The 115,343-nt window shown below is 63.4% G+C and carries 95 protein-coding genes (2 of these 95 only partly in view); 35 read left to right on the forward strand and 60 right to left on the reverse strand.

What is annotated here, in order from left to right:
* The 5 genes from C8K18_RS08415 to C8K18_RS08435 form a co-directional block, all read right to left on the reverse strand.
* Positions 1-1,074, reverse strand: partial view of a sulfate adenylyltransferase subunit 1 gene (locus C8K18_RS08415; protein WP_053857662.1) — the 5' portion only. It extends 243 nt beyond the left edge of the window; only the first 1,074 of its 1,317 coding nucleotides appear in the window; the start codon lies at positions 1,072-1,074; its stop codon lies off the left edge, out of view.
* 27 nt (positions 1,075-1,101) lie between these two features.
* Positions 1,102-2,064 carry a sulfate adenylyltransferase subunit CysD gene (gene cysD, locus C8K18_RS08420; protein WP_006048560.1) on the reverse strand — a complete coding sequence of 321 codons (963 nt, stop codon included), beginning with the start codon at positions 2,062-2,064 and terminating at the stop codon, positions 1,102-1,104.
* 127 nt (positions 2,065-2,191) lie between these two features.
* The gene (locus C8K18_RS08425) at positions 2,192-2,944 is read right to left on the reverse strand and encodes a phosphoadenylyl-sulfate reductase (protein WP_029971109.1); all 753 of its coding nucleotides are present in this window, start codon (positions 2,942-2,944) and stop codon (positions 2,192-2,194) included.
* Positions 2,941-3,498, reverse strand: a complete 558-nt coding sequence (locus C8K18_RS08430) for a DUF934 domain-containing protein (RefSeq protein WP_006048562.1) — start codon at positions 3,496-3,498, stop codon at positions 2,941-2,943. Before C8K18_RS08430 ends, C8K18_RS08425 begins: the two co-directional genes overlap by 4 nt.
* A 22-nt stretch (positions 3,499-3,520) precedes the next feature.
* On the reverse strand, positions 3,521-5,200 hold the full coding sequence (locus C8K18_RS08435; protein ID WP_029971107.1) for a nitrite/sulfite reductase: 1,680 nt from the start codon (positions 5,198-5,200) through the stop codon (positions 3,521-3,523).
* A 235-nt stretch (positions 5,201-5,435) separates the two neighbouring features.
* Between C8K18_RS08435 and C8K18_RS08440 the strand changes: the two genes are divergently transcribed.
* From C8K18_RS08440 to C8K18_RS08450, 3 genes are all read left to right on the forward strand, one after another.
* The gene (locus C8K18_RS08440) at positions 5,436-6,377 is read left to right on the forward strand and encodes a CysB family HTH-type transcriptional regulator (RefSeq protein ID WP_029971106.1); all 942 of its coding nucleotides are present in this window, start codon (positions 5,436-5,438) and stop codon (positions 6,375-6,377) included.
* Positions 6,378-6,420: 43 nt separating this feature from the next.
* Positions 6,421-7,581: an ABC transporter substrate-binding protein gene (locus C8K18_RS08445; protein WP_006048565.1), complete on the forward strand. Its 1,161-nt coding sequence runs from the start codon at positions 6,421-6,423 to the stop codon at positions 7,579-7,581.
* A gap of 108 nt (positions 7,582-7,689) precedes the next feature.
* Positions 7,690-7,950 carry a hypothetical protein gene (locus C8K18_RS08450; protein ID WP_006048566.1) on the forward strand — a complete coding sequence of 87 codons (261 nt, stop codon included), beginning with the start codon at positions 7,690-7,692 and terminating at the stop codon, positions 7,948-7,950.
* Positions 7,951-7,955: 5 nt separating this feature from the next.
* On the opposite strand, the gene C8K18_RS08455 is transcribed toward C8K18_RS08450, so the two are convergent.
* The 6 genes from C8K18_RS08455 to C8K18_RS08480 all read right to left on the reverse strand — a co-directional run bounded on the left by C8K18_RS08455 (position 7,956) and on the right by C8K18_RS08480 (position 14,895).
* A complete protein-coding gene (locus tag C8K18_RS08455) occupies positions 7,956-9,113 on the reverse strand; it encodes a Gfo/Idh/MocA family protein (protein WP_107707214.1) in 1,158 nt (385 codons plus the stop codon).
* A gap of 73 nt (positions 9,114-9,186) precedes the next feature.
* Positions 9,187-10,236, reverse strand: coding sequence for a sugar phosphate isomerase/epimerase (locus C8K18_RS08460; protein ID WP_053857659.1), 1,050 nt, complete (start codon positions 10,234-10,236; stop codon positions 9,187-9,189).
* Between the two features lie 74 nt (positions 10,237-10,310).
* On the reverse strand, positions 10,311-11,273 hold the full coding sequence (locus tag C8K18_RS08465) for a substrate-binding domain-containing protein (RefSeq protein WP_006048569.1): 963 nt from the start codon (positions 11,271-11,273) through the stop codon (positions 10,311-10,313).
* Between the two features lie 75 nt (positions 11,274-11,348).
* Positions 11,349-12,362, reverse strand: a complete 1,014-nt coding sequence (locus C8K18_RS08470; protein WP_006048570.1) for an ABC transporter permease — start codon at positions 12,360-12,362, stop codon at positions 11,349-11,351.
* Positions 12,343-13,830 (reverse strand): sugar ABC transporter ATP-binding protein, encoded by a 1,488-nt coding sequence (locus C8K18_RS08475; RefSeq protein WP_107707215.1) that lies wholly within the window; start codon positions 13,828-13,830, stop codon positions 12,343-12,345. Before C8K18_RS08475 ends, C8K18_RS08470 begins: the two co-directional genes overlap by 20 nt.
* 3 nt (positions 13,831-13,833) lie before the next feature.
* Positions 13,834-14,895: a LacI family DNA-binding transcriptional regulator gene (locus C8K18_RS08480; protein ID WP_044020760.1), complete on the reverse strand. Its 1,062-nt coding sequence runs from the start codon at positions 14,893-14,895 to the stop codon at positions 13,834-13,836.
* A 321-nt stretch (positions 14,896-15,216) separates the two neighbouring features.
* Between C8K18_RS08480 and C8K18_RS08485 the strand changes: the two genes are divergently transcribed.
* On the forward strand, positions 15,217-15,870 hold the full coding sequence (locus C8K18_RS08485; protein ID WP_006048573.1) for a protein-L-isoaspartate O-methyltransferase: 654 nt from the start codon (positions 15,217-15,219) through the stop codon (positions 15,868-15,870).
* A gap of 61 nt (positions 15,871-15,931) precedes the next feature.
* The gene (locus C8K18_RS08490) at positions 15,932-16,255 is read left to right on the forward strand and encodes a rhodanese-like domain-containing protein (RefSeq protein ID WP_006048574.1); all 324 of its coding nucleotides are present in this window, start codon (positions 15,932-15,934) and stop codon (positions 16,253-16,255) included.
* An 82-nt stretch (positions 16,256-16,337) separates the two neighbouring features.
* Here C8K18_RS08490 and C8K18_RS08495 read toward each other — a convergent pair whose 3' ends face one another.
* Positions 16,338-17,174 (reverse strand): alpha/beta fold hydrolase, encoded by an 837-nt coding sequence (locus C8K18_RS08495; RefSeq protein ID WP_006048575.1) that lies wholly within the window; start codon positions 17,172-17,174, stop codon positions 16,338-16,340.
* 242 nt (positions 17,175-17,416) lie between these two features.
* On the opposite strand from C8K18_RS08495, the gene C8K18_RS08500 reads away from it, so the two are divergent.
* The 3 genes from C8K18_RS08500 (at position 17,417) to C8K18_RS08510 (ending at position 19,872) form a co-directional block, all read left to right on the forward strand.
* Positions 17,417-17,932 (forward strand): DUF2844 domain-containing protein, encoded by a 516-nt coding sequence (locus C8K18_RS08500; protein ID WP_107707216.1) that lies wholly within the window; start codon positions 17,417-17,419, stop codon positions 17,930-17,932.
* Positions 17,933-17,960: 28 nt separating this feature from the next.
* Positions 17,961-19,268, forward strand: a complete 1,308-nt coding sequence (locus C8K18_RS08505) for a DUF3443 domain-containing protein (RefSeq protein ID WP_029971100.1) — start codon at positions 17,961-17,963, stop codon at positions 19,266-19,268.
* A 148-nt stretch (positions 19,269-19,416) separates the two neighbouring features.
* On the forward strand, positions 19,417-19,872 hold the full coding sequence (locus tag C8K18_RS08510) for a DUF2844 domain-containing protein (protein WP_107707217.1): 456 nt from the start codon (positions 19,417-19,419) through the stop codon (positions 19,870-19,872).
* Between the two features lie 284 nt (positions 19,873-20,156).
* Here the strand turns inward: C8K18_RS08510 and C8K18_RS33645 are convergent, their stop codons facing one another.
* The gene (locus C8K18_RS33645; protein WP_258196097.1) at positions 20,157-20,423 is read right to left on the reverse strand and encodes a hypothetical protein; all 267 of its coding nucleotides are present in this window, start codon (positions 20,421-20,423) and stop codon (positions 20,157-20,159) included.
* Positions 20,424-20,518: 95 nt separating this feature from the next.
* On the opposite strand from C8K18_RS33645, the gene C8K18_RS33650 reads away from it, so the two are divergent.
* Entirely contained in the window at positions 20,519-21,613 is a 1,095-nt protein-coding gene (locus C8K18_RS33650; protein WP_375135807.1) for a DUF3443 domain-containing protein, read from the forward strand.
* A gap of 80 nt (positions 21,614-21,693) precedes the next feature.
* Here the strand turns inward: C8K18_RS33650 and C8K18_RS08520 are convergent, their stop codons facing one another.
* Positions 21,694-22,041: a hypothetical protein gene (locus C8K18_RS08520; protein WP_132384549.1), complete on the reverse strand. Its 348-nt coding sequence runs from the start codon at positions 22,039-22,041 to the stop codon at positions 21,694-21,696.
* A 245-nt stretch (positions 22,042-22,286) separates the two neighbouring features.
* Between C8K18_RS08520 and urtA the strand changes: the two genes are divergently transcribed.
* The 13 genes from urtA to ureG all read left to right on the forward strand — a co-directional run bounded on the left by urtA (position 22,287) and on the right by ureG (position 35,020).
* Positions 22,287-23,591, forward strand: a complete 1,305-nt coding sequence (gene urtA, locus C8K18_RS08525) for an urea ABC transporter substrate-binding protein (RefSeq protein WP_107707220.1) — start codon at positions 22,287-22,289, stop codon at positions 23,589-23,591.
* A 402-nt stretch (positions 23,592-23,993) separates the two neighbouring features.
* Positions 23,994-25,640 carry an urea ABC transporter permease subunit UrtB gene (urtB, locus tag C8K18_RS08530; protein ID WP_006048582.1) on the forward strand — a complete coding sequence of 549 codons (1,647 nt, stop codon included), beginning with the start codon at positions 23,994-23,996 and terminating at the stop codon, positions 25,638-25,640.
* Position 25,641: 1 nt separating this feature from the next.
* The gene (gene urtC, locus C8K18_RS08535; protein WP_107707221.1) at positions 25,642-26,838 is read left to right on the forward strand and encodes an urea ABC transporter permease subunit UrtC; all 1,197 of its coding nucleotides are present in this window, start codon (positions 25,642-25,644) and stop codon (positions 26,836-26,838) included.
* Positions 26,835-27,698 (forward strand): urea ABC transporter ATP-binding protein UrtD, encoded by an 864-nt coding sequence (gene urtD / locus C8K18_RS08540; RefSeq protein ID WP_006048584.1) that lies wholly within the window; start codon positions 26,835-26,837, stop codon positions 27,696-27,698. The genes urtC and urtD overlap by 4 nt, the downstream gene beginning before the upstream one ends.
* Before the next feature lie 56 nt (positions 27,699-27,754).
* Complete coding sequence (urtE, locus tag C8K18_RS08545) at positions 27,755-28,447, forward strand: urea ABC transporter ATP-binding subunit UrtE (RefSeq protein ID WP_006048585.1); 693 nt, start codon at positions 27,755-27,757, stop codon at positions 28,445-28,447.
* A 134-nt stretch (positions 28,448-28,581) separates the two neighbouring features.
* Positions 28,582-29,475, forward strand: a complete 894-nt coding sequence (locus tag C8K18_RS08550; RefSeq protein ID WP_107707222.1) for an urease accessory protein UreD — start codon at positions 28,582-28,584, stop codon at positions 29,473-29,475.
* 224 nt (positions 29,476-29,699) lie between these two features.
* Positions 29,700-30,500 carry a transporter substrate-binding domain-containing protein gene (locus C8K18_RS08555; RefSeq protein WP_029971092.1) on the forward strand — a complete coding sequence of 267 codons (801 nt, stop codon included), beginning with the start codon at positions 29,700-29,702 and terminating at the stop codon, positions 30,498-30,500.
* Positions 30,501-30,633: 133 nt separating this feature from the next.
* Positions 30,634-30,936 (forward strand): urease subunit gamma, encoded by a 303-nt coding sequence (gene ureA, locus C8K18_RS08560; protein ID WP_006048588.1) that lies wholly within the window; start codon positions 30,634-30,636, stop codon positions 30,934-30,936.
* A gap of 25 nt (positions 30,937-30,961) precedes the next feature.
* Positions 30,962-31,267, forward strand: coding sequence for an urease subunit beta (locus C8K18_RS08565; RefSeq protein WP_006048589.1), 306 nt, complete (start codon positions 30,962-30,964; stop codon positions 31,265-31,267).
* A 52-nt stretch (positions 31,268-31,319) separates the two neighbouring features.
* Positions 31,320-33,026, forward strand: coding sequence for an urease subunit alpha (gene ureC, locus C8K18_RS08570; protein ID WP_006048590.1), 1,707 nt, complete (start codon positions 31,320-31,322; stop codon positions 33,024-33,026).
* A gap of 2 nt (positions 33,027-33,028) precedes the next feature.
* Positions 33,029-33,688: an urease accessory protein UreE gene (gene ureE / locus C8K18_RS08575; protein WP_107707223.1), complete on the forward strand. Its 660-nt coding sequence runs from the start codon at positions 33,029-33,031 to the stop codon at positions 33,686-33,688.
* On the forward strand, positions 33,675-34,355 hold the full coding sequence (locus C8K18_RS08580) for an urease accessory protein UreF (protein ID WP_107707224.1): 681 nt from the start codon (positions 33,675-33,677) through the stop codon (positions 34,353-34,355). The genes ureE and C8K18_RS08580 overlap by 14 nt, the downstream gene beginning before the upstream one ends.
* An 11-nt stretch (positions 34,356-34,366) precedes the next feature.
* Entirely contained in the window at positions 34,367-35,020 is a 654-nt protein-coding gene (ureG, locus tag C8K18_RS08585) for an urease accessory protein UreG (RefSeq protein WP_006048593.1), read from the forward strand.
* 110 nt (positions 35,021-35,130) lie between these two features.
* Here ureG and waaA read toward each other — a convergent pair whose 3' ends face one another.
* The 4 genes from waaA to C8K18_RS08605 form a co-directional block, all read right to left on the reverse strand.
* Positions 35,131-36,444, reverse strand: a complete 1,314-nt coding sequence (waaA, locus tag C8K18_RS08590; RefSeq protein WP_107707225.1) for a lipid IV(A) 3-deoxy-D-manno-octulosonic acid transferase — start codon at positions 36,442-36,444, stop codon at positions 35,131-35,133.
* A 64-nt stretch (positions 36,445-36,508) separates the two neighbouring features.
* Positions 36,509-37,393: a Kdo hydroxylase family protein gene (locus C8K18_RS08595; protein WP_006048595.1), complete on the reverse strand. Its 885-nt coding sequence runs from the start codon at positions 37,391-37,393 to the stop codon at positions 36,509-36,511.
* 49 nt (positions 37,394-37,442) lie between these two features.
* Complete coding sequence (gene waaC, locus C8K18_RS08600; protein WP_029971088.1) at positions 37,443-38,444, reverse strand: lipopolysaccharide heptosyltransferase I; 1,002 nt, start codon at positions 38,442-38,444, stop codon at positions 37,443-37,445.
* A gap of 273 nt (positions 38,445-38,717) precedes the next feature.
* Complete coding sequence (locus C8K18_RS08605; RefSeq protein ID WP_006048597.1) at positions 38,718-40,112, reverse strand: phosphomannomutase/phosphoglucomutase; 1,395 nt, start codon at positions 40,110-40,112, stop codon at positions 38,718-38,720.
* A 244-nt stretch (positions 40,113-40,356) separates the two neighbouring features.
* Between C8K18_RS08605 and C8K18_RS08610 the strand changes: the two genes are divergently transcribed.
* The 4 genes from C8K18_RS08610 to galE all read left to right on the forward strand — a co-directional run bounded on the left by C8K18_RS08610 (position 40,357) and on the right by galE (position 44,726).
* Complete coding sequence (locus tag C8K18_RS08610) at positions 40,357-41,619, forward strand: oligosaccharide flippase family protein (protein WP_107707361.1); 1,263 nt, start codon at positions 40,357-40,359, stop codon at positions 41,617-41,619.
* Positions 41,616-42,449 (forward strand): glycosyltransferase, encoded by an 834-nt coding sequence (locus tag C8K18_RS08615; protein WP_107707226.1) that lies wholly within the window; start codon positions 41,616-41,618, stop codon positions 42,447-42,449. Before C8K18_RS08610 ends, C8K18_RS08615 begins: the two co-directional genes overlap by 4 nt.
* 93 nt (positions 42,450-42,542) lie before the next feature.
* Positions 42,543-43,691: a glycosyltransferase family 4 protein gene (locus C8K18_RS08620; RefSeq protein ID WP_107707227.1), complete on the forward strand. Its 1,149-nt coding sequence runs from the start codon at positions 42,543-42,545 to the stop codon at positions 43,689-43,691.
* 12 nt (positions 43,692-43,703) lie between these two features.
* On the forward strand, positions 43,704-44,726 hold the full coding sequence (galE, locus tag C8K18_RS08625; protein WP_029971085.1) for a UDP-glucose 4-epimerase GalE: 1,023 nt from the start codon (positions 43,704-43,706) through the stop codon (positions 44,724-44,726).
* Between the two features lie 85 nt (positions 44,727-44,811).
* On the opposite strand, the gene C8K18_RS08630 is transcribed toward galE, so the two are convergent.
* From C8K18_RS08630 to bcsB, 9 genes are read right to left on the reverse strand one after another with little or no spacing between them, the layout of a single operon-like run.
* Complete coding sequence (locus tag C8K18_RS08630) at positions 44,812-45,021, reverse strand: hypothetical protein (protein WP_374710223.1); 210 nt, start codon at positions 45,019-45,021, stop codon at positions 44,812-44,814.
* Positions 45,018-46,580: a cellulose biosynthesis protein BcsG gene (bcsG, locus tag C8K18_RS08635; RefSeq protein WP_006048605.1), complete on the reverse strand. Its 1,563-nt coding sequence runs from the start codon at positions 46,578-46,580 to the stop codon at positions 45,018-45,020. Before bcsG ends, C8K18_RS08630 begins: the two co-directional genes overlap by 4 nt.
* Before the next feature lie 55 nt (positions 46,581-46,635).
* Positions 46,636-49,203 carry a UDP-forming cellulose synthase catalytic subunit gene (gene bcsA / locus C8K18_RS08640; protein ID WP_258196086.1) on the reverse strand — a complete coding sequence of 856 codons (2,568 nt, stop codon included), beginning with the start codon at positions 49,201-49,203 and terminating at the stop codon, positions 46,636-46,638.
* A 1-nt stretch (position 49,204) separates the two neighbouring features.
* Complete coding sequence (gene bcsQ, locus C8K18_RS08645) at positions 49,205-49,984, reverse strand: cellulose biosynthesis protein BcsQ (RefSeq protein WP_107707228.1); 780 nt, start codon at positions 49,982-49,984, stop codon at positions 49,205-49,207.
* Positions 49,981-50,220 (reverse strand): hypothetical protein, encoded by a 240-nt coding sequence (locus tag C8K18_RS08650; RefSeq protein ID WP_035570544.1) that lies wholly within the window; start codon positions 50,218-50,220, stop codon positions 49,981-49,983. Before C8K18_RS08650 ends, bcsQ begins: the two co-directional genes overlap by 4 nt.
* Entirely contained in the window at positions 50,217-52,205 is a 1,989-nt protein-coding gene (gene bcsE, locus C8K18_RS08655) for a cellulose biosynthesis protein BcsE (RefSeq protein WP_107707229.1), read from the reverse strand. Before bcsE ends, C8K18_RS08650 begins: the two co-directional genes overlap by 4 nt.
* A gap of 11 nt (positions 52,206-52,216) precedes the next feature.
* A complete protein-coding gene (locus C8K18_RS08660; RefSeq protein ID WP_107707230.1) occupies positions 52,217-56,419 on the reverse strand; it encodes a cellulose synthase subunit BcsC-related outer membrane protein in 4,203 nt (1,400 codons plus the stop codon).
* Entirely contained in the window at positions 56,398-57,828 is a 1,431-nt protein-coding gene (gene bcsZ / locus C8K18_RS08665; RefSeq protein ID WP_107707231.1) for a cellulose synthase complex periplasmic endoglucanase BcsZ, read from the reverse strand. The genes C8K18_RS08660 and bcsZ overlap by 22 nt, the downstream gene beginning before the upstream one ends.
* Positions 57,828-60,239, reverse strand: coding sequence for a cellulose biosynthesis cyclic di-GMP-binding regulatory protein BcsB (bcsB, locus tag C8K18_RS08670; protein ID WP_107707232.1), 2,412 nt, complete (start codon positions 60,237-60,239; stop codon positions 57,828-57,830). Before bcsB ends, bcsZ begins: the two co-directional genes overlap by 1 nt.
* A 276-nt stretch (positions 60,240-60,515) precedes the next feature.
* Here bcsB and C8K18_RS08675 point away from each other — a divergent pair, with 276 nt between their 5' ends.
* Complete coding sequence (locus C8K18_RS08675; RefSeq protein ID WP_374709762.1) at positions 60,516-60,950, forward strand: diacylglycerol kinase; 435 nt, start codon at positions 60,516-60,518, stop codon at positions 60,948-60,950.
* Positions 60,951-61,025: 75 nt separating this feature from the next.
* On the opposite strand, the gene C8K18_RS08680 is transcribed toward C8K18_RS08675, so the two are convergent.
* Positions 61,026-62,675, reverse strand: a complete 1,650-nt coding sequence (locus tag C8K18_RS08680; RefSeq protein ID WP_006048614.1) for a methyl-accepting chemotaxis protein — start codon at positions 62,673-62,675, stop codon at positions 61,026-61,028.
* Between the two features lie 252 nt (positions 62,676-62,927).
* Between C8K18_RS08680 and C8K18_RS08685 the strand changes: the two genes are divergently transcribed.
* Entirely contained in the window at positions 62,928-64,028 is a 1,101-nt protein-coding gene (locus C8K18_RS08685; RefSeq protein ID WP_107707233.1) for a glycosyltransferase, read from the forward strand.
* Between the two features lie 64 nt (positions 64,029-64,092).
* Here the strand turns inward: C8K18_RS08685 and C8K18_RS08690 are convergent, their stop codons facing one another.
* The 10 genes from C8K18_RS08690 to C8K18_RS08735 form a co-directional block, all read right to left on the reverse strand.
* Positions 64,093-65,976 (reverse strand): nucleoside-diphosphate sugar epimerase/dehydratase, encoded by a 1,884-nt coding sequence (locus C8K18_RS08690; RefSeq protein WP_053858966.1) that lies wholly within the window; start codon positions 65,974-65,976, stop codon positions 64,093-64,095.
* A 12-nt stretch (positions 65,977-65,988) separates the two neighbouring features.
* A complete protein-coding gene (locus tag C8K18_RS08695; RefSeq protein WP_107707234.1) occupies positions 65,989-67,011 on the reverse strand; it encodes a glycosyltransferase family 4 protein in 1,023 nt (340 codons plus the stop codon).
* Positions 67,005-67,976 (reverse strand): SDR family oxidoreductase, encoded by a 972-nt coding sequence (locus tag C8K18_RS08700; protein WP_107707235.1) that lies wholly within the window; start codon positions 67,974-67,976, stop codon positions 67,005-67,007. Before C8K18_RS08700 ends, C8K18_RS08695 begins: the two co-directional genes overlap by 7 nt.
* Positions 67,973-68,818 carry a glycosyltransferase family 2 protein gene (locus C8K18_RS08705; RefSeq protein ID WP_107707236.1) on the reverse strand — a complete coding sequence of 282 codons (846 nt, stop codon included), beginning with the start codon at positions 68,816-68,818 and terminating at the stop codon, positions 67,973-67,975. Before C8K18_RS08705 ends, C8K18_RS08700 begins: the two co-directional genes overlap by 4 nt.
* Positions 68,819-69,041: 223 nt before the next feature.
* Positions 69,042-70,466: an FAD/NAD(P)-binding protein gene (locus C8K18_RS08710; protein ID WP_258196094.1), complete on the reverse strand. Its 1,425-nt coding sequence runs from the start codon at positions 70,464-70,466 to the stop codon at positions 69,042-69,044.
* A gap of 31 nt (positions 70,467-70,497) precedes the next feature.
* Positions 70,498-71,505, reverse strand: coding sequence for an NAD-dependent epimerase/dehydratase family protein (locus C8K18_RS08715; RefSeq protein ID WP_053857632.1), 1,008 nt, complete (start codon positions 71,503-71,505; stop codon positions 70,498-70,500).
* Positions 71,506-71,517: 12 nt separating this feature from the next.
* Positions 71,518-76,746 carry a glycoside hydrolase family 99-like domain-containing protein gene (locus C8K18_RS08720; protein WP_107707238.1) on the reverse strand — a complete coding sequence of 1,743 codons (5,229 nt, stop codon included), beginning with the start codon at positions 76,744-76,746 and terminating at the stop codon, positions 71,518-71,520.
* A gap of 38 nt (positions 76,747-76,784) precedes the next feature.
* The gene (locus C8K18_RS08725) at positions 76,785-77,462 is read right to left on the reverse strand and encodes a hypothetical protein (RefSeq protein ID WP_107707239.1); all 678 of its coding nucleotides are present in this window, start codon (positions 77,460-77,462) and stop codon (positions 76,785-76,787) included.
* 5 nt (positions 77,463-77,467) lie between these two features.
* Positions 77,468-78,862, reverse strand: a complete 1,395-nt coding sequence (locus C8K18_RS08730; protein WP_107707240.1) for an ABC transporter ATP-binding protein — start codon at positions 78,860-78,862, stop codon at positions 77,468-77,470.
* Entirely contained in the window at positions 78,852-79,670 is an 819-nt protein-coding gene (locus C8K18_RS08735; protein WP_053857629.1) for an ABC transporter permease, read from the reverse strand. Before C8K18_RS08735 ends, C8K18_RS08730 begins: the two co-directional genes overlap by 11 nt.
* Positions 79,671-80,721: 1,051 nt before the next feature.
* On the opposite strand from C8K18_RS08735, the gene cysD (C8K18_RS33500) reads away from it, so the two are divergent.
* Both cysD (C8K18_RS33500) and cysN read left to right on the forward strand, forming a co-directional pair.
* Complete coding sequence (gene cysD / locus C8K18_RS33500; protein WP_207909682.1) at positions 80,722-81,618, forward strand: sulfate adenylyltransferase subunit CysD; 897 nt, start codon at positions 80,722-80,724, stop codon at positions 81,616-81,618.
* 26 nt (positions 81,619-81,644) lie between these two features.
* Positions 81,645-83,528, forward strand: coding sequence for a sulfate adenylyltransferase subunit CysN (cysN, locus tag C8K18_RS08745; protein WP_258196087.1), 1,884 nt, complete (start codon positions 81,645-81,647; stop codon positions 83,526-83,528).
* 76 nt (positions 83,529-83,604) lie between these two features.
* Here cysN and C8K18_RS08750 read toward each other — a convergent pair whose 3' ends face one another.
* The 6 genes from C8K18_RS08750 to C8K18_RS08775 form a co-directional block, all read right to left on the reverse strand.
* Positions 83,605-85,101 (reverse strand): mannose-1-phosphate guanylyltransferase/mannose-6-phosphate isomerase, encoded by a 1,497-nt coding sequence (locus C8K18_RS08750; protein ID WP_107707243.1) that lies wholly within the window; start codon positions 85,099-85,101, stop codon positions 83,605-83,607.
* 56 nt (positions 85,102-85,157) lie between these two features.
* The gene (locus tag C8K18_RS08755) at positions 85,158-86,090 is read right to left on the reverse strand and encodes a glycosyltransferase family 2 protein (RefSeq protein WP_258196088.1); all 933 of its coding nucleotides are present in this window, start codon (positions 86,088-86,090) and stop codon (positions 85,158-85,160) included.
* A gap of 81 nt (positions 86,091-86,171) precedes the next feature.
* Positions 86,172-86,750, reverse strand: coding sequence for a DapH/DapD/GlmU-related protein (locus C8K18_RS08760; protein ID WP_053857624.1), 579 nt, complete (start codon positions 86,748-86,750; stop codon positions 86,172-86,174).
* A 17-nt stretch (positions 86,751-86,767) separates the two neighbouring features.
* Positions 86,768-87,997 carry a glycosyltransferase family 4 protein gene (locus C8K18_RS08765; protein ID WP_107707245.1) on the reverse strand — a complete coding sequence of 410 codons (1,230 nt, stop codon included), beginning with the start codon at positions 87,995-87,997 and terminating at the stop codon, positions 86,768-86,770.
* 34 nt (positions 87,998-88,031) lie between these two features.
* A complete protein-coding gene (locus tag C8K18_RS08770; RefSeq protein ID WP_107707246.1) occupies positions 88,032-91,379 on the reverse strand; it encodes a methyltransferase domain-containing protein in 3,348 nt (1,115 codons plus the stop codon).
* A 113-nt stretch (positions 91,380-91,492) separates the two neighbouring features.
* Positions 91,493-92,866 (reverse strand): ABC transporter ATP-binding protein, encoded by a 1,374-nt coding sequence (locus C8K18_RS08775; protein WP_053857621.1) that lies wholly within the window; start codon positions 92,864-92,866, stop codon positions 91,493-91,495.
* Between the two features lie 496 nt (positions 92,867-93,362).
* Here C8K18_RS08775 and C8K18_RS08780 point away from each other — a divergent pair, with 496 nt between their 5' ends.
* The 3 genes from C8K18_RS08780 to C8K18_RS08790 all read left to right on the forward strand — a co-directional run bounded on the left by C8K18_RS08780 (position 93,363) and on the right by C8K18_RS08790 (position 97,867).
* Positions 93,363-94,196, forward strand: coding sequence for an ABC transporter permease (locus C8K18_RS08780; protein ID WP_053857620.1), 834 nt, complete (start codon positions 93,363-93,365; stop codon positions 94,194-94,196).
* Positions 94,186-95,637 (forward strand): ABC transporter ATP-binding protein, encoded by a 1,452-nt coding sequence (locus C8K18_RS08785; protein ID WP_107707247.1) that lies wholly within the window; start codon positions 94,186-94,188, stop codon positions 95,635-95,637. Before C8K18_RS08780 ends, C8K18_RS08785 begins: the two co-directional genes overlap by 11 nt.
* 322 nt (positions 95,638-95,959) lie before the next feature.
* Positions 95,960-97,867: a glycosyltransferase family 2 protein gene (locus tag C8K18_RS08790; protein WP_258196095.1), complete on the forward strand. Its 1,908-nt coding sequence runs from the start codon at positions 95,960-95,962 to the stop codon at positions 97,865-97,867.
* A gap of 52 nt (positions 97,868-97,919) precedes the next feature.
* Here the strand turns inward: C8K18_RS08790 and C8K18_RS08795 are convergent, their stop codons facing one another.
* The 6 genes from C8K18_RS08795 to C8K18_RS08820 form a co-directional block, all read right to left on the reverse strand.
* Complete coding sequence (locus C8K18_RS08795; RefSeq protein ID WP_107707249.1) at positions 97,920-98,840, reverse strand: glycosyltransferase family 2 protein; 921 nt, start codon at positions 98,838-98,840, stop codon at positions 97,920-97,922.
* A complete protein-coding gene (rfbD, locus tag C8K18_RS08800) occupies positions 98,822-99,715 on the reverse strand; it encodes a dTDP-4-dehydrorhamnose reductase (protein ID WP_107707250.1) in 894 nt (297 codons plus the stop codon). Before rfbD ends, C8K18_RS08795 begins: the two co-directional genes overlap by 19 nt.
* A gap of 6 nt (positions 99,716-99,721) precedes the next feature.
* Positions 99,722-100,273: a dTDP-4-dehydrorhamnose 3,5-epimerase gene (gene rfbC / locus C8K18_RS08805; RefSeq protein ID WP_053857616.1), complete on the reverse strand. Its 552-nt coding sequence runs from the start codon at positions 100,271-100,273 to the stop codon at positions 99,722-99,724.
* A complete protein-coding gene (gene rfbA / locus C8K18_RS08810) occupies positions 100,258-101,151 on the reverse strand; it encodes a glucose-1-phosphate thymidylyltransferase RfbA (protein ID WP_006048652.1) in 894 nt (297 codons plus the stop codon). The genes rfbC and rfbA overlap by 16 nt, the downstream gene beginning before the upstream one ends.
* Positions 101,152-101,161: 10 nt before the next feature.
* Positions 101,162-102,223, reverse strand: a complete 1,062-nt coding sequence (gene rfbB, locus C8K18_RS08815; protein ID WP_006048653.1) for a dTDP-glucose 4,6-dehydratase — start codon at positions 102,221-102,223, stop codon at positions 101,162-101,164.
* A 429-nt stretch (positions 102,224-102,652) separates the two neighbouring features.
* Positions 102,653-103,564 carry a GDP-mannose 4,6-dehydratase gene (locus tag C8K18_RS08820; protein WP_006048654.1) on the reverse strand — a complete coding sequence of 304 codons (912 nt, stop codon included), beginning with the start codon at positions 103,562-103,564 and terminating at the stop codon, positions 102,653-102,655.
* Between the two features lie 281 nt (positions 103,565-103,845).
* Between C8K18_RS08820 and C8K18_RS08825 the strand changes: the two genes are divergently transcribed.
* Positions 103,846-104,730 carry a symmetrical bis(5'-nucleosyl)-tetraphosphatase gene (locus C8K18_RS08825; RefSeq protein ID WP_107707363.1) on the forward strand — a complete coding sequence of 295 codons (885 nt, stop codon included), beginning with the start codon at positions 103,846-103,848 and terminating at the stop codon, positions 104,728-104,730.
* Between the two features lie 30 nt (positions 104,731-104,760).
* Here the strand turns inward: C8K18_RS08825 and C8K18_RS08830 are convergent, their stop codons facing one another.
* From C8K18_RS08830 to C8K18_RS08865, 8 genes are all read right to left on the reverse strand, one after another.
* On the reverse strand, positions 104,761-105,600 hold the full coding sequence (locus tag C8K18_RS08830; protein ID WP_107707251.1) for a 1-acyl-sn-glycerol-3-phosphate acyltransferase: 840 nt from the start codon (positions 105,598-105,600) through the stop codon (positions 104,761-104,763).
* A gap of 119 nt (positions 105,601-105,719) precedes the next feature.
* A complete protein-coding gene (locus C8K18_RS08835; RefSeq protein ID WP_107707252.1) occupies positions 105,720-107,000 on the reverse strand; it encodes a dihydroorotase in 1,281 nt (426 codons plus the stop codon).
* Between the two features lie 97 nt (positions 107,001-107,097).
* Positions 107,098-108,123, reverse strand: coding sequence for an aspartate carbamoyltransferase catalytic subunit (locus C8K18_RS08840; RefSeq protein ID WP_006048658.1), 1,026 nt, complete (start codon positions 108,121-108,123; stop codon positions 107,098-107,100).
* Between the two features lie 122 nt (positions 108,124-108,245).
* Positions 108,246-108,785 (reverse strand): bifunctional pyr operon transcriptional regulator/uracil phosphoribosyltransferase PyrR, encoded by a 540-nt coding sequence (pyrR, locus tag C8K18_RS08845; RefSeq protein WP_107707253.1) that lies wholly within the window; start codon positions 108,783-108,785, stop codon positions 108,246-108,248.
* Positions 108,772-109,212, reverse strand: coding sequence for a Holliday junction resolvase RuvX (gene ruvX / locus C8K18_RS08850; RefSeq protein ID WP_006048660.1), 441 nt, complete (start codon positions 109,210-109,212; stop codon positions 108,772-108,774). The genes pyrR and ruvX overlap by 14 nt, the downstream gene beginning before the upstream one ends.
* Before the next feature lie 10 nt (positions 109,213-109,222).
* Entirely contained in the window at positions 109,223-109,801 is a 579-nt protein-coding gene (locus C8K18_RS08855; RefSeq protein ID WP_029971036.1) for a YqgE/AlgH family protein, read from the reverse strand.
* 347 nt (positions 109,802-110,148) lie between these two features.
* Positions 110,149-111,558 carry a hypothetical protein gene (locus tag C8K18_RS08860; RefSeq protein WP_107707254.1) on the reverse strand — a complete coding sequence of 470 codons (1,410 nt, stop codon included), beginning with the start codon at positions 111,556-111,558 and terminating at the stop codon, positions 110,149-110,151.
* 282 nt (positions 111,559-111,840) lie between these two features.
* On the reverse strand, positions 111,841-112,011 hold the full coding sequence (locus C8K18_RS08865; protein ID WP_006047743.1) for a rubredoxin: 171 nt from the start codon (positions 112,009-112,011) through the stop codon (positions 111,841-111,843).
* Between the two features lie 326 nt (positions 112,012-112,337).
* On the opposite strand from C8K18_RS08865, the gene C8K18_RS08870 reads away from it, so the two are divergent.
* Complete coding sequence (locus C8K18_RS08870; RefSeq protein WP_006047744.1) at positions 112,338-113,198, forward strand: hydroxymethylpyrimidine/phosphomethylpyrimidine kinase; 861 nt, start codon at positions 112,338-112,340, stop codon at positions 113,196-113,198.
* A gap of 316 nt (positions 113,199-113,514) precedes the next feature.
* Here C8K18_RS08870 and groL read toward each other — a convergent pair whose 3' ends face one another.
* Together groL and groES are read right to left on the reverse strand one after the other, a co-directional pair.
* Positions 113,515-115,155 carry a chaperonin GroEL gene (gene groL / locus C8K18_RS08875; RefSeq protein WP_053857609.1) on the reverse strand — a complete coding sequence of 547 codons (1,641 nt, stop codon included), beginning with the start codon at positions 115,153-115,155 and terminating at the stop codon, positions 113,515-113,517.
* A gap of 52 nt (positions 115,156-115,207) precedes the next feature.
* Positions 115,208-115,343 carry the 3' end of a co-chaperone GroES gene (gene groES / locus C8K18_RS08880; RefSeq protein WP_006047749.1) on the reverse strand. Its footprint extends 155 nt past the window's final position, so the window shows 136 of its 291 coding nt (coding positions 156-291); the start codon falls outside the window, past its right edge — the gene reads right to left on this strand; its stop codon occupies positions 115,208-115,210.

The raw sequence follows: 115,343 nt of genomic DNA on the forward strand, positions 1-115,343 counted from the left end.
GGTCTGCTTCAGCAGATACTTGCGCTGTGTCGACAGCGGCGTGTCGTCAAACCAGCACAGGTCGGCCTCGAGCTTCTTCGCGGGTTCAGGCGCGGCCTCGCGCAGCACGAAGGTATCGCCGCGCGACACGTCGACGTCTTCCGCGAGACGGATCGTCACCGTCTGACCGGCAAACGCGCGGTCTACCGCAGCCGTGCCGCCCACCACCGGCGCGATGATCTCAGCAACCGTCGCTTCGCGATTAGCCGGCAGCACGACGATCGTGTCGCCGACCTTCACCTCGCCCGCTTCGACGCGGCCCATATAGCCGCGGAAGTCGTCGGCCTGGCTGCCGTCCTGGCGCGCGACCCATTGCACCGGGAAACGCAGCGCCTGGCCCGTCGGCACTTGCACCGGCAGCGCTTCGAGCAGATCGAGCAGCGGCTCGCCCGCGTACCACGGCATGCGTTCGCTGGCCGTCACGATGTTGTCGCCCTTGAGCGCCGACACCGGCACGAAGCGCACATCGCTCAAACCGAGCTGACGCGCGAGTTCGACATACGCGTCGCGAATCTCGTTGAAGCGCGTCTCGCTGTAATCGACCAGATCCATCTTGTTGATCGCGACGATCGCATGCTGCAAGCCGAGCAGCTTCACGATCGCGCTGTGACGCTTGGTCTGCGGCAACAGTTGCGCAACGCCGTCGACGAAGGTCACGCGCGTTGCGTCGACGAGAATGATCGCCGCGTGCGCGGTCGATGCGCCCGTCACCATGTTGCGCGTGTACTGCTCGTGGCCCGGCGTATCGGCGATGATGAACTTGCGCTTCGCGGTCGCGAAGTAGCGATACGCGACGTCGATCGTGATGCCCTGCTCGCGTTCGGCTTCGAGACCGTCGGTGAGGAGCGCGAGGTCGATTTCGTCGCCGACGGTGCGCTTGTTCTTCGCGCGCGACAACGCGGAAAGCTGGTCGCTCAACACAGCCTTGCTGTCGTACAGCAGGCGGCCGATCAACGTGCTCTTGCCGTCGTCGACGCTGCCCGCGGTGATGAAGCGAAGCACGCCGAGGTCTTCTGGTTGGTGAATGCTGCTCATGATGTTCCTTTACGTATGTCGGCGTGCTTAGAAATAACCTTGCTTCTTGCGCTGTTCCATCGCGGCCTCGGAGACCTGATCGTCCATCCGGGTCGCGCCGCGCTCCGTGATTTCGGTCACGGCCGTTTCGGCGATGATCTTTTCCAGATCGTCCGCATCGCTTTCAACGGGACACGTGCAGCTAATGTCGCCGACCGTGCGGAAACGCACCACCGCCGTTTCGCTGACTTCGCCTTCGCGCATCGGCGTGAGCGGCGTGACGGGCACGAGCAGGCCGTTGCGGCGCACGATCTCGCGTTGGTGCGCGTAATAGATCGACGGCAATTCGAGCTTCTCGCGCGCAATGTATTGCCACACGTCGAGTTCGGTCCAGTTCGAAATCGGGAACACGCGCAGATGTTCGCCGTTATGCAGACGCGCGTTGTACAGGCTCCACAGTTCGGGGCGCTGCGCCTTCGGGTCCCATTGGCCGAACTCGTCGCGGAACGAGAAGATGCGCTCTTTCGCGCGGGCCTTTTCTTCGTCGCGACGCGCGCCGCCGATCAGCGCGGTATAGCCATGCTGTTCGATGGTTTCAAGCAACGTCACCGCTTGCGCCGCATTGCGCGAATCCGTTTCGCGACGCAGACGCACCGTGCCGCGCTTGATCGAATCTTCAACGTGGCCAACCACCAGTTCCGCGCCGATCTCTTTCGCGCGACGGTCGCGGAAGTCGATCACTTCGTCGTAGTTGTGGCCCGTGTCGATATGCACGAGCGGAAACGGCAGCACGGTCTTGCGATTCGCGCCGATGCCGAACGCCTTCAGTGCGAGCGCGAGCACGACGACCGAATCCTTGCCGCCCGAAAACAGCAGCGCCGGCTTGCTGCATTCGGCGACCAGTTCGCGCAGGATATGAATCGACTCGGCTTCGAGCCAATCGAGGTGATCCATCCGGTTCGCCGTGTTGGCAAGCGGAGCGTTGACAGTGGAATCGAGCGTGGTGCTCATGTTTGGGTCCTTCGTTGATTCGCTTGTCGAGCGGTTGCTCGCGAAGCGCACAGATTCAATTCGGTATGTGCGGCGTGAAGAAGCAAAGACAAGTCTTCAACTCCACGCCGCATCAATAAGCGATGCTTCAGGCCGGGGCGTTCTCGCTGCGATCCACCGCAATCGGCGTGATCGTCGTGATGTGCAGTCCGCATTCCTTCGTGTCGCGCGACTCCCACCACCAGCGGCCCGCGCGGCTGTCCTCGCCGGGACGCACGGCGCGCGTGCACGGCTCGCAGCCAATGCTCGGATAACCGCGCGCATGCAGCGGATTCACCGGCACGTCGAACGCCTTGAGGTAATCCCATACTTCGGCTTCGGTCCAGTCCGTGAGCGGATTGAACTTCGCGATGTTGCGCGCGGCGTCGTGCTCTTCCTCGTGCAGTTCGGCACGCGTCACCGACTGTTCGCGGCGCTGGCCCGTCACCCATGCGCTGACATCCGACAGCGCGCGATTGAGCGGCTCGACCTTGCGGATCTCGCAGCAGCGCTTGCGCAGATCGACGCTTTCATAGAACGCGTTCAGACCATGTGACGTGACGTATTCTTCGACGGCGGCAGCCTGCGGATGAAACTGCTCGATGTCGTAGCCATAACGCTCTTTCACGCGATCGATCATGCCGAGCGTCTCGGCGTGCAAGCGGCCAGTATTCAGCGAGAAGATGCCGATCTTCACGCCGCGCGACAGGATCGCGTGCGTGAGCAGCATGTCTTCGGCGGCGAGGCTGCTCGCGAACTTCACGTTCGCGTGACGCGCGGCGATCGAATCGAGCAGCGCATTGAGGCGCTCGACCTTGGCAGCGAGTTCGGGCGCGAGCGACTGCGATAAAGCGGCGCTCATGCCGAAACCTTTTGCGAAGCAGCCGACGACGAAGCCGAAGCAGCGCGGCGGCGGAACAGCGGCGCCGGTTCATCGAATGCGCCCTGATACTGCACGGTGAAATCGTCGAATGCCTTGATGGCGTCGCTAATGTCTTTATCCGCGCGCACGGCGAATGCGTCGAAGCCGCAACGCAACATCAAACGCACCTGGTCGCGCAGCACGTCGCCGATGGCGCGCAATTCGCCCTTGTAGCCATAGCGCTCGCGCAGCAGGCGGCCGATGCTGTAGCCGCGGCCGTCACGAAACACCGGGAAGTCCACGGCGATTACCGCGAGCTTGTCGAAATCGCCGGCGATGTCCGCCGGTTCGCTGTCCGGCGCAAGCCACACGCCGAGTTCAGCGGCGCCACGCGAGGCGCTCAATGCGTCGCGCTCCGCTTGCCAGAATGCCAGCGGCACGATGATCTTGCCGGCCGGCAGTTCGTTCACCGCGGGCAGCGAGCCGTCTTCGGCGGGACGCACGAGCGTCCAGTCATCGTTGACGATCGCGCGATTCTTGATGATAGAAGCCATCTGTTCTGTATCCTTTGCGCGCTTACGCGTGAGCCGGTTGACGCGATGCGTACACGCGTTCCTTAAACGGAGCGATGCCGATGCGGCTGTACGTGTCGATGAAACGCTCGCCTTCCTCGCGATGCTCGACGAACGTGTCGATCACCTTCGAGATCACGTCCGGCATTTCTTCCGCCGAGAACGACGGGCCGATCACGCGGCCGAGATGCGCGCCCGTTGCGCCGGTGCCCTGCTCGCCGCCGAGCGTCACCTGATACCACTCCGAGCCGTCCTTATCGACCCCCAGAATGCCGATGTTGCCCACATGGTGATGACCGCAAGCGTTGATGCAACCCGAGATATTCAGCGACACGTCGCCCAGGTCGTACACGAAGTCCAGATCGTTGAAACGCTCCTGAATCGCGAGTGCAATCGGGATCGACTTGGCATTCGCGAGCGAGCAGAAATCGCCGCCCGGGCACGCGATGATGTCGGTCAGCAAGCCGATGTTCGGCGTCGCAAAACCTTGCGCCTTGGCCTTTTCCCACAGCGCGAACAGGTCGCGCTTCTTGACGTTCGCGAGAATCAGATTCTGTTCGTGCGACACGCGAACTTCGCCCAGCGAATACTCGTCGGCCCAATCCGCGACGGCTTCCATTTGCGCGTCGGTTGCGTCGCCCGGCGCGACGATGCCGTTTTTCAGCGACAGCGTCACGGCCGCGTAACCCGCGACCTTATGCGGACGCACATTGCGCTCGACCCAACGCGCGAAGCCACGGTTTTCGAGCAGATGCTTTTCGAACGAAGCGTCGGTGTCGGCGAGCTTCTCGTACACCGGCGGCTGGAAGTATTGCGACACGCGATCGAGTTCGGCTTGCGTCAGCGTCGAAGGACCGTCCTTCAGATGCTGCCATTCCTCTTCGACCTGCGCGGCGAACTTCTCCGGCGACAGCGCCTTCACCAGAATCTTGATACGCGCCTTGTACATGTTGTCGCGGCGGCCGTAGCGGTTGTACACGCGCAGCACGGCTTCGCTGTACGTCAGCAGATGTTGCCAGGGCAGATCGCGACGAATGACCGCGCCGACGATCGGCGTGCGGCCCAAACCGCCGCCCGCCAGAATGTCGACCACGAGTTCGCCCTGCGCGTTGCGCTTCACATACACGCCCATGTCGTGAATCTGCACGGCGGCGCGATCTTCCTGCGAACCCGAAACGGCGATCTTGAACTTGCGCGGCAGCCACAGGAACTCGGGGTGGAACGTCGACCATTGACGCAGAATTTCCGCCCACGGCCGCGGGTCGACGAATTCGTCGGGCGCCACGCCCGCGAACTGATCGGCGGTAATGTTGCGGATGCAATTGCCCGACGTCTGGATCGCGTGCATCTGCACCGACGCGAGCTTGCGCAGAATCTCCGGCGTTTCCTCGAGCTTGATCCAGTTGTACTGGATGTTCGAGCGCGTCGAGAAATGGCCATAGCCGCGGTCGTGCTCGCGCGCGATCACGGCCAGCATGCGAAGCTGGTCGCTGCGCAGATTGCCGTAGGGAATCGCGATGCGGTGCATGTACGCGTGGCGCTGGTAGTACAGGCCGTTCTGCAGACGCAGCGGACGGAACTCCTCTTCGCTCAATTCGCCCGACAAGCGGCGGCGAACCTGATCGGCGTACTGCGCGACCCGTTCATCGACGATGGTCTGGTCGTACTGATCGTATTGGTACATTCGGGGACCCCAATTTTTTGGCTTGCACACACGACGGTCCGGCGACCGGCGCTCCGGTTCCACCGCGCTTCTGAACATCCGTGTTTGTCAGCTCGATCGAGTCAGGGTTTAGACCTATCTCTCATTTGCTTATAACAAATACAGATATCCATATTGAAAAAGATGGACAGATCGTAATAAACTCGCCTTATATTTCAAACGACTAAAAAATTCTTTTGATATGCGGAGAGGTTATATGAACCTGCATCAGTTCCGCTTCGTCCGCGAGGCTGTGCGGCAGAACTTCAATCTGACCGAAGCGGCCAAGGCGCTGTTTACAAGCCAGCCGGGGGTTTCCAAGGCGATCATCGAGCTCGAGGACGAGCTGGGCGTGGAAATCTTCACGCGCCACGGCAAGCGCGTGCGTTCGCTGACCGAACCGGGGCGCATCATCCTGCAATCGGTCGAGCGTATTTTGCAGGAAGTCGAGAGCCTGAAACGCGTCGGCAAGGACTACGCGGCGCAGGATCAGGGCAACCTGGTGATCGCGGCCACGCACACGCAGGCGCGCTATTCGCTGCCCGCCGCCATCGCGGAGTTCAAGAAACGCTTCCCGAAGGTTCACCTTTCGATTCTGCAAGGCAGCCCGACGCAAGTGGCCGAGATGGTGCTGCATGACCAGGCGGACCTCTGCATCGCCACCGAGGCGATCTCCAACTATAAAGAACTCGTCTCGCTGCCGTGCTTCCAGTGGCATCACGTCGCCGTGATGCAGCCGGATCACCCGCTGCTCGACCGCAAGCTGTTGTCGCTGGACGATCTGACGCAGTATCCGCTGATCACCTACGACAACGCGTTCGCCGGCCGCACCAAGATCAACGAGGCGTTCCGGCTGCGCGCGCTGCATCCGGACATCGTGCTCGAGGCGATCGACGCCGACGTGATCAAAACCTATGTCGAACTCGGCCTCGGCGTCGGCATCATGGCGGACATCGCGTTTAACGCCGAGCGCGACCGTCATCTGCGCGCGATGCCGGTCGGCCACCTGTTCGGCAGCAACGTGACGCGGGTCGCGCTCAAGCACGGCGCGTATCTGCGCAGCTATGTGTATACGCTGGTCGAGCTTCTGTCGCCGGGCCTGAACCGCAGGCTGATCGAACAGGCGCTCAAGGGCGAACACGAAACCTACGAACTTTGATTTGACCAACGCGCTTTGCTTTGTCCGCTACGGAGACCCATCGATGACGTCGCATAAAAACAGACTTCGCGGCCTCGCCGCTCTCGGCGCGCTCTTGCTCGCCACCGCCGCGCATGCCGACATCAAGGTCGGCATCGACCTGTCGAGCACCGGCCCGGCCGCCGTGATCGGCATCACCAGCAAGAACGCGATGCTGATGTGGCCGGCCACCATCGCCGGCCAGAAAGCCGACTATATTTTTCTCGACGACGCGTCCGATCCCGGCGCCGCCGTGCGCAATATCCGCAAGCTGATCAACGAAGACCACGTCGACGTGATCGTCGGCCCGAACATCACGCCGGCCGCGATGGCCGCGCTCGATCCGGTCGCCGAGAGCCAGACGCCGATGATCACGCTGATCGGCTCCGCCAGCGTGGTCGAGCCGCAGGAAGGCAAGAAGGTGTGGGCCTACAAGATGGCGCAGACCGACAGCGCGATGGCCGACGTGATGACGCGCTACATGTCGAACCATAACGTGAAGACGGTGGGCTTCATCGGTTTCGCGGACGGCTACGGCGAAAGCTGGCTCAACGAGTTCAGCAAGTTTGCCGCGCTGCGCCACATTCAACTGGTCGCGACCGAGCGCTATAACCGCACCGACGCGAGCGTCACCGGGCAGATTCTCAAGCTGATGGCCGCGAAGCCCGACGCGATTCTGATCGCCGGCGCGGGCACGCCGACGGTGCTGCCGCAGCGCACGCTGATCGAGCGCGGTTATAAAGGGCCGATCTATCAGACGCACGGCATCGCGACGCCGGAGTTCATCAAGCTGGGCGGCAAGGACGTCGAAGGCACGCTGTTTCCGACGCAGCCGGTCGTCGTCGCGCGCACGTTGCCGGCGGATCATCCCGCGAAAAAAGCGGCGCTCGCGTTCGCGAACGACTATGAAGCGAAGTACGGCGCCGGCAGCGTCACGCAATTCGCGGGCGATGCAGCGGGCGTCTATCCGCGTCTACAGGATGCGGTCACGCGCGCGCTGAAGACGGCGCAACCGGGAACGCAGGCTTTCCGCGTGGCGCTGCGCAACGAACTCGAGCACGCCCATGAACTGGTGGTGCCGAACGGCGTCGTGAGTACGAGCGCGAAGGATCACGTGGGACTGGATCAGCGCGCGAGCGTGATGGGCATCATTAAGAACGGCAAGTTCGTGTACTTGAGCCAGTAAGCGTCTAACAAGCGACGGTTACGCGAGGAGCGGCGCTTCACGCGTAACTTAACCGCCGCGCTGAAATTGTTAAAGTAGTAGTCTTCAACCGACCGGCATTACCACACCATGCGCACCACGCGAGCCATCCACGCCGTCGAGCGCCTGAAAACGCGCAGCGGCAATCCGCAGTTCGCCGCGATCAGCCTCTCGGGCGGCCTCTTTTATCTCGTCGACAAATCAGGCGGCTCCGACAAGAAAGTCTCCGACCCGCTCACGCTGGACGACTTCGTCAAGTTCGTCGACGCATACGGCCCGCCCAAGCCTCGCAAGGCAAGCAAGCTCGATATCGCATTCGAAGCGCAGATCAAGAAGAGCAAAGGCGGTTAGAACGGTTACGGCGCAATCTCGCGCCACTGACCATCGGCCGCGCTGCTCGCCAGCACGGCGTCGATAAAACGCAGACCCGCCACGCCGTCATCCACGGTTGTCAGCAACAGACTTTCCGGCGGCAGCGCGCGGCCCTCGTTCAGCGCCTCGATCTGCAACGCCGCGTCCTTGTACAACTGCGCGAACGCTTCCAGATAACCTTCGGGATGACCCGCCGGCACCCGCGTCGCATGGGCCGCGCTCGCGCCGCTCACGCGTGCGCGCGTCAAACGCTGCGCTGCTGCGCCGAGCGGCGTGAACCACAATTCGTTGGGCTGCTCCTGATCGAATGCGAGGCTCGCTTTCGTTCCGTAGACACGCAGACGCAATGCGTTCTCCGCGCCGCTCGCGACCTGGCTCGCCCACAGCATGCCGCGCGCGCCGTTCGCGTAGCGCAGCATGGCCTGCACATGATCGTCGATGCGCCGTCCAGGCACGAACGTATGCAACTCCGCGGAAAGCGCGACGGGCGTCATGCCCGTGACGAACGCGGCAAGCTGATAAGCATGCGTGCCGATATCGCCGAGACAACCTGCCGGCCCCGCCAACGCCGGGTCCGTGCGCCAGCCGGCCTGCTTGTTCAGGCCGCCGTTTTCAATCGGTTCGGCGAGCCAGTCTTGCGCGTATTCGACCTGCACGACGCGAATCTGGCCGAGTTCGCCCGCTTCGATCATCTCGCGTGCGTGGCGCACCAATGGATAGCCGGAGTAGGTGTGCGTCAGCGCAAAGAGCCGGTTCTTCTCGCGCGCGAGTTTCGCCAGCGCTTCGCCTTCGGCGAGCGAAATGGCGAGCGGCTTGTCACACACCACATGGATGCCGGCTTCGAGAAACGCGGTCGCGACCGGCGCATGCAGATGATTCGGCGTGACGATAGCGACGGCGTCGATGCCGTCATCGCGTGCCGCTTCCACGCGCGCCATCTCGCGCCAGTCGTCGTAGCTGCGCCCGACGCCCGCTTCCGCCGCGCTCTGACGCGCGCGCTCGGGATCGGACGACAACGCGCCCGCCACCAGTTCGAAGCGATCGTCGAGCCGCGCCGCGATCCGATGCACCGCGCCGATGAACGCGCCCTGCCCGCCGCCGACCATCCCTAGCCTGAGTCTTCTGAGTCTCTTGTATGGCATCGCGCTTCTTCCTTTCGCCTGTCGTTGCTGTCGTTGCTGTCGTTGCACTGCGCTTGACTACGCTTACCTACGCTCAAATGCCGAGCACGCGTTTTAATTGCGCCGCGTCGACGCCGCTGCCCGCGAAGTCGTCGAATGCATGTTCGGCCACGCGGATAATGTGCTCGCGAATGAACTGCGCGCCTTCGCGCGCGCCGTCGTGAGGATGCTTGAGCGCGCATTCCCATTCGAGCACTGCCCAGCCGGGGAAATCGTATTGCGCCATCTTCGAGAAGATCGCGCGAAAGTCGATCTGCCCGTCGCCGAGCGAACGAAAACGCCCCGCGCGCTCGACCCAGCCGCTATAGCCGCCATACACGCCCTGCTTGCCGTTCGGCCGGAATTCCGCGTCCTTCACATGAAACGCCTTGATGCGCTCGTGATAGATGTCGATGAACGCGAGATAGTCGAGCTGCTGCAAAACGAAATGGCTCGGATCGTAGAGAATGTTCGCGCGCGGATGCTGCCTCACTGCATCGAGAAAACGCTCGAAGGTCACGCCGTCGTGCAGGTCTTCGCCCGGATGCAGCTCGTAGCAGACGTTCACGCCGGCGGCGTCGAATGCATCGAGAATCGGCGTCCAGCGGCGCGCGAGTTCGTCGAATGCGGCTTCGACCAGACCGGCTGGACGCTGCGGCCACGGGTACAGATACGGCCACGCGAGCGCGCCCGAAAACGACACATGCGCATCGAGCCCGAGACGCTGCGACGCCTTCGCGGCGAGCTTCAATTGCTCGATGGCCCATTCGGTGCGCGCTGACGGATTGCCGCGCACGTGAGCCGCCGCAAAGCCGTCGAATAACGTGTCGTACGCGGGATGCACGGCCACGAGTTGTCCTTGCAGATGCGTCGACAACTCGGTGATCGTCACGCCCGCGTTGTCCACGGTCTCGCGCAACTCGTCGCAATACGACTGACTCGACGCGGCCTGTTCGAGATCGATCAGGCGCGCATCGCACGGCACCTGAATGCCCTTGAAGCCGAGACTCGCGGCCCAACTGGCCAGGTGCGCGAGATTGTCGAACGGCGCCTCGTCGCCCATGAATTGAGCGAGAAAAATCGCCGGACCTTTGATGGTTTTCATCGTTGGGTTCCTTTAACCTTGGGTTCCTTTGATCTTGGGTTGATCTACCCATTAACGAGGGCCGCGCTTCACGATCAGAACGGCGAATCGGGGAAGTAGAACTGCTGCGCGTTTTCCTTCGTGATGAGCACCGAAGGAATGATCGTCGTGGCCGGCAGCTTCTCGCCTTTAAGACGTGCCTCGGCGGTGAGCTTGATCGCGTCGTAGATGAACTTCGGCGAGTACGACACGTCGGCCTTGATGAGCGGCGCGCCATCCATCACGTTCTTCACCATGCCCTTCGAGCCCGCGCCGCCGAATACGATCTTGACGTCGCTGCGCTTCGCCTGGTCGATGGCCTTCAGCACGCCGACCGCCATGTCGTCGTCGGCGGCCCAGACGGCGTCGATGTGCTTGAAGCGCGTGAGGTAATCCTGCATCACCTTGAACGCGTCGTCGCGATTCCAGTTCGCGTATTTCGCGTCGAGAATCTTGATGTTCGGATAGCCCTTCAATACGCCGGTGAAAGCGGTCCAGCGTTCGTTGTCGAGCGTGGTCGGAATGCCGCGCAGCGCGACGATGTCGCCCTTGCCGTCCAGCGCTTTCGCCAGAAATTCAGCGGGGATTCTGCCGAACGCGGTGTTGTCGCCGGCCACGTACGCATCTTGCGCGCTGGTGTCGGTCAGGCCGCGGTCCACCACCGTCACATACACGCCCTTCTTCTTCACCTGCGCGACCGGTTGCGTGAGCGACGCCGATTCGAACGGGAAAATCACGAGCGCATTGATCTTGTTGACGGTCACGAGATCCTGCAACTGGTTGGCCTGCTCGGGCGAGCCGGCCGCGGTCTTGACGATCACTTTCAGATTCGGATGTTCTTTCTCAAGATCGGCCTTCGCCTTGTTGGCCCACCAGACGATGCCGCCCGTGAAGCCGTGATCGGCGGTTGGAATCGCGACGCCCAGCGTGACCTTGTCGTCGGCGCGCGCGATGCCCGCCGTGCTCACTATGCCCAACGCCAGCATGCCGGCGCCGATCGCTCGAATGACCTGCTTCATGGTGTGTCTCCTATCTGATGTTGTGAGGCGATCGTGCGCCCCTTCCGTTGTTTCACCGTGAATCACCGTGAATCGCTACCGCCTTCCGCGTTGAACGAACGCGACGAAGATAATCACCACGCCCTGCACCGCCGCGTTCAGATACACGCTGATGATGCTGGTGAGATTCAGAATGTTGGCGATCACCGACAGCAGGATCGCGCCGACCACGGTGCCGACCACGCGTCCTTCGCCGCCCTTGAGCGCCGTTCCGCCGACGACCACCGACGCAATCGCCTCCAGTTCCCACAGCAGGCCGGTGGTCGGCGTCGCCGAGCCGAGGCGCGGCACGTACAGCACCGTGGCCACGCCGACGCAGATGCCGAGCAGCACATACGTGACGATCTTCACCGTGTCGACGCGTATCGCCGCATAACGCGCGACCTGTTCGTTCGAGCCGATCGCCTGCACGTGCCGGCCAAATGCGGTGCGGTTGAGAATCAGCGCGCCGCCTGCGGCCGTCACGAGAAACACCCAGATCGGCACCGGCACGCCGAAGAGGCTCGCGTAATACACCGGCCCATAAAGATCGGATAACGAATTGTCGAGCGTCAGCGCGCCGCCGTCGGCGAGCCAGGTCAGCACCGCGCGAAAGATGCCGAGCGTGCCCAGCGTGACGATGAACGGCTCGATGCGTCCTTTAGTGATCAGCAAACCGTGCGCGCAGCCGAACAGTCCGCCGAGTACGAGCGCGAATGCGATGCCCAACGTGACGATGACGAGCGGCGGGAACGTATGGCCGCCGACGCCCGCCGCGAGCCCGTTCATCAGCCAGATCATGCTGCCCGCGATCAGCGCGGCCATTGAGCCGACCGACAGATCGATGCCGCCCGAGATGATCACGAACGTCATGCCGACCGCGATGATGCCGATGAACGACGTGCGCGTGAGCACGTTCATCATGTTGTCGAGCGTGGCGAAATCGCGGTTCAGCAGCGTGCCGGCGATGCACAGCGCGATCAGGCCGGCGAACGGCCCAAGCGCATACAGACGATGCGCGAAGCGCAACGCGCGGCCGGATTGCACGGCTTCAGTGGGTGCCGGTCGCATGAGCGATCAACTCCTCTTCGGTCAGATGGTCGAGCGTGAGCGTGGCTTGCAGACGTCCCGCGCGCATCACGGCGACGCGATGGCACAATCCGATCAGCTCGATCAGTTCGGATGAAATGACGATCACCGCGCGGCCTTGCGCGGCGAGACGATGAATCAGGAAATAGATGTCGCGTTTCGCGCCGACGTCGACGCCGCGCGTCGGTTCGTCGAGCACGATCACGTCGGGCTCCGGCTGCAGGAACTTGGCGAGCGCGAGCTTCTGCTGATTGCCGCCCGAGAGCATGCGCGCGCGGCTCGACAGATCGCCCGTGCGTATGCCGAATTCGCTCACCGCATGCTTCAACGCGTCGCGGCCCGCCTTCATGTCGAGCAGCGGATGCGCGTAGCGTTCGAGCGTCATCAGCGTGACGTTGTCCTGCAGGCTCAGGTTCACATGCAGGCCCTTGCCCTTGCGGTCCTCGCTGAGATACGTGAGGCCGTGACGCATCGCATCGCGCGGGCTTTTCAGATCGACGGCATGCCCGGCGATTTCGATGCGCCCAGCCGTGCGCTTGCGCAAACCGATGATCGCTTCGAAGGCTTCGGTGCGGCCCGCGCCGACGAGTCCGGCGAAGCCGAGCACTTCACCGGCGCGCACGTCGAAGCTCAGATTGTCGACCCACTCCGGCACCGCGAGCCCTTCGACTTTGAGCGCGACCGGCGCGCTCGCGGACACGGTGATCTTGTCGGGGAACATGTCGGACACGTCGCGGCCGACCATCAGGTTCGCCATCTGCTGCCGCGCAAGCGCCGCCGTTTCGTTGCGCGCGACGAAGCGGCCGTCGCGCATCACGATCACTTCGTCGGTGATGCGCTCGACTTCATCGAGCTTGTGCGAGATGTAGACGATGGTCGCGCCGTCGGCCTTCAGCTTCGCCATCAGCGTGAAAAGCCGCTCGGTTTCGGACGGCGTGAGCGTAGCGGTCGGCTCGTCCATGATGAGCAGACGCGCGCGGCGCGACAGCGCCTTCGCGATCTCCACCATCTGCTTTTCCGCGACGATCAGTTCGCGCACCTTCGTATCCGGCGCCTTGTCGAGACCCACCTGCGCGAGATAACGCGCGGCTTCGGCGCGCATCGCGGCGTCGTCGACGAACCAGCCGCGCCGCTTCTCGTGGCCGAGGTACATGTTCTGCGCAATCGTCAGATGCTCGGCGAGGTTGAACTCCTGGTGAATCAGCACGATGCCTTGCGCTTCGGCGTCGCGCGATCCGGCAAAGTGTTGCGCATGGCCGTCGACCAGCAACGTGCCCGACGTCGCGGTTTCGTAGCCGGCGAGAATCTTCATCAGCGTCGACTTGCCCGCGCCGTTCTCGCCGAGCAAACCGTAGATGCGCCCAGGCGCGAGATCGAAGCTCACGCCGTGCAGCACGCACACGGGGCCGAAGTCTTTGCGGATGTCGTCGAAGCGGATCGCGAGACTCATGGCTCAGGTGCTCCCGCGAATCACGAGCCGATGCGGCAGCAGCACGCCCGGCACGTTCGCCAACGGATTCGCGAGCCGCTGCAACAGCAGACGCGCGGCGGTCTCGCCGAGTTCGCGCATCGGCTGGGCGATGGTGGTGAGCGGCGGATCGACTTGCGCGGCGATCGAGATGTCGTCGAAGCCGACCACGGCGACATCCTGCGGCACGCGTTTGCCGATGCTGCGCAAGCCGTGCAGGACGCCGGTCGCGAGCGTGTCGGAGACGGCAAAGATCGCGCTCGGCGGCTCCGTTTGTCCTTGTCCCCGCCCTTGCCTCGGCAGCATTAGCGAAACCGCCGCCGACGCGCCCGCCTCGTAGTCGAGACTGTTCAGATTCATGCGCCAGCCGTCGAGCGGCTCGATCCCCGCCTCGGTCAGCGCATCGAGATAACCTTGCTGACGCTGCCGCGCGTACAGGTAGTCGACGTCCGAATTGATGAGGCCGATGCGCCGGTGGCCGCGCGCGAGCAGATGCCGCACGGCGTCGCCCGCGGCCCGATAGTTGTCGATGCCCACATACGGCACGCCCATCGCCGGATCGAACTCGCAGCACGCGACCCACGGCAGCGCGCTCGACGCTTCGCCGAGCGCCTGCTGGATCGTCGCGGGATCGAGGCAGATCGCGCCGTCCGCGCGGCGGCGGCGCAGCAGATCGAAGTAGCTGCGCTCGCGGCCGGGGTCGGCGCCGGTATCGCACAGAAGCATGAAGTAGCCGTGCTGGCGCGCGATGCTGTCGATGCCGCGCACGATCTCCGCGTAAAACGGATTGCCGAAGTCGGGGACCATCGTCAGCAGCAGGCGGCTTTCCGCGGTTCGCAGATTGCGCGCGAGTTCGTTGACGCGGTAGCCGCTTGCGTCGATGGCGGCCAGCACCTTGTCGCGGGTCGCGGGCCGCACGTTCTCGTGCGCGTTCAGCACGCGCGATACGGTGGCGACGGAAACGCCCGCCTGCCGCGCGACGCCGGCGATCGACAAACCTTCGGGCGCGGGCGTGACTGCGGCTGCGCGTGTGGCAGCGCTTTCCACAGGCTTCGCTTTCGACGTCGGTCTCGGCACGGACGCGGCTCCAGAATGTAATCGATTACATTTTTGAGCGATGACAGCCCGAAGTGCAAGCCCAGATTGCTAGGGATTAACACGGGGGCAACGGCGGGCAGCAGCGGGGCAACGCGGACAAAAGCAGCCGCGCCGCGCTGCGCGCCCTGGCCCGGAACCCCGGCGCCATTTGGTACAATCCCGCAGTTACCCTGCCGTGCCTGCCTGCCGGCTTCAATGCCGAGGCTCATGCCCAGGCGCCCGCGCAGCGGATAAATCGCAAAACTCGCAAACCAGAACCGCCAATCCACCATGAACATCGAGCAAGCGCGTTTCAACATGATCGAACAGCAGATCCGCCCCTGGGAAGTGCTCGACCAGGACGTGCTGAATCTGCTGTCGATCGTCAAGCGTGAAAACTTCGTCCCCGCCGCGTACCACGAACTGGCCTTCGTCGACTTCGAAGTGCCGCTGCCGGCCGGCCAGCACATGCTGGCGCCGCGCGTCGAAGCGCGCACGCTGCAGGAACTGGCGGTGAAGAAGCACGAAAGCGTGCTGGAAATCGGCGCCGGCTCGGGTTATATGGCGGCACTGCTCGCGCATCGCGCGCAACACGTGCTGACGGTGGACATCGAACCTGAACTCGCCGAACTCGCGAGAACCAACCTGATCGCCAACGGCGTGCTCAACGCGGAAGTCGCGACCGGCGACGCCGCGCGCGGCTGGTCCGCCGCCGCGCCGTACGACGTGATCTGCGTGTCGGGCGGACTGCCCGTGCTGCCGCAGGAAATCCTCGAACAACTGAAGGTGGGCGGCCGTCTGGCGGCATTCGTCGGCACGGCGCCGGTCATGAAGGCGCAGATCATCACGCGCATCGACGAAAAGCAGTACCGCATTGCCGACGTGTTCGAGACGTATGTCGAGCCGCTCGTCAACGCCGTGCAGCCGCCGCGCTTCAAGTTCTGATTCGCCTGTTTTTCACGGACGGCCGGCGCGCGCCGCCGTCCTTTGAACGGAAGTCCCGCTGATGCAAAACCTGACCGCTCCCGCACTCGCCGAATGGCTCGCCGACACGTCGCGCCCCGCCCCCGTGCTGCTCGACGTGCGTGAACCGTGGGAAATCCAGACGGCGGCGATGCCGGGCATCGTGTCGATTCCGATGCGCGAGATTCCCGCGCGCAGCGAGGAACTCGACGACGACGCGCAAATCGTCTGCATCTGCCATCACGGCGCGCGCAGCGCCCAGGTCGCCATGTTCCTCGAATCGCGCGGCCACGCCAACGTCTTCAATCTGCAAGGCGGGATCGACGCCTGGTCGCGTCAGGTCGATCCGTCGGTTCCGACGTACTGATCGCGTACTGATCGTGTAGAGGCGGTTCGTTTCCGCCAGCTCGAGCGTGAGCCCGCGAAACGCGGACTCACGTCAATCGCTACTACGCCTGCACGAACGCCAGAAGATCCGCGTTCAACACATCCGCATTCACGGTCAACATGCCGTGCGGGAAGCCCGGATACGTTTTCAGCGTGCCGTTCTTCAGCAGCTTGATCGACTTCAGCGCCGCGTCCGCATACGGCACGATCTGATCGTCCTCACCGTGCAGCACGAGCGTGGGCACCGAGATCGCGCGCAGGTCCCCGCTCTGGTCCGTTTCCGAGAAAGCCTTGATGCCTTCATAGTGGGCCTTCGCGCTGCCCATCATCCCCTGACGCCACCAGTTCTGAATCACGCCTTGATGGACTGTCGCGCCCGCACGGTTGAAGCCGTAGAACGGACCCGCCGGAACATCGACAAAGAATTGCGCGCGATTGGCGGCCAGCGCCGCGCGAAAGCCGTCGAAAACCTCGAGCGGCAAGCCTTCGGGATTCGCCTCGGTCTTGAGCATCAGCGGCGGCACGGCGCTCACCAGCACCGCCTTCGCCACGCGGCCGGAAGGCTCGCCATGCTTCGCCACGTAACGCGCCACCTCGCCGCCGCCCGTCGAATGGCCGATGTGCACCGCGTTGCGCAAGTCGAGCGCTTCGACCACGGCGAAGGCGTCGGCGGCGTAGTGGTCCATGTCGTGTCCTTCCGACACTTGCGACGAGCGGCCGTGGCCGCGCCGGTCATGGGCGATCACGCGATAGCCCTTCTGGACGAAGAACAGCATCTGCGTATCCCAGTCGTCGGAAGACAATGGCCAGCCATGATGGAAGACGATCGGCTGCGCGTCTTTCGGGCCCCAGTCCTTGTAGAAAATCTCGACGTTGTCCTTCGTTGTCACATACGGCATGGTCGTTTCTCCGGTTGAGATTTTTGGCGATAGCCGGCTACATGATCCGGCTGCCGTGTTACGAAAGCCACCACGGTGGCGGCGACTGCACAAGCAACTGCAAACGCATCGAATGGAGAATACGGACGCGCTCCGCGTTATGGAAGAGATTTGCACCGCTTCGCCGCATTGATTGCGAAATTTCACAGGTTTTTCGGAATGCCACACAGGCACCATGCTCTGTTCATTCTGGGAGCCGTGTGATGAGACTAATAAAGATCGCGATGCTGGCCGCAACGTTGTTGCCGCTGTCGTCGTTTGCGGCGCTTGGCGGCGCCCCCGTCGCGAACGCCTCCGCGCCGCTCGTGCTGCGCGCCGCGGCGACGCAGTCGGTTTCGGATTCCGCTTCGGCGTCCGCTTCCGCGTCCCCTGCCGCGGGCAGCCAGCCGGCCAGCGCCGTCACCGCCACGGCGCCCTACACGATGCGCCAGTCCGTCGACGCGAACGGCGTCACGATCCGCGAATACCTGCTGCCGGCCAACGTCGTGTTCGCCGTCACCTGGCAAGGGCCGATCCGCCCGAACATGCGCGCGCTGCTCGGCAGCTACTTCACGAACTACGTTGCCGCCGGCCAGACCGGCGTGCGCGGCTCCGGCCCGCTGATAGAAGGCAACGACGATTTCCGCATCGAGTCCGCAGGCCGCCTGGGGAACTTCTCCGGCATGGCCTGGCTGCCGCGTCTGTTGCCCGCGGGCGTGCGTCCCGGCGACCTCGAATAACCGCCGCTCGGCACGAAGAGAACAAGACATGAATACATTAAAGAAGACGCTTTCGCTCGCGGCCGCCATTGGCGTGTTCGCGCTTTCGGCATGTGGAGGCGGCGGCAGCAGTGGCGGCAGCAACAATCAGGGCAGCAATTCGGTTGGCTGGAATGCGACGCCGGACTGGACGCCGCACGGCTCAGGCACGGACTCGGGGAATTCATCGCCGCCCGCAACCGGCGACAACACGGCGACGATCACCGTCGACAAGTCGATGGGCAGCATCAACATGCCGAAGGTGTCCATCAAGATCTGCGTGCCGGGCACGCAGAGCACGCCGCAATGCGTGACCGTGGACAACATGCTGGTCGACACCGGCTCCACGGGCGTGCGCATCGCCGCGCGCGCGATTCCCACGCTGGCCCCGTTGCTGCTCACGCAGGTCGGCGCTGCGGACGACACGAGCGGCTCGGCGCCTATTGTCGAATGCATGCCGTTCGCGTCGGGCTACACGTGGGGCTCGGTCAAGCGCGCCGACATCACGATCGGCAGCAAGACGGCGAGCAATCTTCCCATTCAGGTGTATTCGGACAACGCCTATCCGGTGCCGGACGACTGCTCGAACTCCGGTGCCGACATTGGCGGCGCCGACTTCTCGAACATGAACGGCATTGTCGGTGTGGACAGTTTCACAAGCGATTCGGCGGACGCACTGACCACCGCGGTTCCCGGCCTTTACTACTATTGCCCGTCGCAGAACTCGTGCGTCAGCACGCGCATGCTGGCCGGCAAGCAGGTCAGGAATCCGATCGCATCATTCGCCACCGACAACAACGGCGCGATCATCCGTCTGCCCGCCGTGCCGGCCGGCGGCAAGACTAGCGTGACGGGGCAACTGGTGTTCGGCATCGGTACACAGCAGAACAATCAGGTGCCGTCCACCGCGACGATTCTTGCCGTCGACAAATACGGCAGTTTCACCACGCAGTACAAAGGCCGGGCCTTCACCCACAGCCTGATAGACAGCGGCACGAACGCCTATGCCTTTCCGGATGACACCATTCCGACCGCGCTCGGCGACTGGTACACGCCCGCTGCGCCGCTCAGCCTGAGCGCAACAATGGAGTCGACCAACGGCTCCGGCAAGCCGCTCGATGTGCCGTTCTCGATCGCCAATCCGGGCGGCCGAAGCTCAGCGGGTTACTACGCGCTGAGCGACGCGGGCAGCAACTTCTCGCAGCACAAGAACAGCATGTTCTTGTGGGGACTGCCGTTTTTCTATGGACGCGACGTTTATACGGCCATGGGTAACGCGAAGGTAGGCACTCAGACCGGACCGTTCATCGCGTTCTAACCATTTGGCGCGGCACTGAAGGCGCGGCGTTACCGCTGTTACCGCCGCGCCTTCTTGCGCCATTTCCCAGGACACATTCAGCTTTGTCGGCATATTCCGGTACGGCTGCGCTGGCAACATGCTCCGACCTGTTTTCTGGAGCATTGCGATGAATCTTGTGAAGGCCGCGCTCGCCGCTGCGGTGATGTTGCCGCTGGCTTCCTATGCGGCGTTGGGCGGCGCGCCGACGATCAGTGCAGCGTCGCAGTCACGGCTGCGGTCCGCCGCCGTTGCCGCGCCCACCGCTTTGGCTTCCGCCTCGTACACCGTGCGTGAAGCGCACGATGCGGACGGCGTCACGATTCGCGAATACGTGCTGCCCAATAACGTCGTGTTTGCCGTCGCGTGGCAGGGGCCGGTGCGCCCCGACATGAATGCGCTGCTAGGCAATTATTTTCATCGCGCGGCGTCGGCGGGTGCGGGTAAGCCTCGCGGCACCGGTCCGTTAATCGACCGTAGCGACGACTTCCAGATCGAGTCGGTCGGCCGGCCTGGCAATTTCTTCGGCAAAGCGATTTTGCCGCGGCTGCTGCCGGCGAATGTCCGTGCAGAAGATGTCCGGTAACGGCCCGCGTCGATTTACGAAGAAGAAAATAATGAAGACTTTCAGCAAGACAGTTTGCTTCGCTTTGCTCACGGTTAGCGTCGGGCTTTCCGGTTGCGGCGGCGGCGGTGGCGGCGACGATGCATCGGGCGCGGCGGTGCAGAATAACGATAAAGCGGATTCTGTGAGTCCGGCTTCGAGTCCGCGTCCTTCGCCGGCTCCGGCACCTGCACCGACTCCGGCTCCGACGCCCGCTCCAGCTCCGACGCCTGTGCCGACTCCGACTCCGGCACCTGTTCCGACGCCTACGCCCACGCCAAGGCCGACTCCGACGCCATCCCCGGCTCCGACACCGACACCGACACCGACGCCAACTCCGACTCCGGCACCGGCACCGACACCAACGCCGACGCCGACGCCGAAACCAACACCGACTCCGACTCCGACTCCGACTCCGACTCCGACACCAACTCCGACTCCGACTCCGACTCCGACTCCGACACCAACTCCAACTCCGACTCCGACTCCAACTCCAACTCCGACACCGACACCGACACCAACCCCAACCCCAACACCGACACCAACACCGACACCAACACCGACACCAACGCCCACACCAACGCCCACGCCAACGCCCACACCAACGCAAAACACAGCCCCCATTACAATAGAACGATGGACAGGCGGCTACGCGAACACGCCGTACGTCACGGTCACGATCTGCATTCCCGGCGTGCAAGGCGCGAATCAATGCGCGACCATCGATCACATGTTGCTCGATACCGGCTCGGCAGGCGTGCGTGTGATGGCGAGCGCGCTCGGGTCGGCGCTGGCGGGCAGCTTGCCGGCGCAGACAGGCGCGACCGACGATCCCACGCACAACGCGTCCATCTCCCAGTGCGCGATCTTTGCGTCGGGTTACACGTGGGGCTCGGTCAAGCGCGCGGACGTGAGCATCGGCGGAAAGCTGGCGGGCAGTCTGCCGGTGCAGATCATCAGCGACGGCGCGAATCCGACGCCGACCGATTGCGCGTCGCGCGGCGTCGTCGATATTGGTAGCGTCGCGCAGCTCGGCGCGAACGGCGTGGTCGGCATCGGCTCGGCGGTCCGCGACTTCCCGCTCGCCGCGCAATATATGTTGCCGGCAACGTACTATTACTGTCCGTCGTCGGGTCCATGCGCGAACACGCGCGTGCCGCTCGATACGCAGGTCATGAATCCGGTTGCGGACTTCACGACCGACAACAACGGCACGATCATCCGTCTGCCTTCGTTGCAGCCGGGCGGCCAGGCAAGCGCGACGGGCGAGCTCGTGTTCGGTATCGGCACGCAGCAGAACAACGCGCTGCCGTCGACCGCGAACATCATCCCGCTCGACAGCAACGGCTTTTTCACGACGACGTACAAGGGAAGCGCGTTCGGCAACGGCGTGATCGACAGCGGCTCGAACATAACGATCTTCGGCGACACGGCCATTCCGTTCGATGCATGGGGCCGCTATACGCCATCGACCACGCTGAGCCTGTCTGCCGTGCTCAAGCCGACGAGCGGCGCGCTCAAGTCCGCGACCGTGCCCTTCCAGGTCGCCAACACCGCGAGCCTCCTCGCCGGCACGTATGCCGCGTTCGACAACATCGCCGCGTACACGTCGGTCTCGGGCTATTTCATCTGGGGCTTGCCGTTCTTCTTCGGCCGCAGTGTTTATACGGCGCTTAGCGGCTCGCAAGCCGGGCCGCAGAGCGGGCCCTTCGTTGCGTTCTAAGAAAGCCGACGCACAACGCGGGTAATGCACGAGGCCGGCATAGGCAACAGCCGGCCTCATGCAAGACCATTCATACGCGTTCAATAGCGGACATTGGACGCGTCGGCGGCGGTCGCGAATATCGCCGCGATCTTGCGGTTTCGATCACGTCCGAAAAGCCGCCGAGGCTGACGAACCACGCGGCGATAGTCGCGCTCGCACCCGATCGAGCGCGTGCGCTGTCTTCGCCAAGCCGGCGGTGAAACGCGAGCGCTATCGAACAGTACGCTGCCCCTCCTCACGCCGGCCGTGAAAGGCGAGCGCAATCTCAGCGGCGCGTTGCGTTCGCCACAACCACCGCCATACGCGAGCGCCACCCCAAGCGCCGCATCCCCATGCACAACGCCGCTGCGCATGTGCACCGTCAAAGCCCGCTTGCCGATTCTCACGCCTCGTCGCGGCGCGTCCCGCACCCGAACGAGGCGCATCCCATCTGCATGCACCACATTCGTACGCCAGCACGCATAAGCCCGCTTGCTCCGGGCCGCGCCACAGCGCGCGACGCTGCCATCCCGCGCGTTTCATCAACATGGCATATGCCTTGCAGTACAGGAGCGGCAAATCATGCAGGGCACGCCCCTGTGGCTGAGATCGACGCCCATAAACATTCATCATCAATGGCAAGGGGATACACATGAAACGTCGCAGTCTGTTGAAGTTCGGCTCCATGTCCGGCGCGCTCGCGCTTGCAGGCCGCGTGCCGTTCGCGCACGCACAGTCCTCAAGCGGCCCGATCAAGGTAGGCGTCCTGCATTCGCTGTCGGGCACGATGGCGATCTCCGAGACATCGCTGAAAGACACCGCGCTGATGACGATCGCGGACATCAACAAGAACGGTGGCGTGATGGGCCGTCAGCTTCAGCCGGTGGTCGTCGACCCGGCATCGAACTGGCCGCTCTTCGCAGAAAAAGCGCGTCAACTGATCACGCAGGAAAAATGCGCGGTGGTGTTCGGCTGCTGGACTTCCGTGTCGCGCAAGTCGGTGCTGCCGGTCTTCGAGGAACTCAACGGCCTGCTGTTCTACCCCGTGCAGTACGAAGGCGAAGAGATGTCGCGCAACGTGTTTTACACGGGCGCGGCGCCGAACCAGCAGGCGATTCCCGCAACCGAATATCTGATGAGCGCGGAAGGCGGCGGCGCGAAGCGCTTCTTCCTGCTCGGCACCGACTATGTGTATCCGCGCACGACGAACAAGATCCTGCGCGCGTTCCTGAAGTCGAAGGGCGTGCAGGACGCCGACATCCAGGAGGTCTACACGCCGTTCGGCCATAGCGACTACCAGACCATCGTCGCGAACATCAAGACCTTCTCGCAAGGCGGCAAGACGGCCGTGATCTCGACGGTGAACGGCGACTCGAATGTGCCCTTCTACAAGGAACTCGGCAACCAGGGGCTGAAGGCGTCGGACGTGCCGGTCGTCGCGTTCTCGGTCGGCGAGGAAGAACTGCGCGGCATCGACACGAAGCCGCTCGTCGGCAATCTCGCGGCATGGAACTACTTCATGTCGGTGCGCAATCCGGCCAACGAGAAGTTCAAGAAGCAATGGGCCGCGTGGGTCAAGGAAAACAACCTGCCGGGCGGCACGAAGCGCGTGACGAACGATCCGATGGAAGCGACTTTCGTCGGCATTCACATGTGGAAGCAGGCGGTCGAAAAGGCCAAGAGCACGGACGTCGACAAGGTACGCGTGGCGATGGTCGGCCAGCAGTTCGCGGCGCCGTCGGGCTTCACGCTCGAGATGGACGGCAACCACCATCTGCATAAGCCGGTGATGATCGGCGAAGTGCGCGCGGACGGTCAGTTCAATGTCGTATGGCGCACCAAGACCGCGGTTCGCGCGCAGCCGTGGAGTCCGTTTATCGCGGGCAATGCGGGCAAGCCGGATGTGGTGAGTTCGATTCCGGCGTTTCTGAAGCGCTCGCGGTCGCGGGTCGCCTGATTGGGTGGTGCGGCGTGTCGCGGCGGCTTGTGTTGCCGTTGCGATGCGTTGGTTTTGTGGTTGCGGCGCGCGTGCGGGGAGTCGCTTTGCGGCGCATGGCTTCGGGTTGAATTGCGTGGCCGTGCGTTGCTCGAATCGCGTGGATCGCGTAGTGCGTGGGTTGTACTGCGTCGCCGTGTTGCGTGGTCGTACTCCGTGGTCGCGTCGTGTGTCGTACTGCGCTGTCGCACTGCTGGTCGTCCTGCGCCGTCGTACTGCACCGCCGCACTACGCCGCATCGCGCCGCCAGCACCTCGCCACAACAAGCGGCCGGCCACAAGCATCCGCAGCGCTCCCGCAACCCATCGCGCGAAACGCTGCCTTGCATCGCGCCGCGTCGCTAGTCATTCTTCAAAGGCCATCATGGCGTTTTCATTTCTCACTTCTGCGCAGCGGTTCGCTCGACGCGGCACCGCATCTGCACTGCTCGCGTTAGCAACATTAGCCACGCTAACGCCACACGCCGCGTTCGCGCTGACCACCGCCGATGTCGCGCCGCTCGCCGCCGACGACTTCGACGCCAAGTCCGCAGCCATCGACAAACTCATCGCGAACCACGACAAGGAATCGCTGACGGTGTTAAAGGCGCTGTCCGAAGACACAGTGCTCGCCACCGACTCCGGCGCCGTCCTGCTACAAGACGGCGACACGCTGCACGATGCAGTCACCGGCAAGACAGTGGAAGCCAGCGACGCCCAGCCCGTCACGCTAAACAACCTGCTGCGCTCAAAAGTATCAGGCGCGCTCTCCGGCCTGCAACTCGACTCCGCCGACAAAACGACGCGCGAAGAAGCCATCAATGCGCTGCTGAAAAACCCGGACCCGTCGATCAAACCACTCGTCGACGCGGCCCGCGCAAAGGAAACCGACCCGGCGCTCAAGAAGCGCCTCGATACGCTTTGGGCCATGACCGCGCTGCATGACGCCGACGCAACGAAACGCCTCGAAGCGGTGCAACTCGTCGCCGCTCGCCACGACCTCGACATGAACGAACTGCTGCGTCCGCTCGTCGCGAAGAAGCCCGACGGCACGTTCGCCGAAACGGACGCTCGCGTGCGGGCCGCCGCACAAACGGGTATCGACGAACTCGATGCAATCCAGCGCCGCAGCGCAATTGCGGGCACGCTGTTCGCGGGTCTGTCGCTCGGCAGCGTGCTGCTGCTCGCCGCGCTCGGCCTCGCGATCACGTATGGCCTGATCGGCGTCATCAACATGGCGCACGGTGAATTCCTGATGATCGGCGCCTACGCCACCTATGTCGTGCAGAACCTCTTTCAACGCTTCGCGCCCGGCGCGTTCGACTGGTATCCGCTGCTCGCGGTGCCTGCGTCGTTCGTCGCGGCGGCGCTTGTCGGCATCGTCATCGAGCGGCTTGTGCTGAAGCATCTGTATGGCCGTCCGCTCGAAACACTGCTGACCACGTTCGGCATCAGCCTGATTCTGATCCAGGCAACGCGCATGCTGTTCGGCGCGCAGAACGTGCAAGTCGTGAACCCTTCGTGGATGAGCGGCGGCGTGACCGTGCTGCCGAATCTGATCCTGCCGTATAACCGCCTCGTGATCCTCGCGTTTGCGCTTTTTGTCGTCGGCATTGCATGGGCCGTGCTGACGAAGACGCGCCTGGGTCTCTTCGTGCGTGCCGTCACGCAAAACCGTCGCATGGCCGCATGCGTCGGCGTGAAAACCGCGCGCGTCGATTCGTATGCGTTCGCGTTCGGCGCGGGCATCGCGGGACTCGGCGGCTGCGCGCTCTCGCAGATCGGCAACGTCGGCCCTGACCTCGGTCAGAGCTACATCATCGATTCGTTCATGGCGGTCGTGCTGGGCGGCGTCGGTCAACTGGCGGGCACGGTGATCGGCGGCTTCGGGCTCGGACTCGTCAGCAAGGCAATCGAACCGTTCTGGGGCGCGGTGCTCGCGAAGATCGCGGTGCTCGTGCTGATCGTGCTGTTCATCCAGAAGCGTCCGCAGGGCATGTTCGCCCTCAAGGGCCGCAGCGCGGAGGCATGACATGACATCTGCGACTTCTTCTTCGAACGCGCCGGCTCACGTCGGCACGCACGGCACAAGCGGCGCCGAAACGCGCGCCGCGCAATCCGGCTTCGCGCTCGGCTTGCCGCCGCGTCCCGCGCTGCTGTCGCGGCGCGCGTGGCTCGCGCTGATCGCGTTGATCATCGTGTTCGGGCTCGGCGTGCCATTCGCCACGCTCGTCGTGCCGGAGACGAGCCCGCTGCATCTGTCCGCCTACGCGATGACGATCACCGGCAAGTTCATGTGCTACGCGATCGCCGCGCTGGCGCTCGATCTCGTGTGGGGTTACTGCGGCATTCTGAGCCTCGGTCATGCGCTGTTCTTCGCGCTCGGCGGCTACGCAATCGGCATGTACCTGATGCGCGCCATCGGTCACGACGGCAAGTACGGCAGCGACCTGCCGGACTTCATGGTGTTCCTCGACTGGCATCAACTGCCGTGGTACTGGGAAGGCACGCAACATCTCGGCTATGCGCTGCTGCTGGTCGTGCTGGTGCCGGCCGTGGTCGCGTGGGTGTTCGGCTTCTTCACGTTCCGCTCGCGCGTGAAAGGCGTGTATCTGTCGATCATCACGCAGGCCATAACCTTCGCCGCGATGCTGCTGTTCTATCGCAACGAAACGGGCTTCGGCGGCAATAACGGCTTTACGGATTTCAAGCGCATCGGCGGCTTCGCGATCACGCACCCGGGTACGCGCACCGCGTTGCTGCTGATTACGTTTGCCGTGCTGATTCTCGCGTTCATCGGCGCGCGCGCGATCGTCACGTCGAAGCTCGGGCGCGTCGTCACCGCCGTGCGCGACGGCGAGACGCGCCTCATGTTCCTCGGCTATAGCCCGCTCGCCTACAAGCTGTTCGTGTGGACCGTCTCCGCGGTGCTGTGCGGCATTGCCGGCGCGTTGTATGTGCCGCAAGTCGGCATCATCAATCCCGGCGAAATGTCGCCGGGCAATTCGATTGAAATGGCGATTTGGGTCGCCGTGGGCGGACGCGGCACGCTGATCGGGCCGATTGTCGGCGCGTTCGCGGTGAACGGCGCGAAGAGCTTTTTCACGGCGAATTTCCCTGAATACTGGCTGTTCTTTCTCGGTCTGATTTTCGTGCTGGTCCCGCTGTTCTTGCCGAACGGCATCATGGGACTCATCGAACTCGTGACCCGCAAGAGGAACCGCTCATGAACGAAAATCCGATGGTTCCCGATCTCGCGTTGCCCGAACAACCTTCCGAGCATGCGCTAAGCGGCGTCGCCAGCATGGGGCACGCGGTCGTGCCGGGCGAGATCGACGTGTCGCACGGCACGATCCTGTATCTCGACGACGTGACTGTGAGCTTCGACGGCTTTCGCGCGTTGAATGCGCTGACGCTTTCCATCGACGCCGGCGAATTGCGCTGCATCATCGGCCCGAACGGCGCGGGCAAGACGACGATGATGGATGTGATCACCGGCAAGACCGCGCCCGATTCCGGCAAGGTGTTTCTCGGCCAGTCGATCGACCTCACGCGGATGAACGAGCCGTCCATCGCGCGCGCCGGCATCGGACGCAAGTTTCAGAAGCCGACGGTTTTCGAGCAGCATCCCGTGTGGGAAAACCTCGAACTGGCGATGAAAACCGACAAGGGCTGGCTCGCGTCATTGCGTGCGCGGCTCGATCGCGAGGCGCAAGCGCGCATCGAAGAAACGCTGGCGTTGATCGGTCTTGAAAGCGAGGCGCGGCGTTTGGCCGGCGAGTTGTCGCATGGACAAAAGCAGCGGCTCGAAATCGGCATGTTGCTGATGCAACAACCGGCGCTGCTGCTGCTCGACGAACCCGCCGCCGGCATGACCGACGACGAAACCATGCAGCTCGCCGAACTGCTCAACCATCTGCGCGGCACCTGCTCGATGATGGTGGTCGAGCACGATATGGAGTTCGTCGCGGCACTGTCGGGCAAGACCGGCAAGGTCACGGTGATGGCCGAAGGACGCGTGCTCGCACACGGCACGCTCGACGACGTCAAACGCGACGAGACCGTGATCGAATCGTATCTCGGCCGCTGAGTTAGCCCTATTAGTTTGTTCGATCAGCGCGCAGTGAATCACAGGACCGGACCACCATGCTAGAAGTACAAAACCTCAACCAGTACTACGGCGGCAGCCACATTCTTCGCGATGTGAAGCTGACCGTGCCCGACGGCAAGCTCACTGTGCTGCTGGGCCGCAACGGCGTCGGCAAGACCACGCTGCTGCGCTGCCTGATGGGCGTCGTGCAGACGAAGAGCGGTTCCATCGCGTGGCGCGGCGCGCCGATCACGAAGCTGCCCACGTATTCGCGCGTCGAGCATGGGCTCGCCTATGTGCCGCAAGGGCGCGATATTTTTCCGCGGCTCACCGTCGAAGAAAATCTGCTGGTGGGCGCGGCCAGCAAGAAAGCGCCGAAGAAAGTCCCCGAGCGCATCTACGAATTGTTTCCAGTGCTGAAGGATATGCGCGGGCGTCGCGGCGGCGATCTGTCGGGCGGTCAGCAGCAACAGCTCGCGATTGGCCGCGCGCTGATGAGCGAGCCGCAACTGCTGATTCTCGATGAACCGACGGAAGGCATTCAGCCGTCGATCATTCAGGACATTGGCCGCACGCTGCGTCAACTGGTCGAGGAAATGGGCATGACGGTGCTGCTGGTCGAGCAGTACTACGACTTCGCGAAGGAGATTGCCGACCGCTATTGGGTGATGAGCCGCGGCGAGATCGTCGCGGGCGGAGAAGGCGCGAATATGGATGCGGACGGCGTGCGTGCGCTGATCGCTGTGTGACTCGTGGGCGTTGGTTCGCGTGCTATGCTCGGCGCGTCTTGTGCGTGTTGCGCGGGCCTCGCGTTGGCTCCGGCTCGCGCCTGTAGTTCCTGTACTCACACATCGATCGCACGCTCATTAGCACGTCCACTTGCATGTCGCTTCACGAAAACCACGTCACGTTGGCCAATGCGCAAAGCGAAGCGCATGCGCAATGGCGCGCGCGTCTTGAACTCGGCTTCGTCAGGCGAGCTCAGCGCACGGCGCTTGAACACCGGCTCCACGATGGACCGTTGCGCGTGCAGCGGCCGCTTTATCCCGAGGGCGAGTCCATCTGTCATGCGGTGATCGTGCATCCGCCCGGCGGGATTGCGGGCGGCGATCAGCTCGACATCAGCGTGAATGTCGGCGCCGCCGCGCATGCCGTCATCACGACGCCTGGCGCGACCAAGTGGTACAAATCCAATGGACGCGCCGCGCGGCAAAACATCGCCGTGCACGTCGGCGAGAACGCGAAGCTCGACTGGCTGCCGCAGAACAACATCGTGTTCGATCATGCGAATGCGGCGCTGGATTTTTCGCTGACACTCGACGAAGGCGCGACGGCGATCGGCTGGGACGCGACGCAGTTGGGCCGGCAAGCGGCTGGCGAGCGGTGGTCGGAGGGAAGCCTGCGAGCGGTGTCGCGGATCGTGCGGGCAAAGAACGACACGAACGGCGACTTGCTGTGGTTCGAGCGCGCAACGCTCGTCGCTGGCGACCCGTTGCGCGATGCCGCTCAAGGACTCGGCGGCTTTCCCGCGTACGGCACGCTGTGGGCGATCGGCGCTGCTTGCGACGACGCGCTCGCCGAGGCGCTGACCGCTCAGCTTCCATTCGACAGCACGATACGCGCAGCGGCCACTTGTGTGACGAGCGGCGTGTTGCTGGTTCGAGTCGTCTCGCGTTCAATGGAGAGCTTGCAACGCGCGTTGACGCAATGCTGGATGCAGTTGCGCCCCATCGTGCACGGCGTCGATGCCATGCCGCTAAGAATCTGGACCACATAAGCGCGCCGCCGCGCTTTCACCGCGTAAGACAGCCCCGCACCACACTGGCGCAACGGCGAGCCCCCACATGGTGCGCCGCGCTGAAAACTCCCCGCTCGCGCCCGCCGCACCACGATGGCACACACCTTGCGTTGTTAGCGCGCGATGCTGCCGCGCCTCGCGCGTCGACATCGCGCCCGAACGCGCACACCGACCACACCACGCCTGGACCACGCCTACATCACATGAACCGACCCACGCTTCGTTCCATGCGCCGCACGCTGCTCGCCGCACTGCTCGCCTCACCTGTCCTCGCCGTCACCGTGCCCGCCCACGCGGACACGCTCGACAACATCGCCAAGGCGGGCGTGCTGAAAGTGGCCGTGCCCGAGGACTATCCGCCGTTCGGCTCGGTCGGCCCGGACATGAAGCCGCAAGGCTATGACATCGAGACGGCCGCGCTGCTCGCGAAGTCGATGAACGTGAAGCTCGAACTCGTGCCCGTCAACAGCGCGAACCGCATTCCGTATCTGCAAACGAACAAGGTCGACCTCGTGATCTCGTCGCTCGGCAAGACGCCGGATCGCGAGAAAGTGATCGACTTCTCGACCGCGTACGCGCCGTACTACCAGGGCGTGTTCGGTCCCGCCGACGTCAAGGTGAGCGGCCCCGCCGACCTCACCGGCAAGACGGTCGGCGCGACGCGCGGCGCGCTCGAGGAACTCGGCCTCACGCAAATGGCGCCGAACGCGACGATCAAGCGCTTCGAGGACAACAACGCGACCATCGCCGCATTTCTGTCGGGCCAGGTTCAACTGATCGCGGCGGGCAACATCGTCGCGGCAGCGATCCTCGCGAAGAATCCGCCGCGCCGTCCCGAGCCGAAGTTCGTCATCAAGAACTCGCCGTGCTTCGTCGGCATGAACAAGAACGAGCCGCGCCTGCAGCAGAAGGTCAACGCCGCGATCGCGCAGGCGAAGCAGGACGGCACGTTCAACACGATGTCGAAGAAGTGGTTCGGCGCGGCGCTGCCTGCCGATCTGTAAGCGCGCCGTTAGCCGGACTTGATAGCGTCGCTGTTTGGTCCGGCATTGCACGGGTCGCATCCGCGACCCGCAACGCATATCATTGTCGCGACCCGATCCACTTGGACCGGGCGCCACTCACCGCACTCATTCGATGAAGCTGACACCTCGCGAGAAGGACAAGCTGCTGATTTTCACCGCTGCGCTGCTTGCCGAACGGCGCCGCGCGCGCGGCCTCAAACTGAACTATCCGGAAGCGGTCGCCTTCATCACCGCCGCGCTGATGGAAGCGGCGCGCGACGGCAAGACCGTCGCCGAGGTCATGCACTACGGCACGACGCTGCTCACACGCGACGACGTGATGGAAGGCGTGCCCGAGATGATCCCCGACATTCAGGTCGAGGCGACCTTCCCTGACGGCACGAAGCTCGTCACCGTTCATCATCCGATCCCTTGATCCGCTGAACCACAAAGGCACGCCCATGATTCCCGGCGAACTCCTCACCGACGACGGCGAGCACGAACTCAACGCGGGCCGCGCCACCGTCACGGTCGTCGTGTCGAATACCGGCGACCGGCCGGTGCAGATCGGCTCGCACTACCATTTCTACGAAGTGAACGACGCGCTCGCGTTCGACCGCGAAGCCGCGCGCGGCTTTCGCCTGAACATCGCGGCGGGCACGGCCGTGCGCTTCGAGCCAGGCCAGGAGCGCACCGTCGAACTCGTCGAACTGGCGGGCGAGCGCATCGTCTACGGCTTTAACGGCAAGGTGATGGGCAAGCTGTGATGCCCTTGCGGGCACTCGCCCCGAACGACCTGCTCATTTCCGGACCCACACCATGACCTTACGCATTGGCCGCCGCGCATACGCGGAAATGTTCGGCCCCACCACCGGCGACCGCGTGCGTCTCGCCGACACCGAGTTGCTGATCGAAGTCGAGCGCGACTTCACGACTTATGGCGAGGAAGTGAAATTCGGCGGCGGCAAAGTGATTCGCGACGGCATGGGCCAGTCGCAGCGCGTGCATGCCGAGGTTGTCGATACTGTCGTGACGAATGCGGTGATTCTCGATCACTGGGGCATCGTGAAGGCCGACATCGGCATCAAGGACGGCCGCATCGCCGCGATCGGCAAGGCGGGCAATCCCGACATTCAGCCGAACGTGACGATTGCGATTGGCGCGTCCACCGAAGTGATCGCGGGCGAAGGACTGATCGTGACGGCGGGCGGCATCGACACGCATATTCACTTCATCAGCCCGCAGCAGATTGAAGAAGCGCTCGCAAGCGGCGTGACGACGATGCTCGGCGGCGGCACTGGCCCCGCAACGGGCACGAATGCGACCACTTGCACGCCGGGTCCGTGGCATCTCGAACGCATGCTGCAAGCCGCCGACGGTTATCCGATGAACCTCGGCTTTCTCGGCAAGGGCAACGTGAGCCAGCCGCAGCCCGCGCTCGAACAGATCGCGGCGGGCGCGATCGGCCTGAAGCTGCATGAGGACTGGGGCACGACGCCGGCCGCGATCGACAACTGTCTCTCCGTTGCCGATGACACCGACACGCAGGTCGCGATTCACACGGACACGTTGAACGAAGCGGGTTTCGTCGAAGCGACCGTGGCCGCGTTCAAGGGCCGCACGATCCACACGTACCACACCGAAGGCGCGGGCGGCGGCCACGCGCCGGACATCATCAAGGTATGCGGCGAGGCGAACGTGCTGCCTTCGTCGACGAATCCGACGCGCCCTTACACCGTCAACACGCTCGAAGAGCATCTCGACATGCTGATGGTCTGCCATCACCTGGACCCGTCGATTGCGGAAGATATTGCGTTTGCCGAGTCGCGCATACGCCGCGAGACGATTGCCGCCGAAGACATCCTGCACGATCTCGGCGCGCTCTCGATGCTGTCGTCCGATTCGCAGGCGATGGGCCGCGTGGGCGAGGTGATCATCCGCACATGGCAGACCGCGCACAAGATGAAGGTGCAGCGCGGCGCGCTGCCCGAAGACGGCGCGCGTCACGACAACTTTCGCGCGAAGCGTTACGTCGCCAAGTACACGATCAACCCCGCGATCACGCACGGCATCGCGCATGAAGTCGGTTCGATCGAGCCGGGCAAGTGGGCCGACCTCGTGTTCTGGGAGCCGGCGTTCTTCGGCATCAAGCCTTCGCTGATTCTGAAGGGCGGCATGATCGCGATGGCGCAGATGGGCGACCCCAACGCGTCGATTCCCACGCCGCAGCCGGTGCATTATCGCGAGATGTTCGCGACGCGCGGCGGTGCGTTGGGGCGCACGTCGCTGACTTTCGTTTCGCAACTGGCCGCCGAGGCTGGCGTTGCCGAGCGTTATGGTTTGAACAAGCGTATCGTGGCCGTGAAGAACTGCCGCAACATCACGAAGGCCGACATGATTCACAACGCGTGGCGTCCGTCGATCAGCGTCGATCCCGAAACCTATCAGGTGATCGCCGATGGTCAACTGCTGACCTGCGAACCGGCCACGGTCTTGCCGATGGCGCAACGCTATTTCCTGTTCTAATCATGCGCACACTCGACAAACTGCTTGCACCTCATCTGAAGCTCGCGCCCGTGCTGATCAAGCGCGCGCCGACCTTGACACTCGCGTTCGACGAACGTCGCAAGAGCCGCCTCGCGGCCACGCTCGATAACGGCGAGGAAGTGGCGATGCTGCTGCCGCGCGGCACCGTTCTGCGCGACGGCGATGTGCTGGTCGCCGACGACGGCGGCCTCGTGCGCGTGGTCGCCGCGGCGGAAACCGTGCTCGTGGTCCGCGCGAAAGATACGCTGACGCTCACGCGCGCCGCGTATCACCTCGGCAATCGTCATACGCCGGTTGAAGTCGGCGCGGATTATCTGAAGCTCGAATACGATCCCGTTCTCGCCGATATGTTGAAGCGCATCGGCGCAACGGTCGATCAGGTGTCGATGCCGTTTCAGCCCGAGTCGGGCGCATATGGCGGCGGCCACAAGCATGGCCACGACGAGACCTTCGCCGAAGACTATGCGTTGGCGCAGCAGGTGTTCGGCGAGCATCATGGGCATGAGCATTCGCACGATCATGAGCATGGCCACGAAGGCCACGGCCACTCGCACGATCACGGCCACTCGCACGATCACGAAGCCCACGTACACGACGAATCTTGCGGCCACGCGCATCACGCTCACCATGCGCATCGCTGAACTCACTGCGCTATTGCATCTCGCGTCGCCGGCGTTGCCGATCGGCGCATTCAGTTATTCGCAGGGTCTCGAAGCGGCGATCGAAGCGCAACTGATCACCGACGCCGACTCGGCCCGCGACTGGATCGCAAGCGGCCTTACCGACGTCCTCGCGCATGGCGAACTGCCGTTCCTCGCGCATCAAATGGAACGCTGGCGCACGCACGACGCCGACGGCCTCGCACAAGCGAACCGCGAATTCCTCGCGAGCCGCGAGTCCGCCGAGTTACGTCGCGAGACCGAGCAAATGGGGTGGTCGCTGCGGCAATTGTGCGTGTCGCTCGAATGGAGCGATGCAGCGCGGCGCGCGACGCTTAGTGCGATCACGCCGCTCGCTCAGCCCACGGCATTCGCTTTCGCCGCCTATGCGCACGACGCCGCGGTCGATGCCGCTCTCGCCGCGTACGCATTCAGTTGGGTGGAGAACCAGGCCGCTGCCGCATTGAAGGCGGTGCCGCTCGGGCAACTCGCGGGGCAGCGCATTATCGTCGCGTTGCGCGGACCGATCGACGCAGCGGTGACGCGCGCGCTCGCCACATCGCCGGAACACATCAACACTTTCGCGCCGCAGCTCGGCATTCTGTCGGCGCGTCACGAGTCGCAGTATTCGCGGCTCTTTCGCTCATAAATCGATCCATCATGAACGCACCTCAACATTCCGCTCACTCGTCCGTTCGCACGAAGAAACTGCCGCCGCTGCGCGTGGGCGTCGGCGGTCCGGTCGGCTCGGGCAAGACCACGCTGCTCGAAATGCTCTGCAAGGCGATGCGCGAACAATACGATCTTGTCGCGATCACCAACGACATCTATACGAAAGAAGATCAGCGCCTGCTGACGGTGGCGGGCGCGTTGCCGGCCGAGCGCATCATGGGCGTCGAGACGGGCGGCTGCCCGCATACGGCGATTCGCGAGGACGCGTCGATCAACCTCGAAGCCGTCGATCGCATGCTCACGCGCTTCCCGGACGCGGACATCGTTTTCATCGAATCGGGCGGCGATAATCTCGCGGCAACCTTCAGCCCGGAACTGTCGGACCTGACGATCTACGTGATCGACGTGGCGGGCGGCGAGAAGATTCCGCGCAAGGGCGGCCCCGGCATCACCAAGTCGGATTTGCTCGTGATCAACAAGACGGACCTCGCGCCGATGGTCGGCGCGAACCTCGACGTGATGGCTTCGGACGCGAAGAAAATGCGCGGCGAGCGGCCTTTCGTGATGACCAATCTGAAGGCGCTCGACGGGTTGGATCAGGTGGTGCGGTTTATCGAGCGGAAGGGGTTGTTGAGGGTTTGACGGCGGAGCATGATGCTCGGCGTCTCACTCGCCCGGATGAGGGTGATCGGTGCGAAACGCAGTTGTCTTCAGGATATACGAGTTAATTAGCAAGAAGCGCCGAGCCCCCCTCACTCCGGCAACACCGCCATCAACACATCCACCGTGCGCGCGGTCGCGCCGCGATGGCGCGCGGCGAAGGCCGATGCCGCGCCGCCCATCGCGAGGCGCCGCGCCTTGTCGTTGAACAGATCGCGCAGTGCGCGGGCGAGATCGGCCGGGTCTTGCACCTGCACCGCCGCGCCCGCGGCGACCGCATCGGCCGTGGCCTGCGTGAAGTTGAACACGTGCGGGCCGATCAGCACCGGCACGCCGACCGCGCATGCCTCGATCAGATTCTGTCCGCCGAGCGGCAACAGACTGCCGCCGATAAACGCCAAGTCGGAGGCCGCATAATAAGCGCCCAGTTCGCCCATCGAATCTCCGAGCAGCACATTCACGTCCGCCGGCAACGCAGGCACGCCGCCGCTCGCAGCCACCGCGGCCGATGCCACCTTCGCATCCGGCGCCCATTGCGAACGCCTCGCGAGCCGCAAGCCCGCTTTCTCGACGAGCGCCGCCACTTCGTTAAAGCGTTGCGGATGACGCGGCACGAGAATCAGCAGCGCGCCTTCCACGCCAAGCTCGGAGAACGCCTGCAAAACGAGTTCCTCTTCGCCCTCGCGCGTGCTTGCCGCAACCCACACGGGACGCGCGCCGATCGCCGCGCGCCACGCATGACCGCGCGCCGCCAGTTCAGGCGGCGTGCTCATGTCGAACTTCAGATTGCCGAGCACCGCGACGTTGCGCGCACCGAGCGCGGTGAGCCGCTCGGCATCCGACGGACTTTGCGCCAGCACGCGCGCAAAACCGCCGAACACGTCCTTCGTCGCGCCGCCGAACTTCGCCGCGCGCTTGAATGAGCGCGCCGACATGCGCGCATTGGTCAGCACGAGTTGCACATCCGCGCGACGGCATTCGTCGATCAGCGTGGGCCACACTTCGGTCTCCATCACGAGACCGACCGACGGCCGCCACGCGCGCAGAAAACGCCGCACGGCGTGAGGCATGTCGTACGGCAGATAGCTGCGCAACACGCGGTCGCCGAAAATCTGCTCGCCGGTTGCGCGGCCGCTCGGCGTCATGTGCGTCAACAGAATGCGCGCATCGGGACGCGCCTTCATGAGCGCGTCGATCAGCGGCTGCGCGGCGCGCGTCTCGCCGACCGACACGGCATGCACCCAGATCAACGGCGCGTTGTCCTCAGGCAAACGTCCGCGCGCATGCCCAAAGCGTTCGCCGATATGCTGACGATAACCGCGCTCCTTGCGCGAGCGGATCAGCAAACGCAGCACGGCGACAGGCGCGATGATCCACCACAGCGCGTTATAGATCACCCTCAGCATGCGCGCTCCGCATCACGAAGCACGCGACGGGCTGACGAAGCCGGCGACTCGCAATAAGCGGCGCTCAAACCAGCGCCCTGCCCTTCAGGCGTTCGAGTATGCCGAGCGGCGCGCACTCGGGTTGCGCCATCGCCTTGACCGGCAGAAAGAAGGTCTGTTCGAGCATGAACTGACCGGACATCACCGCGTGCGAAGTCTGGTCGGAGAAACACACCCACACGCTGCCCGGCGGAAACGGCATGGTCTCCTGCGGACTCGTCTTCTGATACTCGAGATCGGCCTTCATGCCGTCGTGCAGATTCAGCATCAGATGGTCGTATTCGCTGCGCGGCGACTTCGTCACATGCAGCAGATTCAGCAGCCACGCGGCGCCCGGCATTTGCGGCTTGATGCGCGGCAGGAAGCGTTTGGCCATGTCCTCGAACGGTTCGCCGACTCGCCACACGCGCGGCACGCCATGCGGATTGACGTTGGTGAACACGCGCAGAATGCGCTCGCCGTAATTCGGCCGCGACGGGAATGCGTCGACGTGCAGACGGCTATCGTCCTTGCGCCACGAGGTCTGGCGCGTTTCCACCTGATGCAGCCGCAGGCTCGTGGGCGCGACCCGCAGCCGGCCGTTGTATTCGGGAAAGAGCCCGTCGACCAGCGTGCGTGCATTCGCCTGATAACGCGCGATCAACGCGCGCACCGCGGACTGCGTGACGGCGTCCCCAGCCACGCCATGCAGCGCGCCGCCGTTCGGTTCGAGGCTGATGTTCTTGCGATTCGGATCGGCGAGCGCGGGATCGAGCAGCGCCTGCTCGCCGCCTTCGATAGCAAAGCGCAGATTCGGAAAATACAGCACTTTGCCGCGTTCGACGCCGGCCAGCAGCGTCTCGCGCGGCACGGACAGATTGCGTGCGTGCCAGTCGGCGTTCGCGACTTCGATGATCTGTGTTTCGTTCATGATCGCCCTTGAAAACGGATGATGCGTAAGGCGAAGCGCGCCGGACGAATTACAGCAGGCCGAAGCCGGCAAGCGCGGACTTCACTTGTTGCAGCGTGGGCGGTTGCCCGGCCGTGCCGAGATTGACGACGTTCGGCGACCAGTAGCCGCCGGTACGCCACGCGGTGGCGAAATTGTACAACTCGACCGTGGGCCGCTTCAGCGCAGCCGCAATGTGAACCAGACCTGTGTCAACGCCGACTGTCGCAGCCGCGCCTTCGATCAATCCGACGACCGCGGGCAACGACAACTTCGGCGGCACGATGGCCGCCGCGCCGAATTCCTTCGCGAGACGCTCGCTCGTCGCGCGCTCGGCGTCGCTGCCCCACGGCAGGACGATCGACGCGCCGCGCCGCACGAGCGCCTGGCCCAATTCGATCCACGCGGTATCGGGCCATTGCTTGTCGGCGCGCGAGGTCGCGTGCACGAACACCACGTAAGGCACCGGAAGATTCAGATTGGCCGCCGACAACGCCAGCGCAGCGCGCCCCGTGTCGATGCCGAAGTCGATCTCGTCGGTGGGTTGCGGCTCGGGCTCATTCAGCGCCGCGGCCACCAGTTGCCGCGTGCGTTCGACAACATGCGTGCGCGGCGCGATCGGCACGCGCTTGTCGTAGAAGAATCGCACCGGCCATTCGTAGCCGGCGCCATCCGTGCGATTGCCGAGCCCGACGAGCGGTCCGCGCGCCATGCTCGCGACCCATGCGGTCTTGATGAGCCCCTGGCAGTCGATCACGAGATCGTAGTGCTCGGCGGCGAGCGCGCGGCGAAACGCGCCGATCTCGCGCCAGTTGTCGAGCGAAAGAATGCGTTTGCGCCAGCGCCGCAGCGACACAGGAATCGCACGCCGCACGCCGCTAACGAGTTCGACCAGCCCCACGAAGCTTTCCTCGACGAGCCAGTCGATCTGCGCGTCGGGATGGCGGCGCCGGATGTCGGCGATCACCGGCATGTTATGGACGACGTCGCCCAGCGACGACACCCTCACGATCAATATCTTTTGCACGCTCAAGAGAGGAAAACCGGCCAGGCGGTCCTAAGATGCATTGAAAGAGGCGCGGCGAAAAACCTGCCGCTTCGCTTCACGCGATATACCTCCAGCGAGCGGCGACACGACCTTGATGCGCTTATGCGCTGATGTCGCGTCGCCAGGACGGCAATTCTAGCGCGACATAGCTGATCGGCATGAAAAAACGCGGCGCGGTAAGTGAGACCCGCGCCGCGTTTTGAAAATCACCGCAGCCTATTGCGAACCGCAGCGCCTTCGCTGCCGCCGTTCAAGCTTTTAGAACGGCAGCTTTGCGTCCGCCTTCTCCGCCATTATCACGCGGCGGAAATCTTCCTGGATGCGCTTGAGCGCCGCGTCGTTATCGGCTTCGAAACGCATGACCACGACCGGCGTGGTGTTCGACGAACGCGCAAGGCCGAAGCCGTCCGGATATTCGACGCGCAGGCCGTCGATCGTCACCACGTCGTCCGCGCCGGTGAATTGCGCGTTCTTCTGCAGGCGCGCGATCAGTTCGAAGTTCTCGCCTTCCTCGAGCTTGAGTTGCAGTTCCGGCGTGGAATGCGAGTTCGGCAGCGAGTTCAGCAGCTTGCTCGGGTCCTGCACACGCGTGAGGATTTCGAGCAGACGTGCGCCCGTGTACAGGCCATCGTCGAAACCGTACCAGCGGTCTTTGAAGAACACGTGGCCGCTCATTTCGCCCGCGAGCGGTGCGCCCGTTTCGCGCAGCTTCGCTTTCACGAGCGAGTGACCCGTCTTCCACATGAGCGGCTCGCCGCCCTTGTCTTTGACCCACTTCGCGAGATTGCGCGTGCACTTCACGTCGTAGATGATCTGCGCGCCCTTGTTGCGCGACAGGACTTCTTCGGCGAACAGCATCAGTTGGCGGTCCGGATAAATGATCTGGCCGTCTTTGGTGACGACGCCAAGGCGGTCGCCGTCGCCGTCGAACGCGAAGCCGATTTCCGCGTCGGTTTCCTTCAGCGCGCGAATCACGTCCTGAAGATTTTCCGGATGAGCCGGGTCCGGGTGATGGTTCGGGAAGTTGCCGTCAATCTCGGTGAACAGTTCAACGAGTTCGCAACCGAGCTTCTTGAAGAGCTTCGGCGCGAGACCGCCCGCGACGCCGTTGCCGGTATCGACCACGATCTTGATCGGACGCGCGAGCTTGACGTCGCTCGCAATGCGTTCGAGATACGCGTCGGCAATGTCGTAGTCGGTGTAGGTGCCGCTGCCTTCGGAGAAGTTTTCGTCGACGATGCGCTGATGCAGCGCGAGAATCTGCTCGCCATAAATCGCCGAGCCGCGCAGCACCATCTTGAAGCCGTTGTAATCCGGCGGATTATGACTACCCGTCACGACGATGCACGAATCGACACGGCGTTCGCCGCCTTCGAGCTGCAACGGCACGCTTGCCGCGAAGTAGCCGACCGGCGTGGGCACCATGCCGACATTGACCACGTCGACGCCGGCCGCACGCAGGCCGTCCGACAATGCCTGGATCAATTCCGGACCCGACAGGCGACCGTCGCGCGCGACGACTACAGCGTCGCCGCCTTGCGCACGCACTTCGCTGCCGAATGCGCGGCCGATCGAACGCGCCGTGTCGGCGTCGAGCGTCTTGCCGATCACACCGCGAATGTCATACGCCTTGAAAATAGATTTGGAGATCATGTTGGCTCACTTGCGTGCAATGGAAAATTTTGACCGGCGCGGTCATGCAGATCGGTAAATCATGGTGATCGGACATGGTGCCGCGCCCTTGCCGGAAGCGATCCGGTTCCAACTTATAATTGCGCTTTTCGGACCAGCCTGGTAACGCCATTCTAATGCTTAGACGCCCTCCATTTGTAAAGTTGCCGGGATGGCCTGCCAGGTGCGCGCACTCGCGCACGATGCATTGGCGGGCGCCTGCCGGATGCTGACGCTCAAACGCTTCGCCAATCCGGACGTCACGCGCGCGTTCACGAATATCGTCTGGCTCGGGCTCGAACGGCTCACGCAAATCGGCGTGGCGATTGCGATCAGCGGCATCCTCGCGCGTTACTTCGGACCCGATACGTTCGGCAAATGGCAATACGCGAACACGCTGCTGCTCGTGCTCTCGCCGATCACATGGGTATGCGGCGCGGAGATTCTGGTGCCCACCATCGTCGCGCGGCCGCCCGCGCAACTCGGCACCGTGCTCGGCAGCGCCTTCACGCTGCGCTTTGCCGTTTCGGTCGCGGCGTTGCTGCTCACATGGCTCGCCATTGCACTCGGCCTCTTCGATCCGCTCGTCGGCGCGATGCTCGCGGGCCTTGCCGTCACGATGCTGTTTCGCGAACCGTTCGTCGGCGTGATCAATGCGTGGCTGCAAAGCATGACGTACAGCAAGCCGCAGTTGCTCACGAGCATGAGCACCGCGGTCATCAAGGCGGGCTTCGTCTATCTGCTCGTGCGCGCGGCTGCCGAGCCCTCGCGCTTCGGCTGGCTGTGGGCGCTGGAGTCGGCGGCCATCGGCGGCGTGCTGGTCGTCTATTACATTCGACGTCATGGCGGCAAGCTGGGCTGGCACTTCGACCGCTCGCTGTTCAGGCATTTTGCGAGCGCGGGCACGGTGTTCTGGCTCGGCCTGATCTGTATGTACCTGTTCCTGAAACTGGACCGGCTCATGCTCGAACGCGCCATTTCATTCGCCGATCTTGGGCGTTATTCGGCCGCGCAGCAACTGAACGAAAACTGGATCACGCTTGCGTTAATGCTCGCACAGACTATCGCGCCCGCATTCGTCTACCGTGTGCAGCAGGCCGCGCAATTGCGCCGGAACATCTGGCGCCTCACCGCGATGACCGCCGCGTTGATGATCGGCGGCGCGCTCGTGCTCGACCTGCTCGCGGGCTTTATCATTCGCCGCGTGTTCGGGCCGGGCTTCGAAGGCGCCATCGAGATTTTCCGCTGGGCCGTGTGGCTTTCCGTGCCCGCGGGCATCGAGGCGATCGGCAATCTCGTCGTACTCAAGTATCAGGCGAAGTTCGTGTTGCTGTTTAAATGGCTGCTCGCGCTTGCCGTGGCGTTCGTCGTCAATCTGCTGGCGATTCCGCGGCTCGGCGCCTATGGCGCGTTGGCGGGACTCGCGTGCGGTTATCTGGCGGCGGCGGCAGTTAATCTTTATTACATTCGTTTCAAATTGCGCCCATGACGCTTCCCGCCACCGACACGCCGCCGCACTGCCTCGACGACGTCGCGGTGCTGATGCCCGCCTATAACGGCCAGGCCGACGTCGATCTGACGCTCGCATCGTTCGATGAACGTCCGCTGGTGCACGTTCTGATCGTGGATGACGGCAGCACGCCGCCCATCGTCGCGCCCGAGCTTGCCAACATGCACATCGAAGTGCTGCGCATGCCGGTGAACGGCGGCATCGAGCGCGCACTGCAAGCCGGCATCGACGCGCTCGCGCAGCGCGGCTATCGTTACGCGGCGCGCATCGACGCGGGCGACCGCAGCGTGCCGCAGCGTCTTGCGAAGCAGCGCGCGTTCATGGAAGCGCATCCGCGCGTCGCCGGCCTCGGCATGTGGACGCAGGTCGTCACGCGCGCGGGCGAGCCGCTCTTCATGCTGACGCCGCCGAGCGACCCGGCGGACATCCGCCGCCTGCGCTTTTTCCGCTCATGCCTCGCGCATCCTTCGATGATGCTGCGAATCGACGCGGTGCGCGCCGTCGGCAACTATCGCGCGATGTATCGTTCGGCCGAGGACCTCGATCTGTTCGTACGCCTGATGGAGCGCTACGACTGCGCGAATCTGCCGGAGCTGGGCCTGTACTACGAGCTGAACGAAGGCGGCATCAGCGCGACCAGGCGGCGCCGCCAGGTGCTGTCGACGCTGCGGCTGCAACTGCGCTACTTCAACGTCGCGAATCCGTACGACTGGTTGGGCCTCGGCAAAAATCTGCTGCATCTCGTGACGCCTTACCGCGCGTTGCAGCGGGTCAAACGCGGCCTTCTGGCTGCGCGCGCGAGTCATTGAGCCGCGGCCTCGCGCGGTTTTGCGCAGTTTGGTCGTCGTCGTCCGCCTGTTCTCACAGCTTGTCTTTTCATTCACCGCCGAGTTCGTTCCCGCATGAAGCCAGCCCTGAAGTCGACGCCCGCGTTGCGCATTACACTCGTGTGTAACACCGCCTGGGCAATCTATACGTATCGGCAAGGCCTGATCCGCATGCTGGTGGGACGCGGCGTCGACGTGACGGTGCTCGCGCCGCGCGACCGCACCTTCGAACTGCTGACGGCAATGGGTTGCCGCTGCATCGAATTGCCGGTCGCGTCGAAAGGCACCAATCCGCGCGACGATCTGCGCACGCTGTGGTCGCTCTACCGCCGTTACTGCGCGATTCGCCCGCACGTCGTGTTTCACTACACGATCAAGCCGAATATTTACGGCTCGATTGCGGCGAAGCTCGCGGGCGTGCAATCGGTTGCGGTCACAACGGGTCTCGGCTATGTGTTCATCCAGCGGAGCCGCGCCGCGCAGGTCGCCAAAAAACTGTATCGTTTTGCGTTCCGTTTTCCGCGCGAAATATGGTTTTTGAATCGCGACGATCAGACAGCGTTTGTCGAACAGAATTTGTTGGTGCATCCTGAACGCGCGCGGCTTCTGCACGGCGAAGGCGTCGACCTCGAACAATTCGGCTTCACGCCCTTGCCCGAGCGCGCGGAATTCAGGTTCGTGCTGATCGGCCGTTTGTTGTGGGACAAGGGCGTGGGCGAATACGTCGAAGCGGCGCGGCGTGTGCGCGAACGCTATCCGCATGCGTGCTTCCAGTTGCTCGGGCCGGTCGGCGTCGACAATCCGAGTGCGATCACGCGCGACGAAGTCGCGGCGTGGGAACGCGAAGGCATCGTCGAGTATCTCGGCGAGGCGCACGACGTGCGGCCCTTTATCGCCGATGCGGATTGCGTCGTTTTGCCTTCGTATCGCGAAGGCGTGCCGCGCACGCTGATGGAAGCGTCGGCGATGGGACGGCCGATTGTCGCGACCGACGTGCCCGGCTGCCGCGAAGTGGTCGCGCACGGCGTCAACGGATTGCTTTGCGAAGCGCGCAACGCGGACAGCCTCGCGGACGCGCTCGCGCAGATGCTCGACATGAGCGGCGCAGAGCGCCGCGCGATGGCGGAACGCGGCCGGCAGAAAGTCGCGCAGGAATTCGACGAACGCGTCGTCGTCGAAACGTATAAAGACCTGGTGCAAAAAATGACGGGCGTTTTACTTTAACGGAGCAACAGCATGACCACGAAGGGCACGATTCTGGTAACAGGCGGCGCGGGCTTCATCGGCTCGCATACCTGCGTCGAACTGCTGAACGGTGGCTACGACGTCGTGGTAATCGACAATCTCGTGAACAGCAAGCGCGAATCGCTACGGCGTGTCGAACAGATCACCGGCCGCACGGTCGCGTTTCATGAAGCCGACGCACGCGACGAAGCCGCACTCAACCGGATTTTCGACGCGCATCCGATCACCGGCGCGATTCACTTTGCGGCGCTGAAAGCGGTGGGCGAATCGGTCGCGAAGCCTGTCGAGTACTACAGCAACAACGTCGGCAGCCTGCTCGCGCTGCTCGGCGTGATGCGCGATCGCAACGTGAAGCAGTTCGTGTTCAGTTCGTCGGCCACGGTGTACGGCGTGCCGAAAAGCTCGCCCATCGACGAATCGTTTCCGCTGTCGGCCACCAATCCGTATGGCCAGTCGAAGCTGATCGCCGAACAGGTGCTCCGCGATCTGCAGGTCGCGGACCCGTCGTGGCGCGTCGCCACGCTGCGCTATTTCAATCCGGTCGGCGCGCACGAGAGCGGCCTGATCGGCGAAGATCCCGCAGGCATTCCGAATAACCTCATGCCCTATGTCGCGCAGGTCGCGGTCGGCAAGCTCGACAAGCTGCGCGTGTTCGGCGGCGATTATGAAACGCCGGACGGCACCGGCGTGCGCGATTACATTCACGTGGTCGATCTGGCGCGCGGGCACCTGGCCGCGCTCGATGCGCTCGTGAAGCGCGACGCGAGCTTCGTGGTCAATCTCGGGACTGGCCAGGGCTATAGCGTGATCGACGTCGTGAAGGCATTCGAGAAGGCGTCGGGCCGGCCCGTGCCGTATGAAATCGTCGCGCGCCGTCCGGGCGACGTGGCGTCGTGCTTTGCCGATCCGCGCGCGGCGCTGGAGGTGCTCGGCTGGCGTGCGGAGTTCGGTATCGAAAGAATGTGTGCGGACCATTGGCGCTGGCAGTCCGCGAATCCGAACGGCTTTAATTGATGCTTCAATTGCTTCGCTTACCGAAGTAATTGCGCGCGTCGGCTCGACCGGCGCGCTTCTTTTAGCGCTTGTTTTAGCGCTTCTGTTACCGCGGCTCTTTCACGAGCCCCATCAATCGCGCCATCACCGGCCACTTCACGAGCGCATGCGCATACGCATGCTCGGCCTGCTCGTCGACGTATTTCGACGGATCGATCTCGGGCAGCGAGCGCGCGAGGCCGGCAATGTCGTTGACCGACCACCTGCGCTGCTTCGGTTCCTGCTCCTGCTTCGGCTGCAATTCAGGCTTGTTCACTTCTCGTCCACCCACACGCCGTCCGGCGTTTTCACCACGTAACCGGTTGCCGTCTTCATCGTGACGGTGCCTTCGTTTTCGCCCACCATCTCCGTTTTCGGCAGATCGGCTGCGTACTGCGACAGCGTCACGCCCGGCTTGAACGGACTGTTCGACACCAGATTCGACAGCAGTTGCGACACCGCCAGAAAACTCGTGGGCTGGTCGATGACCGTGGTCGGCCCGTGGCTGCCAGGAAGATTGACGAGCCGCACGCCGACGGGTCCGTGCACGATCCGCGGCGTCGGAATCTCGCGCAGGCCCGCCACCTGGTTGGCGTCGCCGCGCAGCGCAGCGCCATGCTCAGGCACGAACACGATCACCGCGCGCCGTCCCGACGCGGCGATCAGATCGGCGAGCCGGTCGAAGTCGTTCATCAGCTTGTTGACTCGCGCCGGGTACGACTCGATGCTGGTCTGTCTCACGCCCGGCAACTGGTTGCCGTCGTGCAGGCTGATCGTGTTGTAGTACAGCGCGACCGGCCCTGCCGTCTGCTGCCGTTGCGCGAACCACTTCGCGAGCACGCCGTAGTCGTCGTGAATCGCGGAGCCGTCGAAGGCATGCATCGCAACCGGCACGTCGGCGCTCGAGATCATCGGCACATTCGGCACGCCGACGTTGTCCTTGATGATCTGCAGGAAGTTGTCGAAGTGTCCGTCGTGATTCAGGATGGTCTGCGGTGCGAAACCGGCCTGCGCCAGTTGCGAGAACAGATAGCACTGCTGCGCCGCGGGCTTGTACAGGTCGGCATGCGCCTCCTGCCCGCAGCTTGCGCGCAACACGCGGATCGCCGCCGGGCCGCTATAACTTGCCGCGGTGCTGAAGTTCGTGAACAGATAGTCGAAGTGGCTCAACATCGGGTTGTTGCGCGCCTTCGATACATCGAGGTCATCCCATGAAAGCGAGCACACGTGCAGCACGATCACGTCGAACTGCTGGTTCGGATCGCTCGTGAGATGGGCCATGCTCACCTGACGTTGCGATTCGCCGGCACGGAACGCGGCCAGCGCCGCGGTATGGTCGAGCGGCGCGCCGGGCTGCGCGACGCCGCCATCCTTCGCACCCGTGCGCAGCGTGGCGGCCGCCTGAATCGTGGCGAGCGCATTGGTGCTCGCCTGCCAGACCGGCAATGCCACGAGCGCGATGATGACGAAGCTCGTCACGCGCAACCAGCGGTTCACCACCACATACGCGACTATCGCGCAGCAGGCGGCGAACAAAGCCGCGGGCGGAACGAAGCGTTGCGCGAGTTCCATCCAGTAACCGAAGCTGAACGACTCGAGATTGCCGAACTCCTCGACGAGCCGCGCGAACGGCGGAATCGCGGCTTCGTGATACATCAGTACGATGCCGACGGCCAGCGCGATCACCGCGCGCAACACCCGCAGCAGACGGTTGCGCAATGCGCCCGTCGCGGCGAGCGCCAGCGCGAAAGCGATGTTCGCGAGCCACAGCGGATGCAGATGGCCTGTGCTGAACAGATACAGCTTCAGCAGGAAATACAGGTTCCAGACACTCATTCGATCCAACCTCAGATTCCGGCGCCTCGCGCCGGCGGTTCAATAGCTCAATGCTTCAATAGCGGCTTTCGTCCAGCGCAAACACCGCACGCAGTTTCTGCGACAGGCCTTGCAGCAGGCGCGAATAACCTTCGGCGCCCATCAGCACCACTTCGGCGAGCCCGCGCAACGGCGCGTCCTCCTCGGTGCGCGCTTCGTCGGCGGCGGCGATCCATGCGTCCGCGCGGCCGAACGTGCATTGCACGAGCTGGCGTTCCTGCTCGAGCGTCAACTCGTCGAATTGCACGCCGAGATGCTGACCGGCCGCCCGCACCACGTGGACCGGAAAGGCAAACTGCCGGTCGCCGCGGCTCACGCACACCTGCAGCCAGTCGCCTTCAGCGAGCGGCAGGCCGGGCGCGACGTGAAGACCGAGGCCGCCCGTCGAGTAGTCGCTCGTCATGCACGCGACCGTGGTGCCGTCGCTGAGCAAGAGCGTGGCCGGCATGCTCATCGGCACGCGGTGGCTGCCGCGAATCTGCTTCGCCTCACGCGCGACGCTCACGGCCGCGCCGAGCATCACGAGGTTGTAGGCGGTCCAGAACACGTTCATGAGTACAGTGGCGAACTCCTCGCCGACACCGAACACGATGCGGTACACGCCCGCGAGCATCGCCACCACGTTCAGCACCAGCAGCACGATGTAGGGCTTCGACACGGACCAGTCGAGATAGCCCTCGTCCATGCGGCCGCCCTTGTCCGTCACGTTGAACTTGCCGTGCTTCGGGCTGAAGAACGCGAGCGTGGTCGGCACCGCGATGTACCACGCGAGCACCGATTCGTAGACCTCCGCCCAGAACGAGCGTCGATAGCGGCCTTGCAGCCGCGAGTTCGCGATGCTCGACAACATGATGTACGGCAACACGAATCCGGCGATCGTCGTCGCCGATGCGTTGATCACGTACATGCCGAAGAACAGGAACGCCATCGGCATCGTCAGAAAGATGAGACGCGGCACGCCGTAGAAGAAGTGCAGCATCGCGTTGCCGTAGCAGATACGCTGGAACAGGTTCAGCCCGCGCCCGAAAAACGGATTGTCGATGCGGAAAATCTGCGCCATGCCGCGAGCCCAGCGCGTGCGCTGCTTGATATGGCCGGCGAGGCTTTCGGTGGCGAGACCCGCGGCCTGCACATACGGCAGATACGCTGTCGTATAGCCGCGCCGATGCAGCTTGAGCGCCGTATGCGCATCTTCGGTGACGGTCTCGACGGCGACGCCACCCACTTCTTCCAGCGGCGCACGCTTGATGACGGCGCACGAGCCGCAGAAGAACGTCGCGTTCCACAGATCGTTGCCCGACTGCACGAGCCCGTAAAACAGTTCGCCTTCGTTCGGCACGCGGCGGAAGGTATTGAGGTTGCGTTCGAACGGATCGGGCGAAAAGAAGTGATGCGGCGTTTGCACCATCGCGCACAGCGGATCGCGCAGGAAGGTGCCCATCGTCGTTTGCAGGAACGACCGGCTCGGCACGTGATCGCAATCGAAAATGGCGATGTAGTCGCCGTTCGTCTTCGCGAGCGCGCGGTTGATGTTGCCCGCCTTCGCATGCAGATTGTCGGTGCGCGTCAGATAGCGAATGCCCGCCTCGCGCGCGAATGCTTCGAACTCGGGACGCTTGCCGTCGTCGAGCAGATAGATGTGCAGGCGGTCTTCGGGCCAGTCGATACCCTGCGCCGCGAGAATGGTCGGTTTCACGACCGCGAGCGGCTCGTTATAAGTCGGAATGTAGACGTCGACGCTCGGCCAGCGCGAACGGTCGTCGGGCAGCGGCGACACTTTCCGTTCGAGCGGCCAGGCCGTCTGCACGAAACCGAGCAGCAGCACGAGCCACGTGTACGCCTCGGCGCCGAACAACGCGTAACCGACGATCGCTTCGCTCGGGCCGTGAAAGTCGAGCGTCTGCGTTGCGCGCCACCAGACGTAGCGCAGCATCGCGAGCAACGACAACGACGCGAGCAGCAGCACCGGAAGGCGGCCCGGCAGACGGCGGATCAGCAAAGCGAGCGCGATGGTCAGGCCGAAAAACACGTACTGGTTCACGCCGGCCAGCGGCGATGTGCCGACCAGCGCCCACAGCACGGCGCCGAGCGCCGCCAGCATCAACATCAGCCAGCGGATGCGGCCCGCGCGCGTCGCGCCCGCTTCCAGCGAAGTGCCCCAGCGCTGCCACGGCAGTCTCGCCAGTTGGCGGTCGAGCGCCCCGACTGCGCCGCGCCATAAGCGGTAAATGGGCAGCACGCCATAGCGTCCGAGCCACAGCAGGCCGCGTCCGATCTTCGGGGCAATGGAGAGCCGCAGCGGCCGCGGCCGCACGAACACGCGCCACAGCCAGGCGCGCAACGGCGCGGGACGCACGACGTCGAAGCGAGCCGCGAGGAACGCCACCGACACGCGCGCGAGCCACAACGGCAGATCGCGCCGGCCCTCGGCGGGCGGCCGGAAAAAGAGCCGCACCCACCATTCGAGCCGGCCGCCGCCGCTCACGCCCAGACGGCGCGCGAGCCAGTCGCCCGCGCGCGAGCGCAACGGCCGCGCCGCAGGACGGGCGTCGGCGAAGGGCTGGTTTGGCTGTGGCGTCGTCATGTCAACGAGGCTCCGAATCCCGCGATGGCTCGGCGAGCGGCGCGAGCCATTCGTCGACCGCGCTTGCCAGTCCTTGCAGGTCGTGCGAGGTCTGCGAATACGGCGCATCGTCGAAAAGCCATGAACCGCGCGCGAATGCTTCGGGCAGCGCGGCGTCGGCATGCAGACGGATGACCGGCGCGGCGCCGGGACCGAGCGCGGCCGACAGCATGGAGAGCGCGTCGCGCTGCATCTCGCGCGCCGGATTCAGGCGGTTCAGCACGAAGAGCGACTCATTGCGCGCCGGCCGCAATTGCGGCAGATGGCGTGCGAGCGTCGCGAGCGGACCGGGCTCGGGCGGTGTCACGCAGACGATCAGATCCGCGCAGTAGAGCGCCTGCGCCGCATGCACCGACGGATAACGCGGCGTGTCGATCAGCACGACGCCTTGCGCGGGCAGGTCGATGCCCGCGAGCGAGGTCGCGAGCCACGCGGGTTCGTCGGCGAGCAGTTGGCTGATCGACACGAGGCTCGAAAGCGGCACGTCGCCGTGCGGGACGAACAGCACGCCGTCGTCATTGCGCCATGTATGCGCGTGCCAGGGCGCGCCGCTCGCGATGGCCGCGCCGATTCCGTCGGCGGGCAACTCGTCGAGCCCGAGGTGCGGACCAAGCAGGTTTTGCGGATCGAAATCGACGGCGACGACGGGGCGGCCGCGGCGCGCGAGCAGCACCGCGAGCGCCGCGGTTAGCGTGGTTCGTCCGGCGCCGCCCGCCGTGGAAAGAATCGCGATGGTTTTCATTGGACGGACGACGCTCCAGTCGCGCGTTCTTCTTCAGCGGCCGGCGCGGCAACGGCTTGCGGCACGAGACGGCCCTTCAGCACGAGCGCGGCGGCGTCGAACGGGACTTCATGCCGGGGATCGAAGCGGCGCGTGGCGCGCATGCCGGAACGTCGGCGAAAGTGCTGCCAGACGATCCACAGCGGAATCCCGCCGATCATGCCGATGCCGAAGCAGATGAGGAAAAACAATGTCATAGGGCCTCCTGCTTGCGCAGTGGCATGGCGGCCGGCTCGGCGCGGCGGCGGCGTGGGAGTTGCGCGGCGGCGTGTTCGGTGGCGGCGGCGGGTTGCGGCGCGTGGTCGGCTTCGTCGGAAGGCAGGCTGTGTGAGTTGACGGCGCTGGCAGACGGGGCTTGCGCGATGTGTTCAGTCACGCCCGGTGTCGTGGCTTCTGCCGCGGTTTCTTGCCGGCTTTCTGTCGGGGTTTCCACCGGGCGTTGCGATGCATCCTGCGCAACAGCAACAGCCACAGCACCAAACAGATCGCTAAAGTCGACATTCGGCACGCGGCGCTCCTCGATGCGCAGCCGCTCGATCTCCGGCAACAACTGCTCGCCGGCGATCAGTTGCCTGCTTTGCGCCAGCGACTCGACCGGCACCTGAAAAATGCGCGCCAGCGATCCCTGTGCATCAGCCAGCCGGCAGGCGAACAGGAACACATAGAGGTATGCGCCGTCGGCGGTGAACACGTCGCCATTGCGCACGGGCCGACACTGCCGCAGCGCGTCCGCATGCGCGACTTCCGGCTTCAGCAGCAGCTTGACCAGCACATGCGGCAGGTTCAACGACAAGCCACGCCCGAGCACATTGCTCACGTGATCCGCGAAACGCGCCACGGGCAAATAGCCGCAGACGGCATCGCTCAGCGCAGCGGCGAGCGCGGCGCGGTAATCGGCGGCGACCGGGCGCGCGTTGAGCTGCCCTCTTAACGACTGCATCAGCGACTGCATCCGCGAAAACGGCACGTCGCGTCCGATCACGAGGTTCGCGCCGAGATTCAGCACGAGCAACTCGAACTGATGACGCAGCACCTGGCCGCGTTCGACCAGCACGATCTTTAGCGCGCGCCCGCACGTCCGGCGCAGCGTGTGGATGGTCTCGCACAGCGTCTCGAGTTGATCGCCGCCGCTGTAGTCGAGCACGACGCTCGCCGCGCGCGCGCCAAGGCTCACCTTGAGCGCCGCCTGCAAACCGTCGACGATCTCCCACTCCGCTGGCACCCACGGTTCATCGCCGACGGCTTTGCGCGTCGCGATCACGCGCATTTCGTCGCGTGCGATGCGTGCGTCGGCACGGCGGCAGGCTTCTGTTTCCTCGGGCGCGACCATCAGGCGGCCGGCGTTCGTGAAGCGCAGCGCACGCACTTCGCCCGCGGCGAGCGCCGCGCGGCTGCGCCAGAAATCGACATGCCACAACAGTTCGCCGTGAGTCGGCTGCAATCGCGCGACGCCCTGGCAACTGGTGTGGAACGCGTCGCGCTCGGGATCGCGCGCCTCCTGTTCGAGCTGCTCTTCGATCGCCTCGGAATCGAGCGCGAGGTCGTTCGTGGACGCCGCCGCTCGCCCGGCCAGCAGCACGAGCGTGATGTTGCGGGTCTCGCACCAGTCGGCGAGCACGCGGCCTTCGTAGGCGAGATCGTCGGGACGGTCCCAACTAAACCAATGCTCCGCGCCTTCGACGAAGAAAACGCTGCCGCGCCTGAAGCCAAACGGCTTGAGCGCGCGCAGCGCGCCGTAGAGACGCGCCAGCGGCCGTGCCGCGGCATCCGTCTGCGCGCCGCCCGCGGCGGCGTCGCTCGCGGACTCGCGCGGTCTTAGCGTCACGACGTTCAGGCGCGCCGGCAGATCGCCGCCGCCTTTCGCGTGCAAGCGCGCGAGCGGCGCGTCGCGTGTGGCGGACAGCACAAGCGTGACAGAGCGCGCGGCGCAGTCGCGGGCGCTTTCGAACAGCAGCGCGTCGGCTGCCGGCGTGCCCGCGATGCCGTACACGAGGTACACGCTGCCGGGCGCCAGTGTCGCCCAGCTTTCGGGCAGGCCGTCGAGCGCGAGCCGGTCGGCCGCCTTGTTCGGCGCAACCAGGCGCCTGAAGCCGGCGCCGAGCGCGCGCAGCGTCGACACCGACGAAGCCGCGTTGCCCGGCCGTTGGCCGGGATGTCGTGGATCTGACGTTGCGGGTCGCATGCCGTGCCTCCTCAATAGCTCGAATACAGACGCGTCGGCGTCGGCGACAGGCTCGTATCCGGCTTGCGAGCATCCAGGTTGTAGCGCACATAGACCATCGCGGAGCTCGGTGCGTAATCGTGCGAGCGGTCGATGTCGAACAGCAGCCCTGCCACCAGATGCGGACTGAAACGGTGTTCGACGACGCCGGTCAGGCCGTAAAGGAACGACACGCCGCGCGTCGAGCTGGCCCCATACACGTTGTTGCTGTTGTTCAGCGCCGCCGGGTTCAGGGCCGCCGACGCCGGCAGACCGTTCGGATAGAACGGCGAACTGCGCTCATACGAGTTCGACACGCCGACCGTCGCCGTCAGATCCCAGCGCCACGCGCCGCGGCGGCCCTGCCATTCGACCGGGAAACCGAGCGACAGATAGCGCTGCGGGCTGTAATAGCCGCCCTGGCCGAAAGTGTAGAACCGCAGATTGTTCGCATAGTGCCATGCATTGCCGACCACGCCGGTGCTGACCTTCATGTCGGCGCGCTCGAAGACCGGCACGGTCGCTCCCGTGCGCAGCGTGACGCCGGTATTGGAAGCGACATTGCGGCCGGTGAACATCCCGGCGCCGACGTCGGCGAACAGGTTCACGCGGCCGACGTCGACGGAAGAATGCACATCCAGCCCGTCGCGGCGCACGCCGCCCCAGACCGCGCCCGTCCACGGATCGCGAAGCCCCGCGTACGACAGTTCACTGCTGGTTTGCGGCCGCCGCGACAGATTGACGGTGAAGCTGCTGTCGTCGCCGGCCATGCGGTAGCGCACGCCGCCCACGAGGTAATGCACCGGGAAGCCGATCGGCGTCGTGCCGAGATCGAACCGCAGATTGTCCGACCGGTAGCCGATGCCGCCGCCCGCACCGGTCGCATGCTGATGGAAGCTCGCCACCGCGGCGGTGCTGCTGTCCGTCAGCGCCGCGTGCGTGCCGAGCGTGTCGAGCAGACTCGAATCGGAGCTGCTTAGCGTGCCAGCATCGAGATTGACGACGTCGACATGCGCGAACACATGTCCGTCGTAACCGACCGGCAACTGCGCATAGACCGGCACCTGCTGCGCGTGATAGTTCGAGATGCCCTCGTCGCCGGACTTGTAGGCCGGATACCACGCTGCTTCAATCGACGGATCGCGGCGCTGCTCGAGATCGCTCAACGCCACTTGCGCAGGCGTGCCGTTCGGGCCGGGGCTCACGCCGGCGCTGCGCTCCTGCACCTCGGACTTGCGATACAGCGCCGCCGCGTCGTCGTAGCGGCCGAGATCCTCGCTGATACGCCCCCGCTGCGCAGTCACGTCGTAACGGTCGGGAAACGCGCTCGCCAGTTCGTCGGTCAGCGTCTGTGCTTCATACGGCCGGCGCAACGCGGCCAGCCGGCGCGCCGCCGAGAGCCGCGTATCGATGTCGTCGGGCGCGCTTTGCTCGACAACGCCGTGCACGAGATCGAGCGCCTCGCGACGCTTGCCGCTTTCCTGAAGCACGCGGGCCAACGCAAGCTGCGCATCGGGATCGTCGGGATGCTCGGCGAGCAGTTTTTCGAGCGTCGCGCGGGCGCCGGCGAATTGGCCCTGCGCGCGCTGCAGATCGGCGACCTCGAGCGTGTAGCGCGGATCGCGCTGGCCTTCTTCGTCGACGGCCGCGAGAACCGCCGCCGCGCGCCGGTAGTCGCCGGCGTCGATCGCGGCGTCCGCACGGCGCAGCGCAAGCCGCACCGACTGGTCCTGCAGCCGCGCGCGCTGTGCCGCGGTCAACGCGGCGTCGTTGCGCAGGTCGCGCAGCCACGCGTCGAGTTCGTCGTCGCGATGCGCGGAGCCGAGCAGATCGCCGTAGCGCAGCCTGACGTCGTCGTCGGTCTGTTGCGGGTGCGCCTTCATCCAGTCGGCAAGGCGCGCGAGACCGCGATCCGGCTGGCCCATGTCGATTTCGAGCGAGCCCACCGACGCGGTCAGGTTCGCGTCGTCGGCGCCGAGCGCCGCGGCTCGATCGAGCGCGGCTTTGCCCGCCTGCGCGTCGCCCGCGGCATACGCGGCGCGCGCCGTGACGAGCGCCTGTTGCGCATCCAGATTGCGGCTGAACGCGCGCATCGCATCGGTCTGGTTCGCGGCCGGTACGCTCGCGAGCAACGCGCGCGCGCCGGCCAGGTCGTCCGTGGAATTGCGGTAGAGCGCGGCGGCGTAATGCATTTCCGGCGAGTCGGAAACCTTGAGCCCTTCGTCCATCACCGTGCGGCCGAGTTGCGGCAGGCCGAGATCGCGATAGATGCGAGCGAGCGCGAAACGCGTCCACGGCGAATCCGGTGCTGCGCGCAGCGCCGCTTCGTAACGGTCGATTGCCTGCGCGCGCAGGCCCTGCTGCGACAGCCGCTCGGCTTGCGCCACCAGATTGTCCGCGCGAATCTGCGCGAGTTCTGCGCGATCCGCCTGCGCGCGGAAGCGGTTTTGCACGGCATCCAGCAGCGGCCCGATGCGTTCGTCGCGGCCGGTGTTGTCGAACAGCGTCGCGGTGCTGCGCACCGTCGCGAGGCTCGGATCGCGGGCGCTCAGCAATTCTTTCAGCAAAGGCTCGGCGTTCGCCCAATCTTTTTGCGCAAGCAGCGAGTCGGCGAGCACCAGCTTGGCGTCGGTATTCGATACGTTCATGGCGAGCGCCTCGCGCGCCAACCGCGCGGCTTCGTCCGGCCGGCCGGCCGCCGCGGCTTGCCGCGCGCGCGTGAGCGTGGCCCAGAACTGCGCGGTCCGGGCGAGGCCGGTCCACTTCGCGCGATTGTCGGGCGCGAGTTGCGCGGCGCGCTGAAAGAGCTTTTGCGCCTCGTCCTGGCGGCCCTCGCGCATGCGCAGCAGACCGAGGCCGCCGACCGCCTCGGCGTCATCGGATCGCGCCTGCGCGGCGCGCGTCAGCAGCGGATCGGCAGCGGCCAGATCGTTGCGCGAGAGCAGCGCGAGGCCGCGCTTCTGCGCGATGTAATCGGGATTGCTTTCGAGCCGGCGTTGGGCCTCGACTTTGTCTTTGACCACGGCGAGGCGGTCGTGGAACTCGGTGTCGTCCGGCGCGAGCGCGACGTAGGCGCTCAAGCCCTGCACATAGGCCGGGTCGGGCCCCGCCGACTGCAGCACGCGATGCCACAGGTCCATCGCCACGCCGTGGTCCACATCGTTGCGGGTGGCCAGCGAACGGGCGATGCGCTCGGCCTCGGGCCGCGTGTCGCTGCTGCGATTGAGCAGGCCGGCGAGCGCCATCGCGGCTTGCGCGTCGGCGGGATCGGCGGCGAGCCGCGCGCGCAACGCGGCGACCGCGCGCACCCGGCCCTCCGGCGTGCCGGCGACGATGCTGTAGTACTCCGCGCCGAGCGGCCCGGACGGCGCGCCGTGCGGGAACAGCGCCTCGAGGCGCCGCGCGGCTTCTTCGGACTGACCGCTGCGCGCGAGCAGGCGGATCGTGGCGAGCTCGCCACGGCCGCTCGTGGCCACGCGGAATTCGTCGTCCGACTGTTGCGCGAGTTTGCTGCCGGGCGCGGCCTGGTGCAGCTTCGTCAACGCCGCCTGGGCGGCCTGCGCCTGTCCGAGGCGCAAATTGATGCTCACCAGTTCGGCGAGCAGGACAGGCGATTGCGGAGCGACGAGCAACGCTTTGTCGATTGCCTGCTTGGCGAGGTCGTCGCGACGCTTGGCGCTCCACAGCCGCGCGGTTGCGTACAGCCGGGAGATGTTGGCGGAATCGGCGGCTGAGGCGGCGGGGGTGGGGTTTGCGGTGCTTGGGGTGGCGGTGGTGGTGATGCTGGTTGCGGCGTTACCGCTGGCCGCGGCGCTGGCTACGGCTCTGGCGCTGGCGTGCGCTGCGGCGCGGGCGCTGGAATCGGCGCTGGTGTGGGCGTGGGCTGCGCCGCTCTTGCTGACCTCGGCACTCATGCTGGCTGCGGCACTCGTGCTGGCTGCGACGGTTGCGCTGGCCGCTGCCGCGCCGCCATTGCGCGTGCCCTTGCCCGCTGACCGCGCGGCGCGTGCTTGTGCCGGCTCGGCCGGCGCCGCCGGCGCCGTCGACGCGGAACCGGAAGCCTGCGCTGCCGCCTCCTGCGCGGCAACCGCATGCGCGAGCGGCGGCATGCCGCACGTGAGACCGGCCAGCCACAGCGCGCGCGCAATTCGCGAGCGCGCGCGAACAGCGACGGTTAGCGTTTCGCGGGACGGCAAACAGAACTCCAGGGCAAGTCGAGCGACCCATCGGCCGCAAAGCGATAGCGGCCATCGCGCCAGCCGAGGCCGAACAGCGTCAGCACGCTCGTGTAATAGCCGGGCGCGGTCTGCGCATCGAGCTGGTCGACCCGCGCGGACTGCCGGTCGGCAATCGACGTCTCGCCGCGCGCGATCAGGAACGGAATCGCCGCAGCCGAAAAGCCCGCGTTGCCGTCGTTCGCTCCGGGTTTGGCGTCCGTCGTATCGATGCGCTCGGGCGGCGCTCCGTGTTCCGCGACATAGCGCGCGAACGGCGTGAAATGATTGAGCAGGCGGCTTTTCAACGGATCGTTGCCGTTCAGCATGCCGATCCACAAGTACACGCGAATCGCGTTGTACGCGCTCTCGGCATGCGTCGCGGGATCGGGCAAAAAGCCCTTGCCCGCGCGATAGAGCGACCAGTCGGGCGAAAAACCCTGCGGCGCCGAGCCGACAAGCATGCGCGCCGACGAATCGACAAGCGCCTGCCAGCGCCGATCGGAAGCCAGCGCGCTACCGAGGCCGCGCAGCACCTGAACCGGCGCGTAGCTCGGATTGACGCGCCACAAATCGGCCTCGGGATGAAAACCCGTCGGCCCCGGCAACAGCGTGAGGCCGAGCGTCGGCACGCGCGCGGTCTCCTCGTCGAGCACGCGCCTGGCAAGCGCCGCGCCGCGCGCCGTGTAGCTGCGCTCGTTCCAGACACGCCCCGCTTCGAGCAGCGCATAGGCGATCCACAAGTCGGCGTCGGACGCCGCGTTGCTGTCGAGCACGCCCCATTTGCCGTCCTGCCCTCGCCCCCACAGCCAGGCGGGCAGATGAGCCGTGAGATCGCCCTCGGCCAGATTGTTCTCGGTCCAGTGCAACAGACGGTCGAACGACGCACGGTCGTTGGCGACGAGCGCAAAGAACAGTCCGTACGATTGGCCTTCGGAGACCGTGCGGTCGTCGTCGGAACCGACGTCGATCACGCGGCCGTCCGGCGAGACGAACTTGCGCCTGAACTGTTCCCACGCGGGCCAATCGGCGGAAACGGCGAGTGCGGTGGATTGCGCGCCGCCGGCGTTGTCGAAGGCGCGGAAAGCCTGGGCGGGACAGGCGGCGGTGCCGGTCGCGCCGGCCGCCGACGTAGCAGCGGAAGAAGTAGCCGAAGTACCAGCCGAAGCAGCAGCGGAAGAAGCGGCCGAATTAGCAGCCGAAGAAGCACCCGAAGCCGCGGCCGCAACACTCGCCGGCGCCAGCGCCACGCCCGCGGCAAGCCACGCCAGCACCGCGCCGCACACACCCGACGCAACGCGACGCGCGGGACGTGCCCATGCCACGCGCGCAACGCCGACAGACAGCGACTGCACGCTGTTCGCGCGAACCTGAACTGTGCGCTTCACCATCAGAGACCCCGGCGGCGCGCCGCAAGCTCCTGGAGTGCGACAAAGGCGCCGATCGCCAGCAGCAGACCGCCCAACGCGCCCAGCAAGCCGAGCACGACCGGATGCCTGATCGCGCTGCTCCAGATGCGCGCGTACCACGGCACGTAGCCGACCAGATAAGTGTCGCCGACGCGCAGGCTGTCGATCTGTCCGTCGCGGACCAGCGCGAGATCGCCTTGCAGCCGCGACACGCTGTCGCCGCGTTCGAACACATCGAGCATGTCGGTCAGATGCGCCGGGCTCGTCGCCTGCATGACGACCACGCTGCGCCCCTTGGTGCCCGGCTGCTGGAAGCCGAACAGCGCGGCGAGCGCGCCGTCCTGCTCGAGCTGCGCGCTGCCGCCGGCGACGGGCGCGCCGTTACGCCAGTGCTCCTTGACCGAGAACGACGCGCGCACGGTGCCACTCGGTGCGCCTGAGCCGCCCGCGCCGCCGGCCGCGCCTTGCAGCGCGCCGAGCGTGAGCGGCAGCGCCGCTTGCCACGGCGTTTGCGCAAGCACGCCGGGCGAGCCGCCGACGAACAGCATGTCTTTCGTTTGCGCGAGCGACGCAACCGCCGCGGGTCGAATCACTTGCACGCGCAACGATGGGTAGCCGGTCCACTGGCCCATGTGGCCCATCATCGTCAGGAATGCTTCGAGTTCCTCGGCGCCCGCATGCGGCGGAATCACCACCGCCGTCTGCGAAAGATCGGCATAGCGCGTGAACGGAAAGCCGCTGTTGGCGAAGAACGCAAGGTTCGGCATCTGCGCGTAGTGCACGAAATGCGAGAAGTCGATCGTCGAATCGGGGTCGACTGCGGCCTGCACCGGATTCGCCGCGACGCCCTGGCACAGGCCGGTCTTTTGCGAATCGAGGTTAAAGCGCAATTGCAACTGGTTCGAACTGCCGACGCGAAACGCCGGAATGTCGATCGAGTTGGTCGAGTGGCTCGGCTGGTCCGAGAGCACCGGCAACTGCATGCGCCCTTGCCCGTCCTCGGCGCTCGCTTTCGGCAGACGGAGCGACTTGACGAGCTGATCGTTGATGTTGACGGCCAGCGCGGAATTATTGACCACCGTCGGCGCGGTGTAGCGGTAATGCAGGTCGAGCGGAACGCCCGTGCCGCTCCACGAAAACAGGTCCGCGGGCACGCGCAGATTCACGCGGATCGCATCGGGATTGCTGCCGCTGACCTGCAGCTGCGCGGGGTCGTCGACGAGTTCCTTGAACGTGACGGGACGGTCGACCGGCACCCAGCGCGGCGCGTCGTAAGGCTTGCGCGGCTCGCCGATGTCGATATGCGCGACCGTCGTCGCCGGGCCGGACAACGCGGCACGGCCGAGCACGAGTGCATCGACGGCGCGCTCGACTTCGGCCGCGTCGCGGCCTGTGACGACGAGCAGCTTCTTGTCCTGCGCGGCCGGGTTGTCGACGACCATCAAGGTCGGGCCGGCCGGCGCGGGCAGCTTCAGTTGCGCAGGCAACGAAGACGCGACGCCGATCACGACGCCGTGGCTGTCAGCGGGAAGCCCCGACACCACCGGAAAGCGCGCCTGACGGTAATCGGCCAGCATGCCGAACCAGGACGCCAGGACGCCGGCGCTGCGCACCGTCTCGTTGTCGGGATTGGCGGGCAACAGGAACGGCAAACGCAGGCGCGACACGTCGCGGCGGTCGAAGAACGGCGCGGGCAGCAGCGCCAGATCGTTCGGCAGACGGACCGCCGACGTTTGCAGAATCAGTTCGCTCGTCGGGCTGATGTCGGCCCACAGCGCGGAGTTTTGCGGGTCTTCGCAGTGATCGAGCGTGTAGTGCGCGATCAGGTTCAGGTTGAGCTGGTTGTAGTCGGTGAAAAAGCGCGGGTCGAGCACGATGTCGCGCGTGACGGCCTGCCCCGCCTGTTCGCGCTCGAGCGGCACCGTGGCGACCGACTCGGCGTTCACCGACACCTTGATGTGCGACATCGGAAACACGAGCGACGGCGAATACGTGTAGCGCAGGCGCAGCGTCGCGGCCGTCACCACACGGTCGAGCCGCACCCCGACGTTGACCGTGCGCGTGTCGTCGAGACCGCGCAGCGCCAACGTCTGATAGGCGCCGAGCATGGAGAATGGCAAACGCAGCGCGCCCGCGTTCGTTGCGGCGGACGATCCGCCCACGGCGGCAGAAGACGCAGATGCCAGCGGCGCGGCAGCGAGCTTGCCGGCGATTCCAGCGGAAGCAGCCGACGCAGCAGCGGAAACCGAGGACGCGTCGGTTGCGGGCGCAACCGTTGTGCGCGCCGGCGCTTCGCCGCCACGCGCGGCCACCGACATCGACGGATAGATAGCCGCTGCGAGCGCGCATGCGCCGGCCACCAGTGACACACAGAACGAGACAGCAGGCTTCATGAACTGATCAGACTCTCGCGCCCCCGCAGCACAATTGCTGGCAATGCTGTGGCAAAGCCAATTCCCTGGCCGGGATGCTGATGGGATAGAAGGAAGGGGCAATAATAAGACAACAGAAGGTAAGGTCACACTGCTTTACGTCACGGCAGCCGAAAACTGGAGCGCAAATCTCAAAATGATGCCGCACGATGTCGCGTGCGCGAGACAGTAGCAGCGCGAACACCCGGCGGCCACACAGACAGAGGCCCGTGTGGCATGCTTCTGCGGATGTCCAGAATGAACCGATCGATGCGCCGCCCGAACGATCCGCCGCCGTCTCCCGTCGCTCCCAAACGCAGCGGAATCTTGCGCGGGCTGTTCGCGCTGCGGCACTCTTATGACGGATTCCTTACGACCCTGCGTGAGGAAAGCGCATTCCGTCAGGAAACCGCGCTCGCCGCGGTGTTGATGCCGTTTGCGTTGCTGCTGCCCGTCACGCCGGTCGAACGCGTGCTGCTGATTTCGTCGCTGCTGCTGGTGCTGCTGGTCGAGTTGCTGAATTCGAGTATCGAAGCGGCAATCGACCGCATTTCGCTGGAGCGGCACGAGCTTTCAAAACGGGCCAAGGATTGCGGCAGCGCGGCGGTCACGTTGTCGCTGTTGATCTGCGCGACGGTCTGGCTGCTGCTCGCCGGGCCGGTGGTCGTCAGGCTGGCTGAGGCTTATCTTTAGTTTTCTTTGAGCTGGCTTCAGAAGCCGCGCGCGGGGCGGGCCTTCGGAAGCCCGCCCACCATTCGACATTCGACGTCAAGCCACTTGCAGCGGCGAAGCGTCGCGCGCCGGCAATACGGGACGGCGCGTGTCGGCACGCGACAGCGAGCGGCCATCCGCGGCTCCGGCCGACTGAGCGCCATCCACGCGAAACACCGCCACCGCGTCGCGCAAAACGGCCGCCTGTTCTTCCAGCGATTTCGCCGCCGCCGCGGCCTCCTCGACGAGCGCCGCATTGTGCTGCGTGACCTCGTCGATCTGCGAGACGGCCTTGTTGACCTGCTCGATGCCGTCGCTCTGCTCGAGCGCAGCCGCCTCGATCTCGCCCATGATGCCGGTCACGCGCTCCACCGACTGCATCGCCTCGTGCATCGTGCGGCTTGCCTCGGCGACGAGCGATGCGCCCTGCTCCACCTGCGCCGCCGAATCGCCGATCAGCTCCTTGATCTCCTTGGCCGCCGCGCCCGAGCGCTGCGCGAGGCTGCGCACTTCCGACGCCACGACTGCAAATCCGCGCCCCTGCTCGCCGGCGCGCGCCGCTTCGACGGCCGCGTTCAGCGCGAGAATATTGGTCTGAAAGGCAATGCCCTCGATCATGCCGATGATCTCCGTCACCTTGCGCGACGACTCCGTAATGCCGTCCATCGTTTCGGTCACGCGCGACACGACCTTGCCGCCGCGCGTGACGGTATCGAGCGCGCCATGCGCCAGCCGGTTGGCCTGCTTCGCGTTGTCCGCGTTCTGCTTCACCGTCGCGGAAAGCTGCTCCATGCTGGCCGCCGTCTGCTGAAGCGCCGCGGCCTGCTGCTCGGTGCGCGCCGACAGATCGGTGTTGCCCGACGCGATTTCGTTTGCGCCCTGCGTGATGGCCGTGGTGCTGCCGCGCACTTGCGAGACCGTTTCGACGAGACCGTCGCGCATCTTCGTCAACGCGCTCAGCAACTGGCCCATTTCATTGCGCGACTGGCTCTTGATCGCCACCGTCAGATCGCCTGCGGCCATGCGCTCGAAGTGCTTGACGGTCGCGTTGACCGGCTTGATCAGCGCCGCCGACAACGCGATGCGCGCCGCCACGCCGACCGCGATGGCGAGCGCGCCGATCGCGGCGAACAGCAGCGTCGCCATCTGGAAGCGTTGCTCGGCGGTCGCGGCCTGGCGATGCTGATTCTCGATCTGCGCGTGTTCGAGTGCGTCGATGGCCTTCGAATACGTGGCGTAAAACGCGTTCGCCGTCTCGCCCTGAATGTTGCGGAACGTGTTGAAGTCGAAGTCGGTGAGCGCCTTGAACTCGAGCTCGATCGCCTTATCGACGAGCGCGCCGCGCGCCTGTTCGACGTTCTGCGCGAGCTTCTGCTCGGCGTCGCTCGCAAACGGGCCGGCCATGTAATTGCGGAAGTCGTTGTTGGACTCGACCAGCACCTTGTGCGCGGCGGGCAGCAGATCGTCGGTCTGCTTGCCGATGCTAAAGAGCGTTTGATACGAGCCCAGCGCCAGTTGCACTTGCAGGAGCTTCTCCGAGCTTGCCTTCAGATGCGAGAGCGCCGACGCGCTGCGCTGCGTATCGGCGAGGCTGCTGTTGGCGAGCTTCAGCGCGCCATAGCCGACGCCGATCACCGTCAGCAGAAAGGCAACGAATACGCTGATGACCAGCGTCAGGCCGCCACGAATTGTGATGTTGTTTAGCATGGATTCTCCGGAACGGTCTTGTCGATCCGCGACGAGTGCGTATTACCCCGCGTTCTCCGCACTTCGCCGCATCCAGTCTTAACGGCTCGCGGCACGCCTTGCTAAATAGGTGAAATCCATGACTGGCGCGGCTTTCCGGGCCATTCTCGCCTCACTATCTGGGATAGTCGGCGGCATGGGCGAGCCCGGCGCTTTTCCGGGCGCGCAAGGTTTCGTTTGTATAATTCGGCGTCTTCGCTCAGGCCCACTTTCATGCTTAGTTTTGCGCTCGGCTTTCTCGTTTCACTGCTGATCACGCTGTTGATCGTGCGCTATGCGCATCTGCATGAAAAATTTTCGACGGACACCGATCTCGCCGGCGTGCAGAAATTCCATGTGCGTCCGGTGCCGCGCATCGGCGGAACGGGCATTCTGCTCGGGCTGATCGCGTCGGCGGTGCAATTGCACGGCGCGTACCCTGCCGTGTCGGGCGGCATCCTCGGACTCATTGCGTGCGGCATGCCGGCCTTCGGCTCGGGTCTCGTCGAAGACCTGACCAAGCGCGTGTCGCCGCTCGCGCGTCTAATCTGCACGATGGCCGCCGCCGCGCTCGCGTACTTTCTGCTGGACATCGCGGTGACGCGCATCAGCGTGCCGCCGCTCGACTTTCTGCTCTCGTATGCGGTGATCTCGTGCGCGGTGACGGTGCTCGCGGTCGCGGCGCTGGCGAACGCGATCAATATCATCGACGGCTTCAACGGCCTGGCTTCGATGGTCGCGTTCATGATGTTCGCGTCGCTCGCCTACGTGGCGTTCCAGGTGCACGACCCGATCGTGCTGTCGGCATCGTTCATGATGATGGGCGCGGTGCTCGGCTTCTTCATCTGGAACTTCCCGGCGGGTCTGATTTTTCTCGGCGACGGCGGCGCGTATTTCATCGGCTTCATGCTCGCCGAACTGTCGATCATGCTGGTGATGCGCAATCGCGATGTGTCAGCGTGGTATCCGGTGCTGCTCTTCATGTATCCGATCTTCGAGACGTGCTTCTCGATTTACCGGAAGAAGTTTATTCGCGGCATGTCGCCCGGCATTCCCGATGGCGTGCATCTGCATATGCTCGTGTATAAGCGGCTGATGCGCTGGGCAGTCGGCACGCGAACCGCGCGCGAACTTACGCGGCGCAATTCGCTGACGTCGCCTTATTTGTGGCTGCTGTGTCTGATTGCAGTGGTGCCGGCTACGCTGTTCTGGCGGCATACGCTGCATCTGTTCTGCTTCGTGGTGGTGTTCGCGGCGACTTATGTGTGGCTCTATGTGAGCATCGTGCGGTTCAAGTCGCCGCGGTGGATGGTGGTGAGGAAGACGAGGCGATAAAACGAAAAAGGCGCTGCATGAAGGCGCCTTTTCTCATCTCCTGCCGCACCGCCAATCGGGAACGTCACGACCCTCGCGTGATCGCCACCGGCACACTACGCAATGCAGTCGACGTCGCCGGCTGATATTCCGCGACCCAGCGGCGCAGATCGCGGCGCACTTCGTCGTCGGTCGGAACGCGGTGCTGCATCAGCCACGGCAGCAGGTTGTCGATCAGGCTGTCCGGCACTTCACGCGCCCGCGCGATGCGCAGCTTCGGATGCGGCGTGCGCGTCGTGGTTTCGTCGTCGGCAAGCAGTTCTTCGTAGAGCTTTTCGCCCGGACGCAGGCCCGTGAACACCACGCGAATCTGCTCGTCGGTGAAGCCATAAAGCCGGATCAGATCATGCGCAAGATCGGCGATGCGCACCGGCTTGCCCATGTCGAGAATGAAAATCTCGCCGCCGCGCCCCATGCTCGACGCCTGTAACACAAGCTGCGACGCCTCGGGAATCGTCATGAAAAAACGCGTGATTTCAGGATGCGTGACCGTGACCGGACCGCCGCGCGCAATCTGCTCCTGGAACTTCGGGATCACGCTGCCCGCGCTGCCGAGCACATTGCCAAAGCGCACGGTCTCGAACTGCGTGCGCCGCGCGCCCTGCTGTTGCAGCGACGAGCACACCATCTCCGCGAGGCGCTTGCTCGCGCCCATCACGTTGGTCGGATTGACGGCCTTGTCGGTGGAAATCAGCACGAAGCGCGCGACGTCGTGACGGATCGCCGCACGCGCCACGCGATAGGTGCCGAGCACGTTGTTGCGCACGGCCTGCCACGCGTTGACCTCTTCCATCAGCGGGACATGCTTGTAGGCCGCAGCGTGGAAAACGATATGCGGGCTGTAGCGCGCCATCACCTGATCGAGCAGCAGCGAGTCCTTCACGTCGCCGATGATCGGCACCACCGACACCTTCGGATACTTGTCGCAAAGCTCCTCGTTCAGCCGATAGATGGAGAACTCCGAGACGTCGAACGCGACCAGTTGCACCGGGCCGAAGCGCAGAATCTGCCGGCACAGTTCGGAGCCGATCGAGCCGCCCGCGCCCGTCACCATGACGACGCGGTTCTTCAGCAATGCCTCGACGTCGTCGGTGTCGATCATGACCGGGTCGCGGCCAAGCAGGTCTTCGAGATCGATCTGGCGGACGCGCGACAGGAAGGCCTGGCCTTGCGTGACTGCCGTCAACGCCGGCAACACGAGCGCGCGCACGCCGGCTCGCACGCAAAGCGTTGCGACGCGGCGTTGGACGTCGACCGACGCCGAAGGAATGGCGATGATCGCGTACTCGGTTTTCAACTCCTCGGCCATGCGCGGCAATTCGCTGATCGGCCCGAGCACCTTGTAGCCGTAGATTTCGCGACCGTGCTTGGAAACGTCGTCGTCGAGCAGTCCAACGAGACGCCATTCGCTCGAGCGCGACAACTCACGGGCGAGGCTCGCGCCCGCGTTGCCGGCGCCGAGCACGACCACGGGCTTGCCTTGGGCGACGAGGCCGCCGTACAGGTAGAACTCTTTGGTCGCACGGTAAAGCGCCCGCGATCCGCCCATGGCGAGGAACAGGAAGAGCGGCGAGACGACGAGCACCGAACGCGGCACGATCGGCGAGGGCTGCACCAGTACCGAAACAACCATCGCGACAAGCGCGCCCGCGATCACGGCTTTCGAAATCCGAACGAGGTCGGGCAGGCTCGCGAACACCCACATGCCGCGATACAGGCCGAAGATGCGGAACATCATGCCGTAGACCGGCAGAACCCAAAGCAGCGACCGCAGAGCGCCGACGCGGAAGTCGTAGGGAATCGAGCCGTTAAAGCGAAGGAGATACGCGATAAGCCACGATCCGGCAACTGCGGAAAGATCGAACAGGAAAGCGCTGAAAGACAGCCAAGCGGCCTTGTTTCGTAACATCAGCGGCATCCCTTACTTGTCTGACCGTGTTGATTGGAAATGACGCCAGCGCATGTCGATGACCACGCCTGCCAGAAAGAGAACAATCACCCAGGCGGCGACGATACACCACTGAAAAGCGGTAGCGCGGCCAAGGGCAATTATAGCAAGCGTTATGCCAGTGGCCATGAGCGCATACCATACGAGGGCTGTCCTCGCGTGCCCAATCCCACTACGCACCATACGCTGATAGTAGTGCTCGCGGTGCGCTTCCCAAAATTTTTCTCCGCGCAGCAGGCGGCGAGCGAGCGTGACCGACGCGTCGGCGATGAAAGGCGCGAATACCATCACCGGGAACCAGACCGGCCAGACGCCGCCGCGCCAGCCCCAATAACCGAAGGCCCCGGCGAGAAAGCCCAGCGATATCGATCCTGCGTCGCCGAGAAAAATGCGCGCCGGGTGAAAGTTGAAAACGAGGAAACCCAGAGCAGTACCGGACACCGCGACGGACGACCACGCCAGTTCCGGCAAGGGACGCTCGCTGAGCAGAGCGGCGACGGCATAGCCGGCGAAGCCGAACAGGGCCATTCCGCCCGCGAGCCCGTCCGCGCCGTCCATGAAATTGTAGAGGTTGACCAGCCACAACATCAGGAAGGCCAGGACTGCCAGCGCCCACCAGGGTACGCTGGCCGGGAACGCCGCGACCAGGCCGACGACAGCCACCAGGTGAGCCGCGAAGCGGACCCGCGCGGGCAGACCGCGGCGGTCGTCGATCTGTGAAACAGCCGCGAGAAACGCCGTGCCCAAGGCCGCGCACCAGAGCCCCGGCGCTAACAGCAACATCGCCGCCACGCTGACGGGAACAATGCCCCAGCCGCCGACTCGCGGCGTGGGCGCGTGGTGAAGCGAACGGTCATTGGGGACGTCCGTGGCGAGACGCCAGGCAAGTCCGGTTCGCAGCAACGTCCAAAGGATCGCGGCGCAAGCGCAAGCGGCTCCCAGCCCAATCAGGACCGCAGCCGACCAGCCCGGTAACGAGGCAAGGTATCTCAGCACTCGCTGCCTCCTCGTGTGCGGCGATACCAGCGGGCGGTCGCGGCCAGCCCTTCGTCTGTGGAATGCGGAGCGTGCCAGTCCAGCACGGTTCGAATCCGCGTGGTGTCCACCTGCAATGCGCCGACGAGCCGGTCTATTTGCGCGGAGCGGCCTGTCAGCCGGCCTGCAAGACGCAGGAGGCTCTCAGGTATCGGAACGAGGCGCGCCGGCTTCTGCAAATGACGGCCCAGCGCGCGGCACAATTCGGCCACGGTCGGCGCGTCGGTGTCCGCGACATGGAAGCATTGCCCCGCGGCGCGTGGATCGATTGCAGAGCGCATCAGCGCATCGGCGAGATTTTCGACATAGACGAGACTGCGTCGTCCGCGCACGGCCCCGAGCGGCAATGGCATCCCGCGCCATATGCCGTCCATCAGACGCAGGAAGTTGGCGCGCACCTCGGGCCCATAGACGAGCGGCGGACGCACGATCACCACCTCAAGCCCCGACTCGCGACCGTAACGAACCAGCGCCTGCTCGGCGGCCAGTTTCGAGCGGCCGTAAGCGTCTTCGGGAGCCGGCACATCGTCTTCAGTCAGCGGACGGCCGTTGTCGGCTTCCGCGATCGCCTTGATACTGCTGACAAAGACGAAACGCCGTGCGCCATGTCGCCGCGCTGCGCGCGCGACGCGCAGCGTGCCGTCGACATTCGTCGCATGGAAAGCGGCCTCAGGATCTTCCGAAACTTCGTGCATGACATGCACGCGCGCCGCCAGGTGGACGACGCAATCGGCAGCGAGCGCCGCCGGCCATTGCGCTTCGAGCGCCGCGAAGTCCGCGCTCGGCTCGATCCACTCGCTGACACCCGGCTCGACGCCCCCGCCGCGCCGGACCAGACCGGTGACCGTGTGCCCCGCGCCGCACAAGGCGCGGCACAGCGCGCGACCGACAAACCCGTTGGCTCCAGTAACGAGTATGTGACTCATAGCCACTTCCATCCGAAGCGATTGAAGAACTTGTAGGCGGAAGCCATGAACATGCGGATATGAGCGAAGCCTTTGTTCGCCGCGCCGCCGCCGTGGTGCAGAACCCGGACCGAGGGCGCGTAGACGACCCGCGTGACGTCGTGGGCGCGAAGGCTTAGATCGTAGTCCTCGAAATAAAGGAAGTATCGAGCGTCGAAGCCCGCCAGTTGCTTCAATACGCTCGTGCGAAACATCATGAAGCAGCCGCTGACGATCGGCGGGTCCCAAACGACGTCCTGGGCGTTGATCATGTCGCGCATCTCATACCGTGCGAGGCGCCGCGCGAACCATCGCCGCAACCGACCAGGCAGAAAACCACGCGCGAATAGATCCAGGAGCGTGGGGTATCGACGGCAAAGGAATAGTTGATGGCCGTGCTCATCGCCTATCCAGGGTGTGATAAGTCCGGCCTGCGCATGGGCGTCGAAGAAATCGAAGGCTTTGCACAATGCGTCGGGCGCCAGATCGATGTCGGGGTTCAGCACAAGGTGATAGCGGTTCGCGCTGCGTTCGATCGCGAGGTTGTGGCCGCGGCCGTAGCCCACGTTGCCATGTCCGGAAATGACGGTCGTCGAAACTCCGTGCCGTTCCAGTTCAGTGAGCGTGGCCCGCATGTCAGGCAGGCCGCCGTTGTCCACCAGGTACAGGCTGACCGGCACGCCCGGCCGGCCGGCGCGCAAGCTCTCGCTCGCCGTCGCGAGGCCGGCAAGCGTGGCGTTCAGTTGTTCTATATCCGGGCGATAGACCACCACCGACACGGACAGTCCTTCCAGTCCGGAATGCGGCTCTGCTGTAGCTTTCATGAGTTGTAACTGCGTGTCTTGTGGCGGGCACGTCGGTCGAAATGCCGTTGTTTGGCCGAACAAAAGTTTGCTCAAGCTTGCCGGTTCCGGCAAGTCGGCTTTACGTTCGTGATCGGCGGGCCTGCAATTATCTCATTACCAGGCAGGCGCCAAGGCAGCGCGAGAAGCCGTCAGCTCGTGACGGAGCGCGGCGCGGCAAATAGAGAGCGGACGGCAGCCCCGGTCAGATTCCGCTGCGCACCGCGGAAGTCAGATCCTGCAGGAGCTGATCGGCCAGTGCTGCCGCGTGTTGCCGCAATTCGGGCACGGCAATCGCCTCCCAATACATGGCCCGAAGCATGGGACCGACGTAGAAGAGATTGTCAGCCGGGTGACCGTTCGCATCGATCACGCGGTATCGATCGTCGACATCGAGCCCCAAGCGGAGCTTGTCGCGACGAATCTGGCGCGCATGAAAGAGCTGCCTCAGCAAAGGCGAACCCACCTTCGCGAGGTCGTAGTTCGGCCCGGTGCAATTGATCACGGCGCTGACCGTCAGCGGCCGGATCGCTCCGAACGGGCGCGTGCCCAGCGCGACATGAAGCATGCCGTCCTCTTCATGCGCGTTGCGAACCGCTCCGGCGATACGTTCAACGTGCCCGGCCTTCAGCAGATACTGGAGGCGCTGACCGATAACCGGCGCAAGTCTATGCCGATGGATGTCCCAATAGGGCAAAAGCGTGCGGAGGAAGCGCGCGCGCTCCGCAGGCGGGAGACTGCGCCATAGCGTCGATGTGTGCGGGCGCAACTCGTTCAGCGCGTCTCGCCAATCCTCTCCGCGAGCGACGCGTTGAGCGACGCAGTCGCGCAGCGATTTTGCGTAAGCCCTGATGGTGGGAGGTAATGATGCGAACCGCTCCGGGTATCCGACCTTGACCGGCAACCTGGGGTTCGGACGGTGCGTGTGAGGCACGAGACCTCGGCGCGAGAACATGAACACCTTGCGCTCGGGGCTGAGCCGCACAAGGCGCAGCAAAGTGTCGATGCCGGTGTGCCCCATGCCCATGACAGCAACGGGCGCTGCCGGATTTAACGCGTCGATTGCATCGAAGTCCCAAGGCTGCAAGATTCTGTGCGCGACGTCGCTGGAGAAGCACTGCGGCACATCCGGTGCGAAGTGCCCCGTTGCAAGCACGACCCGCTGCGCGTGCAGGATCTGCCCGTCTTCGAATTCGATCCGATACCGCCGGGGCTCTTGCTCCAGGTGCAAAGCGACAGCTTGCCCCCGGTATCGCGTAAGGACATCGGGACACATTCGCTCTGCTTGCGCGAGCGTGTGTTCCAGATAGTCGCCATATACCGTGCGCGGCACGAACGATCCGGCGTTCAACCGCGCATCGAGACGCTCCAGGTATTCGACGAAGTCTCCAGGCCGATCGGGGAACGCGCTCATGTTGCCGGCCGGCACGTTCAGCAGAAGCTCGGGGTGTGCAGTGCGATAAGCGAGCCCCCGCCCAAAACCCGGTCCGTTGTCGATCAGGACGACGCGAAGCGTGCTCGCCCGCGCGCTGCGCAGCAGGCCGACTGCCGTCAGCGCGCCACTGAATCCGCCGCCGATGATCGCAATGGTCGTCGCGACGCCCTGGGCGGAGCCGGCCACGCCGGACACCGGCTTCAATGCCCCGTCGCCGCTTGCGCTGCTAGCCAGAATATCCTCCGATTGCCAGCAACGACTGCGCCGCCAATTCGCGCTTCATCCAGGCGGCGAAGCGTTCAACGCCTTCCTCGAAATCGACTTTCGGTGACCAGCCGAGCGAACGGCGCGCACTTTCGATGCAGAGCACGCTCGCCGGTACGTCGAACGACCGGCCCGGCCGATAGCGTCGAATAGCAGGCTGGCCCACCGTGCGCTCGAGCACATCGAGCACCTCGTTGATACTGTGTCCCCGACCCGATCCGATGTTGAACAGGCGTTCGCTGCCTTTCAGGTCGATCGAGAGCAGCAGCGCAGTCACGACGTCTTCAATGTAGATGTAATCGCGGATGACAGAACCGTCGCCCCACACTTCGAGTGTTTCGCCCCGAAGAATACGGCCGAGGAAGACGGCGACGGCCCCTTGCCCCGACTCCGCGCGCTGACCTTCGCCAAAAGGATTGGCCAATCGCAATACCGCGTAATCCAGGCCGTGTTGCTGATGGAACAAAGCGAGGTATTTTTCGATTGCGAGTTTGGCTATCCCGTACGAACACACGGGATTCGTCGGGTGCGTTTCGGGGACGGGCACCGCTTGCGGCACGCCATAGACGGTCCCGCCGGAAGACACGAAAATCACTTTGGTCACGCCCGACTTGACCGCTTGCGTGAGCAGACGAACGGTGCCGAGCAGGTTGGTTTCAACATCGAACGCAGGGTCGGCATTCGAGGATTTCGGCAACGTGGTCGACACGAGATGAAAGCAGACGTCGACACCTTCGAGCGCACATGCAAGATCCAGCGGATTAACGAAATCGCCCTGGAAAAGCTCGAAATTCGGATGCTCAATCGCCTGTGCGCAGCGCGCGCCCGTGTGCGGACGCTCGAAACAGCGAACGTAATAACCGTGCTCGAGCAACGCGCGCGTCAAGTGCGATCCGATAAAGCCTCCTCCCCCCAAGACGAGACACCGCTTCGTGCTGGCTGCAATCTCACGACTGGCATGGCTATGCATATTCGTCCACCGTCAGTTGAGTTGTAGGAGATCGCACCGGCGCTCTTCGGAACCTATCCGTCGTTTGCCGTGCGACATTTTGAAAAGCTCAACGTACTTCGCCGTCACCATATCGATCTTGTAGCGGTTAGCGACCTCGCGCACGAGAGCGCGAGTTCTCTGGTACTTCTGCTCGTCCGACGCAAAAGCTGCGATGATTTGCGAGACCGCATCCACCGGCACGGCCCAGTCTTCGAGTTCGATGACCGCGCCGGCAACTTCGTTGCCTTCGGTGAGCATGTTGCGGATATCCCCGACGTCCGTCGCAATGTAGGGTCTGCCCGCAAACAGGCAATCGACGATCGTCAACGGAAAACTTTCGGACTTGAATTTCGTCAACATGATGCCCATGTCCGCCGCCGCGTAATGGCCCACGGAGTTCTCCGAGAAACCCGCGAAGTGAACGAAGTCGAACGCCCCGCTTTGGCAATACTCGTCGTACACAGGACCGTTGCCCACGAGAATCAGGCGAATGTCGCGGTTCGACAGTGCACGGGCCCGCTCCACGGCCTCGATGGTCTCGGCCCAACCCTTGTCAGGAATCGCCCGGCTCACACAGCACAACACGAACGCATCTTCGGGTATGCCCATGCTCGACCGGCTCACCGGCACGATGGTCGGCGGCATCATTCCGTTCGGAATCTTCGCAAAGCGGGTCGAAGTCTCGTCGTACAGTCCGCAGTCGATAAACGGCCCCAGGTTCTTGTCCGCCGTGTAGACCCAGGTCGTGACTTTCTCGTCGGCCAGACGAAGTTGCTCTTCCGTCGCGCCGAATGCGTCGCCGTGCTCGATCATTCCGTGCAACGACGCAACGTGTACGCGCAAACTGTCGTACACGTCGGGCACCTGCGACGGATACTTCTGCAAGTGCCATTGATGCGTGTTCAACGCCTCGATGCCGAACGCACGGATAAGTTCTCTGGTCGCCGTCACGTCCGATACCTCGACGACCGGAACATCGTTGCGGACCATTTCACGAATGCGGTCGTCGTGCACCATCAAGCCGGTATTGAGGAGCAGCACGGAATGACCTTGCCGCTTCAGCTCGTTCACGATGCGGATGGGGAGGATCTCAGCACCACCCGGACTAAAGCCCATGGTCGTGACCATGACGTTCGGCAAGCGCCGCTGGCGTGCCTGCAATATCGAAAAGTAATCGTACCAACGCAAGAACTCTTCACTATCGCCGCCGACAACGCGCAAATAGAAGTCTTCGTATCCCTTGCGGCAACGCTCGAGTACTTCGAGTGGCACATCGTAAAGTTCTGCAACGGTACGACTCGCCATGCCGACTTCGCGATAGAACACTTCGCGCTTATAGGTCGTGTCGGCCGTGCTGCCGGGATAGCGCCGGAAAAAGTTGGTTGCATCGGCGCAAAAGGCGATTTTCCCGCCGCGCAAAAGATGGAGATAGAACACCCAGTCGCCCGCGACGCGCATGGACAGCCACGACTCGTCGTTAAGAAGCGGCATGTCGACCGGCCGCCTGAAGACAACGCTACTCGCGTTCGGGACGGTGTTCTTGATGCCGAGCGCCGTTCTCACTTCGTTATGCGCCGTTTCGACGTAACTGCTATTCCACCTTTCCGGGTTGTCGAGATCGCTTACGTAGCATTCGAAATTACCGTCGATGGGGTTTTCATCGCGATCGACGAATAGCGAGAAGCTATACGCCAGCATGACCGCTTCATCGTTGAAGGTCGAAACAAGGGTCTCGAGGAACGAAGCGTCACAGAAGTCGTCGCTTTCGGCGATCCAGACGAGATCGCCAGTTGCGGCCTGAATCCCTCTGGCCCATTGACGGAATACGCCGCCGGAGTTCCGGTCGTTGTATAACGTCCGGCTGATTTCCGGATAGGCCGCTGCGTACTCATCCATTACTGCGCGGCTTTCGTCCGGCGAGCAATCGTCGAGCAACAGCACCTCGATATTCTTGTAGGTCTGACCGTACACGCTGTCGAGGCGGCGCCTGAGAAACTGCTCGTGCCGGTAGTTCGGAACGATGACGGAAACCTTAGGCATCTTCTTGCCCGACTCGTGTCCCGTCAGCGCCCGCGCCGTCTCGTTCAGACGGTTAAAGCCCGTTCTATGGTCCGGCTCCAGCGCGACGCCCTCGTTCCAGTCGTTCCACGCGTTGACGAAAACCATGCGCCGATCCGCGGGTTGAGACGTTCTCGCATTGCTGATCGCCGCATCCAGCCACCGCCGGTACGCCTTGGGATGGAAACGGGAATAGACGATCGAATCGACGCCGCGGACCGCGGAATTATCGCGAGCCAGCGTGACGACAGGATAGGAGAAATGGCCAGGCGCACGGTCTTGCGATAGCCGCGACACACCGTTGGCCGCAACCACGCTGTAGGGAACGACATTGATACCGCCTTTGGACAGGGGCGTGAAGGTGCCGATTTCCCCGGTCACGGACAGATCCAGCGACGCTTCGAAGAGCTCGGTCAGTTCCGTGCGCGACATGTCGTCGTGATCCGCCGACCAGGCTCCGATGAACCTCGGTGCGTTCACGCCCTGTTGCGCAAGATGCTGACGCAAGCTCGCGATGAACTCGCCCATCTGCTGCGCGTTTCCGGCTACGGACATCAGCACGACCGGCCTGTCGTCGATGTGGATATAACGACGATCGGCGAAACAAAGCGCGAGCTTGCCGGCGATTGCACGCGACTGTTCGTCGGACTTTGCGTGCAACTGGACGCAAAAACGAATGTCCGCGTCTTCAGTCGCGAGCAAGCTGTCTACCGGCTGTGGCGGTACTGAACCGTCGGCGTCTGTGCCGAGGTCGAAACAGAACGCGTACACGCCATGACGTCGCGCCGCCTGCGCCTGCCAGCGCATGACGTCCTTGTCCAGCGGATCATAAAATCCTGGCTGCGTGCTCGGCAGAAAAGGCTGCAAATGCCCTTTGAACATTGGACGGCCGGCGCGCGCGACAGACCAGTCGGGCGCTTTATAGAAAGCGATCAACTTGACGTCCGATTCGATAGGTCCGAACCAGATGTCTTTCTCATGCAGATTGCTGGCCGCAGGCGCCGCGCGCCGCGCCTCACTCGCTCCAGCAATGGCGTAGTGCCAGAACGGATTGATGCCGGCCTCGCGAATGTCGCGATACGTATCGAGGTAATACCGTGTGTCGAAGTCGTCCGACGGATTGCGCCCTTCTCGCCAGCCAGATTCGCAATAGTGGCGAATCGCCTCACCCGGACTCAGGTTGAGCTCCGAATTCACCGAAACGTAATAGCTCTCGTCAAACAGTCCCGACTGCCTGATCGCGTCGACCTCGGCATCGAGGGCATTGTTCACGATTGCATGTTCGTCGCTCTGCGCTGTCACCTGGCCGTCTGCGGGCTCGCGATGAGGAGCGTCGACGGCGGCCACGTCGGTTTGCGACGAATGCGCGACGTCGACGGATGCCGCCGTCGCGCTTGCGTGGACGATGCGCCCTTCGCGCTTTCCAAAGCGCAGATAGTGCAACAGAGGATTGACGAGTGCGCGGTCGACGTCCGGGTTATCGGACAGATATTGGGCGGTGCTGAAGGCGGGCGATGGATCGCGTCGCTCGCGCCAGCCATGTGTCAGATAGTGCCTGACGGGATCAAGCCCGGCCTCGCGCACGTCCGGATTGCTGGCGAGATAAAACGAGCCGTCGAACAGGTTATTGCCGCGAATGGCGCGGATCGCAAGACGCGTCTGCAACGCGCGGCGCGCACGCGCGATTGGCGATGCGCTGCGCATTTCGTCCGGTCGCGAGCGGCCCAATACACGGCGGTACGCTGTGGCGCCCTTGCGAATGCGCGTGGCGAGTTGCCACGTGTGAGATCCGAAAATTTCGGCGAGCCGTTGGCGCTCCGATTCGAGTTGCGCGCCTTTCTCCGCAGCTTCTTGCTGAAGCATTGCAATCTGGCGATCACCTTCGGCAATTTGCGCATCGCGTTCCGCGAGCGCGCGCTCGAGGTGCCACATGTGCGCCTCGCACTCCGCAATGCGCGCTTGTCGTGCCTCGATGGTTCGTTCCAGCGATTTCACCTGCGCGTTGCTCTGGATCGCTTGCCGACTGAGCCGGGAAACCTCCGCATCGCGTCCCGCGATGGCGCGATTCAGATTCGCGATTATCTGGTCACGCCCTGCGACAGCCGCGTCGCGGGCGGCGATGTCCGCTTCGCGATCGGTTTGCAAGGCGTCGCGCTGCGCCCGCAACGTCTCAACCTCCATCTGCAAGGCGTCGCGCTGCGCTCGTGTAGCGTCGCGCTCAGACGCAGCATTTCCAAGCACTGCGATTCGTGTGTCGCGTTCGCGGACGGCCTGGCTAAGTGCAGCCAACCGCTCCGAGCGCTCGCCGAGCTGCGTGTGCCGGGCGCGCAGCAGATGCACGGCCTTGAGCGCGACGTCGGCCTGCTCTTCGGAGAAGCTCTCCTTGGCCCCTGGCAACGCTCGGTCATAGCCGAATGCATCGAAGTCTTCCGCATACATCGCGCGCAGCAATTCGCCGCTTCGCTCGGTGATGAAATCCGGCTGAAAAGGAATGAGGCTCTCGTTCGCCCGATGCACGGCGAACGGATCAGGCAGGTAGCCGCCGAGCCACTCCTTCAGTGCAGCGCTCAAAGGCGCATTGTCTTCGACTTTCGCGATCCGGGAATATTCGATGATGTCCGGCCTCAGCAACGAAGCCTGCGGCATCCAGTGATGGTCCCAGAACGACGGTGCCTCGTTGCTCGCGAGATGTTCGAGAAACGCCTCGAACGCGGGCGCAATGTCCTGCCTCGAGTTGACCGGCAGATGAAAAAACTCGAACTTCGTATAGCGTCCGACCTGCAGCGGCTCCTGCAACAGCAGCTTGGATTGCCACGCGGAGAAGATGCGCTTATACGGGTTTCGCACCACCGCGAAGCGGAAGTACTCGTTCGAGGTCAACGCTTCATACAGCGCGTCTTTGTCCAGACCCGTGACGTGCGGCGCGACCTTGTGCGATTCGTGAACGACGAGTTCAGGATCGGATTCGGAGCTATCGTTAATGTCGTACAGCGACTCGGCATAGCCTTCCAGCGCCGCGAACCACCACTTCAACGAGGTGCACGCCACCTTGGGCGTGGCGATATAAAACAGCTTGTGCCGTTCGGAACGATAGCTGTTCCAGCGCAGGAACTGGAACAGCTTCTCCTGCGCCGCCAGCTTTCCATCAACAACGTCACTCATTTCCCACCCTTTCCAATCGCTCGATAATCACTGGCGGATCATAGGGATCCGCCGACGAATGCGTTACATCTTTCGGCCCAGATTCCGGCGACTTTTGATTTGTCCAAGTGATGATCTGTGGGGTCGGGGTTTCTAAAAAAATCATGAACCAACACGGATGAACGATCCAACGTCGCATTGCCGACGTCGAAATAGCTGAGTCTCATTTGGGTAGCCATGTCCGCCAGGCAGCGGTTGTAGCGCAGTGTCAAATCCGTCCGATCCCGCAAGCTAACCGCAATCTCACTACGTTTGTTGGCGACTTCGCTCATGTCTACACCGTCGCGAATCGTCGGCAAGCTCGCACCAGTCACGCATACCCTCGTGAACCCCATCCGCAGGACCTCGCCCACAAACTGACGATAGGCCCGCAAAGATTCATTGAACTGCGTCTCCACACTTTCGCCAATTTTCATGGCACGCCACCACATCACAAACCCGCAGTCCACCTCCCCGAGGTGGATAAGAACGCTAGCGTTCCGGGGACAGGCGGAGAGCGACTCCTTGAACAGATTGACCGCGTTGGTCAAGGAGTTCGGATTTCTCAACCCCACGACGGTTGCCCCTGGCACGATGGAGAAGACACTGCGCTCGACGTCCAGCAGATTGAGATCGGCCGCGAACTGCAGTGCTTCGAGATGTGAGTCTCCTAGTGCGATAAGGTGGCGGGATGCCATACCGACTACACCACCGCCAGATCGAGCGTCGGTTCGCTTGCTGCGAGATCGACGTAGCCAAACGACTTCTGCTTTTCCGTCGGACTAATGCGAAACATGACGGCATCGAGAATCCGATGCGCACACGCGGGTTCTTCCGCTGACCAGATGCCCCCGCCCGCGAAATACGCTCCCTGAATCAGGTTCATGCTGAAAGCGAATCTAAGTCTGAACTGCTTCCCAGCGCGTACGTCCGTCACGTAACGGCCCTCTTCCGGATAACGCTGACCGGTAACCACAGCGCCCTGAATGTTGCGAATGTGGATCCCAAAGAACACGCCGGCAAAGTCCCGCGTGAACACACCCTGCATCTCCAGGTAATACGTTTCACCCGACTGCAGCACATTGACCACGCGCCCGTCTTCGCTGCGAAATGCGATGGATTGAATCTCCGCGCCCTGCGCCGGATAGACCGTGGTGGTCTCCGGCACGAGTCCTGGATCGAACGTGGACTCGGCGTTCTTCGCTGCGTCCTGAGCGGCAAGCACGATGTCTGCCGCGGCACCTGCGGCACCCGCGGCACCCGCGGCACCATTAACGGCGCCGGCACTGCTGTCCGCCGCGCGAAATTCGCGGACCAGTGATTCGTGATCCGCTTTGGGCGCGTAAAGCAGCTTCTGATACGCGCGCACGGCTTGCGCCGCCGGCGCATACATGATGCGGCTGCCACTGTCGAGCAGCAGAGACCGTTCGCACAACTCGATGACGCTGGCCGCCGAGTGCGAGACAAAGAGGATCGACGTGCCGCGGCTTTTCAGTTCTTCGAGCCGCGCAAAGCATTTGCGCTGGAATTTCTCGTCGCCCACCGCAAGCGCTTCGTCGACGACAAAAATGTCCGGGTCGATCATCGCCTGCACCGCGAATGCGAGCCGGACCACCATGCCGCTCGAATACGTTTTGACCGGCTGATCCAGAAAGTGGCCGATATCTGCGAACGCAACGATATCGTCGAAGCGCGCTTCCACTTCCTGGTGACTGAGGCCCAACACTGCCGCGTTAAGGAACACGTTCTCGCGACCCGTGAAGTCGGGGTTGAAGCCGGAGCCCAGTTCGAGCAACGCAGCGATTCGGCCTTTCGTTTCGAGCGTCCCATGCGTGGGATTGAGGGTGCCGCAAATCATCTGCAGCAAGGTCGATTTGCCGCTTCCGTTACGCCCGATAATTCCGACGGTCTCGCCGCGCCGCACTTCGAACGATACGTCGCGAAGCGCCCAGAATTCATGAAAGTACTGCGCAGGCGCAGCGCCGATCATTCTCCGTACGCGGGGCAAAACGAATTGCTTGAGCCGATCTCTCGGCTGGTCGTAGATCTGATAGCGCTTGCTCAGGTTCTCGACCTTGATCGCGATTTCAGAGGACATCGGCAAATCCCGTGCGTGTCTTCTGGAACCAGGCGAAACCCAGCCAGGCGATGAATGCGCTGATCACCAAGTAGACTCCTAACATTTCGAAGCTCGGAACTTTGCCCCAGTACAGTACATCGCGCGCCGACTCGATTACGGGCGTCAATGGATTGAGATAGAGCAACGGACGATATTTTTCAGGCAACGTTGTTGCAGGATAGAAGATCGGCGAAAGAAACATCAAGACAGTTGTCAGGATGCCGATGACCTGCGCAACGTCGCGCAAAAATACGCCGAGCGACGCCAGCGCCCAACTCAGTCCCATCGTGAAGAGAATGAAGGGGATCAGCACGAGCGGCAGCAAGACAACCGTTGCGTGCGGCGCTCCAAAAAAGATGCAATAGGCGATGAGCCAGACGAGCAAGCTGACGCCGCCGTGAAAAAGAGCCGACCCTAGGCTCACCCAAGGAAGTATTTCAAGCGGAAATACGACTTTCTTTACGTAATTGGGGTTACCGAGGATGAGACCGGGTGCCCGATTTATGCATTCCGCAAACAGATTAAATAGCATCAGACCCGCAAATAGCACGAGCGCGAATTCCGTCTTGGAATCGCTGGCTGCGTTCCACCGAGCCTTCATCAGGCCACTGAACACGAGCGTATAGACGGCCAGCATCAGCAGCGGATTGAAGAACGACCAAAAGATGCCGAGAAACGAACCCCGGTAGCGTCCGAGCACCTCGCGCCGAACAGACAATGCGATCAGCCTCCGGTTACGCCACAGACTGATCGCTAGCTCGCGCGGATGAACTGAAAACTTTTGCATTCGAAGAACGCCTTATGCTTTTTGAAAGAACTCTCACGACGGGTAACGGTCGCATGCTCACATGCGAACAACGAGTACGCATGCACCGGTCAGATGCGGTGATTTAACCAACGAAGTGTAGTTGGGCGGCGACAGGACAGGAAAGCGGCTTCTAAAACCGCGAGATCGGCAGACACACTGGATCGCAAGATCCAACGCTGCAGACCGACCACGGCCTCGCCCGCGCGCCCCGCTGGGTTGGCTGGCTTCATGACCCTTGCCGAAGCGCAGCGAGTTTGCGCCATCGCGAGTTGCGAGAACTCGCTTAGCGCGAGTGACAATAATAGCAGCAACAAAAGGATTCGAGATCAATAGCAAGGATTTGAAGCCTTTTCCGCTTGTCGTGCAGCATGTTCTGCAATTCTCCTAGGACATGCTTGACGCAGTTCGCATTTATCGCCATTCAGCCCAGCGGGACGTTGGAAATTACCCGAGCAAGCGCTAGACTAAGATTCAAATTTGCAAACTCCGACATATGACCGACATTGATCTTTTGGGTCTCGATGAAGAGAAGGTGTGGACGACGGAGCTCGCCTTCCAGCATCTGAGTACGCTGCTCGGCGCAGAAAGCAAGCGCACGACTGAACGGCGGCTGCATAGCCTCGAGATCCTTCCGCAAGAACTCAATGCCCAAACGCTCGTCGACGAGCTAGGGCGTCCCGCAATCGCGCTGGTGACGAACTGGGTCATCGAACGCGCACGAAGCAAGCGCCGGCTCTTGCTGTTCTCGCAGCTAGCTCCGCTGCCTGGAGGACGTCCCTGTCTCCATGCAAACGACGCAAGGGGCGGACGCTATTGGGTGCCGCTGCCAGGCGACGCGGACGCCCGCATGGTGCGCCACGCGCTCGCGCAATTGCAGCAGCATCTGCGCCGCGACCTGACCGTCCTCGCTTCCGGGCAACTGGTTGGACTGCTTAGAGATATGCCGTCGATCCCATCGATCGAATTCGTACCGCAGGCATACTCGCCGATTCTGATCGAGCCAGCCGACGACGGCGCAAGCCGTGGTCTCATTTCGCCACACCTGAAGCGGCTCGAAAACGAGAGCATTCACATACTGCGCGAGGCCATTGCCGAGGCGCAGAATCCGGTCATGATGTATTCGGTCGGCAAAGACAGCGGCGTGATGCTGCATCTCGCCCGCAAGGCGTTCTATCCGAGCCAGCCGCCATTTCCGTTACTGCACATCGACACGCGCTGGAAGTTTCAGGAGATGTATCTGTTCCGGGACTACATGGCGCGCCGTTCGGGTATGCGTCTTATCACGCATATCAATCCGGAAGCCATCACGAAGAACATCAATCCGTTCGAACACGGTGCGGCCCGGCATACGGAAATCACAAAGACGGAAGGCCTGAAGCAGGCGTTGGATCACTACAAATTCGATGTAGTCATTGGGGGAGCCCGTCGCGATGAAGAGAAGTCGCGCGCAAAAGAGCGCGTGTTTTCATTCAGAACCGCCACGCATGTCTGGGACCCGAAGAACCAGCGCCCGGAACTGTGGAATCTCTATAACGCGCGCAAGAACGCCGGAGAGAGCATCCGCGTGTTCCCGCTCTCCAACTGGACAGAGCTCGATATCTGGCAATACATCCGCCAGGAAAACATTCCTGTCGTGCCTTTGTACTTTGCGCAGCCGAGGCCGGTTGTCGTTCGTCCCGACATGATCATGATGGTCAACGACGACCGATGCCAGATCATGCCCGACGAGCAAATAGAGATTCGCAAGATCCGCTTTCGCACGCTGGGATGTTATCCGCTGACGGGTGCAATCGAATCGGAGGCGGAGACCATCGACGACATTCTGCTCGAACTGGTCAATGCAAATACATCGGAACGCCAGGGCCGCAAGATCGACACCGATAGCCCCGGCAGTATGGAAAAGAAGAAACAAGTGGGGTATTTCTGATGGCGCGAAATCCCAGGACTAGCGGCTTGCCGCAGCGAACCGTCGAGCGGCCGGGCGATATCGACGCGTGGCTGGCCGAGCAATCGCAACTCGACCAGTTGCGCTTTATCACTTGCGGCAGTGTCGACGACGGCAAAAGTACGCTGATTGGCCGTCTATTGTGGGACTCGCGTCAATTGTTCGATGACCAGCTCGCCGAACTTGTAGCGGAGTCCAGAATGTATGGCACGCAACGCGATGCCATCGACTTCGCGTTGCTGGTGGACGGCTTGAGCGCCGAGCGTGAGCAAGGTATCACCATCGACGTCGCGTACCGTTTCTTCGCGACCCGCCGGCGCAAATTCATCGTGGCGGATACGCCCGGCCACGAGCAGTACACGCGCAATATGGCGACGGCGGCATCGACGGCCGCGGTCGCCATATTGCTGGTCGACGCACGGCGCGGCATCCAGACTCAGACTCGCCGGCATGCGTTCCTCGCGTCGCTCTTCGGCATTCGCCATGTCGTGCTGGCCGTCAACAAGATGGATCTCGTCGGCTTCGACCGCGCGACGTTCGACAAGATCGAGGAGGACTTCTCGCGCCTCGCCCGGCCGCTGCATTTCGATGAGATCGTCGCCATACCGGTCGCCGCGCTCCACGGCGACAACATCACGCAGAGGTCCGCGCGCACGGTCTGGTACACCGGTCCCACGTTGCTGGGTTATCTCGAGACGGTCAATGCGACCGCGCGGCCGCAAGCAGACTTTGCTCTGCCCGTGCAGTGGATCAATCGTTCGACCGCGGACTTTCGCGGCATCTGCGGTACGGTGGCCGCCGGTGCGGTACGCCGTGGAGACGAACTACGTGTGACCTCGTCGGGACAATGTGCGCGCGTCAGCGACATCGTGACATTCGACGGCAATCTCGACGAAGCTCAAGCCGGCGACGCCATTACAGTCGTTGTTGACCGTGAGATCGACGTTTCGCGCGGCGATGTGCTGACGCTGGCATCGCAGCCGCTCGAAGTCACCGATCAGTTCAGGGCCACCGTCATCTGGATGCAGGATCAACGCGGCCTGACAGGCCGCAAATATGAACTGAAGCTTGCTAGCCAGTGGGTCGGCGCGTCGATCACCGCGATCAAGCACCGGATAAACGTCAACACGTTCGCGCTCGAATCCGCACGCGATGTCGGCATGAACGACATCGTGGTGTGCAATATCGCCACGAGCAAGCCTGTTGCTTTCATGCCTTACGAGAATTCGACGACGCTAGGCGGCTTTTTGCTCGTCGATAATTTCACGCGCAATACGGTGGCCGCCGGCATCATTCATCACAGCTTGCGCCGGTCGCAAAACGTGCACCGCCAACCATTGACCATCACGCGTGAAGATCGCGAACAGCAGAACGGACACCCGGGCAAGGTTATCTGGTTCACGGGTCTTTCGGGCGCGGGCAAATCGACGATTGCAAACGCACTCGAAGTGAGGCTTCACGCATTAGGCAAGCGCACGTATATCCTCGACGGTGACAACGTTCGTCAGGGCCTGAACAAGGACCTTGGCTTCGAAGAGGCGGACCGCGTCGAAAATATCCGGCGCGTGGCGGAAGTCGCGAAGCTGATGATGGACGCAGGGCTCATCGTGCTGACGGCATTCATTTCGCCGTTCCGGCAGGAGCGTGAAATGGCGCGTCAACTTATCGGCGCGGATCGATTCGTGGAGGTCTACGTGAATGCTTCGCTGACCGTCTGCGAAGAGCGCGATCCAAAGGGCCTGTATAGAAAAGCGCGAAATGGACTGCTGCCGAACATGACGGGCATCGACAGTCCCTATGAAGCACCCGAACATGCGGACGTGACGATCGACACGGGTAATATGTCGATAGAGGACTGCACCGACATGCTGGTGCAGTCGCTGGACTGCTGATGCAGGCGTCGTTGTACGTGGGCGTAGATCGGCCAGGGACAATAGCATCAGCCGCGACGCGCAGCGACGCTAACGTTCAGCTCCGTCCGTACGTGTCGTCGAACCGCACAATATCGTCTTCGCCCAGATAACTGCCGGACTGCACTTCGATCATGGCCAACGGCACCTTGCCAGGATTCTCGAGCCGGTGTTTTTGCCCGAGCGGAATGTAGGTCGACTCGTTCTCCGACAACAGGAACGTTTCGTCGCCGCGCGTAACCAGCGCAGTGCCGCTCACGACGATCCAGTGCTCGGCGCGATGGTGATGCATCTGGAGCGAAAGGCGCGCGCCCGGATTGACCACGATCCGCTTGACCTGAAACCCGCGACCGCTGTCGATCGAGTCATAGTAGCCCCACGGTCGATAGACTTTGCGGTGATATCCCGCCTCGGTCCCTTTCTCCGCCTTGATACGCGCGACGATGTTCTTGACGCGCTGCACTTCCGAGGTCTTCGCGACGAGAATTGCATCGGGCGTCTCGACCACCACCAGGTTCTCCGTGCCCACACATGCAATCAGGCGCCCTTCGGAATGGGCGAAGGTGTTCACCGCTCCATCGAACATCGCCCTGCCCCGTGCAACGTTTCCTTCATTGTCTTTCGGCAACAGATCCCAGATCGCGTCCCAAGAGCCGACGTCCGACCAACCCGCGCGCAGCGGAATCACCACCGCTTCTGCCGGCGAATCCGCGTCGCCGAGATGCTCCATGACAGCGAAGTCGATGGACTCCGACGGACACGCCATAAACTCCGGCTTGCCGACGCGGAGGAAATCCTGGTCCGTCACAGAAGCAGCAAAAGCACGCTGCGACGCTTCGGCGATAAGCGGACGATAGTGCTCGACCAGCGTCAACCAGACCGACGCGCGAAGGACGAAAATGCCGCTGTTCCACCAGAACTCGCCGGACTGCATGTAGCTTTCCGCGAGGCTCAGGTCAGGTTTCTCGACGAAACGCTGAAGGCGATGTCCGCTTCCCTCGCCCACCGCTTCACCCACCTTGATATAGCCGTACCCCGTTTCCGGCCGCGTAGGGACGATGCCCATCGTGACCACCTGCCCCGTCGCCGCATACTCGGCGGCTTTGGCCACAGCGTCGGCGAATGCTGCGACGTCGCCGATGACGTGATCGGCGGGCATGGCCACCATGATTGCGTCCTTGCCGCCTTCCGCCAGCGCGAGCGCTGCAAGGGTGAGCGCCGGCGCCGTATTGCGGCCCGCCGGCTCCAGAATGATGACGCCGCTTCGGCCAACGCGCCGGAGCTGCTCCGCCGTAGTGAAACGATGGTCTTCGCCGCACACGACGAGCACGTCTTCGGCAACCGGCCGCGTTGCGTGAACCGCATCGAGGCGGCGTGCCGTCGATTGAAGAAGCGACTCTTCGCTGAGAAGCCCGATCAACTGCTTCGGAAAGTGCTCCCGCGACAACGGCCACAAGCGCGTGCCCGAGCCTCCGGCCAGAATTACCGCCTGCAGCGGCAGCGAACCTTGCGTCGGCGACGCACTGTCCTGATGAGAAGATACCGTCGAATTCATAGTACTTTGGCGCCAGGTGATCAGCGAACAATGACCCTGTTGATGGGCCACTGCGCTCAGTTCATGACGGCTGCTCGGAAAGCCGCCGCGTTTCGGGCATCTCCCGCGTACTCGTAAAATGCAGCCCGAGTCGGAAACGTAGACAGGATGGTCTGGAAGAAGCACAGCAGTTCAGTCAACTGCTTGTTTCGCAAGAAAGTCAGGAATGCAGCCAGATCCTGTTCGGCCAGCCCAGCCGAGAACAGTCGCGGCCCCGAAGCGAATAACGCCTGTGCAATCACCGCAGCGATTTCGACCCGCACCTTGCTGAGGTCTTCCTTGATCGTGTTGCTTTCGTGGACGCGATAAACGATATGCTCGTGCTCGCGATCAAGAAACACCGAACTCTGCGCATACGCAAACATCAGGAAATCCAGATCGTGGCAATAGCGAAGCGGCTGGAAGCCTCCCGCTGCATCCCATAGCGCACGCGAAAACACCATGTTCGACGTGGTCGCAACGAAGTTCTCGTTGAGCAACGCGAGCTGCGGCAGCCCTGTGTCTTCGAGAAAATTCGCGGCGCGGCCCAGCCAGTCGATCGCGACGCCTGCATTCTGCCGCACGCCGTTATCGTCCATGATGCCCGGTCTGCCCGCGATCAACCCGACGCCGGGACGGTCTTGCACGATGGCCCGCACTCGCTCCAGTTTGGTGGGCGCGAAGATGTCGTCCGAGTTCAGCACCGCAATGTATTCCGAGCGGCTGATCCCGATTGCACGATTGATCGTATTGTGCGCGCCAGCGTTTTCCTGCTTGTGCAAGGTCGCATGCGGCACTTTCGCCAGCATCTGCTGCGCAAGGACGAAACCATTGTCCTTCGAGCCATCGTCAATGAGGATGATCTCGTCGGCGGGCGAAGTCTGCGACAGCACGCTGTCGAGCGCGGCCTCGATATAGCGCGCGTGGTTGTACAGCGGCACGACGACCGAAATAGTCGGGGTCGTGCGCACTGGCGATGTCCGGCGTGGTTTGAAGATCGACATGATGGCGGCTGGCAAAAAAGTGACGGTGCCGACGGATAGCGCCGTCGGCTATTGAATATCGGTGTCGAAGAACGGGAAATAGCGCGACCTGTACCGCAAATCGCGCGAGCGTTCCTTGATGAAGCGGGCCGGATTACCTGCAACGATCGTATACGGCTCGACGTCGCGCGTCACGACCGAGCCCGCGCCGATCACCGCGCCTTCGCCGATCCGCACACCCGGGCTGATGATAGCGCGCGCGCCGATCCACACATGGTCTTCGATCACCACCGGTTTGCATAAGCAGACAAAGTCGGGGTTCTGCGGATCATGCGTCAGCGTCTGAATCAGCGTGTAGTGCGACACATTGACGTTGTTGCCGATCGTAAGCGGCACGCGGCCGTCGAGATACGTGTAACGATTAATCACCGTATTGTCGCCAATGGCGATGTGATAACCGGTCACGAAACAGCCCATCGCAATACTCGAATCCCGGCCGATCCTGACCTGGCAAAACCGCCTCAGGAACCAATGCCGAATCCCGTACGGCATGTAGTTCATGAACAGATGGTTGCCCAGATAAAAACATACAGCAGGCTTGAAACGCCACCTGATGAAGCGATAAAACTCTTTTGCACGTCCCAGCATGTCGCCCTCTCGCCTTGCTAGTGGCTCTTTTGCCGAACCACGTTTTCGATGATCTCTTCATACCGTTTGACGATCTTCGAGAAGTCGAAACGCTCGTAAATCTTTTGACGGCCAGCCTCGGCTCGCGCGCGCCACTCGTCGCGATTGGACGCCATGTCGTTCATCGCGCCGGCAAGCACGGGTGCGATTGCATAACTGCGCGGCGCGTAAGCCAACTCGTCCAGAAGCCTGGAGTTCAGATCCGGCGTATCGCCGTACTCGTTCGGCACGAGAATGCCGATATCGTTGTTCTCGATCACTTCGGCGGACGCGCCCGTGTCGGTCAGGATCATCGGCTTGCGGTAAAACATTGCCTCGTTCATCGCAATGCTCCACCCTTCGATAAACGAGGGCAACAGGAAAGCGTCCGACACGCGATGCACGTCTTCGACATCGGGGAAATAGCCCGGCATCAGAATATGCTGGTCCAGACCATGCTCCTTGAGATACGCACGAAGCTCCTCGACATGCGGCGGATAAACGACGTTTCCAACGCAAAGTATCTTCACGTCGCGGCGCTGCGTGAGCAGATGACGCATGGCGTCCGCCATGACGTAGTGGCCCTTGTGCAAGTTGTAAGACGCGATATTGGCAAACACATAATCGCTGTCGGCAAGGCCCAGTTCCGCGCGCGTCAGCTTGACGGGCTTCTTTTCGCGCGCTTCGTGTTCGGAAATGATGAGGCCATTCGGGACGGTAACGATCTTGTCCGCATCCACGCCCAGGTTTCGCACCGCAAAGCGTGTCGCGTTGTTCGACACTGAGACATAACAATCGACGTACCGATCGTCGCGCGCGAACGCCTTGGCCTGCGCCGGCGAGAAAAAGGCATACACGTTGTGGATGAACGTGATGTTGGGAATCTTGTGGCGCGCAAAAAGCGGATACCCCGCATTCGAAAAATGCGACATGGCCACGTCGATTGGCAACTCGTCCAATAACCGGTCGTAGGCGCGCTGCGGGTCATCGGCCGGCAAGCCGATCACTCGCAGGCCCGCATCGCGCGCGACGGCACCCAGATGCCCAACCTTGCCGGGCGTCACGATGGTCACATCGAAGCGTTGACGGTCGAAAGCTATCGCCGAGTCGAGCACGACCTTTTCCAGACCGCCTTTGTCGAACGATGCGAGTTCGATCAGCACACCTAGCTTGCCGTCCGTGCGACGCGGCGGACGCTTCCTGAACAACGAAAAAATAGATTGCAACATAAAGTGCCCGGGGCAGTTCGTTCGATACGATCGGTTAGTGGATGTGGAACGCGCTAGGCTCGATAACGCGCGAGTTGTCGATCAGACCAACCGAGTCGAGCAACGCCGAGAACTTGTCAGCGACGCTCTCCACGGAATATTCCTCGGCGGCTACGAGAAAGCCTGCGTCGGCAATGCGCTGCCACAACTGCGCGTCTTCGTGTAACCGCACGATGGCCGCCGCAATCTCTTCGGCAGTCTCGCCCTCCAGGACGTGCTCGCCGTCGACGAGGCCCATGCCTTCGCTCGCCATCTTGCTCAGTACGCAAGGCAGGCCATGCAGCAGGCTCGACACAACCTTGCCCTTGATGCCCGCCCCGAAGCGCAAAGGAGCGACGGAGAGCCGGGCCGTGCTCATGACCTCGCCCAGGTCCTGAACGAAACCGACGATCTTGACACCGGCAGCAGGATTGTCGAGCGCACTGATTTCCGGCGTCACATTGCTGCCGACAACGCGCAGTTCGGCACTCGGCAAATTCCGGCGCACGATCGGCCAGATTTCGTTGACGAGGAACATGACCGCATCGATATTCGGCCGATGCGCGAAGCCCCCGACGAACACCACGCCCGAGCGATCGGCAAATGTACTGGCCGAGCGCACAGGCATCCGCGGAATCGGAATGCGGTGGACATTCACTTCCGGCAACGCGGCCTTGACGATGTCGTGTTCCAGCCGACTCACCACGATGGTCGCGTCGGACAAGGACATCGCACGGAGTTCCTCGCGGCGCAGCGTCAACGCATAGTCGAGCGCTTCGGGCGAGCGTTCATGAATGGCAATGCGCTCCTCGCGCAGATAATGCAGATCGACCGTGCCGAATACGATCTTGGCGCTCAGTTGCCGTTCGCGAAGCGCGCAGATCACGTGACGGGCCACGACGACGCGCTGCACCAGCACGACTTGCGCGTCTCGCGACTCTTCGAGTACCAGATGATTCAGATGATCGAGATCGGTCGCGTATTGAACCCGCACGCCCCAACGGCGCAGTGCGTCGGCGTAACTTTCGAGCGGTTGTTCTTCGAACGCTGCGATGAAGCTGACCTGATAGCCGAACGCATGAAAAATCCGCATGTACCAGAAAAGATCGGCGGACCCGGAGTCCTGGTCGGGCTTCGGCACAAACGCGTCGATCATCACGATCTTCGGCCTTGCTGCAAGCTTCAGCACGGTCCCATCGGCCCCGGCGGCAGCGAAAACTTTCTCGAATCGCTGACGAACCGACCACCGCTGGTGCGCGTCCTCCCATTTGCTGTTTGCGTCGCTGGAAGCCGCGCGGTCGACCTTCGAGACCGGCAGCCGGGTGAAGCGCGCAAAAGGCTGCAGGTAGGTGTTCTTGCCGAGCGTGGACAACAACAAGCCGATGGAGACCAACCCTGCCTGAAACGGGTCGTCGTTGCCGAAGTGCCCGGCTATCGCGCGCCAGGCATCCGCGCGCATCGCTATCAAACCGGGCCCCGCGCACGTCACGCGCATGACGGCGTTGACCGCCGGGTCGTCCGGTGTCAGCCCCGCGCAGTTCGGTCGCAGCCGCGCATCGGCTTCAATGGCGGCGCCGGCCGTCTCCACGGTATCGGCATCCTTGAGAATCAGTGCGCCGAGCGCTGCCGCATCGGGGAAGCGCGCAAACGCTTCGTCGAGTGCGGCAAGCCAGCCGGGGTGAGCGACCAGCCGATCCGAAACCAGCACGACGAATTCGCCGCTCAGTTGGCCGATGCTGTCACGCAATGCCGCGAGCGACCGGGACGTGTTGCTGTCGCCCAGAAAGCCGACACCGTATTGCCCGGCGAGCTCCGTATTGGCTGTACCCACAACGGAGACTGCGTAAGGCACGTCAGAGGTATGGGCGCTTAGTGCGGCCAGACATTTCGCCAACGATCCGTCGTTGCCCGATTCAAGGACAAAGATGGTTGCGCGCGGTTGCGCCGCCTGGGTAAAGCGGGCCGGCGATTTGGGAATCGCGGGCAGCCGGCCAGCCGGCAACGCGACGCGCGAATTGCCTTCATGAGCAGGCAACGCGTTGCCACGGCCAAGCGCGCGGGCGAGTTTGCGCCTCGCGGGTCTCAAACGCGTGACGACGCCGCGCAGTGGCTCGGTAAGACGCCATGACGCGGAATGGACAAGCGCATCGATCTGCGCGCGCAATCTATCGTTTTCAAGCCTCAGCGCTTCGTCGGATGGGCCGCTCGGGATAGCCTGCTGGGTCTGCAGCGCCCGCAACGCCGCATTCGAGTTCTTGACCTGCCGCGTCAATTCGGCCAGTTGCTCATAGATCTGGGACGGCTCAACCTGCGGCACATTGGCAGCGGCATTGGCAGTCGCATTTGCGCTCGCCAACAACTGATTCAGGCGCTCGATTTCGTTGTTGCGGATAATGATTTCTTCGTTCAGCCGCACTGCTTCCTGCGTAAGACGGCCGATTTCGGCGTCTCGCGCGAGCACTGCCTCGGTCAGGCGTACGGTCTCGCCGGTCAAATGTCCGATCTCGTCGCCACGGGCAATCGTCTCGGTCGTCAGGCGTGCGATCTCGACCGCCTGATTGCCGATGTGCCCGTTGCGCGAGTGGTCATAGCGCGCGAACGAAAAGCTCCCTTCGAGAACGTCGTCATTCGGCTCGGGCAACGGACCATCGGAAGCGATCGCGACGAAATAAACCGGGTCGACCATGCTCTCCGTCGCCGTGTATTCGCCTATGTCCGTCTCGGACCAGTACGTGACTTCGCGCGCGCCTTTGCGCCCCTCGCGGAACAGCATTGAACCTGCCGTTGGCTTCTGTTCGTAAAGCACGAAGTTCTTGAAGCCGGTCTTGAGCCACTGAACGAACTCCTCGCGATCGAGCTCGCGCACATGATATTCATTCGGCGGTGCGCCAGGCGGCGAGTAAATCGGCCGATTGGGCGTCGATATGATCATCAGGCCGTTCGGGCGCAGAACACGCCGGGCTTCCTGCATGAACGCCTCGTGATCATGGAAGTGCTCGAGTGTTTCGAACGAGTTCAGGATATCGACCGAAGCGTCGGGCAACGGAATAGCCGTTGCGCTGCCATGCTCGTAGCGCAGATTCGGTTGCTCGCCATAGCGCTTGCGGGCGTTTTCGACGGCCTGGGCGTCGATATCCACGCCCACTACGGATTTCGCCGACTGTGCCAGCACTGCAGAACCGTACCCTTCGCCGGACGCGATATCGAGCACTTCCTTGCCTTCGCACAACGGCGCGGAGAACAGATACCGATGGTAGTGTTCGTACTGAATAGGACCCGCCACGCCGGGAAGATAGCGTTCCCCGGTAAATTCATGGCCGCTCTCCGCGCCTTTGAACCGGAATGTTCTAACTCGTGTTGTCATATTTGAAATCCTGGGCTACTGGCTGACTTAGCCTGGTGAAACTGTCGGTTGTTTTTTTAAGGCCCGATCTTGCGAAGCGTGCGTGAAGCGCCGCTGCTGATACGGTCGCGGCGTCAGGGCACGGCGCTCACGTCGACATGAAGCATCGGGATGCCGAGAAGCGCGTGATGAACTCGTGAGGCGTGCGACTGGAGCGGCAATGCATCATGAACCCAGTGAAGCTGAACGTGGTTGTACTGAGTGCCTTCCGCCACTGCAACATTGATCGAAAAATGGCCCTTGGGCAGGACCGGCATGACGAACGAAAACTCCGCGCAAAGAACGGAGTTAGCCTCACAGTGCACAGGGCGGTCTGCGAAAGTACCGAACGTGTTTTCGCCGAACAGATCCTGGCCACGATCGTTCTTCAGAAAGAATCCAACGATCGGGGAAAAAAGCGATTCGCCCACATGAACCGATACCTGCAAGGTCACGGGTTCGCCGCCGACGACCCACTCGAGGCGGCGTTTCGCTTCGTCGACGAGCGCGACGTCGACGATATGCGCGCCGCCTGCTCCGAACGATTGCGACTGGCGATTGAAGGCCATGACCTGAATGTCGTTGCGCAACGAAGACGCGTTGATGAGCCCGCGCCGCTCGTCGCACGACGCGACGCTACGAGCTTTTACCGGAACCCGCCCGCTCGTGATCGAGGGCGCAGAACCGGTGTATCGGGCTTCGAGATACGCGGCGCACACTTCCTCGGGATCGCCCTGGGCCATCACATGGCCGCGGTCGATCCAGATAACCTTGGAACACAGCTTCTTGATTGTCGAAGTGTCGTGGCTCACGAAAAGGATCGTGCCGCGCTTCTTGAATTCGTCGAGAAAACGAAAACACTTCTGATTGAAGAAAGCGTCGCCGACAGCAAGCGCCTCGTCGATAACGAGAATGTCCGCGTCGACATGCGCAATGACCGCAAACGCAAGTCGCACGAACATGCCGCTCGAATAAGTTTTGACCGGCTGGTCGACGAACTCGCCAATGTCCGCAAAAGCGACGATATCGTCGTACCGTTCGTCGATTTGCTGGCGAGTCAGACCGTAAAGCTGCGCGTTCAGGTAGACGTTCTCGCGCCCCGTGTACTCCACGTCGAACCCCGAGCCGAGTTCGAGCAGCGCGGCGACTTTACCGCGCACAGCGATGTCGCCCGCGGTCGGCGCAAGCGTTCCGCAGACGATTTGCAGCAACGTGCTTTTGCCGGACCCGTTGCGGCCGATGATCCCCACGGTTTCCCCGGCTGCGACCGAAAAGCTGACGTCGTGCAGCGCCCAGAACACACTGGATAGTGCGTCGACACGGCGCAATGCGGCGCGCTTTGCAAGCGCGCCCGGCGAGAACCGCGCCGCGACGCCTAACATGCTTTTCTTCAGCCGGTCGGCTGGGCGCTCGTAAGAAGCAAAGCCCTTACGAATGCCCGAAGCTTCGACTGCCAAGTTTCCCGACATATGGTTTGTTCCTTAACCGCTCTCGTATCGCTCTCCGGCGCGCGAACGCATCCTGGCCGCAGACGCGGACTTAACGGCCTGATCAGAGTGGTGCTGAGTAACCGACGATTTTACCGCGTTTCATTCATTTCACAATATGATAAAACCACAGTCGCCGATGATTCCGTGGTCATGCGAAGAGCCGGCCGCGCGCTTCTGCGGAGGGTCGCTGCCTGCGCGAGCGGGTTTGCGGCAATGCGCCGCCGATATTCATTTACAGCATTTACACTTCGAGACATGAGGGCCGGCTTCACGGGGTTTCGACCGCAGCCGCTATGCGATAATGCGTACCCACCCATATACAGCTCATCTCCGGCAAGCCACTCGTTGCCGGTTGATCCGACCGCGTCGCCCGACAAGCCGGATGCCTCTCGTCAGCAGGCATCAACCGAGGGCGTGTGCCTGTCGGATGACGCCGTATCTCACTCCATCTTTGTAGAGCATCGACGACCGACTTATGCACAGTTTTAGCGTTTCGCCACGATACCTCGCTGCATCGCTGGTGAAGAATCGGCGCCTCATGTTGGACCTCGCACGCCGCGATGCAGTGGGGCGATACAAAGGTTCGTTACTCGGCATATTGTGGTCGCTGCTTACTCCGCTTCTGATGTTGACCATCTACACGTTCGTGTTCAGTACGGTCTTCAAATCGCGTTGGGGCGGCGGTGCCGCGGGCACCGAAACAGCGTCCAAAGGCGAGTTCGCCGTCGTCCTGTTCGCCGGGATGATCATGTTCAATCTGTTCTCCGAGTGCGTGAGCCGCGCGCCGACCCTGATCCTGTCGCATGCGAACTTCGTCAAGAAAATCGTCTTCCCGCTCGAGATTCTCCCTTGCGTGACGCTGCTTTCCGCCATGTTCCATCTTTGCGTCAGCGTGTTCATCCTGCTCGTGGCGGAATGGTTGATCGTCGGTTCAGTGCCGCCGACAGCGTTTCTGCTTCCAGTCGTGCTCGCGCCTTTGTGTGTGTTCATACTCGGCATCAGCTGGACGCTCGCGGCGACCGGTGTCTATCTGCGCGACATTGGACAAACGATAGGCATTCTGATCACGGCCCTCATGTTCCTGTCGCCCGTCTTTTTTCCGGTCTCGTCGCTGCCGGAACGCTTTCGCACGTTTGTCTATCTGAACCCGATGACGTATCCCATCGAGCAAAGCCGCGATGTGCTCGTGTGGGGCCACTCCATCGACTGGAGCCGCTGGGGCATCTATACCGCCATCGCCGTTCTCGTCGCGTGGCTCGGGTTCGGATGGTTCCAGAAAACGCGACGGGGATTTGCGGATGTCATCTGACATTGCCATCCGCGCCGCGTCGCTGACCAAAGGCTTCGAGTCGTACGAGCAGCCTTCGGACCGCCTCAAGCGCAGTGTCCTCGGCCTGCTCGGCACCCTCGCGCCGTTGCCGCCGCTACGGCGAGCGTTGTTCAAACGCGCCCAGGACTGCGTTCGTACCTTCTGGGCCCTGAAGGGCGTCGACTTCGAGATCGCCCGCGGAGAAACGGTCGGTATTATCGGCCGGAACGGCTCCGGCAAAAGCACCTTGCTGCAGATTGTCTGCGGAACACTGGCGCCCACCGGCGGCGAGGTGGAAACACGCGGCAGGATTGCGGCGTTGCTGGAGCTCGGCTCCGGCTTTGACGTCGAATACACCGGCCGCGAAAACATCTACATGAACGGCCAGTTGCACGGGCTGAGCCGCGACCAGATCGACGCGCGTCTCGAGCAGATCATCGAGTTCGCCGATATCGGCCACTTTATCGACCAGCCCGTAAAAACCTATTCCAGCGGCATGTTCGTGCGGCTTGCCTTCGCGGTGATCGCCCACGTCGACGCCGACATACTGGTGATCGACGAAGCGCTCGCCGTGGGCGATGCGTTCTTCACGCAAAAATGCATGCGGTTCCTGCGCCGGTTCCAGCAAACGGGCACGGTGCTGTTCGTGAGCCATGACTCGTCTGCGGTTCGCAGCCTGTGCTCGCGCGTGATCTGGCTCGACCGTGGCGTGATTCGCGAGACCGGGGAAGCCAGACACGTCTGCACCAGTTACTTCGAAGCTTTCTACCGCCAGCAGCAAGGCGAAGCCACGTCATGGGCAAGCGCCGAAGACCTTGGCGAAAGCGGGTCGGACATCAAGGCGCCGGCGGGGCTGACACGACAACCGGCGCAAGCGCAAACCGCGGATCAGCGGCAACGCTTCATTGAGAACGCGGCCACGCCGGGCGTGACGCTCACCGCGCTCGATGTCGACCCACATAGCCTGCCCACGCAGAGAAATACGCCGCTCATCGAGTCGGTGGAACTGATCAGCGAACAGGGATCGCCGGTGAGCTGGGTGGTCGGTGGCGAGCGCGTGCTGCTGCGCATCCGTGCGAAGAGACCGGAGTCCGGCTCGTTACCGGTGTTCGCCTTCTTCGTGAAAGACCGGCTGGGTCAGCCGCTGTTCGGTGACGACACCTCGCTCACGAGCACCGGCGACAACGCAGCGTTGCGCGAAGCGCCCGCGGTCGAGGCGGAGTTCGTGTTCGACATGCCGATTCTGCCGCCCGGCGATTACGCGTTTACAGCGCTGGTGCTTACCGAGGCTGCCCATGTTGCCGGCACAATCGCCGTACAAGATTGTGTGCACGACGCGCTGATCGTCAAATCGGAGTCAACGAGCGTGACGACCGGTCTGGTCGGCGCGCCGATGAGCAACATAGCGCTCTTCGTTCGAGATGAAGTAGAACAGGCGTGACATTCGCTTCGCGCCTGAATGACCTGAACCAATGGAATAACGCGATTCGTTCGCGCTTCAAAAAATGACGTCTGGCCACAATGTCGGCGACCCCAGGCCCGCTCCGCTTCCACGTAACGCGCCTGCTGCATCACACGAGTCGGAACTCGCCGCAGCAACGCAACGCGCCGAGGTGCTCGAGGAAAAACTGGCGTTCGCGCTCGAGAAGCTGACCCACTACGCGTCAGTAGAAAACGAGCGGGTACGACTCGAAGTCGAACTGCAACGCGTTCTTACCTCGCCGTCATGGCGTATCACCGCGCCGTTGCGTCGCGTGTCGGCGATGGCCCGTGCGCTCCGTCTTGTCTGGGGGACCATCGAGCGACAGGCCGAAGCGCAGGGCGGCTACGCTGGCGCGCTCGGCTACTACGCCAAAGCGCTGCGCCGCGGCGGCATAGCCGGCGCACGCGATCGCCTGCGCCGCTTGCAAAGTGGCGCGGGCTTCGCAGACAGACCGCCTTCGGAAGCCGTCTACAGCGCGTGGATCGATCGCTTCGACACGTTCGGCGAAGCGGAGCGTGACAAGGCGAACACGATCATGGCGACGTTCGCGCGTCAGCCGCTGATATCCGTCGTCGTGCCGACCTATAACAGCGACCCGGTGTTCCTCGAAGCCATGATCCAGTCCGTGCGGGATCAGGTCTATCAGAACTGGGAACTGTGCATCGCAGACGACGCCTCGACGAGGCCCGAGCCGGCGCAGATTCTGCGCCGATACGCGGCGCTCGATGAGCGGATCAAGGTTGTGTTCCGGGAGGTGAACGGTCATATCTCGGAAGCGAGCAATAGCGCGCTGTCGATTGCCAACGGCGAATACGTCGCGCTGCTCGATCACGACGATGTCCTGCCGGCTCACGCGTTGTTCTCGGTGGTGCGCTATATCAACAAGCACCCCGACGCACGAATGTTCTACAGCGACGAGGACAAACTCACCGCTGACGGCAAGCGCGCGATGCCGTACTTCAAATGCGACTGGAACCCGGAACTGTTCCTGACGCAGAACATGTTCTCTCACCTGGGCGTATTCGAGACCGCATTGATCCGCGAAGCCGGCGGCTTTCGTAAAGGCTTCGAAGGAAGCCAGGACTACGACCTCACATTGCGCTGCGTGGAAATCGCAGGGCATGACAAAGTCGTCCACATTCCTCACGTGCTCTATCACTGGCGCATCGCGCCCGGCAGTACCGCCGGCAGCGGCAGCGAGAAGCCGTATGCGCTGCTGGCCGCCATTCGCGCGCTGCAGGAGCACCTGAAACGCATCGGCGCGGAAGCGACCGTCGAACAGGTCTTCGACGAGCCGGCCATCCTGCACGTCCGCTATGCGGTGCCTCAGCCTGCACCCAAGGTGTCATTGATCATCCCGACGCGCGACGGCGTTGACCTGCTTCGCCAGTGCATCGAAAGCGTTCTATTGCGAACCATTTACCCGAACTACGAAATCATCGTGGTGGACAATGGCAGCGTCAAAGAAGAAACGCTGAGCTACTTCGCGCAGATTTCGGAGAAGAGCAACGTTCGTGTTGTCCGCGACGATTCGCCGTTTAACTACTCAGCGCTTAACAATCGCGCGGTGGCTATGGCCACTGGCGACTATCTTTGTCTGCTGAACAACGACATTGAAGTGATTTCGCCTGACTGGCTCAACGAGATGGTCGGCGTTGCCTGTCAGCCCGGCCACGGCGCGGTCGGCGCGGCGCTCTGGTATCCGGACAACACGTTGCAGCACGGCGGCGTGATGATCGGCCTTGGCGGTGTCGCGGGCCATATTCATCACAAGATGAAACGCGGGCTCTTCGGTTATTTCGGCCGGGCGGTCGTGCGGCAGAATCTGTCCGCGGTCACGGCAGCCTGCCTCGTGATCCGCAAGTCGATCTACCACGAAGTAGGCGGTCTGAACGAAGAGCTGGCTGTCGCCTTCAACGACGTTGACTTCTGCTTACGCGTAGGCGAAGCGGGCTACCGGAATGTGTGGACACCGCACGCGGAGCTGTACCACCATGAATCGGCCACGCGCGGTTCGGATATGGACCCGGACAAGCGCGACAGGTTCGTCAGCGAGGTTCGATGGATGCAGAACCGTTGGGCGAGCAAGCTGGAATATGATCCGGCATACAACCCGAACCTGACGCTGAACCCGCAACTGCCGCTGTTCACGCTAGCCGATCCGCCGCGCACCCACATACTGGATTGACACCCGAAGGCGCGGCTCAAACCAGCGGCCGTTGCCGGCCGCTGCGGCGTATTCACTGCCGACGGTACGCACCAAGCCGCCCGCGCCAACCGTCGCGAACCCCGCGCCACGCCATCGCAAGGTGGTCTTTTCGCTGCTGAGGAAAGAAGCAGTAAATCAGCACGCGTATCGGGAGTTTGATGAGCTCAGTGCTTTTCCATGCCATCGGCATCGACGGGCGCTTGATCAACGCAACGACGTTGCGGAACTGGTAGTAGTGCCGCAATGGGCTATGCATGGGATAGTTGCGCCCGAGCACGCGGACCGGCTCACCGCCGAGTTCGTGACTCATGCGCACCCAGGGGACACCGAGAACCTGGAAGCCTTTCCGCTTTGCGCGCACACACCATTCGAGATCGACGAAATCGATAAACAGCGCGTCGTCCATCGGACCAATGCTTGCCCACCAGCGCAGGTTGATACATGAGCCCGAGGTAATCAGAAAGTCGACATCGATCGGCTGATTGCCTGTTGGCGATACACGTTCCAGCGCCCACCATTTGAAGCGAACGAACGATGCGACGCCGCGCAAGCGAGGGTCGTCGTAGGCGGGCCCGACCAGAGCAACGCGTTGTTGCGACGCGTTGGCGCGCGCGATGATCGCCGGCAACTCGACAAACAGCGATCCGGGCGGTTCGCTGTCCTGGTCGAAGAGGATCGCGACTTCGAAATCCTCACGAATGAGTATGTCGATACCCTGATTGATCGCGGTGGCAATGCCGAGGTTCTCGCCGTTCGGCAAGTATTCGATCGAATCCGACAAGCCCAGGTCGCGGGCGGTAGAGACTGACGGCGTGTTGTCGATGACAACGCATCGCATGAAGGACGCGAGGCGGTTGGCGCGCTGCACGCAGGCCGCGTCGGGATGGTAGAAAACCACGACTGCGCCCGAACGCGGCTTCGGCGGCTCGCCATTCACTTCGTTGACATGCATAGGCGCAGAGCGTCCCGCCAGTCGGGCGCGCGTACGCCAAAGCTGGCAGCGAGCTTGTCGTTCGACATCCGTGAGTTGCTCGGGCGTGTGGCCGGCGTCGGATACGACGCAGCAGGTATGGGCTTCACCGTGGGCTTCTTCTCGAGTTGCGAATACTCGAAAATAGCTTGAGCGAAACCGTGCCACGACGTGCTGCCCGAGGCGGTCAGGTGATAAACGCCTGAATGCTTTTCCCACCAGTCGGACTGATTCGGCGCAACGGCTTGCGCGAGTACGTTTGCGCTCAGGGCCGCAATCGTGTTGGACCACGTCGGCGCTCCATACTGGTCGGCAACCACGCTGAGCTCATCGCGCTCTGCGCCGAGACGCAGCATGGTGAGCAGGAAGTTTTTGCCCCGCGCCCCATATACCCAGCTCGTGCGGAAAATCAGATGCGCGCAGCCGGACTGCGCGATCGCCTGTTCGCCCGCGAGCTTGCTCTTGCCGTACACGTTTTGTGGATTGACCGCGTCGGTCTCGACATACGCGCCGGCCTTGGTGCCGTCGAATACGTAGTCCGTCGAATAGTGAACCAGCGCAGCGCCGAGCCGCTTCGCTTCTTCCGCGAGCACGCCGGGCGCTTCCGCGTTCAGACGCATGACCGCGTCGATATCGGTTTCGGCTTTGTCGACCGCCGTGTGTGCAGCGGGATTTACGATGAGTCCCGGCTTCACTTCGCGCACGACGCGCCGCACCTGCTCCAGGTCGGCGAGATCCAGCGCGCTGCGCTCCAGCGCGACGACCTTGCCCAAACCTTGCAGCGTGCGCGCCAGTTCAAAACCGACCTGGCCATTGACGCCGGTCAGAAGGATCGTTGGTTGATCACCCGCGCTCATACGACCTCAGGAGAAATGCTCAGCGTCGGCGAGGCGCTTGGCCGCCGCATCTTTCGCCGCGAGCAGCGGCTCGAAATCAACAGGCCATTCGATACCGATGGCGGGATCGTTCCAGAGAATGCTGCGCTCATGCTCGGGGAACCAGTAGTCGGTCGTCTTGTAGAGGAACTGCGCGGACTCCGACAGCACAAGGAAACCATGCGCGAAGCCAGGCGGCACCCACAATTGCCGATGGTTCTCCATCGACAACGTCACGCCAACCCACTTGCCGAAGTTCGGCGAACTCTTGCGAATATCCACGGCGACGTCGAACACTTCGCCTTCCACGACACGCACGAGCTTGCCCTGCGCATGTTGAATCTGATAGTGCAAGCCGCGCAGCACGCCTTTCGCGGAACGCGAATGATTGTCCTGCACGAACGTCACGCCGGCCTCGACATGCTCCGCGAATTCCACGGCATTAAAGCTCTCGTAGAAATAGCCGCGCGCATCGCCGAACACCTTCGGCTCGATGATCTTGACTTCGGGCAGCGCCGTAGCGGTTACTTGGATGGCCATGCAACTTGGTCCGTAAGAATGTTTTGCAGATACTGCCCGTAGGCGTTCTTCGCGAGCGGCGCGGCGAGCGCGAGCAACTGCTCGGCGCCGATCCACTGCTGGCGATACGCGATTTCCTCGGGACATGCGACCACGAGGCCCTGGCGCTTCTGCAACGTCGCAATGAACGTGGCCGCTTCGATCAGCGAATCATGCGTGCCCGTGTCGAGCCACGCGTAGCCGCGGCCCATGATCTCGACATTGAGCGCGGCGTTGGCGAGGTAACGCGAGTTGACGTCGGTGATTTCAAGTTCGCCGCGCGGCGACGGCTTGATGTCCGCCGCGATGTCGCAGACCTGCTTGTCGTAGAAATACAGACCCGTGACCGCGTAATTCGAGCGCGGCTTCGCGGGCTTTTCCTCGATGGACAATGCGCGGAACTGCTTGTCGAACTCGACTACGCCATAGCGCTCCGGATCGTGCACGTGGTAGGCGAACACGGTCGCGCCGTCGGCCTGATCGTTCGCACGCTCGAGCTGCTTCGCGAGATCGTGGCCGTAGAAAATGTTGTCGCCGAGAATCAGCGCCGACGGGTCGTTGCCCACGAACTCGCGCCCGATGATGAACGCTTGCGCGAGGCCGTCCGGCGAAGGCTGAACCGCATACTGAATGTTCATGCCCCACTGGCTGCCGTCGCCGAGCATGGCTTCGAAGCGCGGCGTGTCCTGCGGCGTGGAGATAATCAGCACGTCGCGAATGCCCGCCACCATCAGCGTGGAGAGCGGGTAGTAGATCATCGGCTTGTCGTAGACCGGCAGCAGCTGCTTTGAAACGACATGGGTGATCGGATAGAGCCGGGTGCCGGATCCGCCCGCGAGAATAATGCCTTTGCGCGCCATGACCGTGCCTTTACGCGCGTTGCGCGTAGTTGGTCTCAACCCACTTGCGGTACTCGCCCGAAGCGACTTCGTCAGACCATGCCTGATTGTCGAGATACCACTGAACAGTTTTTGCCAGACCCGTTTCGAATGTCTCCGCAGGCTTCCAGCCGAGTTCGCGCTCGAGCTTGCGGGCGTCGATTGCGTAACGGCGATCGTGGCCCGGACGATCCTTCACGTAAGTGATCTGGTCGCGGTACGAACCGGCCGTTTTCGGACGAAGCGTGTCGAGCAGATCGCACAGCGTGTGCACGACCTCGAGGTTCTTCTTCTCGTTCCAGCCGCCGACGTTGTATGTTTCGCCCGGCACGCCGCGCGCGAGCACTTCGCGAATCGCGCTGCAATGGTCGCCGACATACAGCCAGTCGCGCACGTTCTGACCGTCGCCGTATACCGGCAGCGGCTTGCCGCCGAGCGCGTTGGCGATCATCAACGGAATCAGCTTTTCGGGGAACTGGTACGGGCCGTAGTTGTTCGAGCAGTTCGTGGTCAGCACCGGCAGGCCGTACGTGTGATGGTACGCGCGCACCAGATGGTCCGAGCCCGCCTTGGTCGCCGAATACGGGCTATTGGGCGCGTACGGCGTGGTTTCGGAGAACTGCGGATCGGTCGCGGACAGCGAGCCGAAGACTTCGTCGGTCGAGACGTGCAGGAAGCGGAAGGCTGCCTTCGCGGCTTCGTCCAGCGTGTTCCAGTAGCTTCGCGCGGCTTCGAGCAGCGTGAACGTACCGACAACGTTGGTTTGCACGAAATCGGCCGGGCCGTGGATCGAGCGGTCAACATGGCTTTCCGCGGCAAAGTGCAGCACCGCGCGCGGCTTGTGTTCGGCGAAGAGCGCGTCCATGGCGGCGCGGTCGCAAATGTCCGCGCGCACGAAGACGTGCTTCGGATTGCCTTGTTGCGACTTGAGCGTGCCGAGATTGCCGGCATAGGTCAGCTTATCGACGTTCAGCACCGCTTCGTCCGACGTATTCAGCCAGTCGAGCACGAAATTGGCGCCGATAAAGCCGGCACCGCCCGTAACCAGGATCATGAAATTCCCTTCCAGATATCAGCGACGGCCCGGCATTAATGAGCCGGCCGCTCGCCACGCGTTATGGTGTTCGATTATTGCGGCGCCCGCGGCCTTGCACGGCACGCAGGCGCTTGGACGCCAATCTTATGAAGCCCAGATTATAAAGCCGCGCCGAGCAAAAACTAGAACCCTAACAACTTGAAACAGCTTGACAAGTCTGGTTTCCGGTGCAGTTTGCGAAGTCGCATAGGGGCGTTGATGCTTGCCGGGTCGGCGGCGCTTATGCAAAAGATTAACGCGCGGTCAGATGCTCAGGCCGAAAGGCAAATCGCGGCGCGGCGCGAAAGGAATCGAAAAGCATCGAAGGGACATGCCGCGGACCGCGTCATTGTGCCGCCGGCGGCATTTGCAGGACGGGCGAGCGCCCGTCCATGAGCTGCAGGCGCTTCAGGCGGCGAGCATCCAGCGCAGCGTATCCATGAACGGAATGGCTTGCACCTCGGGAACCAGCGAGCGGAGCTTCGCGGGCGAACCGGCGAGGACCTTCACATCCGTTTGGCGGACGAACGCGGGATTGACATGCACTTGCAGCTTATGTCCGGTCATGTCGCTGGCCGCGGACAGAATCTCGCGCAGCGTATAAGGCGTGCCGGTGCAGACGTTCACCGTTTCGCCTGCCGCATCGGATGTCAGCAACGCTTCGTAAGCACGCGCCACATAGCGCACGTCGGAGAAATCGCGCGCGACGTCGAGATTGCCGAGTTCAATGGATGGCTCGCGCCGCGCGAAATGCTCGACGATCTTCGGCACGAGAAAGTTGGACGCCTGGCCGCGCCCGGTGTAGTTGAACGGCCGCGCGATCAGGATAGGCAGCCGCTCGAACCACGTATGCACCATCGTTTCCATCGCCGCCTTGCTCGCGGCGTAGTGGTTGACGGGCGTGAGCGGGAAGCTTTCGTCGATCGCATCGCTCGTCACGTTGCCGTACACGTTGGCACTACTCGCGATCAACACCTTGCGCGGCGTGTGGCCGGTCGCGGCGCACGCTTCCAGCAGGTTCAGCGTGCCGATCACGTTGACGCGGTAGAAGTCGAGCGGATCGTCATGGCCGACGAAGCTGATCGCCGCAAGATGCACGATATAGTCCGGCCGCACGGTTTCCATCACATGCCGGCAGTTTTCCGGCGACGTGATGTCGAGCCTCAGACGCGTGGCCGTTTCGGGCTCGTCATGCCCGGCAAAGGTTTCGATCACGGTATGGCCGCGACCGGCGAGATTCTCGACCAGATAGCGGCCAGTAAAGCCGCTCGCTCCAGTGACGAGCGTGCGGACGGGTTGCTTCGCATGGGAAGACGACATGCTTTCTCCGTTCACGAGGGTCATCCTGTTGTGATGCAATATTGCGCCGGTCGTTCACTGCGGCGGATGCGAACTGCCGCCAGGTTGCCTGCGGAGTGGTCGCATAGTGGCCACAGCGGCTGCGCAGTGGCCTTCAACTGCTCGGCACACACGTCATGGCCGCCGCACCGCGCGATGCCGGCGCTGCAAACGGGCTATTATGTCACGCTCTTTTGCTGCACCGCCCCAACGCGGCACGCCTCCTGCATCGCCGCGCGTATCGAACCGCCAACATTTCGTCGATGACACCGTCAACCGCGCCTTCTCCCGCTTTGCCAATCTCGCAGCAACAGCCCGTGCCTCTGGCTTTCGGCGATCTGCAAGGCTGCCGCACGCCGTTCCAGCGACTGCTCGCGAAGGCCGCGCCTCCCGCCGGCACGCCGCTGTGGTTCGCGGGCGACCTGATCAACCGCGGCGCCGAATCGCTTGCGACGCTGCGCGACATCATCGCGCTCGGCGATCGCGCGGTGCCGGTGCTGGGCAATCACGATCTGCATTTGCTGTCGGTATCGGCGGGCATTCGCAAGTCGAAAAAAGGCGACACCATCGACGACATTCTCTCGGCGCCCGATGCCGCCGATCTGCTCGAATGGGTTCGTCATCGCCCGATCGCCCACTACGAGAACGGCATGCTGATGGTGCATGCGGGCGTCGTGCCGCAATGGGACGTGAACCTCACGCTCGAACTCGCCGACGAATTGCAGCGCGCGCTGCGCGCGCCGAACTGGAAGGAAACGCTCGCCGGTCTCTACGGCAACGAGCCGAGTTTATGGACGCCGCAATTGAAGGGCATCGAGCGGCTGCGCGTGACCTGCAGCGCGTTGACGCGGGTGCGCTTCTGCAACGCCGAAGGCGCAATGGACTTCAGCAGCAGCGGCGGCCTGAACGCCGCACCGCCTGGCTGCATGCCGTGGTTCGACGTGCCGTGGCGCAAGACCGCGGACGTCACCGTCGTATTCGGCCATTGGGCCGCGCTTGGCCTGACGTTGCGCGACAACCTGATCGGGCTCGATTCGGGCTGCGTGTGGGGCGAAAAACTGTCGGCGGTGCGGCTCGCGGCGAATCCCGCTGAGCGCACGCTCACTCAAGTGGAATGCGAGAACTGCCGCGCGCGCGGCGGCAACTAGACAGCGCTCGTCCGAAAGACGCTCAGACGCTCAGACGCTTGGCGAGCGGCCGGACTGATCGACCGGTTCGATCAGCGTCTCGTTGCTCGCTGACGATTCGACCCGCTCGACGACCAGTGCGCCGCTCGTTGCCGCGCCACCCTGCATTTCCGTCAGCGCGACCGCAACGGCGCCCTGCGCTTGCGCCGCCAACGCACGGCGGTCGGCGCCAGGTAGAAGCGGCTCGCACACGTAGACATGCGCGGTCAACGGGCCGCCGCGCAGCAGCAGATTCAGCGAGTCGGCGAGCGACAGATCGTCGATATAGGCAGGCGCCGTCGACTGCCGGCCATGCGCGTCTTCATACATGATGCACAGCGGCTGCACCGGCACGGACGCCGACACCGCCGCCTGAAACATGTTCGCGTGAAACGGCAGCAACTCGAGACCATTCGACGTCGTGCCCTCCGGAAACACGCACATCAGTTCGCCGGCGCTCAAGCGGTCGGACAACTCGTGCATGATCCGCTTTGCGTCGCTGCGTTTCTCGCGCTGGATGAACACCGTATCGAGTTGCTGCGCGAGCCAGCCGACCAGCGGCCAATGCCGGATTTCCGCTTTGGACACGAACGGCGTCGGCCGCCATGCATTGATCACGTAGATGTCGATCCACGAAATGTGATTGGCGACCACCAGCGCGCCGCGATCGAGCCGCGCGCCATCGTTATGGACGACGAGGCGCATGCCGCACAGCCGCAGCATCTTCAGCGACCACGCGCGATTAAGCGCGTGACGCCGGTCGGCATCGGCTTTCGGAAAACGCGTGGCGACGATCCACATGCCGTGCAGCAGATGCGCGATGAGACGGGCCTTGCGTAACGCGAGCTTCATGGTCGGAGCTTTTCCTGGCGAGTCGATGCGGTGGCTGCGGTGGCTGCGGTCAATGCGAAGTCAGTACGTGTCGATGCCTGAGTCATGCCGCGAACATCAGCGCAAACATCAACGCAACATCAGCGCTGTTCGAACGCGACGCGGCCCGACACGATGGTCGCACGCACGCGCGCCGGCAGTTCGTAGCCGAGGAACGGCGTGTTATGCCCCTGGCTCTTCAGCGCGCGCGGCTCGACGCGCCAATGTGCGTGACGGTCGAACACGCACAGGTCCGCCACGCTGCCCACGGCGACGCGGCCAGCCGCGTCCAGATCGAGCACTTGAGCCGGCGCAGCCGTGATGCGGTTGAGCGCCTTCGCGAGCGGCACGCCGGCTTCGTCGGCCCATTTCACCGTCAGCGACAGGAACAGCTCGAGGCCCGTTGCGCCCGGTGTGGCTTCGCCGAACGGCAGCAGTTTTTCGTCGTCATCGACGGGCGTGTGGTCCGAGCAGATCGCGTCGATCGTACCGTCGACGAGACCCGCGCGAATCGCTTCGCGATCGCGCTGCTGACGCAGCGGCGGATCGAGGCGGAACTGCGCGTCGAAGTAGCCGATGTCGAGATCGATCAGATGGACGTGATTCACTGTGACGTCGCACGAAACCGGCAAGCCCTCGGCCTTGGCCTCGCGCATCAGCGCAATGCCCGCCGCCGACGACACATGCGACAGATGCACCCGCGCGCCCGTCACGCGCACGAGTTCGAAGATCGTATGCAGCGCGATGGTTTCCGCCGCGACGGGCACGCCGGAGAGGCCGAGCCGCGACGCGAGCGCGCCGCTCGCGGCCACGCCGCCCTTGCCGAGATACGCGTCCACAGGACGCAGCCACACGGTGAAGCCGTATGTCTTTGCGTATTGCAGCGCGCGCATCAGCACCTGCGTATCGACCACCGGCGCGTCGGCCTGCGAAAAGCCGATGCAACCCGCCTCGGTCAACTCCACCATTTCGGTGATGACCTGGCCTTTGAGGCCGACGGTCAACGCGCCGAGCGGATACACGTGCGCCTGATCGAGATTGCGCGCGCGGAACTTCAGCATTTCGACGAGGCCGGGTTCGTCGAGCGTGGGATCGGTGTCCGGCGGGCACACAAGGCTCGTCACGCCGCCCGCGAGCGCCGCGGCCATTTCCGATTCGAGCGTGGCCTTGTGCTCGAAGCCAGGCTCGCGTAGACGCGCCGACAAGTCGACCAGACCCGGCGCGATATGCAAGCCGCGGGCGTCGATGGTTTGCGTCGCCTCGAAATCGGCGGGCGCGTTGCCGAGCGCGACGATCTTGCCGTCCGCGATAAAAACGTCCTGCTGCTGTTCGGAGCCCGCTGCGGGGTCGATCAGCGTGCCGCCTTGAATGTGAATCTTCATGCGCTGCCTTAGTTGTTTCAGCCGGGTTCGGCGAAGGTTTTGCGTTGTTTGCCGCGTTCGTTTGCCGCGTTCGTTTGCCGAGTGTTCGAGCCGCGAATCAGTCGTTATTGCCCGCGACAATCCCCATCACCGCCATGCGCACCGCGATGCCGAACGTCACCTGATTCAGGATCACCGATTGCGGACCGTCCGCGACCTGCGAGTCGATCTCGACGCCGCGGTTCATCGGGCCCGGGTGCATCACGATTGCATCCGGTTTAGCGAGCGCGAGCCGCTCGGGCGTCAAGCCCCAGCTCTTGAAGTACTCCTGCGCCGAGGGCAACAGCGCGCCGCTCATCCGCTCGTTTTGCAGACGCAGCATGATGATCACGTCGACGTCCTTCAGCCCTTCGTCGAGGTTGTGGAACACGCGCACGCCCATCTGTTCGAGGCCGCCCGGCAGCAGCGTGCGAGGACCGATCGCGCGCACTTCCGGCACGCCGAGCGTGGTCAGCGCATGAATGTCCGAGCGCGCGACCCGCGAATGCAGAATGTCGCCGACAATCGCCACACGTAGATTCGTGAAGTCCTTCTTGTAGTGGCGGATCGTGTACATGTCGAGCAGCCCCTGCGTGGGGTGCGCATGACGGCCGTCCCCGGCATTGATCACATGCACGTGCGGCGCGCAGTGCTGGGCGATCAGATACGGCGCGCCGCTCGAAGCGTGACGCACGACGAACATGTCGGCGTGCATCGCCGACAGATTGTTGATCGTGTCGAGCAGCGATTCGCCCTTGCTCGTCGACGATGCATTGATGTTCAGATTCAGCACGTCCGCCGACAAACGCGTGGCCGCGATTTCGAACGTGGTGCGCGTGCGCGTGGAGTTCTCGAAGAACAGGTTGAACACCGACTTGCCGCGCAACAGCGGCACCTTCTTCACCTCGCGATCCGTCACGCTGACGAACTGGCTCGCGGTGTCGAGAATGTGATTGACGATCGCCTTCGGCAAGCCTTCGATCGACAACAGATGCTTGAGCTCGCCGTTTTTCGTGAGCTGCGGGTTGCCCTTCAGGAAGCCATAACGGAAGCGCTCGGTGGCGCTATCGGCGGAATCCTGCGGAGCCTGGGTGGCGGTATTCATGATTTACCTGCTTGAAATACGGGCTTCAACGTGTTGGTGCGATGCGGCGTTGGAAGCTGCACTTGCAGCCGCACTTGTTGCTGCACTTGTTGCTGCACTTGCAGCCGCACTTGCATCTGCACTCAATCGACGCGTGCTTCGGTATGAAACGTGAAACGCGGCTGATCGGCGCTGCTGGTTTCGTCGCGCGCGAGCACGAGCGTGGCGTCGGCGGGCACATCCACCACGCCGCCGACAAAGCGTGCCGCCACCGGCAACTCGCGCCCGCCGCGATCGGCGAGCACGGCCAGTTCGACCGCTGCCGGACGGCCGTAGTCGTACAGCTCATTGAGCGCCGCGCGAATCGTGCGGCCGGTGTACAGCACGTCGTCGACCAGCACGATGCGGCGGCCGTCGACGGAAAAAGGCAGCGATGTCGGGCTCGCCTGCGAGTGCAAACCTTTCTTCGCGTAGTCGTCGCGATGCAGCGCGACATTGACGACGCCGAAGCTCGCCAGGTTCAGATCGCGCGCGAGCCGTTCGGCGAGCCACGCGCCGCCGCTGTAAATGCCGGCCAGCACGGCGCCGTCGGCGCCGTCGTGCGCACCGAGCTTGTCGCCGTACGCGGCGCGAATCTGGTCGAGCAGCGCGCGGTATAGCGCTTCAGCGTCAATGGAACTCATGGGTATCGGAAAGTCCGTCAAGATATTGCTGAAGGATGATGCTGGCGGCTTCGGCGTCGAGCATATCGGCGCGGCCCTTGTTGGCGCGCGTGGTCGCTTCCGCCTCGACCGACGAATAGCGCTCGTCGACCCACGTCACCGGCAAATTGAAGCGGCCGTTCAACTGATTGCCGAAGCGCTTTGCGAGCTGCGTCATTTCGTGCGGCGTGCCGTCCGGATGCATCGGCAAGCCGACCACGAGCGCGTCCGGCTTCCATTCGGCAATCAGCTTGCCGACTTCGGCAAAACGATATTCGCGGCTGCGATTCTGCACGATGACGAGCGGCCGCGCGCTTCGGGTAAGCGAATTGCCGACCGCGACGCCGATGCGCTTTTCACCGTAATCGAACGCGAGCAGCGTCGCCTCGCGTCCGCCCGGCAGGCTCATGCGGCGCCTCTCATGCGTGCCCGGCCTCGCCCGACAGCATGGACAGCGAGACGCCGAGCAGCGCGAGCGCGGCTTCGAAGCGCTCTTCGGCGGGCACGTCGAACACGATTTTCGGATCGGCCTCGACGGTGAGCCAACCGTTCTTCGAAATCTCTTCTTCGAGTTGGCCCGCGCCCCAGCCGGCGTGGCCGAGCGTGAGCAGAAAACGTTCGGGACCCGTGCCGCTTGCGACCGCCTCGAGCACGTCTTTCGACGTGGTCATCTCGAGACCGCCCGGCACCGACATGGACGACGTGTAGGTATTGCCGTCTTTCGGATCGTGCAGCACGAAGCCGCGCTCGGTTTGCACCGGGCCGCCGAAATACACGGGCACGTGAAGAAGAGGCTCGATTTCGAGCTTGAGGTCGATGCGACTGAAGAGCGCTTCCAGGTCGATGTCGGTCGGCCGGTTGATCACGAGGCCGAGCGCGCCGCGCTCACTGTGATCGCAAAGGTAGACCACCGTTCCGGAAAACGTCGGATCGGCCATGTTCGGCATGGCGATCAGGAACTGGTTAGTCAGATTGATGCGATCGGTACTCTTGGACATAGTTCGGATTTTAGCAAAGACGGTGCAGGATGGCGGGCTTTGAGCAGCGTGGAGCGGCGGCCGGAGTGATGCGGCGTGCCGCGAGCCATCGACGGCGATTCATGTTGCACTCTATCACGCACGCGCGCGTTGCCACGGTGCCGATTCGCGGTGCGCGGCGGCTTGCGCGGCGCGGTGTTGGCGTGGCCTGGCCGCGTGGTTCTCATGCGGCCTGCGGGACGAGGGCGGCGCCTTGCTGAAGTTGCTTGCCGCTCGCGCCTGAATCACGCGCCGCCCTGTTCAGGTTGCGTGCCGCTCGCGCGAATTGCACGCCGCCCTTGCCCACTTGCGTGGCGCTCACGCCTCGATCACGCGCCGCCCTGTTCGATCGCCCGCGTCAACGCAGCGAGCGCCGCGCTGCTGGCCGGCGGCGCCACGCCTGCGGCCACCTTGTGCAGCGTCGCGCGCAACGCCTCGGCGGCGTTTTCGAGCGCACTGGCCGCGGGCGCGTCGACGATCACATGCGCGCGCACCGCAGGCGTCGAAACGCCGGCGTGCGCGCGACGCCGCCACGCGAGCCCGAGCGCATCCGCGAGCAGCGCGACGTGGCCAAGGCCCAATGCGCAAGCCGCGGACCCGAGCCGGTACGCGGCGTCGCCGGCTTGCAGTGCTTCGCTCGGGTCGGCCTTTTCGGGCTGATCCGCGGCGCGCGCGTGTTCGGCGAGCGCGGAGATGGCGGCGTCCGCGGTCTGCAAAAAATCTTCGTACGCATGGGCATTGACGCTCAGCACGCCAAGGTCGCGCGTCATCGACGTTTGCGCGCTGAACGATTGCGCCTCGACCGCGCCGGCTTCCCAAAGCATTTCCGATGCCTGGGTGCCCGCGACGTGCCAGTCGACCGTCAAGCCGTAATCGTGCAGCACCTCGACCTGGTCGGCGTCTTCGGCGGCGGCGCCGAACAGCGCGTAGTCGCGCCACAGCAGCGCGAGCGTGGCCCGCACGAGCGAGCGTTGCGCGCGTTCGATGCCGCGCGCGTGGTCCGCAAGCGCGAGGTTGCAGCGTGCGTAGAAGCGCCGCGCGTCGGGCTCGCCGGCCGCGCGCCCGCTGACGCGCAACGCGCGCGCGCAGGCCTTGGCGAGGCGCCAGAAATCGTACGGATCGGGACCGGCCAGCTCGGTGAATACGGCGTCGAGTTCGTCCAGTGCGGCTTGCGTCGCTGCGCGCGCCGCCGCGCTGCCTGTGTCCGGCTGCGAGCGCAGCACCGGCAGCAGCGCGCGCTCATAGCGCGCCCGCAGATGCGCCAACTGCTCGGCCGGCTGCGCGTGAAACGACACGGGCGGCACGGGGCGCGCGGTCAACGCGAGATCTTCGTACGCAACGGGCGACGCGGCGCTGTGCTCGCCGAGATGGGCGCACAGCGCGCGGTAGTGATCGAAGAGCGTGGGCGAACAGGCGAGTTCGCGCAGATTGTGACGCTCGAGCGCCGCCCGGAAATCGCGCAGCGCCGCGCCGAAGCCCGGCCGCACGCTCTCGGCCTCGGCCGGATCGCCGGCCGCGAGCGGCGAAAGGCGCACCAGCACATCGGCGAAACGCGTCGCGCTCAGCCAGCCGGCGCTGCGCAACGCGTGCGAGACACGCACCAGTGCAGTCGTGCAACCAGTGTGCTGCTCGAACGCCAGCAGCGCTTCAGCGAGCGCCAGCTCCGCGGGGCGTACGGCGCCGCCGCGCGGGTTGGGCAATGCGTCGAAGGAAACGGGAGCTGCGGATCGAAGAGTCATGAGTTGGCGACGGAAAGTCGGCGGGCCGCCGCCTGGCGCTGCGCGCAGACTGTGCGCCTAACGCGGGAACCGGCGACTGAACAGTGACAAATGCGCAATGACAAACGCGCAACGACAATGCGCAACCACAATGCGCGGCGATGCGTGCCCAGTGACGAATGCTGAAGAGCCAATGCACCGTGCAATACCGGCGATATCAGCTTGTGATTGCGACACCGCCGGCACGGCGACGTTCCGGCGCGATGCCACACTCTGGCCGAGCGCCGCCGGCCGACTTCGATGTCAGATCTGGACCATCTCGAAGTCTTCCTTGCGCGCGCCGCATTCCGGGCACGTCCAGTTGATCGGGACGTCTTCCCAGCGCGTGCCCGGCGCAATGCCTTCGTCCGGCAAACCGGCTTCTTCGTCGTAAATCCAGCCGCAAATCAGGCACATCCAGCTTTGATATTCCATTCTTGTGTCGCGTCGTGAAGTCCGGGGAAACGGGAGCCATGATGGTACCGTGTTGCCGCCCCAATGCCTAGCAATGGCAAACGCCCAATGCAGGCGGCTCACGACCGCGGGCAGCGCCGGACGGATCACGCGGCGCAACATGCGGCGCCGCGCCACACGGCGGGCGCGCGTTGCGGCAGGAAGCGGCAGGCGGGAAGCAACAGGGAGCGGCAGCAAGCGGCAGGGAACGGCCCTGTGCGAAAAAACGCCCCCGCGCCGGTTTAGGACGCATAATTGAGCCAATTGCGCACCTGATGCGCCGAAAATACTGCTCCTCGTAAATCTTCATGCCCAGCGACACGCCTCCGATCGTCCTCACCTTCGGTCTTTCCGATCCCACCGGCGGCTCAGGCCTGCAAGCCGACCTGATGACCCTTGCCAGCATGGGTTGTCATGGCGTCTCCGTGCTCACCGGCTACACCGTGCGCGATTCCGCGACCTGCGACGAGGTCAACGGACTCGATCCTGAAGTGGTCGCCACCCAGGCGCGCATGCTTCTCGAAGACATGCCGATTGCGGCGTTCAAGGTCGGCGCCTGCACGCGCGCCGAAGTCGTGAGCGCGATCGCCGAGGTTGTGGCGGATTACGACGACATTCCGCTGATTCTCGCCCCGGACTTCACGCTCGACGACGAACACGTGCTCGCCGCCGACGAACTTCGCGAAGCCATCGCCGACCTGCTCGCGCCGCAAACCACCTTGCTGGTCGCCGATTCCGCCACGCTGCTCGCCCTCGCCCAACCGGACGGCGACGCCGAAGCGCCGAGCCTCGACGCGGCGATCTCGCATCTGCTGTCGCATGGCTGCGAATACATTCTGTCGACGGAAACGGGCACGCACCGGCTCGTCAACACGCTTTTCAGCGAAGACGGCCAGTTGCGTCAGGACATGTGGGACCGCGGCAGCAACCGGATCATGGGCATCACCGACACGCTCGGCTCGGCGATCGCGGCGCTGCTCGCCAACGGTCAGGAGCCTGCGGAGGCGGTTCGCGAAGCGCAGGAATATCTGTATCAGGCGATACGCAGCGCATTCCGGCCGGGCATGGGCGCGTATATGCCGGACCGCTTCTTCTGGGCCCGCGGCAGCGACGACGAAACGCCGCCGGCCGCCGGCAAGGACGCGGCGCCAGGCGAAGCAAGACACTGACTGGCGCGCGAGTCCGTATCGCGTCTTGCGAACTGGGCACGCGGAGCATGTTGCTGACGCCGCCGCGCGTCAGCCAGCCGCTTGATGGGAGCGGCCGCCGTCGCGATCCAGGCTTTAGTTCAACCATGCAACTCGGCGCGCACAGGCGCCTTTGACGCTGCCGCGACCTTCCCTGCCGCCCTGCCACAGCACGAAGCCAAAGAAAAACCCGCATTTCTGCGGGTTTTTCTTTGGCAAGGCGCACTTCGCGGTGCGCTTTCGCATGAGTTCCCGGTTGAGCCTGTAGACCAGGCCCAACCGGGGAGCGGACACGAAATTACATGTCCATGCCCATGCCGCCCATGCCGCCGGGCATGCCGCCAGGCATCGGTGCATCTTCCTTCGGCAGTTCGCAAACCGCTGCGTCGGTCGTCAGCAGGAGACCTGCCACCGATGCCGCGTTTTGCAGTGCCGTGCGCGTGACCTTCGTCGGGTCCACGACACCTGCGTCGACCAGGTCGACGTACTCGCCGGTCGCTGCGTTGTAGCCGTAGTTGCCCTGACCAGCAGCAACCGCCGCCACCACGACGCTGGCTTCTTCGCCGCCGTTCGTGACGATCTGGCGCAGCGGCTCTTCCATTGCGCGCAGAACGATCTTGATACCTGCGTCCTGATCGGCGTTAGCGCCCTTCAGGCCGGCGATCGCCGTACGTGCGCGGATCAGCGCAACGCCGCCGCCAGCAACGATGCCTTCTTCCACAGCTGCGCGCGTTGCGTGCAGTGCGTCTTCGACACGTGCCTTCTTTTCCTTCATTTCGACTTCGGTCGCAGCGCCAACCTTGATCACTGCAACGCCGCCTGCCAGCTTGGCAACGCGCTCTTGCAGCTTTTCACGGTCGTAGTCCGACGTTGCTTCTTCGATCTGCTTGCGCACTTGCTTGACGCGCGCTTCGATGTTCGCACCTTCGCCAGCGCCGTCGATGATCGTCGTGTTTTCCTTGCCCACTTCGATGCGCTTCGCCTGGCCCAGTTCTGCCAGCGTTGCCTTTTCGAGCGTCAGGCCGGTTTCTTCAGCGATGACCTGGCCGCCGGTCAGGATCGCGATGTCTTCCAGCATGGCCTTACGGCGATCGCCGAAGCCCGGAGCCTTCACAGCAACCGTCTTCAGAATGCCGCGGATGTTGTTCACCACCAGCGTTGCCAGTGCTTCGCCTTCGACGTCTTCTGCGATGATCAGCAGCGGACGGCCAGCCTTGGCGACCTGTTCCAGAACCGGCAGCAGATCACGGATGTTCGAGACCTTCTTGTCGTGCAGCAGCACGAACGGGTTCTCGAGCACGGCAACTTGCTTGTCCGGGTTGTTGATGAAGTACGGCGACAGGTAGCCGCGGTCGAATTGCATACCTTCGACGACGTCCAGCTCGTCTTGCAGCGACTTGCCGTCTTCGACGGTAATCACGCCTTCCTTGCCGACCTTGTCCATTGCTTCAGCAATGCGGTCGCCGATCGACGAGTCGCTGTTTGCCGAAATCGCGCCGACTTGTGCGATTTCCTTGTTGGTCGTGCACGGCTTGCTGATCTTGCGCAGTTCTTCGATTGCAGCCGTCACAGCCTTGTCGATACCGCGCTTCAGGTCCATCGGGTTCATGCCCGATGCAACGTACTTCATGCCTTCGCGGACGATCGACTGAGCCAGGACCGTTGCGGTCGTGGTGCCGTCACCTGCGTTGTCGCTGGTCTTGGAAGCCACTTCCTTGACCATTTGCGCGCCCATGTTCTGGAGCTTGTCTTTCAGTTCGATCTCTTTCGCGACCGACACACCGTCCTTGGTGACCGTCGGGCCGCCGAAGCTGCGTTCCAGGACAACGTTGCGGCCCTTCGGACCCAGCGTGACCTTCACAGCATTCGCGAGGATGTTCACGCCTTCGACCATCTTGGCACGGGCGGAATCACCGAATACGACGTCTTTAGCTGCCATCTTCTAACTCCTTGAATTCTCTGGATATAACCGTGTAAGTAGCGCTTTGCGCTTACTTGTTGACCACGGCCATGATGTCTTCTTCGCGCATGACCAGCAGTTCGTTGCCGTCGACCTTGACGGTCTGGCCTGCGTACTTGCCGAACAGAACGCGGTCGCCAACCTTCACGTCGAGGGCGATTTGTGCG

It is taken from the genome of Paraburkholderia sp. GV068 (assembly GCF_003058125.1).
Taxonomy (GTDB): Bacteria; Pseudomonadota; Gammaproteobacteria; order Burkholderiales; family Burkholderiaceae; genus Paraburkholderia; species Paraburkholderia graminis.

Excerpts from the sequence above, each read along its gene's own strand:
- C8K18_RS08580 (WP_107707224.1), top strand. The coding sequence starts at position 33,675 with ATGCGCATCGCTGAACTCACTGCGCTATTGCATCTCGCGTCGCCGGCG.
- C8K18_RS08750 (WP_107707243.1), bottom strand. The coding sequence starts at position 85,101 with ATGAATTCGACGGTATCTTCTCATCAGGACAGTGCGTCGCCGACGCAA.
- C8K18_RS08840 (WP_006048658.1), bottom strand. The coding sequence starts at position 108,123 with ATGAATACCGCCACCCAGGCTCCGCAGGATTCCGCCGATAGCGCCACC.
- C8K18_RS08675 (WP_374709762.1), top strand. The coding sequence starts at position 60,516 with ATGAACCGATCGATGCGCCGCCCGAACGATCCGCCGCCGTCTCCCGTC.
- bcsA (WP_258196086.1), bottom strand. The coding sequence starts at position 49,203 with ATGACGACGCCACAGCCAAACCAGCCCTTCGCCGACGCCCGTCCTGCG.
- C8K18_RS08460 (WP_053857659.1), bottom strand. The coding sequence starts at position 10,236 with ATGAAAACCATCAAAGGTCCGGCGATTTTTCTCGCTCAATTCATGGGC.
- bcsB (WP_107707232.1), bottom strand. The coding sequence starts at position 60,239 with ATGAAGCCTGCTGTCTCGTTCTGTGTGTCACTGGTGGCCGGCGCATGC.
- C8K18_RS08440 (WP_029971106.1), top strand. The coding sequence starts at position 5,436 with ATGAACCTGCATCAGTTCCGCTTCGTCCGCGAGGCTGTGCGGCAGAAC.
- ureG (WP_006048593.1), top strand. The coding sequence starts at position 34,367 with ATGAACGCACCTCAACATTCCGCTCACTCGTCCGTTCGCACGAAGAAA.
- urtB (WP_006048582.1), top strand. The coding sequence starts at position 23,994 with ATGGCGTTTTCATTTCTCACTTCTGCGCAGCGGTTCGCTCGACGCGGC.
- C8K18_RS08495 (WP_006048575.1), bottom strand. The coding sequence starts at position 17,174 with ATGCCGTATGTGACAACGAAGGACAACGTCGAGATTTTCTACAAGGAC.
- C8K18_RS08475 (WP_107707215.1), bottom strand. The coding sequence starts at position 13,830 with ATGAGTCTCGCGATCCGCTTCGACGACATCCGCAAAGACTTCGGCCCC.
- galE (WP_029971085.1), top strand. The coding sequence starts at position 43,704 with ATGACCACGAAGGGCACGATTCTGGTAACAGGCGGCGCGGGCTTCATC.
- C8K18_RS08865 (WP_006047743.1), bottom strand. The coding sequence starts at position 112,011 with ATGGAATATCAAAGCTGGATGTGCCTGATTTGCGGCTGGATTTACGAC.
- rfbB (WP_006048653.1), bottom strand. The coding sequence starts at position 102,223 with ATGATCCTGGTTACGGGCGGTGCCGGCTTTATCGGCGCCAATTTCGTG.
- C8K18_RS08770 (WP_107707246.1), bottom strand. The coding sequence starts at position 91,379 with ATGACAACACGAGTTAGAACATTCCGGTTCAAAGGCGCGGAGAGCGGC.
- C8K18_RS08505 (WP_029971100.1), top strand. The coding sequence starts at position 17,961 with ATGAATACATTAAAGAAGACGCTTTCGCTCGCGGCCGCCATTGGCGTG.
- ruvX (WP_006048660.1), bottom strand. The coding sequence starts at position 109,212 with ATGAGCCTGCCGGGCGGACGCGAGGCGACGCTGCTCGCGTTCGATTAC.
- C8K18_RS08465 (WP_006048569.1), bottom strand. The coding sequence starts at position 11,273 with ATGAAGCAGGTCATTCGAGCGATCGGCGCCGGCATGCTGGCGTTGGGC.
- C8K18_RS08680 (WP_006048614.1), bottom strand. The coding sequence starts at position 62,675 with ATGCTAAACAACATCACAATTCGTGGCGGCCTGACGCTGGTCATCAGC.
- C8K18_RS08610 (WP_107707361.1), top strand. The coding sequence starts at position 40,357 with ATGCTGACGCTCAAACGCTTCGCCAATCCGGACGTCACGCGCGCGTTC.
- C8K18_RS08500 (WP_107707216.1), top strand. The coding sequence starts at position 17,417 with ATGAGACTAATAAAGATCGCGATGCTGGCCGCAACGTTGTTGCCGCTG.
- cysD (WP_006048560.1), bottom strand. The coding sequence starts at position 2,064 with ATGAGCACCACGCTCGATTCCACTGTCAACGCTCCGCTTGCCAACACG.
- C8K18_RS08690 (WP_053858966.1), bottom strand. The coding sequence starts at position 65,976 with ATGTTACGAAACAAGGCCGCTTGGCTGTCTTTCAGCGCTTTCCTGTTC.
- C8K18_RS08775 (WP_053857621.1), bottom strand. The coding sequence starts at position 92,866 with ATGTCGGGAAACTTGGCAGTCGAAGCTTCGGGCATTCGTAAGGGCTTT.
- C8K18_RS08605 (WP_006048597.1), bottom strand. The coding sequence starts at position 40,112 with ATGATCTCCAAATCTATTTTCAAGGCGTATGACATTCGCGGTGTGATC.
- ureA (WP_006048588.1), top strand. The coding sequence starts at position 30,634 with ATGAAGCTGACACCTCGCGAGAAGGACAAGCTGCTGATTTTCACCGCT.
- C8K18_RS08550 (WP_107707222.1), top strand. The coding sequence starts at position 28,582 with ATGTCGCTTCACGAAAACCACGTCACGTTGGCCAATGCGCAAAGCGAA.
- C8K18_RS08785 (WP_107707247.1), top strand. The coding sequence starts at position 94,186 with ATGTCATCTGACATTGCCATCCGCGCCGCGTCGCTGACCAAAGGCTTC.
- C8K18_RS08765 (WP_107707245.1), bottom strand. The coding sequence starts at position 87,997 with ATGTTGCAATCTATTTTTTCGTTGTTCAGGAAGCGTCCGCCGCGTCGC.
- waaA (WP_107707225.1), bottom strand. The coding sequence starts at position 36,444 with ATGCTGAGGGTGATCTATAACGCGCTGTGGTGGATCATCGCGCCTGTC.
- C8K18_RS08450 (WP_006048566.1), top strand. The coding sequence starts at position 7,690 with ATGCGCACCACGCGAGCCATCCACGCCGTCGAGCGCCTGAAAACGCGC.
- C8K18_RS08615 (WP_107707226.1), top strand. The coding sequence starts at position 41,616 with ATGACGCTTCCCGCCACCGACACGCCGCCGCACTGCCTCGACGACGTC.
- bcsG (WP_006048605.1), bottom strand. The coding sequence starts at position 46,580 with ATGAGTGTCTGGAACCTGTATTTCCTGCTGAAGCTGTATCTGTTCAGC.
- rfbC (WP_053857616.1), bottom strand. The coding sequence starts at position 100,273 with ATGGCCATCCAAGTAACCGCTACGGCGCTGCCCGAAGTCAAGATCATC.
- C8K18_RS08685 (WP_107707233.1), top strand. The coding sequence starts at position 62,928 with ATGCTTAGTTTTGCGCTCGGCTTTCTCGTTTCACTGCTGATCACGCTG.
- C8K18_RS08700 (WP_107707235.1), bottom strand. The coding sequence starts at position 67,976 with ATGAGTCACATACTCGTTACTGGAGCCAACGGGTTTGTCGGTCGCGCG.
- C8K18_RS08470 (WP_006048570.1), bottom strand. The coding sequence starts at position 12,362 with ATGCGACCGGCACCCACTGAAGCCGTGCAATCCGGCCGCGCGTTGCGC.
- urtD (WP_006048584.1), top strand. The coding sequence starts at position 26,835 with ATGAACGAAAATCCGATGGTTCCCGATCTCGCGTTGCCCGAACAACCT.
- C8K18_RS08820 (WP_006048654.1), bottom strand. The coding sequence starts at position 103,564 with ATGTCGTCTTCCCATGCGAAGCAACCCGTCCGCACGCTCGTCACTGGA.
- C8K18_RS08720 (WP_107707238.1), bottom strand. The coding sequence starts at position 76,746 with ATGAGTGACGTTGTTGATGGAAAGCTGGCGGCGCAGGAGAAGCTGTTC.
- C8K18_RS08730 (WP_107707240.1), bottom strand. The coding sequence starts at position 78,862 with ATGTCCTCTGAAATCGCGATCAAGGTCGAGAACCTGAGCAAGCGCTAT.
- C8K18_RS08705 (WP_107707236.1), bottom strand. The coding sequence starts at position 68,818 with ATGAAAGCTACAGCAGAGCCGCATTCCGGACTGGAAGGACTGTCCGTG.
- C8K18_RS08445 (WP_006048565.1), top strand. The coding sequence starts at position 6,421 with ATGACGTCGCATAAAAACAGACTTCGCGGCCTCGCCGCTCTCGGCGCG.
- C8K18_RS08790 (WP_258196095.1), top strand. The coding sequence starts at position 95,960 with ATGGCCCGTGCGCTCCGTCTTGTCTGGGGGACCATCGAGCGACAGGCC.
- C8K18_RS08555 (WP_029971092.1), top strand. The coding sequence starts at position 29,700 with ATGAACCGACCCACGCTTCGTTCCATGCGCCGCACGCTGCTCGCCGCA.
- C8K18_RS08830 (WP_107707251.1), bottom strand. The coding sequence starts at position 105,600 with ATGAAGCTCGCGTTACGCAAGGCCCGTCTCATCGCGCATCTGCTGCAC.
- C8K18_RS08870 (WP_006047744.1), top strand. The coding sequence starts at position 112,338 with ATGCCCAGCGACACGCCTCCGATCGTCCTCACCTTCGGTCTTTCCGAT.
- C8K18_RS08825 (WP_107707363.1), top strand. The coding sequence starts at position 103,846 with ATGACACCGTCAACCGCGCCTTCTCCCGCTTTGCCAATCTCGCAGCAA.
- urtA (WP_107707220.1), top strand. The coding sequence starts at position 22,287 with ATGAAACGTCGCAGTCTGTTGAAGTTCGGCTCCATGTCCGGCGCGCTC.
- C8K18_RS08855 (WP_029971036.1), bottom strand. The coding sequence starts at position 109,801 with ATGTCCAAGAGTACCGATCGCATCAATCTGACTAACCAGTTCCTGATC.
- C8K18_RS08735 (WP_053857629.1), bottom strand. The coding sequence starts at position 79,670 with ATGCAAAAGTTTTCAGTTCATCCGCGCGAGCTAGCGATCAGTCTGTGG.
- C8K18_RS08795 (WP_107707249.1), bottom strand. The coding sequence starts at position 98,840 with ATGCATGTCAACGAAGTGAATGGCGAGCCGCCGAAGCCGCGTTCGGGC.
- C8K18_RS08435 (WP_029971107.1), bottom strand. The coding sequence starts at position 5,200 with ATGTACCAATACGATCAGTACGACCAGACCATCGTCGATGAACGGGTC.
- C8K18_RS08780 (WP_053857620.1), top strand. The coding sequence starts at position 93,363 with ATGCACAGTTTTAGCGTTTCGCCACGATACCTCGCTGCATCGCTGGTG.
- C8K18_RS08715 (WP_053857632.1), bottom strand. The coding sequence starts at position 71,505 with ATGCATAGCCATGCCAGTCGTGAGATTGCAGCCAGCACGAAGCGGTGT.
- urtC (WP_107707221.1), top strand. The coding sequence starts at position 25,642 with ATGACATCTGCGACTTCTTCTTCGAACGCGCCGGCTCACGTCGGCACG.
- bcsQ (WP_107707228.1), bottom strand. The coding sequence starts at position 49,984 with ATGAAAACCATCGCGATTCTTTCCACGGCGGGCGGCGCCGGACGAACC.
- pyrR (WP_107707253.1), bottom strand. The coding sequence starts at position 108,785 with ATGAGTTCCATTGACGCTGAAGCGCTATACCGCGCGCTGCTCGACCAG.
- rfbD (WP_107707250.1), bottom strand. The coding sequence starts at position 99,715 with ATGAGCGCGGGTGATCAACCAACGATCCTTCTGACCGGCGTCAATGGC.
- C8K18_RS08490 (WP_006048574.1), top strand. The coding sequence starts at position 15,932 with ATGCAAAACCTGACCGCTCCCGCACTCGCCGAATGGCTCGCCGACACG.
- ureE (WP_107707223.1), top strand. The coding sequence starts at position 33,029 with ATGCGCACACTCGACAAACTGCTTGCACCTCATCTGAAGCTCGCGCCC.
- C8K18_RS08860 (WP_107707254.1), bottom strand. The coding sequence starts at position 111,558 with ATGACTCTTCGATCCGCAGCTCCCGTTTCCTTCGACGCATTGCCCAAC.
- ureC (WP_006048590.1), top strand. The coding sequence starts at position 31,320 with ATGACCTTACGCATTGGCCGCCGCGCATACGCGGAAATGTTCGGCCCC.
- C8K18_RS08510 (WP_107707217.1), top strand. The coding sequence starts at position 19,417 with ATGAATCTTGTGAAGGCCGCGCTCGCCGCTGCGGTGATGTTGCCGCTG.
- C8K18_RS08485 (WP_006048573.1), top strand. The coding sequence starts at position 15,217 with ATGAACATCGAGCAAGCGCGTTTCAACATGATCGAACAGCAGATCCGC.
- C8K18_RS08835 (WP_107707252.1), bottom strand. The coding sequence starts at position 107,000 with ATGAAGATTCACATTCAAGGCGGCACGCTGATCGACCCCGCAGCGGGC.
- bcsZ (WP_107707231.1), bottom strand. The coding sequence starts at position 57,828 with ATGGTGAAGCGCACAGTTCAGGTTCGCGCGAACAGCGTGCAGTCGCTG.
- groL (WP_053857609.1), bottom strand. The coding sequence starts at position 115,155 with ATGGCAGCTAAAGACGTCGTATTCGGTGATTCCGCCCGTGCCAAGATG.
- C8K18_RS08650 (WP_035570544.1), bottom strand. The coding sequence starts at position 50,220 with ATGACATTGTTTTTCCTCATCTGCTTCGGCATCGGCATGATCGGCGGG.
- rfbA (WP_006048652.1), bottom strand. The coding sequence starts at position 101,151 with ATGGCGCGCAAAGGCATTATTCTCGCGGGCGGATCCGGCACCCGGCTC.
- C8K18_RS08725 (WP_107707239.1), bottom strand. The coding sequence starts at position 77,462 with ATGGCATCCCGCCACCTTATCGCACTAGGAGACTCACATCTCGAAGCA.
- urtE (WP_006048585.1), top strand. The coding sequence starts at position 27,755 with ATGCTAGAAGTACAAAACCTCAACCAGTACTACGGCGGCAGCCACATT.
- C8K18_RS08430 (WP_006048562.1), bottom strand. The coding sequence starts at position 3,498 with ATGGCTTCTATCATCAAGAATCGCGCGATCGTCAACGATGACTGGACG.
- C8K18_RS08565 (WP_006048589.1), top strand. The coding sequence starts at position 30,962 with ATGATTCCCGGCGAACTCCTCACCGACGACGGCGAGCACGAACTCAAC.
- bcsE (WP_107707229.1), bottom strand. The coding sequence starts at position 52,205 with ATGCGACCCGCAACGTCAGATCCACGACATCCCGGCCAACGGCCGGGC.
- C8K18_RS08455 (WP_107707214.1), bottom strand. The coding sequence starts at position 9,113 with ATGCCATACAAGAGACTCAGAAGACTCAGGCTAGGGATGGTCGGCGGC.
- C8K18_RS08620 (WP_107707227.1), top strand. The coding sequence starts at position 42,543 with ATGAAGCCAGCCCTGAAGTCGACGCCCGCGTTGCGCATTACACTCGTG.
- C8K18_RS08760 (WP_053857624.1), bottom strand. The coding sequence starts at position 86,750 with ATGCTGGGACGTGCAAAAGAGTTTTATCGCTTCATCAGGTGGCGTTTC.
- C8K18_RS08595 (WP_006048595.1), bottom strand. The coding sequence starts at position 37,393 with ATGAACGAAACACAGATCATCGAAGTCGCGAACGCCGACTGGCACGCA.
- C8K18_RS08425 (WP_029971109.1), bottom strand. The coding sequence starts at position 2,944 with ATGAGCGCCGCTTTATCGCAGTCGCTCGCGCCCGAACTCGCTGCCAAG.